General features: G+C 39.4%; 100 protein-coding genes and 1 tRNA gene (2 of these 101 running past the window's edge). 49 read left to right on the forward strand and 52 right to left on the reverse strand.

All coding sequences use genetic code 11. The annotated features are described in order from the left end of the window. The 4 genes from DSM03_RS02100 to DSM03_RS02115 form a co-directional block, all read right to left on the reverse strand. A protein-coding gene (locus tag DSM03_RS02100) for a GNAT family N-acyltransferase (protein WP_128761716.1) crosses the window boundary here: on the reverse strand, nt 1-1298 show its 5' portion. It extends 529 nt beyond the left edge of the window; only the first 1298 of its 1827 coding nucleotides appear in the window; its start codon is at nt 1296-1298; the stop codon falls past the left edge of the window. 132 nt (nt 1299-1430) lie between these two features. Beyond that, complete coding sequence (locus DSM03_RS02105) at nt 1431-2684, reverse strand: aspartate kinase (protein WP_128761717.1); 1254 nt, start codon at nt 2682-2684, stop codon at nt 1431-1433. A 9-nt stretch (nt 2685-2693) separates the two neighbouring features. After that, the gene (locus tag DSM03_RS02110) at nt 2694-3182 is read right to left on the reverse strand and encodes a GNAT family N-acetyltransferase (RefSeq protein ID WP_128761718.1); all 489 of its coding nucleotides are present in this window, start codon (nt 3180-3182) and stop codon (nt 2694-2696) included. A 113-nt stretch (nt 3183-3295) separates the two neighbouring features. Then, entirely contained in the window at nt 3296-3721 is a 426-nt protein-coding gene (locus tag DSM03_RS02115) for a tellurite resistance TerB family protein (RefSeq protein ID WP_128761719.1), read from the reverse strand. Between the two features lie 396 nt (nt 3722-4117). Here DSM03_RS02115 and DSM03_RS02120 point away from each other — a divergent pair, with 396 nt between their 5' ends. The 7 genes from DSM03_RS02120 (at nt 4118) to DSM03_RS02150 (ending at nt 12022) form a co-directional block, all read left to right on the forward strand. After that, nucleotides 4118-5140 (forward strand): ligase-associated DNA damage response exonuclease, encoded by a 1023-nt coding sequence (locus tag DSM03_RS02120; RefSeq protein WP_128761720.1) that lies wholly within the window; start codon nt 4118-4120, stop codon nt 5138-5140. A gap of 55 nt (nt 5141-5195) precedes the next feature. Beyond that, nucleotides 5196-6836: an ATP-dependent DNA ligase gene (locus DSM03_RS02125; protein ID WP_128761721.1), complete on the forward strand. Its 1641-nt coding sequence runs from the start codon at nt 5196-5198 to the stop codon at nt 6834-6836. A gap of 121 nt (nt 6837-6957) precedes the next feature. Then, the gene (locus tag DSM03_RS02130) at nt 6958-7320 is read left to right on the forward strand and encodes an endonuclease domain-containing protein (RefSeq protein WP_128761722.1); all 363 of its coding nucleotides are present in this window, start codon (nt 6958-6960) and stop codon (nt 7318-7320) included. Nucleotides 7321-7444: 124 nt separating this feature from the next. Beyond that, the gene (locus DSM03_RS02135) at nt 7445-9913 is read left to right on the forward strand and encodes a ligase-associated DNA damage response DEXH box helicase (protein WP_128761723.1); all 2469 of its coding nucleotides are present in this window, start codon (nt 7445-7447) and stop codon (nt 9911-9913) included. Between the two features lie 110 nt (nt 9914-10023). Then, nucleotides 10024-10431 (forward strand): VOC family protein, encoded by a 408-nt coding sequence (locus DSM03_RS02140; protein ID WP_128761724.1) that lies wholly within the window; start codon nt 10024-10026, stop codon nt 10429-10431. A gap of 112 nt (nt 10432-10543) precedes the next feature. Then, entirely contained in the window at nt 10544-11179 is a 636-nt protein-coding gene (gene pdeM, locus DSM03_RS02145; protein WP_128761725.1) for a ligase-associated DNA damage response endonuclease PdeM, read from the forward strand. A gap of 45 nt (nt 11180-11224) precedes the next feature. Beyond that, on the forward strand, nt 11225-12022 hold the full coding sequence (locus DSM03_RS02150) for a tryptophan-rich sensory protein (protein ID WP_128761726.1): 798 nt from the start codon (nt 11225-11227) through the stop codon (nt 12020-12022). On the opposite strand, the gene DSM03_RS02155 is transcribed toward DSM03_RS02150, so the two are convergent. The 5 genes from DSM03_RS02155 to DSM03_RS02175 all read right to left on the reverse strand — a co-directional run bounded on the left by DSM03_RS02155 (nt 12012) and on the right by DSM03_RS02175 (nt 15614). Continuing rightward, nucleotides 12012-12470, reverse strand: coding sequence for an RES family NAD+ phosphorylase (locus DSM03_RS02155; protein WP_128761727.1), 459 nt, complete (start codon nt 12468-12470; stop codon nt 12012-12014). The genes DSM03_RS02150 and DSM03_RS02155 overlap by 11 nt on opposite strands. Next, nucleotides 12470-12889 (reverse strand): type II RES/Xre toxin-antitoxin system antitoxin, encoded by a 420-nt coding sequence (gene parS / locus DSM03_RS02160; protein ID WP_161567090.1) that lies wholly within the window; start codon nt 12887-12889, stop codon nt 12470-12472. The genes DSM03_RS02155 and parS overlap by 1 nt, the downstream gene beginning before the upstream one ends. Before the next feature lie 131 nt (nt 12890-13020). After that, nucleotides 13021-14376, reverse strand: coding sequence for a dihydrolipoyl dehydrogenase family protein (locus DSM03_RS02165; protein ID WP_128761729.1), 1356 nt, complete (start codon nt 14374-14376; stop codon nt 13021-13023). A gap of 133 nt (nt 14377-14509) precedes the next feature. Then, entirely contained in the window at nt 14510-15118 is a 609-nt protein-coding gene (locus DSM03_RS02170) for a hypothetical protein (RefSeq protein WP_128761730.1), read from the reverse strand. Between the two features lie 4 nt (nt 15119-15122). Next, a complete protein-coding gene (locus DSM03_RS02175) occupies nt 15123-15614 on the reverse strand; it encodes an RNA polymerase sigma factor (protein ID WP_236638861.1) in 492 nt (163 codons plus the stop codon). 159 nt (nt 15615-15773) lie between these two features. Between DSM03_RS02175 and mfd the strand changes: the two genes are divergently transcribed. The 3 genes from mfd to DSM03_RS02190 all read left to right on the forward strand — a co-directional run bounded on the left by mfd (nt 15774) and on the right by DSM03_RS02190 (nt 20698). After that, nucleotides 15774-19163 carry a transcription-repair coupling factor gene (gene mfd / locus DSM03_RS02180; RefSeq protein ID WP_128761731.1) on the forward strand — a complete coding sequence of 1130 codons (3390 nt, stop codon included), beginning with the start codon at nt 15774-15776 and terminating at the stop codon, nt 19161-19163. 102 nt (nt 19164-19265) lie between these two features. Continuing rightward, complete coding sequence (locus DSM03_RS02185; RefSeq protein ID WP_236638863.1) at nt 19266-20177, forward strand: helix-turn-helix domain-containing protein; 912 nt, start codon at nt 19266-19268, stop codon at nt 20175-20177. Nucleotides 20178-20215: 38 nt separating this feature from the next. Continuing rightward, nucleotides 20216-20698, forward strand: a complete 483-nt coding sequence (locus DSM03_RS02190; protein ID WP_236638864.1) for a nuclear transport factor 2 family protein — start codon at nt 20216-20218, stop codon at nt 20696-20698. A gap of 11 nt (nt 20699-20709) precedes the next feature. Here DSM03_RS02190 and DSM03_RS02195 read toward each other — a convergent pair whose 3' ends face one another. Next, the gene (locus DSM03_RS02195; protein WP_128761732.1) at nt 20710-21066 is read right to left on the reverse strand and encodes a YraN family protein; all 357 of its coding nucleotides are present in this window, start codon (nt 21064-21066) and stop codon (nt 20710-20712) included. 16 nt (nt 21067-21082) lie between these two features. Next, nucleotides 21083-21988, reverse strand: a complete 906-nt coding sequence (locus DSM03_RS02200; RefSeq protein ID WP_128761733.1) for a S66 peptidase family protein — start codon at nt 21986-21988, stop codon at nt 21083-21085. A gap of 320 nt (nt 21989-22308) precedes the next feature. On the opposite strand from DSM03_RS02200, the gene metG reads away from it, so the two are divergent. From metG to acs, 8 genes are all read left to right on the forward strand, one after another. Further along, nucleotides 22309-24390, forward strand: coding sequence for a methionine--tRNA ligase (gene metG, locus DSM03_RS02205; protein ID WP_128761734.1), 2082 nt, complete (start codon nt 22309-22311; stop codon nt 24388-24390). Between the two features lie 133 nt (nt 24391-24523). Then, entirely contained in the window at nt 24524-26659 is a 2136-nt protein-coding gene (locus DSM03_RS02210; RefSeq protein WP_128761735.1) for a Tex family protein, read from the forward strand. Continuing rightward, nucleotides 26652-27554 carry a histone deacetylase family protein gene (locus DSM03_RS02215; protein ID WP_128761736.1) on the forward strand — a complete coding sequence of 301 codons (903 nt, stop codon included), beginning with the start codon at nt 26652-26654 and terminating at the stop codon, nt 27552-27554. The genes DSM03_RS02210 and DSM03_RS02215 overlap by 8 nt, the downstream gene beginning before the upstream one ends. Before the next feature lie 117 nt (nt 27555-27671). After that, the gene (locus DSM03_RS02220; RefSeq protein WP_128761737.1) at nt 27672-28211 is read left to right on the forward strand and encodes a hypothetical protein; all 540 of its coding nucleotides are present in this window, start codon (nt 27672-27674) and stop codon (nt 28209-28211) included. A gap of 136 nt (nt 28212-28347) precedes the next feature. Then, the gene (locus tag DSM03_RS02225; RefSeq protein WP_128761738.1) at nt 28348-28608 is read left to right on the forward strand and encodes a DUF4212 domain-containing protein; all 261 of its coding nucleotides are present in this window, start codon (nt 28348-28350) and stop codon (nt 28606-28608) included. A 20-nt stretch (nt 28609-28628) separates the two neighbouring features. Beyond that, the gene (locus DSM03_RS02230; protein ID WP_128761739.1) at nt 28629-30401 is read left to right on the forward strand and encodes a sodium:solute symporter family protein; all 1773 of its coding nucleotides are present in this window, start codon (nt 28629-28631) and stop codon (nt 30399-30401) included. Between the two features lie 23 nt (nt 30402-30424). Then, nucleotides 30425-30808, forward strand: a complete 384-nt coding sequence (locus DSM03_RS02235) for a VOC family protein (protein ID WP_128761740.1) — start codon at nt 30425-30427, stop codon at nt 30806-30808. A 130-nt stretch (nt 30809-30938) separates the two neighbouring features. Next, nucleotides 30939-32849 carry an acetate--CoA ligase gene (gene acs / locus DSM03_RS02240; protein WP_128761741.1) on the forward strand — a complete coding sequence of 637 codons (1911 nt, stop codon included), beginning with the start codon at nt 30939-30941 and terminating at the stop codon, nt 32847-32849. Nucleotides 32850-33005: 156 nt separating this feature from the next. On the opposite strand, the gene DSM03_RS02245 is transcribed toward acs, so the two are convergent. Then, on the reverse strand, nt 33006-33338 hold the full coding sequence (locus tag DSM03_RS02245) for a single-stranded DNA-binding protein (protein ID WP_128761742.1): 333 nt from the start codon (nt 33336-33338) through the stop codon (nt 33006-33008). A gap of 294 nt (nt 33339-33632) precedes the next feature. Between DSM03_RS02245 and DSM03_RS02250 the strand changes: the two genes are divergently transcribed. From DSM03_RS02250 to DSM03_RS02270, 5 genes are all read left to right on the forward strand, one after another. Next, complete coding sequence (locus tag DSM03_RS02250) at nt 33633-35015, forward strand: aminotransferase class V-fold PLP-dependent enzyme (protein WP_128761743.1); 1383 nt, start codon at nt 33633-33635, stop codon at nt 35013-35015. A gap of 407 nt (nt 35016-35422) precedes the next feature. After that, nucleotides 35423-36697, forward strand: coding sequence for a ribonucleotide-diphosphate reductase subunit beta (locus DSM03_RS02255; RefSeq protein WP_128761744.1), 1275 nt, complete (start codon nt 35423-35425; stop codon nt 36695-36697). A 4-nt stretch (nt 36698-36701) separates the two neighbouring features. Beyond that, nucleotides 36702-38495 carry a ribonucleoside-diphosphate reductase subunit alpha gene (locus DSM03_RS02260; RefSeq protein ID WP_128763019.1) on the forward strand — a complete coding sequence of 598 codons (1794 nt, stop codon included), beginning with the start codon at nt 36702-36704 and terminating at the stop codon, nt 38493-38495. A gap of 127 nt (nt 38496-38622) precedes the next feature. Then, nucleotides 38623-39147 (forward strand): YfiT family bacillithiol transferase, encoded by a 525-nt coding sequence (locus DSM03_RS02265; protein WP_128763020.1) that lies wholly within the window; start codon nt 38623-38625, stop codon nt 39145-39147. A gap of 19 nt (nt 39148-39166) precedes the next feature. Beyond that, complete coding sequence (locus DSM03_RS02270) at nt 39167-39514, forward strand: hypothetical protein (RefSeq protein ID WP_128761747.1); 348 nt, start codon at nt 39167-39169, stop codon at nt 39512-39514. 23 nt (nt 39515-39537) lie between these two features. Here DSM03_RS02270 and DSM03_RS02275 read toward each other — a convergent pair whose 3' ends face one another. After that, the gene (locus tag DSM03_RS02275) at nt 39538-39999 is read right to left on the reverse strand and encodes a CBS domain-containing protein (protein WP_128763021.1); all 462 of its coding nucleotides are present in this window, start codon (nt 39997-39999) and stop codon (nt 39538-39540) included. 140 nt (nt 40000-40139) lie between these two features. Between DSM03_RS02275 and DSM03_RS02280 the strand changes: the two genes are divergently transcribed. Together DSM03_RS02280 and DSM03_RS02285 are read left to right on the forward strand one after the other, a co-directional pair. Beyond that, nucleotides 40140-42446 carry a M20/M25/M40 family metallo-hydrolase gene (locus tag DSM03_RS02280; RefSeq protein ID WP_128763022.1) on the forward strand — a complete coding sequence of 769 codons (2307 nt, stop codon included), beginning with the start codon at nt 40140-40142 and terminating at the stop codon, nt 42444-42446. 25 nt (nt 42447-42471) lie between these two features. After that, nucleotides 42472-43272 carry an NAD(P)H-binding protein gene (locus DSM03_RS02285; protein WP_128763023.1) on the forward strand — a complete coding sequence of 267 codons (801 nt, stop codon included), beginning with the start codon at nt 42472-42474 and terminating at the stop codon, nt 43270-43272. A 117-nt stretch (nt 43273-43389) separates the two neighbouring features. Here the strand turns inward: DSM03_RS02285 and DSM03_RS02290 are convergent, their stop codons facing one another. Further along, entirely contained in the window at nt 43390-44715 is a 1326-nt protein-coding gene (locus DSM03_RS02290; RefSeq protein ID WP_128763024.1) for an aspartate kinase, read from the reverse strand. 100 nt (nt 44716-44815) lie between these two features. Here DSM03_RS02290 and DSM03_RS02295 point away from each other — a divergent pair, with 100 nt between their 5' ends. Further along, nucleotides 44816-45457: a hypothetical protein gene (locus tag DSM03_RS02295; RefSeq protein ID WP_128761752.1), complete on the forward strand. Its 642-nt coding sequence runs from the start codon at nt 44816-44818 to the stop codon at nt 45455-45457. Nucleotides 45458-45510: 53 nt separating this feature from the next. Here DSM03_RS02295 and DSM03_RS02300 read toward each other — a convergent pair whose 3' ends face one another. From DSM03_RS02300 to DSM03_RS02320, 5 genes are all read right to left on the reverse strand, one after another. Continuing rightward, the gene (locus DSM03_RS02300; protein ID WP_128763025.1) at nt 45511-47577 is read right to left on the reverse strand and encodes a M13 family metallopeptidase; all 2067 of its coding nucleotides are present in this window, start codon (nt 47575-47577) and stop codon (nt 45511-45513) included. A gap of 26 nt (nt 47578-47603) precedes the next feature. Continuing rightward, a complete protein-coding gene (locus DSM03_RS02305; protein ID WP_128761754.1) occupies nt 47604-48104 on the reverse strand; it encodes a nuclear transport factor 2 family protein in 501 nt (166 codons plus the stop codon). 5 nt (nt 48105-48109) lie between these two features. Next, nucleotides 48110-48712 carry a hypothetical protein gene (locus DSM03_RS02310; protein WP_128763026.1) on the reverse strand — a complete coding sequence of 201 codons (603 nt, stop codon included), beginning with the start codon at nt 48710-48712 and terminating at the stop codon, nt 48110-48112. Between the two features lie 76 nt (nt 48713-48788). After that, nucleotides 48789-49232 carry a hypothetical protein gene (locus tag DSM03_RS02315; RefSeq protein ID WP_128763027.1) on the reverse strand — a complete coding sequence of 148 codons (444 nt, stop codon included), beginning with the start codon at nt 49230-49232 and terminating at the stop codon, nt 48789-48791. Nucleotides 49233-49414: 182 nt separating this feature from the next. Then, nucleotides 49415-50014, reverse strand: a complete 600-nt coding sequence (locus DSM03_RS02320; RefSeq protein WP_128763028.1) for an LXG domain-containing protein — start codon at nt 50012-50014, stop codon at nt 49415-49417. A gap of 223 nt (nt 50015-50237) precedes the next feature. Between DSM03_RS02320 and DSM03_RS02325 the strand changes: the two genes are divergently transcribed. From DSM03_RS02325 to DSM03_RS02335, 3 genes are all read left to right on the forward strand, one after another. After that, nucleotides 50238-50534 (forward strand): TIGR03643 family protein, encoded by a 297-nt coding sequence (locus tag DSM03_RS02325; RefSeq protein ID WP_128763029.1) that lies wholly within the window; start codon nt 50238-50240, stop codon nt 50532-50534. Nucleotides 50535-50821: 287 nt separating this feature from the next. After that, nucleotides 50822-53944 carry a SusC/RagA family TonB-linked outer membrane protein gene (locus tag DSM03_RS02330; RefSeq protein WP_128763030.1) on the forward strand — a complete coding sequence of 1041 codons (3123 nt, stop codon included), beginning with the start codon at nt 50822-50824 and terminating at the stop codon, nt 53942-53944. A 12-nt stretch (nt 53945-53956) separates the two neighbouring features. Beyond that, entirely contained in the window at nt 53957-55420 is a 1464-nt protein-coding gene (locus DSM03_RS02335) for a SusD/RagB family nutrient-binding outer membrane lipoprotein (protein WP_128763031.1), read from the forward strand. Nucleotides 55421-55597: 177 nt separating this feature from the next. Here DSM03_RS02335 and DSM03_RS02340 read toward each other — a convergent pair whose 3' ends face one another. Then, complete coding sequence (locus DSM03_RS02340; protein ID WP_128761761.1) at nt 55598-55957, reverse strand: toxin-antitoxin system YwqK family antitoxin; 360 nt, start codon at nt 55955-55957, stop codon at nt 55598-55600. Nucleotides 55958-56232: 275 nt separating this feature from the next. On the opposite strand from DSM03_RS02340, the gene DSM03_RS02345 reads away from it, so the two are divergent. Then, nucleotides 56233-58476: an inorganic phosphate transporter gene (locus tag DSM03_RS02345; protein WP_128761762.1), complete on the forward strand. Its 2244-nt coding sequence runs from the start codon at nt 56233-56235 to the stop codon at nt 58474-58476. Nucleotides 58477-58543: 67 nt separating this feature from the next. Here the strand turns inward: DSM03_RS02345 and DSM03_RS02350 are convergent, their stop codons facing one another. The 3 genes from DSM03_RS02350 to DSM03_RS02360 form a co-directional block, all read right to left on the reverse strand. Beyond that, entirely contained in the window at nt 58544-59887 is a 1344-nt protein-coding gene (locus tag DSM03_RS02350; protein WP_128763032.1) for an aryl-sulfate sulfotransferase, read from the reverse strand. A gap of 99 nt (nt 59888-59986) precedes the next feature. Beyond that, nucleotides 59987-60664, reverse strand: a complete 678-nt coding sequence (locus DSM03_RS02355) for an HD domain-containing protein (protein ID WP_128761764.1) — start codon at nt 60662-60664, stop codon at nt 59987-59989. A 2-nt stretch (nt 60665-60666) separates the two neighbouring features. Continuing rightward, nucleotides 60667-61434, reverse strand: coding sequence for a lysophospholipid acyltransferase family protein (locus tag DSM03_RS02360; protein ID WP_128763033.1), 768 nt, complete (start codon nt 61432-61434; stop codon nt 60667-60669). Nucleotides 61435-61585: 151 nt separating this feature from the next. Here DSM03_RS02360 and DSM03_RS02365 point away from each other — a divergent pair, with 151 nt between their 5' ends. Further along, the gene (locus DSM03_RS02365) at nt 61586-61948 is read left to right on the forward strand and encodes a hypothetical protein (RefSeq protein ID WP_128761766.1); all 363 of its coding nucleotides are present in this window, start codon (nt 61586-61588) and stop codon (nt 61946-61948) included. On the opposite strand, the gene DSM03_RS02370 is transcribed toward DSM03_RS02365, so the two are convergent. Genes DSM03_RS02370 through DSM03_RS02380 form a run of 3 tightly spaced genes read right to left on the reverse strand, consistent with a single transcriptional unit; the run spans nt 61949 to nt 63107 of the window. Further along, entirely contained in the window at nt 61949-62641 is a 693-nt protein-coding gene (locus DSM03_RS02370) for a TVP38/TMEM64 family protein (RefSeq protein WP_128763034.1), read from the reverse strand. An 8-nt stretch (nt 62642-62649) separates the two neighbouring features. Continuing rightward, nucleotides 62650-62844 (reverse strand): helix-turn-helix transcriptional regulator, encoded by a 195-nt coding sequence (locus DSM03_RS02375; protein ID WP_128761768.1) that lies wholly within the window; start codon nt 62842-62844, stop codon nt 62650-62652. Then, complete coding sequence (locus tag DSM03_RS02380; RefSeq protein ID WP_236643933.1) at nt 62841-63107, reverse strand: hypothetical protein; 267 nt, start codon at nt 63105-63107, stop codon at nt 62841-62843. Before DSM03_RS02380 ends, DSM03_RS02375 begins: the two co-directional genes overlap by 4 nt. Before the next feature lie 363 nt (nt 63108-63470). Between DSM03_RS02380 and DSM03_RS02385 the strand changes: the two genes are divergently transcribed. Beyond that, nucleotides 63471-64583 (forward strand): glycerate kinase family protein, encoded by a 1113-nt coding sequence (locus DSM03_RS02385; RefSeq protein WP_236643937.1) that lies wholly within the window; start codon nt 63471-63473, stop codon nt 64581-64583. A gap of 3 nt (nt 64584-64586) precedes the next feature. Then, nucleotides 64587-65924: a GntP family permease gene (locus DSM03_RS02390; protein WP_128763036.1), complete on the forward strand. Its 1338-nt coding sequence runs from the start codon at nt 64587-64589 to the stop codon at nt 65922-65924. 2 nt (nt 65925-65926) lie between these two features. Here DSM03_RS02390 and DSM03_RS19265 read toward each other — a convergent pair whose 3' ends face one another. The 8 genes from DSM03_RS19265 to rseP all read right to left on the reverse strand — a co-directional run bounded on the left by DSM03_RS19265 (nt 65927) and on the right by rseP (nt 75179). Beyond that, nucleotides 65927-66160, reverse strand: coding sequence for a cupin domain-containing protein (locus DSM03_RS19265; RefSeq protein ID WP_338068245.1), 234 nt, complete (start codon nt 66158-66160; stop codon nt 65927-65929). 507 nt (nt 66161-66667) lie between these two features. Next, a complete protein-coding gene (locus DSM03_RS02400) occupies nt 66668-67609 on the reverse strand; it encodes a protein NO VEIN domain-containing protein (protein WP_128763037.1) in 942 nt (313 codons plus the stop codon). Further along, entirely contained in the window at nt 67581-69539 is a 1959-nt protein-coding gene (locus DSM03_RS02405) for a DEAD/DEAH box helicase (protein ID WP_201740395.1), read from the reverse strand. Before DSM03_RS02405 ends, DSM03_RS02400 begins: the two co-directional genes overlap by 29 nt. A 5-nt stretch (nt 69540-69544) precedes the next feature. Continuing rightward, complete coding sequence (locus DSM03_RS02410; RefSeq protein WP_128763039.1) at nt 69545-70828, reverse strand: ParB N-terminal domain-containing protein; 1284 nt, start codon at nt 70826-70828, stop codon at nt 69545-69547. A 1-nt stretch (nt 70829) separates the two neighbouring features. Continuing rightward, entirely contained in the window at nt 70830-71729 is a 900-nt protein-coding gene (locus DSM03_RS02415; protein ID WP_128763040.1) for a DpnII family type II restriction endonuclease, read from the reverse strand. A gap of 3 nt (nt 71730-71732) precedes the next feature. Next, entirely contained in the window at nt 71733-73079 is a 1347-nt protein-coding gene (gene dcm, locus DSM03_RS02420) for a DNA (cytosine-5-)-methyltransferase (protein WP_128763041.1), read from the reverse strand. Nucleotides 73080-73592: 513 nt separating this feature from the next. After that, a tRNA-Asn gene (locus DSM03_RS02425) sits at nt 73593-73666 on the reverse strand. A gap of 178 nt (nt 73667-73844) precedes the next feature. Continuing rightward, nucleotides 73845-75179 carry an RIP metalloprotease RseP gene (rseP, locus tag DSM03_RS02430; RefSeq protein ID WP_128763042.1) on the reverse strand — a complete coding sequence of 445 codons (1335 nt, stop codon included), beginning with the start codon at nt 75177-75179 and terminating at the stop codon, nt 73845-73847. Between the two features lie 240 nt (nt 75180-75419). On the opposite strand from rseP, the gene DSM03_RS02435 reads away from it, so the two are divergent. From DSM03_RS02435 to DSM03_RS02450, 4 genes are all read left to right on the forward strand, one after another. Then, nucleotides 75420-76100 carry an SCO family protein gene (locus DSM03_RS02435; RefSeq protein WP_128761777.1) on the forward strand — a complete coding sequence of 227 codons (681 nt, stop codon included), beginning with the start codon at nt 75420-75422 and terminating at the stop codon, nt 76098-76100. Between the two features lie 175 nt (nt 76101-76275). Then, a complete protein-coding gene (locus tag DSM03_RS02440) occupies nt 76276-76512 on the forward strand; it encodes a FeoA family protein (RefSeq protein WP_128761778.1) in 237 nt (78 codons plus the stop codon). Continuing rightward, nucleotides 76505-78607: a ferrous iron transport protein B gene (feoB, locus tag DSM03_RS02445; protein ID WP_128761779.1), complete on the forward strand. Its 2103-nt coding sequence runs from the start codon at nt 76505-76507 to the stop codon at nt 78605-78607. The genes DSM03_RS02440 and feoB overlap by 8 nt, the downstream gene beginning before the upstream one ends. A 51-nt stretch (nt 78608-78658) precedes the next feature. After that, nucleotides 78659-78799 carry a FeoB-associated Cys-rich membrane protein gene (locus DSM03_RS02450; RefSeq protein ID WP_128761780.1) on the forward strand — a complete coding sequence of 47 codons (141 nt, stop codon included), beginning with the start codon at nt 78659-78661 and terminating at the stop codon, nt 78797-78799. A gap of 1 nt (nt 78800) precedes the next feature. Here DSM03_RS02450 and DSM03_RS02455 read toward each other — a convergent pair whose 3' ends face one another. The 4 genes from DSM03_RS02455 to DSM03_RS02470 form a co-directional block, all read right to left on the reverse strand. Then, complete coding sequence (locus tag DSM03_RS02455; protein ID WP_128763043.1) at nt 78801-79229, reverse strand: hypothetical protein; 429 nt, start codon at nt 79227-79229, stop codon at nt 78801-78803. 149 nt (nt 79230-79378) lie between these two features. Continuing rightward, a complete protein-coding gene (locus tag DSM03_RS02460; protein WP_128763044.1) occupies nt 79379-80200 on the reverse strand; it encodes a ZIP family metal transporter in 822 nt (273 codons plus the stop codon). An 11-nt stretch (nt 80201-80211) separates the two neighbouring features. Continuing rightward, entirely contained in the window at nt 80212-82092 is a 1881-nt protein-coding gene (locus DSM03_RS02465) for an Nramp family divalent metal transporter (protein WP_128763045.1), read from the reverse strand. Nucleotides 82093-82110: 18 nt separating this feature from the next. Next, entirely contained in the window at nt 82111-82761 is a 651-nt protein-coding gene (locus DSM03_RS02470; protein ID WP_128763046.1) for a metal-dependent transcriptional regulator, read from the reverse strand. An 89-nt stretch (nt 82762-82850) separates the two neighbouring features. Between DSM03_RS02470 and DSM03_RS02475 the strand changes: the two genes are divergently transcribed. From DSM03_RS02475 to DSM03_RS02495, 5 genes are all read left to right on the forward strand, one after another. Continuing rightward, nucleotides 82851-85304, forward strand: a complete 2454-nt coding sequence (locus tag DSM03_RS02475) for a TonB-dependent receptor (RefSeq protein WP_128763047.1) — start codon at nt 82851-82853, stop codon at nt 85302-85304. Between the two features lie 141 nt (nt 85305-85445). Next, nucleotides 85446-85913, forward strand: coding sequence for a thioredoxin family protein (locus tag DSM03_RS02480; protein WP_128763048.1), 468 nt, complete (start codon nt 85446-85448; stop codon nt 85911-85913). 50 nt (nt 85914-85963) lie between these two features. Continuing rightward, on the forward strand, nt 85964-87112 hold the full coding sequence (locus DSM03_RS02485) for a lycopene cyclase family protein (protein ID WP_128763049.1): 1149 nt from the start codon (nt 85964-85966) through the stop codon (nt 87110-87112). A 46-nt stretch (nt 87113-87158) separates the two neighbouring features. Next, entirely contained in the window at nt 87159-88094 is a 936-nt protein-coding gene (locus DSM03_RS02490) for a helix-turn-helix domain-containing protein (protein WP_201740396.1), read from the forward strand. 102 nt (nt 88095-88196) lie between these two features. Further along, nucleotides 88197-88961: an SDR family NAD(P)-dependent oxidoreductase gene (locus DSM03_RS02495; protein ID WP_128763051.1), complete on the forward strand. Its 765-nt coding sequence runs from the start codon at nt 88197-88199 to the stop codon at nt 88959-88961. Nucleotides 88962-89013: 52 nt separating this feature from the next. Here DSM03_RS02495 and DSM03_RS02500 read toward each other — a convergent pair whose 3' ends face one another. From DSM03_RS02500 to DSM03_RS02555, 12 genes are all read right to left on the reverse strand, one after another. Further along, on the reverse strand, nt 89014-90003 hold the full coding sequence (locus DSM03_RS02500; protein ID WP_128763052.1) for a glycoside hydrolase family 43 protein: 990 nt from the start codon (nt 90001-90003) through the stop codon (nt 89014-89016). A 53-nt stretch (nt 90004-90056) separates the two neighbouring features. Then, entirely contained in the window at nt 90057-91223 is a 1167-nt protein-coding gene (locus DSM03_RS02505) for an efflux RND transporter periplasmic adaptor subunit (protein ID WP_128763053.1), read from the reverse strand. A gap of 10 nt (nt 91224-91233) precedes the next feature. Next, nucleotides 91234-95562: a CusA/CzcA family heavy metal efflux RND transporter gene (locus DSM03_RS02510; RefSeq protein WP_128763054.1), complete on the reverse strand. Its 4329-nt coding sequence runs from the start codon at nt 95560-95562 to the stop codon at nt 91234-91236. An 82-nt stretch (nt 95563-95644) separates the two neighbouring features. Next, nucleotides 95645-96046, reverse strand: coding sequence for a hypothetical protein (locus tag DSM03_RS02515; protein WP_128761793.1), 402 nt, complete (start codon nt 96044-96046; stop codon nt 95645-95647). A gap of 69 nt (nt 96047-96115) precedes the next feature. Next, complete coding sequence (locus DSM03_RS02520; RefSeq protein WP_128761794.1) at nt 96116-96670, reverse strand: hypothetical protein; 555 nt, start codon at nt 96668-96670, stop codon at nt 96116-96118. A 79-nt stretch (nt 96671-96749) separates the two neighbouring features. Further along, nucleotides 96750-100814: a T9SS type B sorting domain-containing protein gene (locus tag DSM03_RS02525; protein ID WP_128763055.1), complete on the reverse strand. Its 4065-nt coding sequence runs from the start codon at nt 100812-100814 to the stop codon at nt 96750-96752. A 333-nt stretch (nt 100815-101147) separates the two neighbouring features. Then, on the reverse strand, nt 101148-102230 hold the full coding sequence (locus DSM03_RS02530) for a DUF4062 domain-containing protein (RefSeq protein WP_128761796.1): 1083 nt from the start codon (nt 102228-102230) through the stop codon (nt 101148-101150). 163 nt (nt 102231-102393) lie between these two features. After that, nucleotides 102394-103218 (reverse strand): hypothetical protein, encoded by an 825-nt coding sequence (locus tag DSM03_RS02535; RefSeq protein WP_128759422.1) that lies wholly within the window; start codon nt 103216-103218, stop codon nt 102394-102396. A 62-nt stretch (nt 103219-103280) separates the two neighbouring features. Further along, the gene (locus DSM03_RS02540) at nt 103281-103532 is read right to left on the reverse strand and encodes a hypothetical protein (RefSeq protein ID WP_128759423.1); all 252 of its coding nucleotides are present in this window, start codon (nt 103530-103532) and stop codon (nt 103281-103283) included. 813 nt (nt 103533-104345) lie between these two features. Beyond that, entirely contained in the window at nt 104346-104774 is a 429-nt protein-coding gene (locus DSM03_RS02545) for a hypothetical protein (RefSeq protein WP_128759424.1), read from the reverse strand. 507 nt (nt 104775-105281) lie between these two features. Beyond that, nucleotides 105282-105860: a hypothetical protein gene (locus tag DSM03_RS02550; RefSeq protein WP_128763056.1), complete on the reverse strand. Its 579-nt coding sequence runs from the start codon at nt 105858-105860 to the stop codon at nt 105282-105284. A gap of 1095 nt (nt 105861-106955) precedes the next feature. Further along, complete coding sequence (locus DSM03_RS02555) at nt 106956-107705, reverse strand: TerB family tellurite resistance protein (RefSeq protein WP_128759426.1); 750 nt, start codon at nt 107703-107705, stop codon at nt 106956-106958. Nucleotides 107706-108128: 423 nt separating this feature from the next. Here DSM03_RS02555 and DSM03_RS02560 point away from each other — a divergent pair, with 423 nt between their 5' ends. The 6 genes from DSM03_RS02560 to DSM03_RS02585 all read left to right on the forward strand — a co-directional run bounded on the left by DSM03_RS02560 (nt 108129) and on the right by DSM03_RS02585 (nt 112824). Then, nucleotides 108129-108539 (forward strand): BrxA/BrxB family bacilliredoxin, encoded by a 411-nt coding sequence (locus tag DSM03_RS02560; protein WP_128759427.1) that lies wholly within the window; start codon nt 108129-108131, stop codon nt 108537-108539. A 188-nt stretch (nt 108540-108727) separates the two neighbouring features. Beyond that, nucleotides 108728-110518, forward strand: coding sequence for a chloride channel protein (locus DSM03_RS02565; protein ID WP_128759428.1), 1791 nt, complete (start codon nt 108728-108730; stop codon nt 110516-110518). Beyond that, entirely contained in the window at nt 110518-111180 is a 663-nt protein-coding gene (locus DSM03_RS02570; RefSeq protein ID WP_128759429.1) for a hypothetical protein, read from the forward strand. Before DSM03_RS02565 ends, DSM03_RS02570 begins: the two co-directional genes overlap by 1 nt. A 35-nt stretch (nt 111181-111215) precedes the next feature. Further along, entirely contained in the window at nt 111216-111488 is a 273-nt protein-coding gene (locus DSM03_RS02575; RefSeq protein ID WP_128759430.1) for a hypothetical protein, read from the forward strand. Nucleotides 111489-111576: 88 nt separating this feature from the next. After that, nucleotides 111577-111768 (forward strand): cold-shock protein, encoded by a 192-nt coding sequence (locus tag DSM03_RS02580; protein WP_009781881.1) that lies wholly within the window; start codon nt 111577-111579, stop codon nt 111766-111768. Nucleotides 111769-112047: 279 nt separating this feature from the next. Continuing rightward, on the forward strand, nt 112048-112824 hold the full coding sequence (locus DSM03_RS02585) for an amidohydrolase (RefSeq protein WP_128759431.1): 777 nt from the start codon (nt 112048-112050) through the stop codon (nt 112822-112824). Here the strand turns inward: DSM03_RS02585 and DSM03_RS02590 are convergent. Both DSM03_RS02590 and DSM03_RS02595 read right to left on the reverse strand, forming a co-directional pair. Then, a complete protein-coding gene (locus DSM03_RS02590) occupies nt 112805-114421 on the reverse strand; it encodes an Ig-like domain-containing domain (RefSeq protein ID WP_128759432.1) in 1617 nt (538 codons plus the stop codon). The two genes, DSM03_RS02585 and DSM03_RS02590, sit on opposite strands and share 20 nt — an antisense overlap. A gap of 89 nt (nt 114422-114510) precedes the next feature. Further along, complete coding sequence (locus DSM03_RS02595) at nt 114511-115188, reverse strand: ComF family protein (RefSeq protein WP_128759433.1); 678 nt, start codon at nt 115186-115188, stop codon at nt 114511-114513. Nucleotides 115189-115241: 53 nt separating this feature from the next. On the opposite strand from DSM03_RS02595, the gene DSM03_RS02600 reads away from it, so the two are divergent. Then, nucleotides 115242-115343: the 5' portion of a GAS domain-containing protein gene (locus DSM03_RS02600; RefSeq protein WP_128759434.1), read on the forward strand. 780 nt of this gene lie beyond the right edge of the window; 102 of the gene's 882 nt are visible here — the first part of the coding sequence; its start codon is at nt 115242-115244; the stop codon falls past the right edge of the window.

The raw sequence follows: 115343 nt of genomic DNA on the forward strand, positions 1-115343 counted from the left end.
TCTTTAATAACAAAGGCACGTCCCATCTCAATACTCTCCCCCATCATTTTGTGCAGTTCGGGCTCAAATCGAAACAAGCTTTGCAGGTAAAAACCATTGATGCCATGCTCAGGCATGATCTGAGAACCCAATCCCATACGGTAAGCTCCGGCAATTTTCTTATTATCCTCATCCCATAGAAACAGATGGTGATAATGATGATCATAAGAATCTAAATCTGTAGGTTCATTGGTACCCTCACCTACTTCTCTAAAGGTGATCTCACGTAGACGTCCTATCTCATTTAGGATATTCGGTATAATTTCGGCAGAGGCTAGAAAGACCTCATAATTTTTGCTTTGCAACAAGCGACGCTCATTGTCCCGCAGATAATCTACTTCTGTTTCTATAAGTTCTGCTTTAACCTCTTTTACGATCTTTTTAGGCTCTTTTGGCACTTTTAACGATTGTGGAATCGTACTGAGAATTGACGATTTTTTCTCAAAAGGCTTAGCCAGCATATACGTCTTACGACGTAAGAAATCTGTAAAATCATTCAGACTTTCATGCTCTTTCTGTGAATTTACACTTATAGGATTTCCTATACGCACATGAATGGTACGTTTTTTCTGAGTGAGTAATTCTGAAGGTAATTTTGCTGTACGAAGTGTATCGCTAATACGTGAAAGCTGGTAAAATAAACGGCTGTTTTTTGCGTGAAAATAAATAGGAACCACAGGTACTTCAGCGCGCTTCACCAATTTCATAGCAGCCTCCTCCCATGGTTTATCAATAATTAATTTATCGTCTTTATAAGTCGAAACTTCACCCGCAGGAAAAATCCCTAAAGGATGACCGTTTCTAATATGTGTTATTGCCTGTTTAAAACCTGCAACGCTAGATTTGGCATCTTTATGTTCTTCAAACGGATTAACCGGCATCACATAGGGCATAAGCGGCTTGATACGATGCAGTAAAAAATTAGCAATTATTTTAAAATCGGGACGCTGCTCAATCATTAATTTAAGGAGCAAAATACCATCTATCCCGCCTAGCGGATGATTGCTTATCGTGATATAACTGCCCTTTTTAGGCAATCGTTTCAGGTCTTCTTCTGGGATGTCAAAATCAATCTCAAATTCAGCTAAAATCGCATTTAAAAACTCCAGATCACTCAGGTGTTTATTGCGATCGTAGATCTCATTAGCTTTTGAGATCTTGAGTACTTTCATAAGGGTCCACCCCATAAAGGTGCCTGCAAAACCAAATTTGTCTACGTTAATTGCTTTTGCAACTTCTTTTGCGGTAACTAATCCCATGAATTATTAGTGTTCAAAATCTTTGTTCAATACAAAGATGATATAATTTTTACGATTAAATTCTGAAGGTGGGTTTATCCTATACCTACCCGATAAGTAGGAGGCAAATATAGAAAAAACACACCAAGCAACTTATAGTGTTACCAGTTGAACGGTATTTTGCATGACTTGCTTTAACAGCACTTCTTTATTTTTTTCAAGTTGAACGAGCGCTTTATCTGTTGCATGCCTTAGTGTATATAAGGAAACATCCTGATGCACGGTTACTTTAAAATCTGCACGCAGCTTAACCACCAACGCCTCAAGATTCTTATATTTATTATCTACACATACCGAAAAACTAATCGCAGAATTCTGAATAAGATCTACTTTCATTTTATACTGACCAAGAAGCTTAAAAATCTCTCCAATGTTTTCTTCTGCCATAAAAGAAAAATCAAGTGAAGATAAAGCTATTAACACCTGATTGGTTTTTCTAATATAACATGGCACGTGTGGCTCTATCAACTGCCCAATACTCACTTGTGTTCCGGAGTTTTCAGGATTTAAAAATGACTTTACAAATAACGGAATCTCCTTGCGCTGTAAGGGTTGTAATGTCTTAGGATGAATAACCGATGCTCCATAAAAAGCCAACTCAATAGCTTCCTGATACGATATAAAATTCAGCAAAACAGCATCTTCAAAATACCGTGGATCTGCACTCAATACTCCCGGAACATCTTTCCAGATTGTTACGCGTTCTGCATTTAAACAATATGCAATAATCGCTGCTGTATAGTCACTGCCTTCTCTACCTAAAGTGGTTGAAAATCCGTTAGCGTCAGAAGCGATAAAACCTTGAGTAAGCTGTATTCCTTTTCGTGGCAATTTCCGACTTAGGTTACGCATCGTCACTTCCCAGTTCACTTTTCCTTCGCGATAACTGGTATCGGTTTTTAAGTATTCGCGTATGTCATGCCACGTACTCCTGTAACCTTCCTGCTCTAAGTAGGCGTTTACAATGGTCGTACTCAACAACTCCCCATAACAAACAACCTGATCATATACAAAATCATAATCTGGAGATTTATTGCGTTGTAAAAACCCTTTGAGTTCATTGAGTAAAGTTTGTATCTCTTTAAATACTGGAGCTGAAGGGTTTTCAAAAAGTTCTAGTGCGATATTGTGGTGAAAAGCTTCAACAAGCTCTAACGTATCAGATTTTAGTGTCGCTTCAAAATAACCAGCGACAACATCCTCTAATGCGTTAGTCATTTTACCCATCGCCGAAATCACAATGACCAGATCCCCAATTTCAGTTTTCCGTAAGACTTCAACAAGATTTTTTACACCTGTTGCGTTTTGCACAGAAGCTCCACCAAATTTATAAACTTCAAAACCCATGAGTTCTTTTTACGCCAGACCTTTTTCAGATAGAAATTGCTTCATCGCTGCTACATCCATTTGCACCGTATCCCATTCTTGCATCACATTGGCACCAGAAGCTTTATAGAAATCAACCGCAGAAGTATTCCAGTCCAATACAACCCATTCTATCCGCTTTAAGCCTAATTCATAGGTGTATTTTATAACTTCTGTGTACAACGCCATCCCTATACCTTTTCCGCGATATTGCTCACGCACAATAAGATCCTCAAGATGTACTGTGCGCCCTTTCCACGTAGAAAACCTATAATAAACCAGTGCAATTCCTAAAATATCACCGTCTTGCTCTGCCACAAAACAGGTGAAATCAGAATTGTTACCCGTGCCGTAAGCTATAAGATCATCTACAGTAACCTCAACAGCATCTGGCTCTTTCTCATAAATAGCCAGTTCTTTAATTAAACGTAAAACCTGAGCCATGTCATTTGCCTCAGCCTTGCGAATTGTTGCATCCATATCAAAAAAATATCTCTGTTAAATATACAGCTTTAAGACTGTAAATATTCATAGTCTAAAACAAAAAGCCCATCACTTAGCAGTGATGGGCTTTTAAAAACAAGTGTCTGTTTTTATTTTTTATCTAAAAGATATAAGTAATCTTCAAAATCTACACCTCCTTGAAAAATATCTATAGAACGCTCTATTAGATGCTTAGCGCGTTCTGCACTAAAACCGAGGCCTATTGCATATTTCTCTATTAAAAAACGCTCATGATCATCTATAGTATGATCTACAAAAATCATTTTAAACAGGTCGTGCAAACGCTCCAGACGTTTTTCTGAAGTGTTAGGCGGATTAATAGGATATTTTTTAGCATTCTCAACGATATCAACATACTCAGACTCGTCAATATCAAGTTTAATTGCAAATCGCTTAAGCAGCTTTGTTTCTTCGGCATTTAATTCTCCGTCTACGGTTGCCATATTAGCAATTGCCGCAAAGTGACCAAGGTTACGTCTGTGCTCGCCGCTATCAAATAAATCTGTAAAAGACATGGTTTAATTTTTAAGTCGTCAAAGATAATTATTATGCTCGCTTTAAAACAAATAAAAGTAATTATTTGGGGGATTGCAATTTCGGCTTAAAAAAGCCTCAATAGCATCGGGCTATCCGCGCTACACGGTAGCTTGCTCCTATCCCTATCCCAGGTTTTCAGCAGGCAGTGGACAGCCTTAAGTCTTCAGTCGCAGTTTGCAGGGGAATCGTGAAATCGTTTTAATATAATTTTTTTACTTTTTACTGCTTACTGAGACTGCCTACTCTCCCATTGTCCTAACGGCATCTGAGTGATTTTTTGACCAAGACAATAAATCGTACCGAAGCTAATGTTTTCTTAATCATTCAACTTCATTCTAGCACCCTTTGTAACTTTAAACAAAAAGGCTATAATCATCGCAGAACCACTCTTACAATTTAACGACAAAGGCATTTATTGTGCTGCCGCAGGCGTTTATCTCGACCCCTGGAAACCGGTGGACAAAGCAATCATTTCACACGGTCACGCAGATCACAGCCGATGGGGACACAAGTCGTATATCACGCATCACACGAATGTTCCTATCATTCAGCACCGTCTGGGCGAAATTAACGTAACGGGTAAAGACTGGGGCGAAACTTTTGTCATCAATAACGTCAAATTCAGTTTGCATCCTGCGGGGCATATTATTGGCAGTTCGCAGATTCGCGCAGAACACAAAGGCGAAGTCTGGGTATTTACCGGAGATTATAAAACCGAAGACGACGGCATCGCGGTCCCTTACGAACCCGTAAAATGCCACACCTTTATCACCGAATGCACTTTTGGTCTTCCGGCATTTACCTGGCGGCCGCAAAGCGAAGTCTTTACAGACATCAACAACTGGTGGGCAGAAAATAAAGCCGAAGGGAAAACCTCGGTTATTTTTGGCTATTCACTAGGTAAAGCCCAGCGCTTGTTGCGCTATCTGGATACTGATATCGGCAAAATTTACACCCACGGCGCCATTGAAAACATGACCGAAGTCATCAGGCCACTTACCGCAATGCCTGAAACAACCCGGGTAACCCGCGAAACCAAAAAAGAAGAACTCAAAGGAAATATTGTAGTCGCCCCACCCAGTGCACACGGCAGCACCTGGATCCGTAAAATGGTTCCATATGTGACTGCTTCAGCCAGCGGATGGATGACCTTTCGTGGAGCACGCCGCAGAAGGGCTATTGATAAAGGATTTGTACTGAGCGATCACTGCGATTGGCAGGGACTTTTAGAAAGCATCAAAGCAACCGGTGCCGAAAAAATCATCAGCACCCACGGCTACACCGATATTTTTACCCGCTTTTTACTCGAGCAGGGTTACGACGCCCGCACCGAGGCTACCCAATACGAAGGAGAACTCGGGGAAGAAAACAAAAAAGACGAAGCAGAAGACAATTAAAAAACACAGGGATTCTCTCCCTCTGGGAGAGAGGTCTGAAGGACAGCGAGGGGACATGAAAGCATTTGCAGAACTAATCCGGAAAATAGACAGCACCAATAAGACCAATGTCAAGGTTGATGCGCTTACGCAGTATTTTCGCGAAGCGCCACCCAAAGACAAGGTCTGGACGATCGCTATTCTCTCGCACCGCCGTCCACCACGACCTGTCAATACCACCTTGCTACGTACATGGGCGACTGAACTCGCTCAGATTCCGTTGTGGTTGTTTGAAGAAAGCTATCATATTGTAGGCGATCTGGCAGAGACGATTGCCCTGATCATTCCGGCTTCCGAAGAATCTTCCGAAAAAAGTCTGACGCAGTTTTTGGAAGAAATTATTGCGCTCAAAAAGAAAACCGATGAGGAAAAACGGGATTATTTACACGAAAACTGGACCGCACTCAATTATTACGAGCGCTTTGTGTTTAGCAAACTCATTACGGGAAGTTTCCGCATTGGCGTGAGTCAGAAACTGATGACCCGGGCCCTGGCCAAAGCAACCGATATTGATATCGATGTGCTGGCCTATAAATTGATGGGAAACTGGGATCCTAAAACCATTACGTTTCAGGAATTAATTTTAGAAGAAAACGCCGCAGACTACCTCAGCAAACCCTATCCGTTTTATCTCGCCTATGCCATTGAAGATACACCTGAAGATCTGGGCGATGTCAACGAATGGTTTGCCGAGCATAAGTGGGATGGCATCCGCTCGCAGGTGATTATTCGCGAAGACGAACTCTTTGTCTGGAGTCGTGGTGAAGAACTGGTAACCGATAAATACCCGGAATTTGAGGCATTCGTAGAAGCCTTGCCTGACGGAACCGTTTTAGACGGGGAAATACTTCCGTTTAAGAATGGAGCCATCGGCACGTTTAATGATTTGCAAACCCGTATTGGCAGAAAAAATATCACCAAAGCCCAACTCAAAAAAACACCCGTAATCCTCAAAGCCTACGACATTTTAGAGTGGGAAGGCAAAGACATTCGCGATTTGGCTTTCGCTGAACGGCGGAAAATTTTAGAAACCCTATATGCTAAAGTTCAATCTGAAGAATTGCCGTTACACCTCTCAGAAACTATTGAATTTTCAAACTGGGAGGAAGCGGCTAAAGAGCGCGAACGCAGCCGCGAAGTCATGTCTGAAGGATTAATGCTCAAACGCAAGGATTCGCCTTATCTCGTAGGTCGAAAAAAAGGCGACTGGTGGAAATGGAAAGTAGATCCGCTCACCATAGACGCCGTACTCACCTATGCGATGCGCGGTCACGGCCGCCGCAGCAATCTGTTTACCGATTATACTTTTGGGCTTTGGGATGAAGAAAAGGAAGAACTCGTCACTTTTGCCAAAGCCTACTCGGGATTGACTGATAAAGAATTTCGCAGCCTGGATGCGTGGATTAAAAAGAACACCCTGGAGCGTTTTGGCCCTGTACGTAGTGTCACTCCGCATCATGTGTTTGAAATTGCTTTTGAAGGCATCGCCCTTTCCAAACGCCACAAAAGCGGTGTTGCAACCCGATTCCCAAGAATGCTACGCTGGCGAAAAGACAAAAAAATTGAGGAGGCAAATACCCTGGAGGATTTGAAGCAATTGATTCCGAGCGCTGCAAAAAGCAGTACGAAGGACTCTCAAGAAAAGAAGGCAAATTAAAATAATAGTACTATTTGTAAATTGAACTGAATTCAAAATACCAGAAGGCTCCCCTCCTTAAAAAAGGAGGGGGAAATTTTAGCTATGCTAAAATCGGGGTGGTTTTAATACGCGAGTGATTATGAAAAAACAAATACACAACATCAAGGCTCTGGAGTCCAGAAGAAAGTATTTGCGATCTCATTTAACCCCGGCAGAAGCTTTTCTTTGGAAACATCTGCAGCGCTCGCAACTGGCTGGTCGGAAATTTAGAAGACAACACAGCATTATGTATTTCATCGTTGACTTCTATTGTCCTCGGGAAAAATTGATTATCGAATTGGATGGTCAATACCACCTGAATCCTGATGTTGCAGAATACGATGCATACAGAACTGAAAAGCTGGAAGAACTCGGGTTTACAGTCATCCGCTTTGAAAATAAGATGGTGTTTGACTTTTTACCAAGTGTATTAAAAGAAATTGAGGATAATTTTAAAAAATAATGAACCACCCCTTCCCGATAAAATCGGGACACCCCTCCTCAACAGGAGGGGAGCTTTGGGCTCCTTCCTTTTTTAAGGGAAGGTGGATTTGCCGCAGGCAAAGACGGAAGGGTTTATCTCGCTTATGACCCAAAAACAACTCCATACCCTCGCCAAATCCTGGTTTAAAGATCAGGGATGGAAACCTTTTGCATTTCAGGAAGAGACCTGGGAGGCATTTTTGGATGGTAAAAACGGCTTACTAAACGCACCTACTGGCAGTGGAAAAACCTATGCCCTTTGGGTGGCATTCGTACTTGATTACATCAAAAATAATCCCGGTTACAAAACCAAACATAAAGCCGGACTCAAAGCAATCTGGATCACACCTTTACGCGCACTTTCGGTGGAAATCGCGCAGGCAGCACAGCGCTTTGCAGATGGTTTGGAAACCCAACTAACGGTTGGCATACGCACAGGAGACACGCCTCAGGCGGAACGCGCTAAGCAAAAACGTAAAATGCCCGATCTGCTCATCACAACGCCCGAAAGTTTACAGTTGCTGTTAACCTCCAAAGGCTATGAGAAGGTTTTTAAAGACTGTACCGCTATTGTCATTGACGAATGGCACGAATTGCTGGGCAGTAAACGAGGTGTGCAAACCGAACTCGGACTTTCAAGGCTTAAAGCCATTGCTCCAAAATTACGCATCTGGGGAATTTCGGCGACTATTGGCAATCTGGATCAGGCGCGGGAGGTGTTATTGGGACCCGATTCTCAAGCTTTTAAAAATTCGATTTTAGTCAAGGCCAATCTGGGAAAAACCTACAAGGTAGAAAGCATTATCCCCGAAACAATGGAAAAATTCCCGTGGCGGGGTCATATGGGCTTGCACTTACTGGAAGAAGTCGTGCCTATCATCAATAACAGCAAAACCACCCTGCTGTTTACCAATACTCGCGCACAGTGCGAACTCTGGTTTCAAAAGATGATGTACAAGCATCCGGAATTCGCCGGAGAGATGGCGATGCACCATGGCAGCATCAACAAAGAAACCCGACTTTGGGTAGAGCAAGCGATCCATAATGAAAGCCTGAAAGCGGTGATTTGCACCTCAAGTCTTGATCTTGGGGTTGATTTTGCTCCGGTGGAAAGCATCATTCAAATTGGTGGCCCCAAAGGTGTTGCCCGCTTTTTACAACGAGCCGGGCGTAGCGGTCACCAGCCCGGTAAAGAAAGTGTCATTTACTTTTTACCCACGCACGCCATCGAACTCATTGAAGCTTCAGCGCTGGGAAAAGCAGCCATTAATCAGGTGGTTGAAGATCGAATTCCCTATTTACTGAGTTTTGATGTGTTGATCCAGTACTTGACAACGCTGGCCGTAGCAGACGGTTTTTATCCGGCTGAAATCTGGAAAGAGGTAAAGCAAACTTTTTGTTTTCAGGCAATGACCGAAGACCAATGGCGGTGGATTCTCAATTTTATAACCAAAGGAAGTCAGTCATTACAAGCCTACGACGAGTATAAAAAAATAGAGATTGAAGAAGACGGGAAGTTTAAGGTTCACAGCAAAGCGGTCGCGATGCGGCATAGGCTTCAGATCGGTACCATTGTTGGCGACGCGGCGCTTCAGGTTAAATATTTAAAAGGTGGCTACATCGGTACGGTTGAAGAATGGTTTATCTCCAAGCTTTCGCCCGGTGATGTGTTTACCTTTGCCGGAAAAAATCTGGAGCTCTACCGCATCAAAGGTATGCAGGTTTTAGTCAAAAAGGCAAAAACCAAAAAGCAGGCCCGCGTTGTGAGTTGGATGGGCGGCAGACTGACGCTTTCGGCACAAATGAGTGAGTTGCTGCGTGAAGAATTGTATTCGGCGAACTTGCCTTTGGATCAACAGACCCGCGAGCTTCAGGCTTTAAAAGATATTTTTGACCGGCAGCGCCTGGAATCTATCGTTCCCAACAACGATCAGTTTTTGATTGAAACCTTTAAAAGCCGGGAAGGTTATCATCATATTTTTTACCCATTTGAAGGACGTTTTGTTCACGAAGCGCTGGGCAGTTTGCTCGCTTATCGCATCAGTTTACTTTCGCCCATAACCTTCAGCATTGCTTTTAACGATTACGGATTCGAAATTCTTTCCGACCAAAAAATTGATATGCAGCAGGTGCTGGATAACGACTTATTCACTTCGGCCTATTTGTTTGAAGACCTGCAACGAAGTCTCAACAGTACTGAAATGGCCCGACGGAAATTCCGGGATATCGCCGTAATCAGTGGTATGGTTTTCACCGGTTTCCCCGGAAAAATCGTCAAAAACAAACACCTGCAAAGCAACTCGCAATTGCTGTTTGAAGTTTTTCGAGATTACGAGCCGGAAAACTTACTTTTTCAACAGGCTTATCGGGAGACTTTTGAACACCAACTCGAAGAAGGTCGTTTGCGCATCGCTCTGGAACGCATCGAAAAACAGGAAATTATCGTCAAAAATTGCGAGAAAGCTACGCCCTTCTCCTTCCCCATCATTACCGATCGACTTCGGGAAAAATTAAGTAGTGAAAAACTGGAAGACCGCATCAAAAATATGCTGCGCTATCTGGATAAGATATAACCCTTCCAATTAACACAATTTAGCCTTTGCTTAAGAACAATATAACAGCCAATAGCCCATAAATAGCGGCTTCAGGTCGTATCTTTAGAATAACTAAAAAATCAAAAGTTATGACAACTGTAAAACCATATTTAACATTTAGAGGAGAATGCCAGGAAGCATTGAATTTTTATCAGGACTGCTTTGGTGGTGATATCATTAATAAAGAAACTTACGAAGGGAAAGAAATTGATATTCCCGGAAGCTATCGCAATAAACTGCAACACGCAGAATTGAAAGGAAAGGGAATTCATTTGATGGCGTATGATGCGTCACCTGACACACCGGTACAACAGGGAAATACCGTGCAATTGGGAGTGGATCTGGATAGTAAAGAAGAAGTTACCGACTTATTTAATAAACTATCTGCCGAAGGCCAAAGTCTGGCAGACCCGCAAGAGACCAGCTGGAATGCATTTTATGCCCGTGTACGCGATAAGTATGGTGTAAACTGGATGCTAAATGCTGACCTGAACTAGCAAACACCCATTGCTATTGAAAAAGAATAAAAAAGTACCGAAGTAAATGCTTCGGTACTTTTTTTGTTGTAGGGTTGACGAACCCGGCGAAATGACTGAAATTTGCAGGGCTATGAATCAGTCGCTCTCTATTTTAGATCAAAATTTTGTCCTATACCCTTCGGGTGGGATTTTTTGGGTCGAAAAATCGACTTTACTTATTGCTGATGTGCATCTGGGGAAGGTTTCACACTTTAGGAAACACGGTAGCGCAGTTCCATTTAAAGCGATCGCTGAAAATTTCAACCAACTTACCCGCATTGCAAATTCTTTTGAAGCAAGCAGCATTTGCTTTTTAGGTGATTTATTCCACAGCAGTCTCAATACCGAATGGAAACTTTTTGAAGATTGGGTCAACTCCCGCACGGAAAAAATCATTTTAGTAGCCGGAAATCACGACATTATCAATCCGTTGAAATATGAGAAGCTGGGCATTGCCATTTATTCAGAAATCATAACTGAAGGATTTTTGCTCACCCACCATCCTGAGGAGCGCGAAGGGGTATTCAACTTTTGCGGGCACATTCATCCCGGAATACGCTTGGGCGGACTGGGGCGTCAGGTATTGAAACTTTCGTGTTTCTTTAAGACTGAAAATCAGTTGATATTACCCGCTTTTGGTACCTTTACGGGAAACTATTATCTGGAACCCAAATCGGGCGATCAGGTTTTTGCCGTGACTAAAAATGAGGTGATACAGGTGTGTTGAGCCCCTTCTGAATCCCCCCAAAGGGAGGACTTTAAAAAACGCATTATGAAAAAGAAACTCGCAGTACTCAATTTGCTTTCTGTTATTCTGGTTTTAGCCGTTAACGGACTTTCACAAGTGCAACGCTGGAATGATACTACAATTGGTGAAATGAGTGCCCGCTACGACAATCTGTTTACACCTGCGGGGTATGCGTTTTCAATTTGGGGACTCATCTTTCTGGGTTTGGTGGGCTACGCGCTTTTCGGCATCAGACGGGCATTTTTCAGTAAAAAAGAGACTCCGCATATCGAGCAAACCGGATATTGGTTTGCTATTGCAAATGTGCTCAATGCTGCCTGGGTTGTCGCATTTACCTACGATTATATTTGGCTTTCGGTCCTGATCATGCTGGGAATACTGGTTTCGCTATTAAAAATTGTCATCAAAACCAATATGGAACGTTGGGATGCGCCCATTGAAATCATCGCTTTTGTCTGGTGGCCTATTTGTTTTTATAGTGGTTGGATCGCTGTGGCGACGATCGCTAATATTTCAGCTTTTTTAGTCAGTGTTGGGGTTGAATTTTCACAGCTTACACAAATCGTGATTACAATGGTGATGATTACAATCGCGGTGTACCTCAACAATCTGATGATCAACCTGCGCAATATGCGCGAATTTGCACTGGTAGGTGCCTGGGCGCTCTTTGCAATTTTTATCAGACACAATGGTGAAATTGCTGCCATTGCTTATTATGCGCTTGCCGGAGCCGTGGTTTTGACCGTCGCTGCAGGTTTACACGGTTATCGCAATCGAGCTACCAATCCTATGGAAAAATTAAAACAGCGTTTTAATAATTGATAGTAAAAGGAATTTCTTCTTCGAAAAGTACTTTGATTCGTTGGATAAAGTCCGTGTGAAATGGGTTGATAAGCACATTATATTCTTGTTCAAAATAATTTAAAGGAATTCGGGCTGAAGGTACTGCAAAAGCTAGAGATTGTTTCTGTAATGCCCACCGGGTTCCCAATTCCTGAGTACTTCCTGGATATGGTCTTCGATCCCAGTCTCTAGGCAGTCTTTTCAAATCTATCTGTTGCGGTTCTGCATCAACTTCCAATACTGCAATTTTCCACTTAAAATCAGAAACCGCGGCCCCACGAATGGAAAGGTGTTCAAGCATAGCCAAGGAAACAGCACTGGCAGCGTAAATCACCGGGGTATAGGCTTTATTCCATCTTGCACCGGCAGGGCCATATCCCAAGGCAGAATAGCCTTCCCGATCTATATAGATTCTATAAACCCGCATTATACAACTGCTCCCCAAGCTAACGCATCAAGCGCCTCATCTACATAATTAAGACCATTAGGATCCTGTATCATTTCTTTAGGAGTAACATTACCTAAAGCGTAGTTAGGAGCTTCTAACCAATTTAAAAAGTTTTGCTCATCCCCAAAAACGGCGATGCCCTTTTTAATGACCTCATTCACATCATACACCATTTTTGAACTCAACTTGCTTAAGGTGCCATTACCCGATTTCCAACGGGAAATTGTAGATGGATTTACGTCTAAAAAATGAGCGCTTTCTTCCTGATTAAACTCTAAAAAATCTAACACTCGTTTGGCTTTTTGATACGGTAAGGTCTCTTGCCGCCAATACGCCACAGCCGCCTCATTTACTGTTGCAGTTTTTAATGATTCTTCAATAGCTTTATAGGACTTCATAACACTAATACTTAATTGCATTTGCAATATAAAAAATATTTAAATACAATTAAGTACAAATGATCAATTCTATTTTATTGAAAATCAAAACTTAAAGGTCCAATACAGTTTCATGTATTAATCAAAAAAATCTAAATCATAGACTTAATGTCACTCGCCCAGCTCGGGTAGGTAAATACAATTCCCTTTAGGGTGTTAACATCAAGCTTACCGCACATCGCCATAACAAACATGTTGATGGTTTCGGCGGCATCCCAGCTAAGGAGGTGTGCGCCTAATACATAACCGGTCTCTTTATCTACAATAGTTTTAAACGCATAGCAGTTTTGGTTCATGCGTTTGGAATTGTACCAGTCGGGTACGTTTTGCTCTTTGACCACAAAATCATAACCGGCATCACGCGCCTGCTTTTCGTTCATCCCGACCATCGCCAACTGCGGTTGAGTAAATACCACCGAAGGCGTAGGCGGTACATCGAGTTTCATATAGTTTTCGCCCTTAATGATATTCTTTGCGGTAATACGCGCTTCCTGATGCGCAACGGGGGTAAGCGGTAATTCTCCACTGGCAGCAACGTCCCCGCAGGCATACACATTTGGGTTTGTCGTACTTTGGGTATATTCATTAATGGTGATTCCGCGGTTTGAGAAAGCGACATTTCCTTTTTCTAAATCCAGATCAGCAATAGCCGGGACCCGACCCGCAGTATTAAAAACCATTTCGGCTTTAATCTCTTTTTCCTCGCCGTCAACATCAAGGGTAACCCGGTAATTCTTGCGTAATTTTTCGACTGCCGTGGCGCGGGCATTAAAAATAAATTTGATCCCCAGTTGTTCTGAATTTTCCTGAAGATAGTGAGCTAAACCTTCGTCAAAATTTGAAAGGATTCGGTCGTTTACATCCACTAGGGTTACGTCTACGCCACATCGGGCTGCGATATGGGCAAACTCCATCCCAATGTAGCCCGAACCTACAAAGATCATACTTTCAGGTAAGGCTTCAAGTTCCAGAAAGTCATCACTAATGAGTACGTGTTCCCGTCCGGGGATTTTCAGCTCTAGTGGAATGTTTCCGGTTGCAATCACAATTTTATCTGCAGTCACCGTCTTTCCTTCTACGGAAAGTGTTTTTTCGTCTAAAAATTTTGGAGATTGATGGTAGAGCTTAATTCCCAGATCTTCCAGTTTTCGCTCTGTGGTAAAAGGAACCGCTTCGGTAAATGTTTTTTTAAATGCCATTAGATCTGACCAGTCTATTCTGGGTAAATCACAAACCCCTTTGCCCTGCATATCAATACTACGCTCTAAAACTTCGGTAATACCTACCAAAACTTTTTTGGGATCACAGCCGCGATTGGCGCAGGTTCCGCCGTATTCTCTATTGTCTGCAATAGCCACAGACATACCTGCATCAACAGCATCGTAAGCCACATGTTTACCCGCATTACCAGTGCCAATGATAAACAGATCATAATGTTCAATTCCCATAAAACTCAATTTTTATAAAGATAGCGGAGTGTCACGCTTCTTTGTGTTAGTGAAATTGTAAAATCCCCTTATTATAAACAAAAAAAGAGCCCAATGATCAATCAGGCTCTTTTGAAAACATATTATTCAATTTTTAGTCGTTCCCGTACGCATTTAACCGCTCCAGGTCATTTTCGTTTTCTTTCAGTTTTTTATCATAATCAGCATAAATATATTTGCTTCCCAAGACAAGTAATAGCAGTAGAACTCCAAATAAAATTCCGTTTTCTAACAATTGGTCGGAATTTTCAAAAACATCCCATCCTTTCTTCCATTTCACAAAACTAAGTCCTGTAAAAACGACCCAGATCGCAACAATACTTATATCATAAATTGCTGTTTTTGCCGTATGGATTCTAAACTTAGAAATTGCCTTTTGCAAGTCTAAAATACTAAGCTTACCATAGTCTATTTTCTTCAACGTACTGTGCTGAAAATATGAAAACACCATTAACGCTGATGCTACAAATAGCAAACCGAGATACAGCGGTGATTCTCTCAAAACGACCATCATTACTACTGAAAGAGCTGCATAAACCAAAGCCATATTTTTCCCGGCAATGGAGATCTTCAAGAATTTATCAAAACTGCTCTGCGCTTTATTAAACTCTACATTCTTCAATTTTTCTTCGTTGATCTGAACACGCTTTTCAAGGCTGTTCATATCATTTTTCCATATATTTTTCAGTTCATCTACATTCATAATCTTATGTATTAAGTTCTTGTTTCCATTTTTGTTTAATGCGACTTATTTTAGTGGACACATTTGTTTTTGTGATACCCAAAATCTGAGCGATCACCTCATAATCTTTGTCCTCGAGATATAAGAACATGAGGGCTCTATCAAATTCATTCAACTCATTAAGCAGTTTTTGTAAAACATCTTGCTCATAGCTTCTTTCGCTAGCCTCAGAAGCCGTTGTATAATCTAGCAGACCTGCGTCCAGACTTACCAGTTTACCTTTGTGTTTAAATGTTTTACGATAGTGAGAAATCGCAACATTCATTGAGATCCGGTACAACCAGGTCGTCATCGCATAGGTATCGTCATACGTATCGAGAGATTTCCAGATTTGTATTAGAATTTCCTGCTCCAGATCTTTTTTATCATCTTCATCCTTACAATACATCGTGATCACTTTATATAAAATGCCCTTGTACTTCTGAATGATGTTAATAAATGTGGTTTGCTTACTCAAACTTTCTAGTTGTGTTGATATACCTTATTATTCGCAGCATTTTTAAATAAATCACAGATTTGAGAATTTTTTTCTGAAAGAAGTAAGATATGTTACTAAAAATACTAAATCTCAAATCCAGTTTTAAAACCAATATTTACGCATTATCTTTGCTCGTCTATGGGTAAAACCACCATCACCAAACCTTTTTTAGAGTCTTTGCAACTGCAGAAACTCGGGGATGCTCTTGCCGCATCTCAAAATAGAATCAAATTAGACGGACTCATAGGGTCTTCAATGTCTATCACTCTGGCTGAAAGTTTTAAAACTGCAGATAAACCTTTTTTACTCATTTTAAATGATAAGGAAGAAGCGGCTTATATTTTAAACGATCTTGAACAGCTGGTCAAAGAAAATGATGTGCTTTTTTATCCCGGTAGTTACCGAAGACCCTACCAGATTGAAGAGACTGATAACGCCAATGTGTTATTGCGTGCCGAAGTTCTTAACCGCATCAACAGCCGTAAAAAACCCGCGCTGGTTGTCACTTACGCCGATGCACTTTTTGAAAAAGTTGTAACCCGAAAAGAGCTCGATAAAAGCACGCTTAAAGTAAAGCTCAATGACAAGATCTCACTCGATTTTGTAAACGAAATGCTTTTTGAATACAAGTTCAAACGGGTGGATTTTGTTACTGAACCCGGTGAATTTTCGGTGCGTGGGGGGATTATCGATGTGTTTTCATTCTCTCACGATCAGCCGTATCGTATAGAATTCTTTGGGGATGAGGTAGACAGCATCCGTACATTTGATGTGGAAACCCAACTTTCTGTTGACAAGATCAGTAAGATCAGTCTCATGCCTAACGTAGAAAATAAGGCACTGCAAGAAACTCGGGAGAGTTTCTTAAAATACATCGCAGAAAACACTGTGATCTTTACACAAGATATTGAGCAGCTTGCGTCACGTATAGATACAAATTTTAGCAAGGCAGAAGAAGCTTTTAATAAGCTAGAGAGTGAGATCAAACGGAATACTCCTGCAGAGTTATTTTGTGACTCTTCCATGATCAAAAGACAGTTGTTAGATTTTACTTTAGTATCTTTTAATGAAGCTATTTCTACTGCAAATTCAAAAAAAACAGATTTACAAATTCAATTTAACCAGCAACCACAGCCCGCGTTTAATAAGCAATTCAATTTATTGATTGAAAATTTAAACGAAAATTATGAGGCTGGTTATACCAATTACATCTGTTGTTCTAGTGAGCAACAGGCAAAGCGTTTTCAGGATATTTTTAACGATGCAGATCTTAACGTTAAGCAATACGAGACAATTATTCTCTCGCTATATCGCGGCTTTATAGATGATGATTTGAAAATGGTTTGTTACACAGATCATCAGATTTTTGAGCGCTATCATAAATTTAAACTGAAAGACGGCTACGCAAAAAAACAGGCCATTACTTTAAAAGAATTGACCAGCCTGCAAGTGGGTGATTACATCACGCATATTGATCACGGGATTGGTAAATTTGGTGGACTTCAAAAAATTGAAGTTGAAGGTAAACGTCAGGAGGCTATTAAGTTGATCTACGGAGAGCGCGATGTACTATACTTGAGTATCCACTCATTACACAAAGTCACTAAGTACAACGGGAAGGACGGCAAACCCCCTCAGATTTATAAACTAGGAAGTGCTGCCTGGAAAAAACTCAAGCAAAAGACAAAAACTAAGGTTAAAGAAATCGCCTTTAACCTCATTAAATTATATGCAAAACGCCGCCTGGAAAAAGGCTTTGCTTTTGGTCCGGATACGTATTTACAAAACGAACTTGAAGCGAGTTTTATCTATGAAGATACACCCGATCAAAGCAGCGCTACCGAGGCGGTAAAAGCAGATATGGAAAGTGCTCGCCCGATGGACCGCCTTGTTTGTGGAGATGTTGGTTTTGGTAAAACCGAAGTCGCCATTCGCGCAGCCTTTAAAGCGGTAGATAACGGGAAGCAGGTTGCGGTTTTAGTACCCACAACAATTTTGGCGTTTCAGCATCATAAGACCTTTAGTGAACGGCTTAAAGATTTACCGGTTACGGTAGATTATCTGAATCGTTTCCGCACTGCGAAAGAAAAAAGAGAAACGTTAGAACGCTTAGAAAATGGACGGGTGGATATCATTATAGGTACGCATCAATTGACCAGTAAGAATGTAAAGTTTAAAGATCTGGGTTTACTCATTGTAGATGAGGAGCAAAAATTTGGTGTTGCGGTTAAAGACAAACTCAAGACTATAAAAGAAAACGTAGACACACTCACACTAACAGCAACGCCTATTCCGCGTACGTTACAGTTTAGTTTGATGGCTGCTCGAGATCTGAGTACGATTACCACAGCCCCACCCAATCGCTATCCTATAGAAACTCATATTGTCAGATTACAGGAAGAAACTATACGCGATGCCGTGTCTTATGAGATACAACGTGGCGGACAAGTTTTCTTTATTCATAATCGTTTACAAAATATCAAGGAAGTAGCCGGAATGATTCAGCGTCTTGTACCAGATGCTAAAATTGCTATTGGTCATGGTCAGATGGACGGTAAGAAACTCGAAGAGTTGATGCTCAAGTTTATGGCGGGTGAGTTTGACGTTTTGGTCTCTACCACGATTGTAGAAAGCGGTCTCGACGTACCCAATGCCAATACGATTTTCATCAATAATGCCAATAATTTCGGGCTTTCAGACCTGCACCAGATGCGCGGTCGTGTGGGCAGAAGCAATAAAAAAGCATTCTGTTATTTTATTACGCCACCACTTTCAGCGATGACCGAAGATGCCCGGAAGCGTATGACTGCACTGGAGCAGTTCTCCAGTTTGGGCAGCGGCTTTAATATCGCAATGAAAGATTTAGAAATTCGTGGTGCCGGTGATTTATTAGGTGGTGAGCAAAGTGGCTTTATCAACGAAATAGGTTTTGATACCTATCAAAAAATCCTGAACGAAGCCATTGAAGAATTGAAAGAGAATGAGTTCGCCGATTTATATGCCGACCAAAACACAGATGATGAAAACAAAGAGTACGTCAAGGATACGGTAATCGATTCTGATTTCTCATTGCTCTTCCCGGATGACTACATCAACAACATCACCGAGCGTTTAAATCTCTATACCGAACTCAACAATCTAAAGACCGAAGAAGAACTCGCAGCTTTTGAAACCCGACTGATTGACCGTTTTGGCGAACTGCCACCACAGGCTGAAGATTTGCTGAATTCGGTAAGAATTAAATGGGTTGCCACACATTACGGACTCGAAAAAGTGGTGATGAAAAACAAAAAGCTCATCGGGTTTTTTATCGCTGACCAGAATTCTAAATTCTACCAAAGCGCGGCCTTCTCCAGAGTCCTTCAGTATGTACAAACCCATTCAAACCGGGTCACGCTTAAAGAAAAGAAAACTTCAAAAGGCCTGCGTTTACTCCTCACCGCTCCGGGAATTTCTTCTGTAAATAAAGCCATCGAATTGCTGAAACCTTTGATGCCTAAGAAAGTTGAGCTGGCTGAAAACGAGTAATAACTCAATTATTCAGATCCTGGTAATCATTCCTTAAACCTTGTTATCACTGTAATGTCAGGTAAATGACGGGTAAGTGCAGGCGCAAAAAATTGGCTGAAAGTGCTTTCTGTTTTTAGTATTGCAGTGTCTAACATTCTTGTATTTTTAGATGCGCATCAACTACAAGAGCAATCTATGTCACTTATGAAACAGCCACAACTTGGGCTTAAAATTTTAGAATTACGCCAACAAAAAGGATTTACTCAGGAAGAACTTGTAGAACAGTGCAATATTTCGGTGCGTACCATTCAACGTATTGAAGCCGGCGAAGTAATGCCACGCGTTTATACTGTAAAAACGATTCTTGCAGCTCTGGATCGCGATTTTGACGACCTACAGGAAACAGCATTTGAGAAAAAAGTCAAAAAAGCATTTCTCTTAGAAATTGATGAAACTAAAAATGTTTCCTTCCTGTTTACACAGCTTAATCTGGGCTGGATTGCCGGGATAATCAGTATGATTCTACTGGTTTTTCAACTCATTGAAGAAACGTCTTATCTATCCACAGACCGGTATTATTTTGGGGAGGTATTTTATGTCGTCATAACAGCCTTGGGTGCACTTGCTTTTGCGCTGCATATGCGGTCTTTCGTACTTATAGGCGGACTGTTTAAAGCGCAGTTTTTAAAGACCAGTGCAATCATTGCTATAGCCATCAATACCCTTATCGCGCTGTATTCTGTGTTTGATCTTCATTCTGAATACATTCCTCTGGAAGCTTTTGCGGTAATTTACAGTGTGCTCTTTGGGGTGCTGTTTATCTGTATGGGCATCGGACTTTTAAAAACCAATAATTTGGGTCAATTGCCTAAAGCAACGGGAATTATCAATTTGGTTTTGGGGGCTATGTTTTTGACGGTGATTATGTCCGTCGTTGCAGGTCCGGCAAGTATTCTAGCTCAGGGGCTTTATGTTGCGATTATTTTGAGGGCAATTCAAGTACTTAAAGCAGAAATACCCAATAATACCTAATTTAGATATTTCAATTATTCACTATTAGATTTTAAGATATGCGAAGTGCGTTAGTAGGAAGTGTTTTGTTTTTGCTTTTCATTAGCTGCCAGAGTAAAGAAACAAATCAAACATATGCCACAAGCAGTCAAGTTGATTTTAAACAGGTTGAAAACCTTGTGCAGCAGGTTTTCGATAGTATTTGGTCTGCAAAAAAAGCTACTGCGATTTCAAAATATCAAACAGAAGATTTCTTGCTTCTAGAACACGGAGCCGTCTGGACTAATGACAGCATAAATGACTGGTGCAAACGGGCGGCTATTCGTGATCAGGGTATTAAACGCGTAAATACGTTTGACTTCTTTGAACAGAAAAAAGAAGGAGCTCGCGTTTGGATGGCCTATCACAATTATGCCACCTTCACTAAAGATGATCAAGTTTTAGGCAAAGGTCAGTGGCTTGAAAGTATCGTCGCAGTTAAAAAAGATAGTGTTTGGCAGCTGGAGCTGATGCATTCTACACGAGTACCAACGACAGAATAAGACCTGAAAACTTAGAAGTGATAAAACGCATCCTTAAAATGCTCTAGCTTTTCCTGAGTTTTATTTTTTAAAACAGCAATCACATCAAAACGGGTTTCAATATCCAAATCGTTTGAGATGATGTATTCATTTGCTGCTTTAACAAGCAATTTTATTTTGGATGGTTTTATAAATTCCTGAGGATCGCCAAAAAAATCAGAATTTCGGGTTTTGACCTCTACGATGACGAGTTGGTTATCTTTTTGAGCGATAATGTCTATTTCGGCTTTATTGAAAAACCAGTTGCGTTCCAGTATCTCGTACCCCTCACGCTCCAGATAATCGGCTGCATACTGTTCGCCCCATTTCCCCAGTTCGTTATGGTTCATCTCTCAAAAACATTAATTATTCAATCTGATCAAAATAAATTTTTGCGCCGCGTTCATTAACTTCCAGCGAAGTGCTTCGCCCCATAATAAGTGCTCGGTTATCTTTTAAATGTCCTGCCGGAAAGTCAAAGCAAACAGGATAATCGTATTCACTTACAGCATCTAAAACAATCTCCTGAGCCGTTTTTCCAAAAGCAACTGAATTGTCATGCATGCTGGTCAAACCACCCACTACAAGGCCGCGAAGATTGCGTAACATTCCATTACGTTTGAGGTTGACCATCATACGATCTACGTGGTATAAATACTCATCAAGATCTTCTATAAACAGAATCGTATTATCTGTATTTATAGCAGAATGGCTTCCGCATAAAGAATATAAAATAGAAATATTACCACCTACCAGTTCGCCTTTTCCAGTACCTTGACGATTGAGTGGATGACTCTCTATGTGATAGTGTAAAGGTTTACCCGACCAAGCGTTTTCTAATGTTTGTTTTGCAACGGCAGTATTTCGAGAAATCCCAACCGGCATAACAGCGTGAATGGTCTCAAAACCCAGTTTATGAATTTGTGAATGCAACACCGTTACATCGCTATATCCTACAACCCACTTAGGATATTTTACAAATTTGTAAAAATTGATCTCGTCTATAATCCGCACCGTACCGTAACCACCTTTCGCACACCAAACTGCTTTGATTTCGTCATCATCTAACATCTCTTGCAAATCTGCAACACGCAATTTATCTGTACCACCATATTGATTATCTGCTGCTCCAATAGTTTTACCTAAGACCGGCACTAATCCACAAGATTTTAAAAGAGCTATCCCGTCATCGAGATCAGTTTTATCAACCTTACGTGCAGTACACACAATTCCTACTTTATCTCCTTCAACTAAATAAGGTGGGGTTACCATATTGTATCTATTATGGGCGGTACAAAAGCCCGATTACTTTAAAATTTATTCGTGGTGCTTCAGCTTCTTTATTTCTCAGAAATTATACCAAGCTGTGCAAAAGTAAACACATCTTTCATTATAAACAGCACATCAAACTTAGCGCTGTTTTGAATATGTTAGGCTAAATACAGAAGGCATGTTAAAAGAAAACTACAAATAAATTATGCAATATTATAAACTATTTAAAACACTAATATACGACTTATTAAATGTAGTGTATCTCTGGTTTTGTTTAAGGTCATAAATGGTATCTTTGCCGCTGAAATTTTAATCCTGATATGAGTCCAAAAAGATATACAATTACCGCTGCACTACCCTATACTAACGGTCCTATTCACATAGGTCACCTGGCAGGAGTATATGTACCTGCTGACATTTATGCCCGTTATTTAAGAGGAATGGGCAAGGATGTTGCTTACATCTGCGGTAGCGATGAGCATGGTGTTGCTATTAGCATAAAGGCTAAAAAAGAAGGTATTACTCCACAAGAAGTAGTAGATAAATACCATAAAATCATTAAAGATTCTTTTCAGGAATTTGGGATTTCTTTTGACAATTATTCACGTACTTCTGAACCGGTGCATCACGATACCGCTTCAGAATTCTTTAAAAATCTTTATGAAAAAGGAGATTTTATCGAAGAAGTAACCGAGCAATTGTATGACCCGGAAGCCAACCAATATCTGGCAGATCGTTTTGTTATAGGAACCTGCCCCAAATGTGGTCATGAGGAAGCTTACGGAGATCAGTGTGAAAATTGCGGATCGTCGCTAAATGCGACCGATTTGATCAATCCAAAATCTACGATATCAGGTGCAAAACCCATCCTGAAAGAAACCAAACACTGGTTTTTACCTCTTGAACGTTACGAGGACTTCCTAAAGCAATGGATTCTGGAGGATCATAAGAAGGATTGGAAATCTAATGTTTACGGTCAGTGCAAATCATGGATTGACGACGGCTTGCGACCCCGTGCGGTAACCCGCGATCTCGACTGGGGAATTCCCGTACCGGTTGAAGGAGCCGAAGGTAAAGTACTATACGTATGGTTTGATGCGCCTATCGGCTATATTTCGTCTACTAAAGAATGGGCAGCACGCGAGGGCAAAAACTGGGAAGACTACTGGAAACAAGACGACACCAAATTGGTGCACTTTATTGGGAAAGACAATATTGTTTTTCACTGCATCATTTTCCCAAGTATGCTTAAGGCGGAAGGCAGCTATATTTTACCCGATAATGTTCCTGCAAATGAGTTTTTAAACCTCGAAGGCAATAAGCTTTCGACCTCCAAAAACTGGGCGGTGTGGTTACACGAATACCTTCAGGATTTTCCCGGTCAACAGGACGTGTTGCGTTACACCCTAACCGCAAACGCTCCCGAAACTAAAGACAACGACTTTACCTGGAATGATTTTCAGGCGCGTAACAATAACGAGCTGGTTGCAATCTTTGGAAATTTCATCAACCGCGTGGTCGTCCTGACCAATAAATATTACGAAGGTGCAATTCCGCAGGCTTATGACTTTAATGAAGAAGACGAGCGTGTGCTTGCCGAAATGAAAGCCTACCCGGCAGTTATTGCAAGTTCTATTGAACGCTATCGTTTCCGCGAAGCGCAAAATGAATTGATGAATGTAGCCCGACTCGGAAACAAATACCTGGCCGATGCAGAGCCCTGGAAAACTGTAAAAACTGATACGGAACGCACCCAAACCGTGATGTATGTGGCCTTACAAATCGCAGGAACACTTGCTGTTTTGAGTGAACCTTTTTTACCCCATACCGCAAATACGCTCAAACAGATGCTTAATATTGAGAGTGAAGATCCGTTAATGCGTTTACCAGAACCCTTGAGCTGGGAAATGCTGGGAGCGAAAATAGATTTACTTCCCGTAGGACACGTGATCAATCAGGCTGCGCTGTTATTCAGTAAGATTGAAGACGAACAAATACAAAAACAACTCGATAAACTTGAAGCGACTAAAATGAGTAATCAAGTCGAAAATACCACAGTAACCCCACAAAAAGAGACCATTCAGTTTGATGATTTCACCAAACTTGACATGCGCGTTGGAACCATTATTGAAGCTGAAAAAATGCCGAAAACCAAAAAGCTTTTAGTTTTAAAAGTAGATACCGGTATTGACGTACGCACCATCGTTTCAGGCATAGCCGAAAGTTTTAAGCCCGAAGATATTATAGGTAAACAGGTGACCGTTTTGGTAAATCTTGCCCCTCGTGCACTACGCGGCGTAGAAAGCGAAGGCATGATTTTAATGACCGAAGATACACAAGGCAAACTCGTGTTTATGAATCCCGATACCGCTGGCGTTAAAAATGGTGGGGTGATTAGTTAGTCTAAAAGCTTCCCTCCTTAATGAGGAGGGAAAATTTCAGCTTTGCTGAAACAAGGGTGGTTCTACAGGCCGCACCGAGCGCTCCCGAAAGTAATCGGGACGAGATGCCACTCATTAAATAATATTAAACAGCATGTCCACCATCCTCTCCTTCGTAAAATCGCAAACCAACCTCCCGGAAAGCAGCATTAAAAACACGCTGCAACTGCTGGAAGAAGATGCGACGATTCCCTTTATTGCGCGCTATCGTAAAGAACGCACCGGTAATCTGGACGAAGTGCAAATCGGGGATATTGTAAAATTTAAAGAGCAGTTTGAAACCTTAGAAAAACGCAAAGCCACCATTCTAAAAGCGTTAGAAGAACAGGAAGTATTAACACCGGAACTTCAGAAAGAGATTGAAAATACAAGCGATACGACGGCTTTAGAAGACTTGTACCTTCCTTATAAAAAAACGCGAAAAACCAAAGCCGATACGGCTCGTGAAAACGGACTCGAACCCCTGGCCAAAATCATTATGGCTCAAAATACCCGGGATTTAGAACACGCAGCCGGAAGGTTCACAAACAAGGATGTCACTTCAACGGAAGAAGCCCTGGAGGGCGCTCGCCACATCATTGCAGAATGGATCAACGAGCGTACAGACCTGCGCAATTACCTCAGAAATCAGCTGGAGCGTCACGCCCAGATCACGACCAAAGTGGTTAAATCAAAAAAAGACGACGAGAAAGCCCTGAAATACAAAGATTATTTTGAATGGGAAGAATCGCTTTCGCGCATTCCCTCGCATCGTTTTCTTGCGCTTTCCCGTGCTGCAGAAGAAGGATTTATTCGACTTAAAGTAGCTATTGATAACGATCGCGCTTTGGAGCACATGGAAAACCGACTCCTTAAATCTCAGGGCGATTGCGCAGATCAAATCAAAACTGCCGCCGCAGATGCGTATAAGCGGTTGCTGTTCCCGGCTTTGAGTAACGAAGCGCTAAGTGCTGCAAAAGAAAATGCAGATGCCGAAGCGATTTCGGTTTTTGCTAAAAATTTACGCCAGCTTCTGTTAGGTTCTCCGCTGGGTGAGAAACGCATACTGGCGATTGATCCCGGCTTTAGAACCGGTTGTAAAGTGGTTTGCCTGGATGAAAATGGCGGACTTCAACATAACGAAACTATCTATCCGCATCCACCAAAAAACGATACCAAAGGCGCGATGCGGAAAATCAGCTTTCTGGTTGACGCACACAAGATCGAAGCTATTGCTATTGGTAACGGAACCGCTAGTCGGGAAACCGAACAGTTTATAAAACGCATGCAATTCAATAGAAATCTGGAAGTTTTTGTGGTGAGCGAAGCCGGCGCGAGTATTTATTCGGCTTCAAAAATCGCACGGGACGAATTTCCCAATTATGACGTGACCGTTCGTGGTGCGGTTTCCATTGGGCGCCGACTTGCAGATCCGCTAGCCGAACTCGTAAAGATTGATGCAAAATCCATTGGTGTAGGCCAATACCAGCACGATGTAGATCAAACCAAATTGAAAAATGAACTCGACCGCGTGGTTGAAAGTTGTGTGAATACGGTTGGGGTAAACATCAACACCGCCAGTGTACCGCTGTTGAGCTATGTTTCCGGAATTGGGCCTAAACTGGCAGAAAATATTGTTGCCTATCGCGACGAAAACGGTGCTTTCGCTTCGCGGAAAGAAATACTGAATGTTCCCCGTTTGGGTGCCAAAGCCTACGAACAGGCGGCCGGTTTCCTGCGCGTTAAAAATGCCGAAAATCCGCTGGACGATTCTGCGGTGCATCCCGAACGCTACGATTTGGTTGAAAAAATGGCCAAAAGCCTAAAGGTTTCCGTGGAAGAATTGGTGGGCAACAAAACCGTTTTGAAAGAATTGAGTCTTGAAGATTATGTGACGGATGAAGTGGGCGAACTCACGCTGAAAGATATCGTTGACGAACTCGAAAAACCCGGACTGGATCCACGTGAGCCGGCAAAAGCGTTTACCTTCAATCAAAACATTCGCAAAATAGAGGATCTCGAAGTTGGTCAACTGCTTCCGGGGATTGTAAATAACATTACCAACTTTGGCGCTTTCGTAGATATCGGGATAAAAGAAAGTGGCTTGATTCACATCTCCAACCTGGCCGACGGCTTTGTAAGTGATGTTAATGCACACGTGAGTTTGCAGGAACACGTAGTCGTTAAAGTGCTGGAAGTAGATATCAAGCGCAAGCGTATTCAGCTCAAATTGCATAAACTGAATGCTTAGAATCGCATACCATCCCATCTATAAGCATCCACTTCCTGAAGGACACCGTTTCCCGATGGAAAAATACGAGCTGCTCCCCAAGCAGCTGCTTCACGAGGGTACCTGTACCGAAGCGAATTTCTACGAACCCGGTTTTCCTGATGAGAAATACATCACGGCTGTTCATACACCCGAATACGTCACCAACCTTAAGACCCTTAATAGTGAGCGCAGAGCGGCACGCAAAATTGGCTTTCCGCTTTCGCAAGAATTGGTTGATCGCGAACAAATTATTGCGCAGGGCACTATTTTGGGTTGTCATTACGCCTTAGAGAACGGCATCAGTTTTAATATCGCCGGTGGTACACATCACGCGTATTCTGATCACGGTGAAGCTTTTTGCCTGTTTAACGACCAGGCGATTGGCGCACGCTACCTTCAATCAAAGGGATTAGCGCAACAAGTTCTCATTGTAGATCTTGATGTACATCAGGGTAACGGTACGGCTGAAATTTTTCAGGGAGATGATTCGGTGTTTACCTTTAGTATCCACGGGGCAGGTAATTATCCGTTTAAGAAGGAAGTTTCCGATCTCGATATAGCAATTCCTGACAACAGTGGCGATGCTTATTATTTAGGAAAGTTGAAAGAAACCCTGCCTCGTTTGATTGATCAGGTAAAACCCAACTTCATTTTTTACCTTAGCGGCGTTGATATTCTAGAAACCGATAAACTTGGAAGGTTATCGTGCAGCGTTGGAGGCTGTAAAGAACGGGATCGTTTTGCCCTGAGTTGTTTTCGCGAAAGCAAAATCCCCGTTCAGGTTAGTATGGGCGGTGGGTATTCTCCTGATATTAAAATAATTATTGAAGCACACGCCAATACATACAGATTAGCTCAGGAAATTTATTTTTAAAATTTGAATTTCAACACTTTAAAGTTGTATCGGGTGATTTTCACCCTTTTTTAATATAAAAAATTGGTTTATAACCTTTTATACCTATTTTTGTTAAAACTTTTAACAATTTTGAAAATGAAGAAATTTACTACCTTTTTTGCCCTTACCATTTTTGCTTTCGCATTCAATTCTTGTGATGCAGTTGATGAATTGACTGAAATTGATGTTGATACCACTATCACAAAGGATTTAGTGATTAGCGTTGCCGAAGGAGAAACCACTTTTTCAGAAAGTGCTTCTATCAGTATTGATGATGAGCAAGTACAAGACAATCTTGATAAAATAGAAGATTTACAAATCACAAAACTTACCTACCAAATTCTTAGTGTAAGCGGTACTGAAGATGTTATCGCATCGGGTAGTTTCACTGCTGCGAGCAGTACGTATCCTTGGTTTTCTGCCGGGGATAGTGCTTCTGTTAATTTAACGACTGCCGCTGCTGATGGAACTGTCTACGAAATTGAAGTAAACCAGACTTTAGTAGATGCGTTTGAAGCAGACTTGAGAAGTGGTGCCACAGCAACATTATCAGCTTCAGGAACTGTATCTGATGCTCCTGTAAGCTTTACTGTACGTATTACCGCTGACGTTAAAGTAACTGTTGATGCGATCTAATAGATACTCAATTTATAAAAAACCCGATGCCATCGCATTGGGTTTTTTTATGCCCTGTTTTTCCTGAAAACCAGTAAGTGCAGGTAGCACACTTGTTAATAATGAGTTATATTCGTAAAAAATTAACAATTATTTTATGCCTATACCTGAAAATGCCCGGAAATACTGGCGCGAAAACATCAAATATCTCACCGTCTTATTGATCATTTGGTTCGCTGTTTCCTTTGGTTGCGGCATACTTTTTAAAGACTTCCTCAATCGATATAGTTTGGGCGGTTTTAAATTGGGCTTTTGGTTTGCCCAGCAGGGCAGTATCTATGTGTTTGTGATTCTCATTTTTGTCTACATCCGGCTCATGAACAAACTGGATAAGAAATACGGCTACAACGAAAAATAACCCACACCAATCAACTTATTATGGATGTTCAAATCTGGACCTGGCTATTAGTAGGCGTATCATTTGCGCTTTATTTTGGAATTGCAATCTGGGCCCGTGCGGGTTCTACTAAAGAATTTTATGTTGCCGGCGGCGGCGTCTCCCCTTTAGCCAATGGGATGGCAACCGCGGCAGACTGGATGAGTGCGGCTTCGTTTATCTCGATGGCCGGTATTATTTCCTTTGCAGGTTATGATGGTTCGGTATATTTAATGGGTTGGACCGGCGGTTATGTGCTTCTTGCGCTTTTGTTGGCGCCTTATCTGCGTAAGTTTGGCAAGTTTACCGTACCCGATTTTATCGGCGATCGTTATTACTCCAACACCGCCCGTACCGTTGCCGTGATCTGCGCCCTTATCGTATCGTTTACCTACGTGGCCGGACAAATGCGTGGTGTAGGTATCGTTTTTTCACAGTTTCTTCAGGTTGAGATTACCACCGGGGTGGTCATTGGGATGGCTGTGGTTCTGGTATTCGCTTTTTTAGGCGGAATGAAAGGCATCACCTATACTCAGGTTGCGCAATACTGCGTGCTCATTTTTGCCTTTATGGTACCCGCGATTTTTATTTCGATACAAATGACGGGTAATATTATTCCGCAGATTGGGATGGGCGGTCGTGTAGAAGATGGCACCTACCTTCTTCAGAAACTGGACAACCTGCATACGCAGCTGGGCTTTAAAGAATATACCGAAGGCACCAAATCTACCTGGGATGTTTTTGCAATTACCCTGGCCCTTATGGCAGGTACTGCCGGACTGCCTCATGTAATCGTGCGCTTTTTTACGGTCCCCAATGTAAAAGATGCCCGTAAATCAGCCGGGTGGGCATTACTGCTTATTGCTATTCTGTATACCACGGCACCGGCAGTTTCAGTTTTTGCGCGTACCAACTTAATTGAAACCGTAAGCAATCAGGAGTATTCTTCGTTGCCGGAATGGTTTAAAAACTGGGAAAATATGGGGCTTATTGCCTGGTCTGATAAAAATGAAGATGGAAAAATTCAATATGTAAATGGAGAAGCCACCACTGGAAAACCGGAGTTTACCGATGCTCGTGGCGCCAACGGAGAACGCATCATTTCCAATGCTTCTTCGGAAACTAACGAACTCTATGTAGATCGGGATATTATGGTACTGGCAAATCCTGAAATTGCTCAACTACCCGCATGGGTGATTGCCCTAGTTGCCGCCGGTGGACTCGCCGCAGCGCTGTCTACGGCTGCCGGTTTGTTACTGGTCATTTCAACTTCGGTATCTCACGACCTGATTAAAAAACAATTAAAACCTGATATTTCAGACAAAGGCGAATTGCTGGCGGCACGTATTAGTATTTTTGTTGCTGTGGTTGTAGCAGGTATTTTTGGCATTTATCCGCCGGGATTTGTAGCCGCCGTCGTTGCACTGGCTTTCGGGCTTGCGGCTGCTTCGTTCTTTCCGGCAATTGTTCTAGGGATTTTTGACAAACGCATGAACCGGCAGGGCGCCATTAGCGGAATGATCGTAGGGATCATCCTGATGCTGTTTTATATGATACGGTTTAAGACCGGCCTCATTGGTGTTCTAGATCCGCTACCGCCATCCGAATGGTGGTTTGGCACCTCACCTGAAGGTTTTGGAACCGTAGCGATGACGGTAAATGTGGTTATTTCGGTAATCGTTTCCAGACTTACACCTGCACCACCTGAAGATGTACAGGATATTGTAGAAAACATTCGTATTCCCAGCGGTGCAGGAGAAGCTCATGATCATTAATTTTTGAAAAATAGATTTTAATAATGCCGTCTTTCAAATTCAATCACATTGCACTTTCGGTAAAAGATGTGAATGCCTCGGTTGATTTTTATCAAAACGTATTTCAGTTTGAAGAACTGGAAAATACCGCTTCCAACTCAAAGACGCGTTGGTTATCGCTGGGTGAAGGCAGAGAATTGCACCTGATTCCCAGGCCTGATGCGGTGATTAAAACCAACAAAGCCGTTCATTTTGCTATGGCTACTTCAGATCTAACTGCATTTATCACCCATATAGAAACTCTTGGTATTGCGTATTCAGATTGGAAAGACACACCTTTAAAAAACTACGTCAGGGATGATGGAATTAGGCAGGTTTATTTTCAGGATCCCGATGCCTACTGGATTGAAGTCAATGAAGCATTCTGATTGGATTGTATTCCATTTTCATTTTTTAGCAAAAATTTAATGAAATCGATACATTCCCGATAGAAAAGTTCAGACAGAATCGATATCGTTTTAGTAATTTTAAGCGTCATAACTACAAGTATTAAATCGCATGAGTAATTATCATATCAAACATTTAGAAGAATATTTTCAAGTCTATCGCAAATCGGTACGCAATCCTGAAAGTTATTGGGAAGAAATTGCCGAAGAACACTTTATGTGGCACAAACGCTGGGATAATGTATTAAGCTATGACTTTGAGAAGCCGGAATTTAAATGGTTTGAAGGAGCAAAACTCAACATTACCGAAAATTGCATCGACCGCCATCTGCGTACACGAGGTGATAAGACAGCCATTCTTTTTGAGCCCAACAATCCGGATGAGGAAGCACAGCACATCAGCTATAACGAGTTGCACGAACGTGTCGCTAAAATGGCCAATGTGTTCAAATCACAAGGAGTCAAAAAAGGAGATCGTGTCTGTATCTACTTACCTATGATTCCCGAACTGGCTGTTTCAGTCCTTGCATGTGCCCGAATAGGCGCGATCCATTCCGTTGTATTTGCCGGGTTTTCGTCCAGTGCGCTTGCAACCCGTATTAATGACTCTGACTGTAAACTGGTTATCACCAGCGACGGATCTTTTCGCGGTAGCAAAACCATCGATTTAAAAGGAATTGTTGATGAGGGATTGAAAAAATGCGACAGCGTCGAAACCGTTTTGGTTGTAAATCGCATCAATGCAGAAATTGAAATGAAAGAAGGCCGTGACCAATGGTTACAGCCACTTCTGGAAAAAGCTGAAACTACCTGTGCTCCCGAAATTATGGATGCTGAAGATCCGCTGTTTATTTTATACACGTCGGGATCAACCGGAACGCCCAAAGGAATGGTACATACCACCGCCGGGTATATGGTCTATTCTGCGTTTACCTTTAAAAATGTATTTCAATACCGGGAAGATGATGTGTACTGGTGTACGGCAGACATCGGCTGGATCACCGGTCACAGTTATATTGTTTACGGTCCGCTGGCCAATGGCGCCACAACAGTTATGTTTGAAGGCGTGCCCAGCTATCCCGATTATGGCCGCTTCTGGGAGATTGTAGAAAAACATAAAGTCACCCAGTTTTATACCGCGCCAACAGCAATTAGAGCTTTAGCCAAAGAAAATCTGGAACACGTAGAAAAATACGACCTGACTTCCTTAAAAGTACTGGGTACCGTAGGCGAACCCATCAATGAAGAAGCATGGCACTGGTATGACGAAAATATCGGAAAGAAAAAATGCCCTATTGTAGATACCTGGTGGCAAACCGAAACCGGGGGAATTATGATCTCGCCTATTCCCTACTCCACCCCCGCGATTCCAACTTTTGCCACTTTGCCGCTACCTGGTATTCAGCCAGCGCTTATGGATGAAGAAGGAAACGAAATCAAAGGCAATCAGGTTGATGGCAGGTTGTGTATCAAATTTCCCTGGCCATCGATGGCCCGTACCATTTGGGGCAATCATCAACGCTATAAAGACACTTATTTCTCAGCCTTTAAAAACATGTATTTTACGGGAGATGGGGCTTTACGCGATAGCGTAGGCTATTACCGTATTACCGGTCGGGTAGACGACGTAGTGATCGTTAGCGGTCACAATCTGGGCACAGCACCTATAGAAGATGCGATTAACGAGCACCCGGCAGTGGCCGAAAGTGCCATTGTGGGTTATCCACACGAAGTGAAAGGTAATGCGCTTTATGGCTATGTGATCCTTAAAGAAACCGGGGAAAGTCGTAATCAGGACAACCTGCGTAAAGAGATCAATCAATTGATTTCAGATCGAATTGGGCCTATCGCCAAGTTGGATAAAATTCAGTTTACAAATGGACTTCCAAAAACCCGTAGTGGTAAAATCATGCGTCGTATTCTGCGTAAAATAGCTTCTAATGACACCTCAAATCTGGGAGACACCAGTACATTACTAAATCCTGAAATTGTACAAGAGGTGATGGATAATGTGATTAAATAAGTATTGCTCTTGCTTCGGTACAATTGCTCCTGCGGGCAATCACTCAGCAACCGCAATGAACACATACATTTAGTTTAAAATAAAAATCACTCAACTACCACAATCGGTAGCTGAGTGATTTTTTGAGTTTGAAAAACTCTAAAAATTGTACCGAAGCTACTTACTCAGCATCAACAGCTCGTCGCAGACAATCTCAGTAAGATAGCGTTTCTCACCTTGTTTGGTTTCATATGAACGAGAGGTTAATTTCCCTTCAATAGCAATTTCTTTGCCTTTTGAAAGATAGTTTTCAATTATTTCCGCCGTTTTACCCCAGGCCACTACATTGTGCCATTGTGTATCTGTGACGCGTTCGCCTTTATTGTTTTTGTAAGTTTCATTAGTCGCGATACTGAATTTTGCCAGCTTCTTACCCGATTCCAGATTTACGATTTCAGGATCATTACCTAAGTTTCCGATCAACTGTACTTTGTTTCTTAATGTGCTCATGATTTTTGTTTTTACGTTAAACAGTTAATATTTATTTCCACGAAGGTGGAAATCTCATTTGCCCTCATTACAGATCTTTTACTGTAACTCATTGACAGGGCAAAGATTAGAAAGGCCTCAAAAAACAGTCGGTTGGTAAGTAGTTACTTTCGCTTATAATCGTTTGTAAACGTTTGTACTACGGATAATTACCATTACTAATCAAAAAGTCCCTGTGTTAAAAGGGAAAATAACCTATTGACTTTCAGCATAATTATAAACAATTTGCCAGTGAACTAACAAAAGCCCAACTTTATGCTCAACACATTCTTAAGCTGCAGATCTAAAAAAAATGAAAAAAACCTACTTCACGATGATCTCTATTTCAATAATTTAAGAAAAACCGAATACGGCAGACTCGATACACAAAATCATATCTATCTGGATTACACAGGTGGAGGTTTGTACAGCTTATCCCAATTGGAGAAGCATCATAAAATTTTAAAAGACCATACGTTTGGGAATCCACATTCTACTAATCCCACCTCTTTACACGCCACAAAACTTGTTGAAGATGCACGAGCGGCTGTTTTGGATTTTTTTAAAGCAGAAAACTACTACTGCATTTTTACACAAAATGCTTCAGGCGCTTTAAAGATCGTAGGAGAATGCTACCCATTTACAACAGGCAGTGAATATCTTTTACTTTCTGACAATCACAACTCCGTAAATGGAATTCGCGAATATTGTGTTGCGAAAGGCGGATGCTATAATTATGTTCCTGTTCAAGTTGAAGATCTCAGAATTAACGAAGAAGAATTACATATTGCACTAAACCAAGAAAAACATGCTAAAAGACTTTTTGCTTATCCGGCACAATCTAATGTTTCAGGAGTACGACATGATCTCAATTGGATAAAAAAAGCTAAAGATCTTGGTTGGGATGTTTTATTGGATGCTGCGGCCTTTGCCCCCACATCAGAATTGAATTTATCTAGGATAGAACCTGACTTTATCTCCCTATCATTCTATAAGATCTTTGGTTACCCCACAGGCTTGGGTGCTCTGCTGGTTCACAAATCAAAATTCAATGAATTATGCAAACCTTGGTTTGCAGGGGGTACAGTAACCTTAGCAAGTGTAAAATCTCCACACCATTATTTAGCCAAAAACCATGAGCGTTTTGAAAACGGAACCTTAAATTATCTAAACATTCCTGCTCTAAAAATCGGTTTAGAGCATATAAAAGCTATTGGCATGCAACGCATAAACAAACGGATAAATTCACTTTCTAAATATCTTTTTAATAAACTCAATGACCTCAATCATCATAATAAAACGAAAAAAGTTAGAATCTTTGGCCCACAAGATCGTATTCAAACCGGAGGAACTTTGATTATGTGTTTTTATGATTCTGAGGGGAAACAAATTCCATTTGAAGAGATAGAGCGCAGAGCTAATGCTCATAACATTTCATTACGCACCGGCTGTTTTTGTAATCCTGGTATTGATGAGATCAACAATGATCTTAATTCTGACGAATTACACGATTTTTTTACCAGTAACCATCAAGGTGGATATCGAGAAATTATTAATGCCTTGCAAAAAATGCGAGGCGCAACACGTATCTCTGTAGGTCTGGCAACAACAAAATCTGATTTGGATCAATTTTTAAATTTCGTAGATAGCTTAAACTAACAGACTTATATTTTCCCAAATTTTTAATGATATTTTACGAATAAATAACAATTAGAAACAGCCTAAGATCTTCACCTATTTTATCCACAATTTTATAAGTTATGAACGTTGATAACATAAAACTTTCCATTTAGGTTAAATGCTTCTCTACTAGCATTTGCAAGCTTTTCCTTTAAAACACAATTATTAATTTAAAATTAATTTTCTGTAAACTTTTTAGATTTTATAAAAACATTAATTACTGAAAATCAATGTATTAACCTTATTTTTTTGACAACTTTTAGCATGTATTAAAATACAATGTTGATAACAATGTTGAAAAAGTTAGTAGTACTACTCACAATGCAAGGCATTAAAATTTCAACTTTATACTTCTCAAAAGCTATCATTTTTTAACGTCTACTTGTATGGAAATTACCGAGGTAATAAAAAGGGATTTTACGACCAAAACCTTTCATTTACACAAAATCACAAATGCTATTTTAAAAGCCATGACCGCGGTTGAACACGGTGGTCCTAACGATGCAGAAGAAATCTCTCAAAATGTTTATGCTGCGCTTCTGGAGCGTAAAAATGCAGATGCTGCTTACAAGCCCACTGTAGAAGAGGTTCAGGATTTTGTGGAGAACAAACTGATGGAAGGTGGTTTTTTTGATGTTGCAAAAGCCTATATCCTTTACAGAAACGAGCAGGCTCAAAAAAGAAGGTCTAATATTTTTGAAAAACGCATCAACTTAAAACCATACGAGTATCCTGCACTTTATGAATACGTGCCCGCAATTAGACACTCGTATTGGATTCATACAGAATTCAACTTTACCAGTGATATACAAGATTTTAAAACCCGCCTTTCTGATACTGAGCGTAGCGCTATAAAAAATACGATGCTAGCCATCTCTCAGATAGAAGTGGCTGTAAAAAGCTTCTGGGGTGATATTTATCACAAAATGCCTAAGCCAGAAATTGGTTCTGTTGGCGCAACCTTTGCCGAAAGTGAAGTAAGGCACCACGATGCCTACTCACACCTCCTTGAAATTTTAGGTCTTAATCAGGAATTTAAAAACCTGAAGAAAAAGCCGGTGATCATGAAGCGTGTTCATTATCTGGAAACCGCTTTAAAAAACGCGAAAAGTGATGATAATAAAGAATATGCCGAGTCTGTTTTATTGTTCTCTTTATTTATAGAGCACGTATCCCTGTTCTCGCAGTTCTTGATCATTATGGCCTTCAACAAGCACAGAAATGTCTTAAAAGGTATCTCTAACGTGGTAGAAGCGACTTCTAAAGAAGAGCAAATACACGGAGACTTTGGCATAGACATCATCAATATCATTAAAGACGAAAATCCGGAGTGGTTTGATGCAGAATACCATAGTATGATTCAAAATATGTGTAAAGATGCATTTGTAGCAGAGAGCGACATCATAGACTGGATTTTTGAAGCAGGCGAAATAGAATTTTTACCAAAAGTTTTGGTTAAAGAATTCATCAAAAAGAGATTTAATGATTCCCTTGAAAGCATAGGAATCGAAAAGATATTTGAGGTAGATGAAACCCTTCTCGCAGAAACCGAATGGTTTGACGATGAGATCATAGGTACCAAACACGGAGACTTTTTTGTAAAACGCTCCATCAACTATAGTAAAAGAACACAAAGTATAACCAGCGACGACTTATTTTAAAACAATGAACGAATCAAAATTACACCCAGGAGAAGAGTTACAACAAAAAACTACAAGCGCAACTGATACCCTTGCACAAGCAAGAAAAGAAGCGCTTAAAAATTCATCAGAAAAGCAAGAACATAAGTTTGAATGGTTAAATGATTTCAGTAGAAACTTTTTAGCATCAGGGTACCTGACTAAGGGTGTTACTCCAGAAGGGCGTATCCGTGAAATTGCAGATCGTGCCGAAACTATCCTGGGTATAGCTGGTTTTTCAGATAAGTTCTACGGGTATATGAGCGAAGGTTTTTACTCACTGGCTTCTCCGGTTTGGTCAAACTTTGGTAAAGAGCGTGGTCTGCCTATCAGCTGCTTCGGTTCTCATATAGACGATGATATGGGTAACATTTTATACACCCAGTCTGAAGTAGGTATGATGTCTAAACTAGGTGGTGGTACTTCTGGATATTTCGGTAAAATTAGACATCGCGGTGCTGATGTGAAAAATAACGGTCAGGCTTCTGGAGCTGTACACATTATGCAGCTTTTTGAATCTATGGTTGATGTTGTAAGTCAAGGCTCTGTACGTCGTGGTCGCTTTTCTCCCTACTTACCGGTTGAACATCCGGATATTGAAGAGTTCTTAGAAATTGGTACCGAAGGTAACCCAATTCAAGAATTAACACACGGCGTATCGGTGACCAACCAATGGATGGAAGATATGGTAGCCGGTGACGAGAAAAAACGTGCTATATGGGCTAAAGTATTGCAACGTCGCGGGGAAATGGGATATCCTTATATTTTCTTTAAAGACAATGCAAACAACGGTGCTGCAGATGTGTTTAGAGATAACAATCACACGATCTACGCTAGTAACTTGTGTACAGAGATCATGTTACCCTCTAATGAGAATTGGTCATTTGTTTGTGTACTATCTTCAGTTAATGTTCTACACTATGATAAATGGAAAAATACTGATGCTGTAGAAACTATGGTTCATTTCTTAGATGCTGTGATTACAGAATTCTGCGAAAAACTAGAGGTTTATCGTGATTCTGAAAGCCGTGAAGATCGCCAGACCTTCTTGTTTATGGAAAGAGCCTATAATTTTGCTAAAGAAAACCGTGCATTAGGATTAGGTGTTTTAGGATGGCACTCATTATTACAATCTAAAATGTTGCCGTTCAACAGTCAGGAGGCTTATGATCTAAACAGTGAGATCTTTAGAACTATCAAAGAAAAATCCTACCAGGCGTCAGCAGATTTAGCAGATCGTTTTGGTGAACCTGAAGCTTTAAAAGGCTACGGAAGGCGCAATGCAACTTTAAATGCAATTGCTCCTACAACCTCATCTGCGTTTATATTAGGTCAGGTTTCACAGGGTATAGAGCCTATCTGGTCTAACACCTATGTAAAAGATATCGCTAAAGTAAAAACCACAATTAGAAATCCGTTTTTAGTTGATTTACTAGAAGAAAAAGGCAAAAATACTACTGAAGTTTGGAGAAGCATCAGAGACTTTGATGGCTCTGTTCAACATCTAGATTTCTTATCAGACTTAGAAAAAGATGTATTTAAAACCTATTCTGAAATCGATCAGTTAGACATCGTTTATCAAGCTGCTAACAGACAAAACCATATTGACCAAGGTCAATCTGTGAACATCATTGTTCACCCGGATATGCCCGTTAAGGACATCAATAAAATTCATATTACTGCCTGGAAACTAGGATTAAAATCTTTGTATTACCAGCACAGTATGAATGCTGCTCAAAAATTCAAGCAGAAAAAAGCCTGCGTAAGTTGTGAGGCTTAATCAATAGAATTTTTTATTTAAGTAAGTGTTGCAAGAGCCGGTAGAAATACCGGCTCTTTCTTTTATCAAGAACTTATTTTCAATTTAAATTATCCAGTAACTTTAGCTCACTAAACAAATTATTACTATGGATCTTCAAGATTTAAAATATCCCATAGGGACTTTTGAAAAACCCGAAACTCTCACAGCTTCTCAAATCGAAAAATGGATACACACTATTCAAGATTTTCCGAGCTCAATTACCCAATTAACCGAAAATCTTTCCGAAGATAGCTTAGCAAAAACCTACCGCCTCGATGGCTGGAATATTAAGCAGCTTGTACATCATTGCGCAGATAGTCATATGAATGCATTTATACGGTTTAAACTCACATTAACTGAAAACACTCCTCAAATCAAACCCTATTTTGAACACAAGTGGGCTGAACTGCCTGATACTGTATCAACACCTATAGAAGCTTCACTTAAACTTATTGAAGGCTTACACTTGCGCTGGGCGATTCTACTAAAAGCATTAGAACCTGAAGATCTGGAACGAACTTACATTCACCCGGAACACGGCAAGCAGTTTACCTTAGCAGAAACCATCGGGATGTATGACTGGCACTGCAGGCATCATTTAGCACATATTAAAAGTGCGCTCAACTCCTAGAAAATCATTATTTTAGATTATGCAAAAGACTTGCCCGGAGTGTGGAGATAAAATTATAGGTCGCGCAGATAAAAAATACTGCAGCGACTCGTGCAGAAATGCTGCAAACAATAAACTCAACAGCGACCGAAAGAACCTGATACGAAATACCAATAACAAACTGCGTAAAAATTACCGCATCCTCGAGTCTTTAAATCCTGACGACAAGACCAAGACTACAAAGAGTAAATTAGTTTTAGCAGGTTTTGATTTTAATTTGTTTACCAGCATTTATACCACAAAGGCCGGCACCGTTTATTACTTTGTTTATGATCAGGGGTATCTTCCGCTAGACAATGACTTTTATGCTCTGGTAAGACGCAAGTAGTATTTACAGCACTCCATAAAAACCTATTTCCAAGTTGCTCCTTTTAGCTTTAGAGCAGCTTTAATCACATCCATCTGACTGATTTGCCCTACTAGTTTTCCGTCTTCAACAATAGGAAAACGGCGGTGTTTACGCTCGATAAAAAAGCGAGCTGCATCGAGCACATTCATATTTCCGTCTATCGTTTCCACATCAATTGCCATATTTTGCCCCACTGTTGCATTGAGCATTGGTAAATTATGATATCGACTATCTGATATATGCTTGATACAATCCCCTTCAGAAATAACACCTAACAACTCATTGTTTTCATTCACAACCGGCGCTCCTGAAATACGGTACTTGATCAGTTTTTGCATGACATCCATAATCGACTCATCTGTGGTAAATGTAATGAGCTTAGTTGTCATATAATCTGAAACTTTAATATTTACTTCTTCGGCAACAACTTTAGATCGTTTACCCATAAAACTCTTGATTCCCATACGCTTATATTTTTAGACTCTTTAAATTAGACAAAATATCCGAGATATCGAAAACGATTTCTTTATCAAATTTTCAAATTACTTCAAGCCTTGTACATACCAGCCTTTCCTACTACCTTTAACCGAATATTCGTCTACCTATGAAAACGCATTACGCTGCCGTACTTTCTTTTTTGCTCATTCTGGGGCTTATTTATTTTAGTTTTTACACACATAAACCGCAAAGTATATCTGACGCAAACACTCCGCTAACAGCATTTTCTACTGCGCGTGCACAGGCTTTTATAGATTCTATAGCTCATGAAGCACACGGAGTGGGTATGCCGGCACATCAAACCACGCAAAACTACATTGTAAAAACGCTGGAGGGTTTGGGTCTCGAGACACAAATACAAACAGATTTTGCATATAAACCGGGCTGGGGTGCTTTAAGCAGAGCTGAAAATATAATCACACGCATTCCCGGTACAGGTTCTGGTCAAACGCTTTTGCTGATGTCGCATTACGACAGTGCGCCACATACAGCTTCGCACGGAGCAAGTGACGCCGGAAGCGGAGTTGCTGCGATTTTAGAGACCATAAGAGCTTATTTAGCCCAAGGCGAAAAAGCCAAAAATGATATAATTATTTTGTTTACAGATGCTGAAGAATTAGGTCTTAATGGTGCTTCGGTATTTGTGAACAAGCATCCATGGGCAAAAGATGTAGACCTGGCTTTAAACTTTGAAGCCCGCGGAAGCGGCGGCCCTTCTAATATGATCGTAGAGACCAACGGCGGCAACGGCAAATTAATCAAGGCTTTTGCTAAAGCCAACCCTTCACATCCTTATGCAAATTCGCTGATGTATAGCGTTTATAAATTATTGCCTAATGATACAGACTCTACTGTTTTGCGTGAAGATGGCGATATTGATGGGTTTTTCTTTGCGTTTATTGGCGATCACTTTGATTACCACACAGCAAATGATATCCCCAGTCGTTTAGACCCCGAGTCTTTAGAACATCAAGGCAGATATCTATCGGCTCTTTTAGACTATTTTAAAGATGCAAACCTTAACTTAAAAGCAGACGAAGACTATGTCTATTTTAATCTTCCTATACTTAAAATGGCTTATTATCCATTCAGTTGGATTTTACCGATGCTAATAGGTGCATGGATCTTATTTTTTATGGTACTCCTATATGGAATGCGCAAAAAACAACTCACCATTTTAGGAGTTTTACGCGGGTTTCTTCCGTTGCTCATTTCGCTTGTTTTAGCCTATTTAGTTAGCCTGGGCTGGAAGGTAATTTTAGCGCTAGACCCTGCACAAGCTGATATTTTACAAGGATTTCCTTATAATGGTTATGAACTTTTAGCCGGTTTTGTCGCGCTTATTTTAGCACTTACCTTTTTCATTTATAAACTATTCTACAAACCCAATACAACAGCTTCACTCAGTTTGGCACCGTTATTCTTTTGGCTACTCATTGCAACCGGAGTTGGCCTGTATTTAGAAGGTGCTTCCTTTTTTGTAATCCCTATTTATTTTGGGTTACTCAGTGTCTTTATAATTTTAAGAAACACTAAACCTAATTTGTTTCTACTCACCCTTCTTTCTGCTCCGGCCCTTTTTATCATAACCCATTACATCAAAGAATTTCCTGTGGGGCTGGGTCTCAAAATGCTGGTAGCAGCAACTGCGCTTACCGTATTACTTTTTGGCTTGTTGCTTCCGGTAATGGGCTATTATAAGATGAAAGGCAAGCTGGCAATCTTATTTCTACTCGTGAGTGTTGGTGCTTTTATTTCAGCGTATGCTAAATCTGACTTCACCGAAGAAAGACGTTTTCCTACCAGTTTAAACTATGTTTATGATGCAAATACCGAAGAAGCATTTTTTGCTACTTACAACAACCAGCTAGACAATTGGCTGAAAAATATTCTCGGGGAACATATACAAACCGCAGAAGAAGCCGGTAAAAACCCAGAGTCTGGTAAATACGGGAGCCGGTATTCTTACATTTCAAAAGCACCAGTAACTTTTGTTGCACCTTCGCAAATTTACACTTCTAAGGATACTATAATTGATGGTGAGCGCAGGCTTGATTTCACTGTATTTCCACAACGCAATGTGGGAGATATGATTTTATTGTGTCCAAAAGACACTCCTTTTAACCGGTTAAGCTTTAATGGTCAGGAGGTTTTACCCCGAGAAGGCGAAGCATTTCCGTTAGCAAATCGCTCTACAGACTATTTATTAAGCTACAGGCTTGTTGATAGAGAGCCGCTTGAAGTGCATCTAACAATACAAGAAGGTGCGCCCTTACAATTTACACTTTTTGATTATAGCTATGATCTTTTAGAAAACACCAGCTTTGACCTACCTTCGCGCCCTTTAAATGCTATGCCAATGCCTTTTGTAAATACCGATGCACTGATCACCAAACAACACATCGAATTTTAAGAGCATTGCTTAAAATTGAATTATTATGAGCAGGATTGCTATTGCAGGATTAGGATGGCTGGGACTACCACTGGCCGCGCAATTACAAGAATTGGGACATACCGTAAAAGGTTCGGTTACTTCTAAGACCAAACAAGCAGAATTGAAAACCTACGGCGTTGATGTCTATCAGGTTGAAATTGCAGAAGACGAAATTCGCGGGGAGATCAATTCGTTTTTAGCAGATTCTGAAATTCTGATCATTCTAATTCCGCCCGGCTTACGCCGAAATACGGGCCACAACCACGCTTTGCGGATGGCCCAATTGCTGGATGCTGTTGAAAAATCTTCTATACCAAAAGTGATTTTAATAAGCAGCACAGGCGTTTATGACGATTCTCAAGGAAAAGTTACCGAAGCTGATGTACCCAAACCTCAGGACAGCAAAGGCAAACAATTAGTAGAAGTTGAACAGATTTTCTTTAAATCTACTGCGGTTAAAACTACCGTTATACGTTTTGGAGGTCTGTTTGGCGGCAGTCGAAATCCGGTAAAATACCTTGCCGGCCGTACGGGTTTAAGCAATGGTAACGCGCCAGTGAATCTTATACACCGTGAAGATTGTATGGGTGTTATTTTGGGCGTGATCTATAAAAATGCTTTTGGTCATATCCTAAATGCAGTACACCCTGATCATCCTGCAAAAGCGGTTTATTATAAAAAACAAGCAGAAGCTTTAGGTCTGGAACCTCCTCTTTATGAATCTGATAGAGATCAGACTTTTAAACAGGTAGACTCCGTTAATTTAAAACCTTTATTAGGTTATACTTTTCAAAAGAGCTTATAAACTAAAAATTATTTCTCTTAAAAAAAGACATAAAAAAAACCCGGCAAGCACATACCGGGTTTCTCATGTTAATCTTCTGGTTGGTCAGAAGAAAGGCTAACACTAACTAACAAAAGTCTAAGCTATTGCTCCTTCTAGTTGGAACAATTGCGCGTTTAAGTATTGTAAAGCACTTATCTTTTCTCGCGTTGGAACCAAAAGAGAAATGTTGTTATTACTACCCCCATATGCAATCATACGCACCGGGATAGAATTGAGAATACCAAATGCTTTATACGACTCGTGGTCTGCAATAAGGTTCTCTCCTACAATACAAATAATACTGTGATCTTCTTCGACAGTAACTTCAGCAATTACTGAAAGTTCGGTCATTATAGCTTTCAAGTGAGCGGTGTCATCAATGGTTAATGAGATAGCAACCTCAGAAGTAGTAATCATATCAATTGAGGTCTCGTGACGGTCAAACACTTCAAAAATCGTTCTTAGGAAACCGTGAGCACCTAGCATACGATTCGATTTAATTTTTATAGCGGTAATACCATCTTTTGCAGAAATCGCTTTTAAACCCCGGTTATGGTACTCATTAGAAATTTTAGTTCCCGGAGCAGAAGGCTCAAACGTATTTTTTAACCAAACCGGAATATCACGATCTATTACCGGAGCCACCGTTTGCGGATGTAATATTTTTGCTCCAAAATAAGCAAGCTCTGCTGCTTCGTTATAGGTCAAATGTTCAATAGGGTTTGTACCTTCTACATAACGAGGATCGTTGTTGTGCAACCCGTCAATATCTGTCCAGATCTGAACACCCGCAGCAGACACCGCTGCTGCGATAATTGTTGCGCTAAAGTCGCTTCCGCCACGCTTAAGTGTTGCTAAAGAACCTCGCTCATCACGACACACAAAACCTTGTGTAATGTATAATTGAGAAGGATTTTGCTCCAATTGTGGTAATAAAGATTCAGAAACTGAATCTATATTTGGGTTTTCAACAGTGCCTACATTCATAAATGTACTTGCGTTTAAAAGTACATTTGCTACCTGCTCCTGATCTAAGAATTTTGAGAACATCCAGGTAAGCATGGTTTCACCATAAGTCACCAACTCAGCATACGTGGTCAGTGTACGTCCACCAGTTGCAATGTCTTTTAAAGCAGCTACAAACGTCTCAATTTGAGCTTTTGTTTCTGGTTGATTTTCTGCGGTGAACAGATCCTCTATTGCTTCAAAATGTTTAGCCTGAAGCTGCTCCAGCACATTGGTGATTTGTGCAGAATCTTTATCAATACTTGCCTGATTAAGGCTTACTAGTAAGTTTGTAACACCAGACATTGCAGACAGTACCACAATCTTTGGCTTTTCGGTAACAGAAAGAATTTCTACTACTTTTCTGATATTTTGAGCACTTCCTACTGAAGTTCCTCCAAATTTTAAAACATTCATCTTCATCAAATTAATGCTGCATAGTTAAGCTGAAAAAAAGAAGCAAGAAAAAAATTCAACATTTTTATATAAATTTGTACAAATTGTTAATTATATAACATTGAAAACTATTACATCTGTTGTCGAACAACTTATTAAACACCAGCCGTATACCGAAGATGCGCTGATGCGTAAGATCATTAATTACAGTGCACTAGCCGAAGATTTTAAACCCAGAATTGAAAAAGAATTAGGCAAGCCGGTCAATGTGGGCTCTATTGTAATGGCATTGCGACGCTATTATCCACAGAAACGTGTTGATGAAAAGATGATGCGTGATTTAGGAGACATTGTAGTACGCAGCGGTATTACAGATTTTACCTTTCTCAATTCAAACACCATTTTAGAAAGTCAGTCACAATTGCTTGAACAGACTAAAAGTATTCCCAAAGCTTATTTAACCTATTCGAGTACCTTTCACGAAAGCAATATTCTGGTTTCAAACGATCTGACCGAACTTGTAGAACGTTGTTTTGAGAAAGAAACTTGCGTTATGGTGAAGCACGATTTATCATCTTTATCTATTGCACTTCCGGTAAATAACTCAAAAACAGTGGGGCTTTACTTTTACATCTTTAAACTGCTTGCTTACGAAGGTATACCCATCTTTGAAGCGATTTCCACTTCAAATTATTTTACTCTTTTTCTCGAAAAAGAATATGTGAATCAAGCTTTTGCTTTGGTAAACGAAATTAAAAACTAAAAAAGCCCGAAAGCAATTTGCTTTCGGGCTTTTGATTTTTATTTAAAATCTTCTTACCAGATGCGCACGCGCTTTTCAGCAGGTACAAACATAGGGTCGCCTTCTTTGATATCAAATGCCTCATAAAAAGCATCTATATTTTGAAGCGGTACATACGCTCGGTACATTCCCGGAGAATGCGGGTCTGTTTTAATACGAGTACGCAACGCATCGTCACGCATTTTTGTACGCCAGATCGTCGCCCAGCTGATGAAGAAACGTTGCTCTGGTGTGTAACCATCTATTTCTTCCGGTCTTCCGTTTTTCTCATAGAATTTTTGCAATCCTGTGTAAGCAGCCAGAAGACCGCCTAAATCACCTATGTTTTCACCTAAAGTAAATTTACCATTGATGTATAAACTGTCTGCAACTTCAATATTGCTATATTGTTCAGCAAGAGCACCACTGCGCTCTGTAAATGCTTCTAGATCTGCATCACTCCACCAATTTTTTAAGTTACCGTCACCGTCATAACGCGCACCGCTATCATCAAATGCATGTGAAATTTCGTGGCCAATCACCGCTCCTATTCCTCCATAATTTACAGCTTCATCAGCTTGATAGTTATAAAACGGAGGTTGTAAAATAGCCGCAGGGAATACAATCTCATTGAAAGAAGGATTGAAATATGCATTCACCGTTTGTGGAGACATTCCCCACTTCGTTTTATCAACCGGTTCTTTATATTCTGCATTATTCTCGTCAATAGACCAAGCTCCTGCCGCTAATAGATTCTCAAAATAACCTTTATCAGCACTGATTTCTAACTTAGAATAATCTTCCCATTTGTCAGGATAACCAATTTTTACCGTGAATTTATTCAGTTTATCAATAGCTTGCATTTTAGTAGAATCGGTCATCCACTCCAGATTGTTGATGCGGTCTCTAAAAGCTTCTTTGATATTTGCGATCATGGTTTCGGCTTTAGCTTTCGCCTCTGGCGGAAATACTTTATCAACATACAATTTACCTAAAGCTTCCCCTAAAGTGTTATCTACAGTTGCAAGAGCGCGCTCGTCAGCTGGTTTTTGTTTTGGTGTACCGTTTAACGTTTTGCTGTAAAACTCCCAGTTTGCATATTCTAAGTCTGTAGTAAGTGCATCTGACCACGAGTTGAGTGTTGCCCACCTCATCAATAGTTTTAAATCTTCAACTGGAGTTGTAGTCAATACATTCTGCAAGGCTTTCATGTATTTAGGCTGAAGTACGATAACGGTATCAACCTCTTTTTTTAAACCCTGATTCTCAAAATAAGCGGTCCAGTCAATCGCCGGAGTCAACTTTTGCAGTTGTGCTACACTCATTGGGTTATTTAGGTTACGGGCATCGCGCTGCTCTACTTTGTCAAGCTTTGGCTCTGCTAGTTTAGTTTCTATAGCAAGAATACGTGCCGCTTCATCATCAGCATTAGCTTTCTCATCACCTGCGTACTCAAGAACCCAACTGATATAGGCTTTATATTGCTCCCGAATTTCTTTTGATTTTGCATCTTGCTCTATGTAATAATCACGATCTGGCAACCCCAATCTTCCCGGAGTAATATAACCAGCATTCATCTTACTGTCTGAGAAATCTGAAAATACTCTGAAGTTAAAAAACGGGGTTCCTGTTCCGTTACGCATTTGTCCCACCCGTGCAATATCACTTGCTGAGGCGATTGCCGCAATACTATCTAAAGCGGGATTAAGCGGAGTCAGACCAGCTTCATTACGCGCAACTGTGTCCAGTTCGCTTTCAAAGAGTGCTAATGCTTTAGCCTGATCAGAACCTGCAGCGTAGGTGTTTTCTTTACGCGCATCTTCAATAATGGTTAAAACATCTTCACGCGTTTTTTTACGCAAAACACTAAAACCTCCCCAAACTGATTCTTCTTCAGGGATCTCTGTATTTTGCATCCAATTTCCATTTACAAATTTGTAAAAGTCATCTTGTGGCTTAACCAGCGTATCCATATTAGTTAGGTCTAACGCCGGAATTTTAACCGTTGCAACAGCATCATCTTTTTTTGCCTCTTCTTTGCAAGCGGTTAAACTTAAAATCCCGATAGAAACCGGAATTATCATTTTAAACATTGAATTCATAAACTATAATAAGGGATTATTTTAAATTAATTGTCACGCATTTTTGCCATTAGCAAACTATCGTGTTCTTTTTTGATCTGGGTTAATTCTGAAACATTTTCATTAGGAACAGCAATAGATAACACATAGTGTTGCACCTTCCAATCCTTACCATCCAGGCGCATCACACCAGACCCACGACAAATACCCATCTGTGTATCTAGCAACTCATCAAACCAGGCTATTTTAGACTTTTTAGGATGGTAGATAGTTCGTTCAAGTGTTGTAAAACTCCAAGCTTTACCCTTATCAAAATAAGGCTTTGCATACGCTTTAAACTGGTCTAGTTGCCAGTTTTCATCAGCATCTGTACCTATAAAGACAGCATCTTCAGTCATCAGATCATAATAAGCATCAAAATCTGCATCTGCTGCAGCTTTGTGCCACTTTTCGAGTTGGCTGTTTATTGCCATTTCTGTTTTATCACGCTGCTGTGCCAATAAGGATACACTAGCCATGGTAATTAAAAAAACGAGTAATTTTTTCATTGTTTTTAGTTTTGAACAGGGACGTGATTGGCTCTTAGCAAGCTGTCACGACGTGTCTCTGATGAATCTTTAACTGCGGAAAGCGAATCTGCTTCCACCTCGTATTGCTCTAGTAATTCTTCTATAGATTTCTGGTGCTTTAGATTTATCTGAAGCTTTAAGTTCTGAAATGTGTTGTATAATTCTGTGGCTTCTTTGTTAACTGCCGCAGTATCTACTTCGAGTTTTGAAGCTTCCTGAATAAGTGTATTGGTCTTGGTAAATAAGACCGTCAATCTAGCTTCTATAGCCGTGTTTGCAAAACTGTCTTTTACTTTAGTTTGTGCCAGAGAAGCATTGCTAATCCACTCTTTACCATTTACTCTCAAATACCCCACGCGCACCGTGTCTAAAGCATCTATCTGAGCTGCAAGTTCCCGATAATTCTCCCAACTTTCTGTAGCATTTTTTGCCGAAGGCGTTAATATAATCTCTTGCTTCTTATTTGGCTGATAGGCGATCTGCAATGTATCTGTCACCTCTCTGGGGTCTGCAACAACATCTTGTTTTTCTTTACAAGAACTCAGACTTAAAAGAAGTATGAGTAAAAGGTAAAAGGTAATTTTCATAAGATCAAATGTACACAAAGCTACGCATAAAAAAAGCCTCTATATTAAGAGGCTTCAACTAAATATTTTACTTCTTTTATAAAACTCGATTGAGTTTTTTATTGAGTGTGTCAAAAGCATTGATTATGGTTTCTATATGATTCTCTACCACACGTTCTCTAATTTCACTCCGATTTACTTCGCTGTAAAATTCATTAATTCTTGTATCTACCCGTTTAATTTGCTCTTTGATTTCCGGTCTTTTTAATTCCTGAGGCATTTGCATAATCATCGCATTACAATTGTTTGCTAACTTATCCATAAACTCTATAGCGTTTAAAGGATTTGTATTTTCAATCATTGCGATATTTCGCTCTAAAGCCCAGTAACCATCCCAATTTTTAACGAGCGCTTCTACATCAGGCTTTAATTGCTCTACGTGAGCCTGCAGAGCCATTTTAGAAGAAGGCGTGTCTAACTTGTTTTTACAACTTAGCAACAAGAATGTTAATATAAATATTTGAAGCAGGTGCCATTTCATTTTACTGGGGTTTTAACTTTACAAAGTTATGAGATTCAGGAAGCTCTTAACCCATTAGGGTTTATAAAGTATTGCTAAAACTTTTTGGGAACTTGCTTAAACGTTAGGCATTCTTTAACTTAAACCATAAAAAAAGGCTCTCTATATGAGAGCCTTATACTTTTAAATTAAAATATATCTAATTACTGATTATCGTCAAGAAGACTCTTTTCTGAATTAGATACTGTTTCTTTAATCTCTTCATTAAGATCATCATAAGCTTCTTTTAATTCTTCTACCTGGCTTGCGATTTTAGATTCATTAACACCAGCTTGAGCTGTAATAGCTTTTAGATCTGCAATTTCTTCTTTAATATCTTTAATGTCTTCCTGAATTTCTTCAGTCATTATAGATTGTGGAATTGTATTTTCAAGATTCATTGCCTCTTGTTCTAGTCGTGAGATATAATCTGTGATCTCAGCTTCGGGCACTTTTTTCAATTCTAAATCACTTAAAGACCCTGAGAAGGTACGGTAGTCATCCCAAGCCTCAAAATCTGTTTTCATTGTAGGGTCTGCATCAACATCATCCCAATTGATCTCATAATTTTCTGGCATAATTGGTCTTTCCGTTTCAAGCTTCGCTTCAGCGTAACGCGCTTTTTCTGCCGCGGTGCTATCTTTTACGGTTTGCACCTCTTTAGTATCTTCTTCTACCTGAGCTTCTTTTTCACCAGCATTTTTACACGAAGTAAATGAAGTTGCCAGTAAAAGACCGGCTGCTGCAATTTGAATATATTTCATAATATCTGATTTAATAGTTAAAGTGTAAATGTAGTAGACAGAAGAATTGCTTTTTAAATACGCTCGCTAAAAAATACTTAAACTTTTTACTGAGAATTAACGAATATTCTCAATGGTGTTAAGCTATTTCTGAAAAATGTTAATTATCTCTAAAAAACTGAAATTCAACACACAATAGCTTTCAAATTTTGATATGTGAAGGTATCTTTCACAAAAACTGTTTATGGAAACCTCTAACACTAATTCAGCATTTACTGAGCGCGAGATCGATCGTATTATTGAAATGGCCTGGGAAGACCGCACTACCTTTGACGCTATACACTTTCAATTTGACCTTAAAGAGCAAGAAGTTATAGCGCTTATGCGCAGAGAACTGAAACCTTCTAGCTTTAGAATGTGGCGTGCTCGTGTACAGGGTAGAGCCACCAAACACGCTGCTAAGAGAACCTTTGAAAAAGGCACATTTAAGAGCTCAAGGCAAAAGCAAATAACACATAATAAAATAAGTAAGCGTTACTAATTATCTTACCAGTATTAAAAATTGAAAAATCCATCAATAATTGATGGATTTTTCAATTTTTAATACTGTATTCCCATATAATTGAACATAATGATAACGATATCGTACCAAAATATGTTAAAAATAACACAACAACAGGCAAGGATAATATAACAAAAGGATAATATTTACATAATGGAGGTGATTTACTAAGGGTACTTTCGAAAAACGTTAACACCAGGCTCGTTAACGTAGAAAAATGATAAATCGTTTTTCTATCGAATATTCACATTAACTAAATCACTAACATGAAAATCAAAACAAAAGGATTTCTAATGCTGTTCTTTGCATTAGTTGTACAGTTAGCCCTTGCTCAAACGCAAACACTTACCGGTACAGTTGTAGACGACACTGGCCTACCATTACCAGGAGCTTCTGTTATAATTAAAGGAACCAGCACAGGTACCTCAACAGACTTTGACGGAAACTTTAGCATTGATGCTGCTACCGGAGACATTCTGGTTGTAAGCTTTATGGGTTTTGTAGATCAGGAAGTAGCTGTAACTCAAGAAACCAGTTATAACATAAGCTTAAAATCTGGCGAAAGTCTAGACGAGGTTGTCGTTACTGCGCTGGGTATTAAGCGGGAAAAGAAAAGTCTTGGTTTTGCTCAACAATCTGTTAAAGGTGAATCTGTTGTACAAGCAAAAGACACAGACATCAACAGTGCATTAGCGGGTAAAATAGCTGGTGTACAACTCATAGGATCTCCCAGTTCTAGTTTTGACAATGCATTAATACGCTTAAGAGGTGAAACCGGGGTTCTATATGTGGTAGATGGTGTTAAAATCTACTCTTCTTCAGATATAAATATGGAAGACGTAGCAGATATTTCTGTATTAAAAGGTGTTGCAGGTACTGCATTATATGGTACAGAAGCACGAAATGGCGCAGTAATCATTACCACTAAAACAGCTAAAAATGGTGAAGCGCGTATAACGATTGACGAAGCTCTCTCTATGTCTACTTTATATTTGCTTCCGGAATATCAAAACGAATATGGAGGTGGATATGATCAAAACTTTCTAACCTACGAAGGTCAGCTGCACCCTAATTTTTCTGCAGATGAATCCTGGGGGCCCCGATTAGACGGAACACTGGTAAGACATTGGGATAGCTTTATTCCCAATTCAGATACTTTTGGAGAATTAAGACCATGGTCTGCTAACCCAGATAACATTAGAGACTTTTACGAAACTGCAACAACAAACAACTTAACGTTTTCTTTATTAAAAGGTGGAGACGATTATAATATCAAAACGACCATCAATAATATCAAGACATCCCTTATTGTTCCTAATACTAACAGAGAGCAAACTACTGTCTCTTTTAAAGGTTCTTATAATGTTTCTGAAAAATTGAAGTTCAACGGTAATTTCAACTATCAGTATCGATTGACTGAAAATTTCCCAGGTCAAGGTTACGGCGGCTTAGGTTCTAACTTCAACCAGTGGTGGCAGCGTCAACTAGACATGAATCGTTTAAAAAATTACAGACAAAATGGTCAGATCTATTCCTGGAATATGAAATCTGCATCAGACCCCTCCCCACTTTACTGGAATTCTCCTTACTTTGAAGCCACTGAAAACACTAATGAACAACTTAAAAATGCTGTTTATGGAAGTATTGGATTAGAGTATGAATATAATGATCATTTAAGCGGGTTAGTAGATATCAGACGTACCTTCAATAGCTTTGAGTATAGTAGCAAAACAGCTTGGTATGGTCTTACTCAACCAGGTTATTCTGAACAAACTATCACTAACGAATTTAATGAGCTATATACTCAATTAAATTACGATAATAAATTTGGAGCATTTGATGTAGTTGCTAATGTTGGAGCGCAATGGAATCAAAGAAATTATTCATACATAAATGCTGCTACAACAGGAGGTCTTCAAATACCTGACTATTACAGCATCAGAACTTCAGTAGGTAACATCAACTACGACAGAGATCATGTACGTTTTAAGAACTACTCTATGTTTGCAACAGCATCTGTAGGTTATGACAATTTCATCTATTTAGATGGGTCATACAGAAAAGAGTGGAGCTCTACAGCTGATTTAGATGACAACAGCGTAGATGTTTATGGACTTTCTGCAAGTTTGATTTTCTCAAAATTCATTGAAAATAATGACATCTTAAGCTTTGGTAAACTACGAGCCGGTATCGCTCAAGCACCTTCATTTCCTGACAACTATACCTTGAACAATACCTATTCAATTCAAAACTCTTATCAAGATAAGTTGAGTATCTCTACTCCAAATACACTTGCTAACCTTCAGCTAAAAGGAGGAATTAGAGAGGAAAAAGAATTGGGTACAGAGCTTAAGTTTTTCGGGAATAAACTTGGCTTAGACTTCACATATTTCAACAGAACAGATAGTGAACTTCCATCTTCATTAACTATTAACGGAGCTACAGGATACACTGCAACTACCGGGAATGAGTCTATTAATGAAACAAACGGTTGGGAACTAGGTCTCGCTGCGACACCATTTTCTAATGATGATTTTAGATGGGATGTAACTTTTAACATTGCCAGATACCGCAAAAAAGTTATCAAAATAAATGACCTGACCGATCAAACTACACTTGCAGGTGTATGGAATGCATCTTTACGCGCTGATGAAGGAGATGATTGGGGAAATATTTACGGTACAAAATGGCAAAGAGATGCTAATGGCACTATTCTTCTTGATGAATCTGGTACACCACAATACACCAATACCATAGAGAAAGTTGCCAACATCCAGCCCGACTTTACAGGCGGACTTAACAATATGCTTACTTATAAAAACTTCAATTTAAACTTCTCAATGGACTTTCAAAAGGGAGGTAATTTTTATTCTGTAACCAAAATGTTTAACGCGAGTTCTGGTAACGGTGCTCAAACCGTAGGAACCAATGATCTAGGCAACCCCATACGAGATTTAGTAATTGATAATGCAGGAAACGAAGTTACTTCTGCTAATGTAAACAATGTACAACCTTCTTCTGGTGGTATTCGCGTAGATGGTGCTGACATGACCACAGGTCAAGAAGTTTCTTATTATGTAAAACCCCGTACGTACTTTAACAATCTTTATGGGGTTGCTGAAGAATGGGTTTACGATGCTTCTTATATCAAGTTGAGACAAGTCTCTTTAGGTTACTCATTTCCTAAACCCTTAATGGAGAAACTTCCATTTGATAGTATGAAATTAAGTGTTTATGCTAATAACCTATGGTTAATCTACTCTAAGGTAAATGGCATCGATCCTTCTGAAATTGAAGACTACTATTCAAGTGGAAACGCAAGATGGGTAGAGGCCGGCCAAAGTCCTAGTCAACGAACTCTAGGTGTAGATCTTAAATTAAGCTTCTAAAAAATTAGAATTATGAAAAATAACATACTCAAAATAACATTTTTAGCACTAATATTGCTCGAAATCACTTCTTGTGAAACGGTTGATTTTGGAGACACGAATGTTGATCCTGATGCAACAACTCAAGTAATTAGCAGCGGACTTCTAACCTACGCAGAATCTCAAATGGGAAATGCAGTTACTTCAGACATAGGAAATTTTTATGTACAATATGTTTCTGCAATTACCTACACAGAAGCTTCTAGATATGGTACGCGAAACTTTGACATAGATTATCTATATTATAATCCCTTGATTAATCTTGAAAAGATCATTGAAGTAAATTCTAGTGAAGAAACAGCTTTAAGTCAATCTGCCTATGGTTTTAATGACAATCAAATTGCAGTTGCAAAACTATTAAAAGCATACTTTTTTCAGTTTGCCACAGACAGATGGGGAATGCTACCGTATTCTGAAGCTTTACAAGGTTTAGAAAATACAACCCCTGTTTTTGATTCTCAAGAGGAAATCTATTTATCTCTTTTTGATGAGATTGATGATGCTTTGGCTTTAATTAATGAGAGCGAAGCAGGTCCTACAGGGGATCTGATTTTTGATGGAGATATGGCTCGTTGGAGACAATTTGCTAACACCTTAAAGCTTACAATGGCTCTGCGATTATCTAATGTTTATCCAGAAGCAAACGGTGTTGCTGCTACTCAATTTAAAGAAGCGATGAGTGGCTCGATCACTTCTGTCGAAGAAAATCTTCTCTATCCATTTATTGCTGATCAATCGTATGACAACCCTTGGGAAGACCGTTTTGAAACCCGTGAAGATTATGCTGTTAGCAAGCCATTGGTAGATCGCTTACTTGCAGATAATGATAATCGTATTGAAGCTTATGCAGCATACAGCAGATCTTCGGTAACTGCGGGAAATCCTCAATATATAGGCATGCCATATGGTTTAACGACTTCTAGTTATGCTGCAAGTGATGTTTCGTTTATAACAAGTGATATTATCTACAATCAGAGTGCACCAGGTGTAATCTATAATTATGCTCAGGTTTTATTTTCTTATGCAGAAGCCGTTCAGTTAGGCTGGATTAGTGGGAGTGCAAGTGATTATTATGAGCAAGCAATTATTGCTTCTTTCGATCAATGGGGAGCAACAGGTGGTGCCGAATATGCCACAACAGTTGCATTAAGCACTAATCCTACAACAGCAATGCAACAAATCGCTGAAGAAAAATGGAAAGCGCTATTCTTACAAGGCTATGAAGCCTGGGCAGAATACAGAAGATTAGGATACCCAGAACTTACCCCTCCTGCAGAACCTCTTAATGGTGATGATGTCCCTGTGCGTCAAGGATACGATCTTGACTGGTCTCAGTCTAATACAGCTAATTACGAAGCAGCTGTTAGTGCTCAAGGCGCTGACAACCTTAACACCAAGTTATGGTGGGATGCTCCGCACCCGATAACTAATAAATAGTCAAAAAGTAGTTTTGTTTTGGTCAAGGGAATGTTCTTTAAAAGGCATTCCCTTTCTTTTTGCACATGATTTAGAGCTCAGAAATTTTAAGACGTTCGGGTTACCTACCACAAAAAAACCCGCTGATTGCTCAGCGGGTTTTATAATTTTTAAATTCTTTGTTCCTTAAAGGGACGTTTACTCATTGCTCACCACACGCTCACCCTCAATTTTCCAAGTATTTACGCTTGTGATTTGAGAATTATTGTAATCTACTTCTCTTAAAGTGTCATCATTCCAGAAAAACCATTTACCGGTCTTTTCTCCATTTTCATAATTAGCAGCTGCAGTTTTCACTCCATCTTTATCATAACTAATCCACTCACCCTGAAGTTTTCCATCTTCTGTGTAGTAACCCTTTTGACTAATTTGCCCATTATCGTGAAACAAAGTTGCTTTAATAAGATTGCCCTCTTTAACATAAATGTTCTTTTTTTCCTGAGCTGTAGCAAAGCTAACAACTCCTATCAGGGCTGCGGCAACTAGTAACTTTTTCATAATAATAGTATTTGGGTTAAACTTAACTTTACAAATATATAAAAACCTTAATCATAATGTTACATTTTGGTAACATTAAATTTACATTAAATATATAAACGCCTGTTATTGAGATTTTTAAAATATTATTAGACATTGATTTCACTTAACAAATGAAGAGATAAACAGCACCATGAGGCCTTTATATGAAGATTTTAGGCACACTTATAACCTTCGCATAACATTCAGCATTAAAATAAATATCAAATTTGCAGCTTTAAAAGACATATCTTTTTATGGATAATATATACCTGATTATGCTTATCGCTCTGGCTATTTTAGCCATAGCAGATTTAGTTGTTGGAGTAAGTAACGATGCCGTAAACTTTTTAAACTCTGCTATAGGTTCTAAAGCTGTGAGTTTTAAAACCATTATGATTGTTGCCAGTGTAGGGATTGCTTTTGGAGCATTATCCTCTAGCGGAATGATGGAGGTCGCCCGTAAAGGTATATTTGTACCTGAAAAGTTTTATTTTGACGAGATCATGATCATTTTCATGGCCGTTATGCTTACCGATATTTTGCTCCTTGATTTTTTCAATACACTAGGATTGCCCACCTCAACTACGGTTTCAATCGTATTTGAGCTTCTGGGCGCAGCCTTTTGTATGACTTTCATAAAATTATCTGGTAATTCTGACACGTTACTTCATTTAGGAGAATACATCAATTCAGATAAGGCTATTGAAATTATTACCGGAATTCTCCTCTCGGTCGTCATCGCGTTTACAGTTGGGGCACTCGTTCAATTTTTTACCAGACTATTACTGACGTTCAATTTCGCCAAACGTCCTACCTGGAATTCTGCCGTTTTTAGTGGTATTTCTACCGCTGCAATCACTTATTTTATAATCATTAAAGGATTGAAAAGCGCGGATTTTGTTCAAGGTGCATTTTTAGATTGGGCTAATGCAAACGTATTGGCTTTTATAGCCATCAGCTTTGTAATTTGGTTCATTATCTCTTATATATTGATCAAAGCGTTTAAATTGAATGTTTATGTGATGATCATTGTGCTCGGAACCTTTGCACTTGCAATGGCCTTTGCAGGGAATGATCTGGTAAACTTCATCGGTGTACCTATGGCCGCTTACAACTCGTATGAGATTTGGCAAGCCAGTGGTGAAGCAGCAAGCAGTTTTACCATGGAATCCCTTGCAGAAAAAGTCCCCACACAACCGCTATTATTACTATCTGCCGGAATTGTAATGATATTAACCTTATTCTTCTCAAAAAAAGCGCGTCGTGTTGTCAAGACTTCTGTAGACCTTTCTCGTCAAGATGAAGGGCAAGAGCGTTTTAAAGCCAATGCTTTGTCAAGAGCTTTAGTAAGAGGTGCTATGAACCTAAATAAAGGGTTTACTGCAATACTACCCCAGGGAGCCAAAAATTATATTGAACATAAATTTACTAAACCAAAAATTACAACTCGTGTTGCCGCTATAGATATGCCGGCGTTTGATCTTGTTCGTGCCGCAGTAAATCTTATGATTGCGAGTGTACTTATATCAGCTGCAACCTCCTTAAAACTACCCTTGTCTACCACCTATGTCACCTTTATGGTAGCGATGGGTACATCACTTGCAGATAGAGCTTGGGGTAGCGAAAGTGCGGTTTACAGGGTTGCTGGGGTTCTTAATGTAATAGGCGGCTGGTTTATGACTGCAATTAGTGCATTTACAGCTGCTGCAGTTATGGCCTTTATACTTTATAAAGGTGGAAGCATTGCACTCTTTTTATTATTTGCTGCTGCAATTGCCATTTTAGTACGCAATTATATGAACCACAAAAAACGTTCTGAAGCCGAAGCCGAAGAAGGTCGTTTAATGCGCGCAGTAAGCAATTCTATACAAGGAATTATTAATGAGAGTACAACCAATATCGCTTCTGCTTTTAAACGCGGTAGTAAAGTTTATGTAGGTACTATAGAAGGCCTGGCTAAAGTGGATCTAGGTAAGCTGAAGAAAAGTAAAAAAGGGATTGCAAAACTTAATGCCGAAGTCGAAGAACTGCGTAACAGTTTATATTACTTCATAAAAAATCTAGATGAGACGCACGTACAAGCGAGTCGTTTTTACATTGACGTACTCGGCTATTTACAAGATGTGACACAGTCTATAGATTTTGTAACCACATCGAGCTACAACCACCTCAACAATAATCACAAGGGTTTAAAGTTTACGCAACTTAAAGATCTTAAAGAGATTGAAGAAAAATTAGACAAGCTTTTCTCTAAAATTGAAGATACGTTTAAGGCTAAGAATTTTGACGATTTGTTATCTATTCTAGAAGAAAAGCAAAATCTGCTTGACAGTGTATCTCAGAAAATAGAAAAACAAGTCGAGCGTACGCGCACTGCAGACTCTAGTCCTAAAAATACGATGCTTTACTTTAGCATTCTTCAAGAAACTGAAGACCTTATAAAAGCAACGATGAATCTTTTAGAACATTATTATATAGAGCACAAAAAGCATATGTAATTTCAAAAACCAAAGGGCTGAATATTCAATTCAGCCCTTTGGTTTTTATACTTCCCTGAAGGTTTATTTAAAGTTCAAAATTGGTTAAAATAGCACTATCTTTCTGATACGGGTAAGCCCTCCAGAAAAACCCTTCTCCTTTAAACTTCCAGGCGACTTGTTTGTCATTTGTTACTTCCCAACAACCGTAATCACCTTCTGTGATTAATGTATTTCCATTAGGCAACCTAAAAGCTCCTGATACTTTTGGTGCAAACAAATTGATATCGGTAAAGCTCCATAACTGCTCCAGTTCGTTATCGGTTTCCGCTAATAAATTATAGTTTTCCGGTAACTGCAGTTCATATACTACTGATTGATCATTATTGTTACTCAAACCACCATTTACATAGATTAACGCGCTGTTTGTATCTGGAATAATATTTATCCCGTGGTTGTGGTAAAAACTACGCGTACCCTGAGTATTCCCATAAGCTTCAGGGTTGCCAAATCTATAAATCAAATCCCCTCCCAAACCATGAGAACCGCCTTCACTGGTTGTTGCTTCTTCTGTGGTAGTACTGTGATCTAAAACCCAAACTTCACTATAAAAATTTACGCTCATCAAAATAAGATCATTTTCAGCATCATATTCTAATCCATTAGCGTGCATAATATCGCCGTTATGAGCTTCCTGTAGGGCATCGCGGTAATTGAGATTGATTCGGTTAGGATTTTCAGAAACAAGTCCATAGTTAGGTAATGAATCATCATTATCCTGCACGAGGTGATCCCAGGCACTCCATTGCCAGACGATCTCATTGGTCTCTGGATTGATCTCTACTAATTTTTCAGCAAAAATACGTTCATCCAAATCGTAAGCATAGCCATAGTTCTGAGCTGCATCTTCTATAGTTTTACCTTCCCAAACCAAAACCAGTATATTTCCGTTAGGTAATAACTCCACATCATGGTGCGAAATTTCAGTATCTGAAGAGATAGTATAATCCCATGAGATAGCATTATCGGGATTTATCAATTGTATTTTTCCGGCATATCCACCAAAGCCTATCTGCTTGTTTTCATCAATGAGACTTACCAGCAACTGCCCATTAGCCAGGAGTTCTGCATCGTTACCTATACCGCTCTCAAGCTCCCATTCGTGAAGTATTTCAGCATTATTCTTATTCATTAAATAGACCCGGTTAAAACCCGCATCATTCACTAAAACGTAGCTGTCTTCAATAAGTTCTTGATTATAAAGTTCGATTTCACCTGCAAGTTCGTAGGTTTCTTCAGACGTCGCGGGGTTTTCTTCTTCAACATCGGGATTCTCTTCCTGCTCACTTTCTTCGATACCCGTTAGGGTTTCGTCAGAACAACTTATCAGTACTGAAAAGAAGAGAAGAATACATAATAGATTTAATTTCATGGCGCTTGTTTAATACCTTGATGAATATAGTAAATAACTTTTTTTCAGGAGGTAAAACTCAAGCTAATCAGCATATTAAAAAATTAAGGCCTGGCAACCTTACCGGCTACCTTCCCATTCTGCATAAAACTGATCTAAAAATTCTTGCATAAAAAGATGCCGCTTCTCAGCTATCTCTAGTGCAGTTTTAGTGTGCATTTTATCCTTTAGCAACAGTAATTTCTCGTAGAAGTGGTTGATGGTTGGCGCATCAGATTTTTTATATTCTTCTGCAGTCATATCCAGTTTTGGCTCAATACTGGGGTCGTAAAGTTTACGGTTCTTAAAGCCTCCGTAATTGAAAGTACGAGCAATACCTATTGCACCAATCGCATCAAGACGATCAGCATCCTGTACAATTTGTAATTCAATTGAATTATAGTCAGACTTTTTATTCCCACCCCGATATGAAACATTTTCAATAATCTTAACCACAGCCTCTATTCGAGCAAAAGATACATTCTGCTCTTTTAAAAACTCGCGAGCCATTTTGGGTCCTACGGTCTCATCACCCTCATGAAATTTAGAATCTGCTATATCGTGCAAAAGCGCTCCCAGAGCGACACTAACTACATCTGCATCTTCACCTTTAGCAATATGGAGTGCATTTTTGTAAACTCTAAGCGTATGAAACCAGTCGTGACCACCTTCTGCATCAGATAAGGTATTTTTTACAAAATCACTCGTTTTCTCTATAATCCTAATATCTTCTGAATGAAGTTTTAAAGATGCTGTCATACTTACAAAGAATTAGATCTTGATTTATGTGTGCGCACCTCCGGAAAATCTGCAAGTACACTATCCTGAACCTGCTTAACCAATTCCTCAGGGTTTTTACCCGCAACTTTAATAGGCTCGTGAACCGTGTGACTTACATGCACACCTATATCCTGCGGAAAACCACCCCAACGCATTAATTTCCAGGAATTATGTATAGTCACAGGGACGACAATTGCATCTGGCATAAACTTAAACAATGTGATCAATCCTCCCGTTGCAAAATCTTTAGGAACTCCGTCTTTACTCCGTGTTCCTTCCGGAAAAATCACTACCGATCGATTTGTTTTATTTAAGGATTTAGTCAAATCCCGAATCGCCATTATAGACTGCCTTTTGTCTTTTCGGTCTATTAAAGCAGCACCGCCTTTTCTCAGGTTATAAGAGATGCTGGGAATACCTTTTCCTAATTCGATTTTACTAATAAATTTAGGGTGCAACCTGCGCATATGCCAGATTATAGAAGGGATATCCCACTGCCCCTGGTGGTTTGCCACAATAATAATAGGCTGATCCCTCGCTATCTTGTAGGGGTTATTAAATGTAAAGCGTGTGCCTAAAAGATTTAGACACCGCATAATGGTAAAATTTAAATAATCTACACTTTTCTTATGTGCCTGATAACCAAACCAATTGTAACATACCCATTGTACCGGATGAAATATAACAATGGTTAGACCAAAAGCCAGATAAAAAATAACACTTAGCGGATAAGCAAAAAACTTTCTCATTAGTATAAAACTTACTCAGCAAAGAAAAGACAATGCCATGAGCTTGCAAATTTAATTTATCTGATGATTTATGGCACTATCAATGATTTTGGGGGAAAACCCCCTTATTCAGTAGTGTTTACCCAGCTACATTTGTGCTGAATGAGAAATAATGAGAAAATCACTTAAAATCAGGCTATCTATATTGCTGCTGGGTTTAAATATCCTGGCATTTAGCGTGAATTATTATGGTTTTGCTCCAAAAATACAAGCGATAGCAGAAAACGAGTCTTTTGAAATATATTTATTTACAGATTTAGAAACAGGTTTAAATCCCTCGTTGCAACAAGTTGGGGAATTCGTGCAAAATCCAGATGGTTTCTGGCCTTTTGAAGCATTTTATATCAATACTTCTACAGGTACAGATGAATATACCGGAAGATTTAGAGGGTTTTTTACCGGTTTTGAACGTCCAGAATTTATATTTTACAACCTTTTGATACTGGCGCTTATCCTTTTCTTTAAATTCTGGTAATCAAGATTTTTTCTTTTTACGTTTTTTATTCCAGTATACGTAGAGGCAAAATATAACCAGACTTATCACAGAACCCCATAACAAACCGCTTTTCATTCCTGAAGTACTTTGACCCATAATAGCTATAAAGAGCGTCAGTGGCGTAATACCCGCCAAGGTTGCCGCGAGAAATTTAAAATAATTCATTTTTAAAATTCCACCTACAAAACTGATAGCATCATTAGATAAAAATGGATTGAGCCTCGTGATGGCAATAGCCCAAAACCCGTAATCCTCTATAAAATCTTCCAGTTTCGTTTCGGTACTAGAGCCTATAAGATTATTTATTAAGCCAGAACCCAGTTTTTTCCCTAGAATATAACCAACGCTTGATGCGCTGCTTACGGCAACCAGTACTAATAAACTGCCCCAAACAGGACCATAAGCCAAAATACAAACCACCATAAGTGCTACCGAAGGAATCACAATCAGAAACATCTGAGCGATCATTGCCAAGATCAAAACCACCGGACCAGCCCAACCAAATGAAGAAACCCAATTCTCAATCTTTTGCTCATCACCACTACTGAGAACAGACCAGGCCTCGTTCATAAAGTCTTTCATCTCAGGAATTAAGAAATAACCCAGTACAACACCTACCAGAATTACTATTGAAACTATTTTAGGAAGATGTTTTATCAGGATTTTTTGCATAAAAAGTATTAAGATTCGTAAATAAAAAGTTCTTCAATTGTACAGTTAAAAACAGCTGCTAACCTAAATGCGGTAGGCAAACTGGGATCAAATTTACCTTTTTCAATCGCATTTATTGTTTGCCTGGAGACTTCTATACGTTCCGCCAGATCTCCCTGCGTTAATTTAATTGCATTGCGCAACTCTTTGATGTTATTTTTCATGAGTACTTACGCGCATTAAAAAAGACACACAAAATATAGGTGAGTCCCATAAATAAGACCAGAAAACTAATTTCTGCATCCTGAGCGATTAGATCTGTGGTGTCTAATTGAGCGTATGCGATACCCACAACGACACTAAGCCCTAAAGTCAACCCCATAGACTCTAATTGTATTTTGCGTTGCAGCTCATCTCCCTCGTTCACAAAATTTCGGTTTGCCATCACCATCCCTACTCCAACTGCAAGGCTCAAGATAATAGTCAAAACTGTAATGATTTGGGATTCCCATAAAAACTAAGAACCAAACGTCACCAAAGCTGTAGTTAACACCCAAGCGACAGACCATTTTGCCAAACGATTTCTAGATTCAATTAATTTTGATTTCATACTATTTGAATTTTGATTAATGTAAAGTTCACTTGACAAATATATGACTATTTCTAAATGTAAAGCAAACTTTACAAAATAATTTTTTCAATACTAAGATTCAACATACAATTACCCGAAAAAGAGTAAATTACCTTTGAATAACTTCCTGTAAACTGAAAATCAACTCGTGTCAGGCATCAGAACCTGAATGCTTGCCACTTGAATTAACCACCAAAATCAAGTATTCTGAAAATTCTAATTGCACCAGATTCATTTAAAGAAAGCCTTACAGCAACACAAGTTTGTGAAGCCATTGCTGAAGGAATAAAGTCAGTAAACCCGTATTCAGCTATTGATCTTCTTCCGTTTTCTGATGGTGGCGAAGGTGCTTTTGAGTTGTTTGATGCTCTAAAATTAGGAGCGAAAATCGAATGTGATACGTTTGATCCCTTACGGCGATCTTTAAAAGCTTCTTATTACGGATTTAAAGATGGTAAAACCGCATGGATCGAACTTTCACAGGCCTCAGGACTTGCTTTGCTTAACGATTCTGAAAAAAATCCGTTGCTTACTTCCACTTACGGCACCGGTTTACAAATCAATCATGCGCTTGAAAATGGTTTTACAACTATCATCTTAGGCATTGGTGGCAGTGCAACCCATGATCTGGGTACTGGTATTTTTGAAGCTTTAGGCGGAAAATTATTAGATCACACTAAAAACAGCTTACATGCTAAAGGTGAGCATCTCGCACGGTGTACTGAACTCGATTTTAAAAATTTAAACACCAAACTCCTAAACACAACTACTATCGTTGCGTGTGATGTTACCAATACGCTATTGGGTAAAACAGGAGCAGCTTACACCTATGCCCCGCAAAAAGGTGCATCCCCAGCAGTTGTAGCGCAACTTGAAGAAGGCGCAACACACTTTGCAAAATTGGTTCAGCAGAAAAGAAATAAAGACCTAACACAAATTAAAGGCGGTGGCGCTGCAGGAGGCACTGCAGCAGGAATGTTTGGATTATTTGATAGTGCTCTCAAACCAGGCTTTGATCTGTTAAGCGACCTGACTGCTCTTGAAGAAAGGGTTAGAGAAGCAGACCTTTTGATCACAGGAGAAGGCAAAACAGATAACCAAAGTCAGTATGGGAAAGTGCCTTTCAAATTAGCCGAACTGGCTAAAAAATATCATAAACCGTTACTGCTTTTTGCCGGGAGTGTTTCGGCTACGCCTGAAATTTTAACGCGTGCCGGAATCACTGCTGCATACGCTATTAAAACCGAAACGATGACACTAGACTATGCAAAAAACCACGCCTATTCATTGCTGAAAGATGCTGTACTAAAAAATCTCAAAAACCACATTTAACCTATGGGTATTGATTTACTTTTTATTGCAGTCGTAGTTATCTGGATAATTGTTGGCACGAGTTACCTGCGCTGGCATCCTTTTTTTGTATTGCTTATAGGTGCCCTGGGGCTCGCCTTTTTATTGCAAATACCCATTGCACAAATCCCTGAGACCCTCAGTACAGGCTTTGGGAATATGTTTAAAAACATAGGTCTTTTGATTCTTTTTGGCGCTTGGATAGGTGTTGCTCTTGAAGCAACAAATGCGACAACCGCGATCGCAAAAGGAATTATCAAGAAGTTAACCCTGCTCCCGCTTCCGTTTGTCATCAGTGCTTTGGGCTATCTGGTTTCTATTCCGGTTTTTTGTGATGCTGCTTTTGTTATTTTGGCTCCGCTAACAAAAAAACTTTCAGCAAACAATACCGCCAGGCGTAATGCGCTCACGGTAGCACTTTCTACCGGCTTGTTTTCTGCTCATGTTTTGGTGCCGCCAACTCCGGGTCCGCTGGCTGCTGCCGGAAATCTTCAGTTAGCGAACTTATCCCTGCTCTTACTTGCAGGTGGAATTTTTGGTATTGTACTTATGCTCATCGGCGCATTTTATGCCTATTATTTTTTCAGAAAGAGCAATCTGAACGACAGCTTTGACAGCGATAATTTGATTGAACACTTTAATCAGGAAAAAAACCTGCCTTCTTTTTCAGAAGCTATCTGGCCTTTGACCTTACCCATTCTACTGATGGCAACCGCTTCTATAATCCCCTTATTTCTAACTGAATATCAATTTTTCACAGACCTTATTTTATTTGTGGGAGATCCTGTTATTGCCCTATTATTAGGAATGCTCGCAGCATTTTACAGTTGCAAAAAGCGTAAAAAAGATATGAGCACAATTCTTAAAAAAGGAATTCAGCAGGCGGCACCCATTCTTTTAATAACTGCAATGGGCGGTGCTCTGGGCGCTGTAATTCAGTCTGCAAATCTCACTGAAGGATTGCGTCTGGATTCTTTTACTAACAGCCTGGGACTTACCATTCCATTTTTACTCGCTGCTTTGCTAAAATCAGCTCAGGGTTCTTCTACCGTAGCTATCATTACTATTAGTTCTATTATGCTTCCCTTGTTGCCTGCTCTTGGACTAAATACTGAAATGGGAAAAGTATGGGTAATTCTTGCCATTGGTGCCGGCTCCTTAACGGTGTCCCACGCTAATGACTCCTATTTCTGGATTGTAAGTCAAATGGGAGAAATGAGCGTAAAAGAGGCTTATAGAAAACACACTGCAGGAACTTTATTGCAAGGCGTAATTGGCATTTGTTTGCTGCTTGCTGCCTATAGTGTATATCATGCGCTGTAGGGTTAATCCCTTAGTTTTTCAGCTATACTGTCGTAGTATTCCCTAGTCAGAACTTCAGTCCAGGTTGTAGGTTCCTTTCCCCCATAGATTGCGAGATAGGTAACATCGTGTTCTTTTGAGGAAGCATGCCAATGCTCAACATTTGGTTCACAGCGTAAGACATCAACTTCTTTGATACGTACCGGATCTTTACCCCGCTCCTGATAATAGCCCTCGCCATCCACTACAATAAGCACCTGTGGCGTAGCGGCTTGTGCCAGTCAAGTGTAGCATTGGCCTTAAAAGTGGCTTTAGTAATGTTATAATCCAGCGTGTCGTCGGCTTCCAGTACGTGACTCAGCCAAGGCTTCTCCCAGATAATGCGTGTTGGGCGCTAACCCCTTCTTCATTGTAGGATTTGATGGTATAGGTGGTTTCCTGGGCAAATACACCTGCGGAAATTACCGCGCAAACAAGTAAAAGAAAATTTATCATAGGGATTGTTTTAGGGGTAGAAATTAGGGTTTAAAAACCGTTTTGGAGTAACTCAATAACCTATTTATAATTTTAAAACCTCCAAAAAACAAAAAAGCCTTAACTACAGATAGTTAAGGCTTAATTTTCTAATAGGTACTTTCGTTAAATAATAGCAATTCCTTGATTTAACCAATGGATGCTGGCATTTTTACAATGTTTTATGAGAGTCATTCTCCTTGACAAAGATAAGTCAATACGAATGCATGATAAGAGTTAACATATTTAAATTAAATTATTTTTTCAAATAAGTATGACTGTGGTTTAGAAAACCATTCTTGATTATTAGCAAAGTATGAGACAGGATCACATATTATTATAGGATTATAATTAGAATCAGAAACTTTGAATACATCTACTAAATAAAGAAAATAATTTTCAGATTTAATTTTAGCAGTCTGGATTTCATTAGCTGACCAATAAAAATGAGGTTTCCCTTTATATGCTTTCACTTCAATAAAACGATCTAATGTAATTGATGCCATATCATTAAATGATACAATATCATAACCTGCTGTTACATCTAAAATTGAAATCCGTTTTATTTCCGATGTATCCTGCCTCGTTTTTAGCCTTATTTTTTCATAATTGACAACAAACAATTCACCTTTTTCACCTTGTAATCTCTGTAGTTCAAGCTTTTTTAACAGTGCCTCTTCTGTAAGTTTAAGTTTACGTGAATTTACCTTTTCTAATAAATCAGATAGCAATTCGTTAATGTAATAGTTACCTGCTTCACACTTTTCTAATATCCGAAGTGTTATCAATAGATTCCTATAGCAGGCATACTTATATTTTATATTATGCCTAGGAAGAACATATTTACCATTTTGATCATCGTATTTAATGTCATCTAATAAAATTATATCCTGTTTAATTAAAAAGTTCAGTAATATTTTTGAAAACCAATCTTGATAATTATAAATGTCTATAAAAGTATTTTCCCTATTAATAGATATTGAAATCTCATTGCCATCAAATTTCACTAATTCTAATTGTTCAAATAGTAAAATTGTATAGTCAATATTTAAGTTTAATTTTCCTTTGTAATGAAGTCTTAAGTCGGTTAAAGATTGAATAGAAACAACACCCTGTAATAAAGTAGTCCAAACAAAATAAAGTCCTTCCAAATCGGCTATTTCACTACAAGATTCTATTCTTTCGTTTAACATAATCTAGTATTATAGCTTTAATATCTTCATTACCTTCATCACCTATATTATCAAACAAGGGAATTGGTGATGATTCAATAAGCGCTAGCATTCTTTCCTCCTTTATTTTTAAACGATTATCAATCACCTCATCAACTGTGTTTCTAGAAAGTAGATAATAATAGTTTGTAATGGTATCTTCAGGTAAACCATACCTGTGAATTCTATCTTTTGATTGAATAAAATGAGCACAATTAAAAGAGCGCTCAATGTAAATAGCATTATGACATACCTTATGAAGAGATATTGATTCAGCTACCGCAAAAGGATTTGCAATTATGACATTATAACTACAATCTGCATTATGAAATTCACTTATGATTGCTTCACGAGTTAATTCGTAATTTATATCTTCTGGAGTCATTCCATCTGTAGCAACTGGGGTTGCGCCATATAAAGTGCGGCTTTCAACACCAACTGAACTAAGGTAATTTTGTAGTGATTCAATTGTTTTTATAAATATTGCCCAAATAACCACCTTACCGTTTTCTTCAATTATTTGATTAACTAATTCAGCACATTTAATGAATTTGGCAGGAATTTCATCGGAATAGTACCTCATAACATCCTGCATTATCAATGAATCTTCTTTTTCGATAGTGTTAAAGTTGTCGTAATTTTCTTCAGCAAACCTATTCAAGGACTCCTTAAGTAAAGCAGGGTTTGATGCTACTTGTTGTAACCTAATGAGTTTTGCTTTTACTAAGGAGGAGTGCAAGCTCGTGTTGGAGTTATTTATCTCATCTACAAAGCGTTTTTCAATAAAGTCATACACTCTTTGCTGAGATTCACCCATTTGCACTAATATCGGTGCATTTTCTACAGGTTTTGGGATGTTTAAGTCTCCTTTTTTAATTCTAATATAATAAGGATCTATATTACTCATCAAAGGGTTGACTCGATCATCATTTATTGAAGTACTCATATCACGAAGTTGCCCTACATTGTATTCGGTTACATTTCTTTTAGGCCAAATAAAATTAAAGAGGTTATATAAATCTTCATATCCATTAGGAACTGGAGTTCCGGTAAGGACAACTCTAGACGTACACAGATTAGCAAGCTCCAAAATCGATGAGGAAATAATACCACCACTTGTATTCTTGATTTTATGAGCTTCATCAAGCACAACCATTACTTTATGGTTTGATAAGAAATATTGAATCGACTCTTTTATTGATACTACAGAGGCATAACTAATCAATATAAGTTCAGCGGTTTGCCCATAGAAATATTGTTTTTTATTTTCAGCTGAAATAGATCCGTTTATACGTTTACAATTTACCTTTCTACCAAAACATTCTTCAAACTCGAGCTCCCAAGGACCAAAAGAGCTTAAAGGTCCTATAATAATAATTTTATCAATTTTTTTTGGATTGTCTGTAGGCAGGTTTTTTAAATAAGTATAGGCCCCATACACAATACTCGTTTTTCCTGCTCCTGGCACAGAAAAATTACATCCACTTTGAGAAAAAGCTAAATGATATGCTGACAATAATTGAAGTGGGTATAACCTCCGTTCAGTCATGTTTTGAATCAAGACATTTGTAAAGTTATCAAAATCCTCTGTGATGCAATTGTTTGCTTTTATATCTTTCGCTTTGCTGGTAAACTCCTCAAATTGCAGTTCTTTTTCTCGAAAGAGTTTAATGTCAGAGTTAATTTGAGTATCATAATTTACTTCTGCATTTATATATTTTGCTGCAAGACTTAATAACTCTGCAACCCGTTCTATTGGGTCATCAGAATTTATAATTAACGTTTTATCTTCAATCTCGTAAGAAAGTTTCGTGCGCAAAAGCATTTTTGAACGTCTATTATTAAGGAGCTCCTTAATAGCTCCTGTTACGGAATATTTAGATTCATTATTTATAGATATATTTAGTTGCATGATAACTAGTTTAACACTTCAGTTATATTTTCAGTAAGCTTCTTCAACAAATTCGCCTGTTCTACTAATGCTAATTTATTAGGTGTTTTTCGCAGAGTATCTAAATCTATTTCAGTGAGAGCATTTAAAGCCTTCTTAAGTAGGGCTTCGGGTTTATCTTTGGCTTTTTTGTTATCTATAGTGTTTTTGCTGTCGTTAAAAGTTTCCATTAAACCTTCACGCATTTCTTCTTTCCATTTATTATCGCGCTGATTAAGTAATCTGGTAATGTCATCTTCATTGCCGGCTTTTTTAATTACACTGTCAATATCCTCTTCTTCGTAGTCCTTAATCAATTCATTGTAACTATTTGAAAAATTTGTCCACGTTTTTTCATCATTTAGAAAGTTATTATTTGCAGTTGATGAAATTGCCCTAAAGTCAAAATCGCCCTTTTCCTCTAGGCGTATAAAATCAAAACTGATGTTCCTTAAATCAACTTCCACTTCATCGAGTTTATTTTCAGGAAGCCATTTTATTCTACCACTCTGCACTTTTTTAATTGCTGAATTAAGTTTTAACAAATCATCTTCACAACCTCTAGGTAAGCGTGTATATAAACCTGTATATCCATATGTTTCTAAGTATTGGTCTATCAACTCCATAACCTCTAAATTCAGACTCACATCTTTAACGGAGTCGAACCCCATATATTCAGCAATTTGCTTTAAAGTGAACCTCTTCTCTTTCATATCACGAGCATGCAAATATTTTTCGATCGGATTATAGTCGACTTTGCTATCAGCTCCCATTTGAAAGGAAGTTTCTAATCTTAAAATTTCTCTCTCATCTGCATCTTCAGGAAGAATTCTAGCTGTAAAATAAGAGCATTTATCTTTAGTGTTTTGATCATAGTTATTATCATTAGAAATTTTCCTAAGTAAAGAAGCTCTTCGGTTGCCATCAACAATAACACCATCCATCGTAATGATTCCAGGTTCTAATTGACCATTTTTCGCTAAATTTTCGATCGTCTTTTTATTCCTCTTTTCATTTGAGTAATACAAAAATTGAGCAATCTTGTTGGAATCGTTTTCATCATCAACATCTAACGTCCCATATTCTCTTTTATAAGATTTAACCAAGCTGCTAATGCGACCATTTTCAACATTATAAGCAAGAAAATCAATTGGAATTTTATAAACATCAAATTCTCGAATCTCACCTTGGTATAAAAGTTTTGTTCCAGTAGCTACCGGTTTACCTTTAATTATTTCTCGTATTTTAATTTTTCTTGCACTGGAGTTCATGTTAGTCAATTTTAAAAAATTCTTTTATTATAATATTTAGGTTATCGATTGTTTTTAAGTTTAGATAATAATCACAATCTCTAAAAACTTTTTTAAAATCAGAGTTGCGTGCAATCCATCCTGCCCCATCAAGAATATTTATTACTAGAGTATTTGAGTCCGCCTGGGAATCTTGAACTATGGGTTGTATTGTAACTTTGTAATATGTTGTTTGTTTAGAACTTGTTGTAAGGTAAAAGCTTGAATTTATTATTATATGTTTGTCACCTAATGAAATTGTAGTCAATTGTTTATTGGAAAAATGAGGTAAGTCTTTCTTGCCAAATTCAAGGCCGTATAAGTCTACAATTTGTCTGATTTTATTGTCAAGTTTGCTCAAGTATAAATCACGGTATTTGATGTTATAACTTGTTGTTATTTTATCTTTAATTAAGTTTCGGATATAGTCATCATTTTTTAATCGTTCTATTGTGTTATTATCAATTCGGAAATCGTGTAGAATAAATTTTGGGACTATGGCAGAAAACTTCGAGCTAACATATCCTGATGCAAAAAGCTCGCAATACTCTTCCATCAAACTCGGGTTGGATATCAGTTCGGAACGGAGTTTCTTAGTCGACCATTCTGATTCAAAAGTATAGCCCTTATTTAGTCTTATCCAGGAAACAACTCTTTTAAACTTCTCTCCACTTATACCTAGTAGTGTTATAATTTTCTCAATAGAATCGCGGTCCTTGTGAATAAAAGATTTGAGGCCATTTGAGGTCTCTATACCTGATAATTTTTCTTTTAATTGTTTAACTTCTGAGTTAAGATAATTTTCATAATAAGCTTCTATCTTGCTATCACATAAAAACATTGTCGTTGTTTTTAGGGCCTCCTTATAAACTATCTTACTCATATATTATTTAAAAATATTTGTTAGTAATCTTTTTGCTACATCCCTTACAACAGGAACACATACTGAATTGCCTAATAAATCATATCCCAATTTAATAGATTGCTCATTTTTCTCAAATTCGTCAAGACTATAAGATTCAGGATACCCAAATAATCGTAAACCTTCTTTAAGGGAGAGACGCCTAATTCCATCTCCATCCACTACTCCACAAGCATTCATATCCATTGCGACCATTGTTGGAGCTAGGTTTTGGCTATCTAATATGTGACTAATTGGAAAAGATAATTTCCCAGTAACAATGTTGTACCCTTTAGGTAGTGTTTCGTCCGGTATTCTTTCCGTATATGATCTTCCGCTTATCATATTAACCACTTTCTTTTTTGGATGTTCTAACACTAAATATTTTTTTTCAACAAGGTCATCTAGAATATTCTGCAGGTTTTTATTTGGATAAAACGTTTGGATTTGTTTGTATGTGAGTGGCATTCCGTCCATCCAATCAATTCCGATTTCCAACGCCCAAGACCTACGCCTTCGTTGTTTGAATAGTAAATTTAACAGTACCTTTTGTTGTGAGGATACTGATCCCTTATATTCAAAATCCCAACTATGAATATTTCGCTTTCCTCCTCTTTTATCTTTTAGGAATTTACCATCTAATTCTTCAGGTTTATAATGGCGCAAAAGCTTTTTAGTAAACTCATTGTTGAGGCAAGGTTGATTATAAAGTAAAGAGTCTTTTATAATTGATTTTGGTTTGGGGTCAAATTTCAAATCAACTTTACCATATTTTTTTTTACACCCGACTATGAATACCCGTTTACGAACTTGAGCAACACCAAAATTCGATGCATCTAACATTTCATATTCAACATTAAAACCTAGCTTATTCCTAAGTATATTAAGAATAACTGCTAAGGTTCTACCAATTTCATCAGAAGGTTTCTTCTTATCGTGACCAATTAAACCTTCAACATTTTCAAGGATAAAACCATCAATATTCTTAAGGTGAAACTCTAATATTCGTTCAATTTCAAAAAATAGAGTTCCTCTCGTTTCTGAAAAACCTCTTTGTTTGCCTGCGGCACTAAAAGCTTGGCATGGAAATCCCCCAAGTAGTATGTTAAACGGTTCTATTTCTTTTGCCTCTATTTTCGTTATATCCGTAGGCTCTATTTGCTCGTTAGGGAAGTTTAAGTTCAACGCCTTAATTGCACTCTTTTTTACTTCTGATGTAAACATACATTTCGTTGTAAGACCTAAATCATAAGCAGCCTGCTCCAATCCAAGCCTAATACCTCCTAACCCTGCAAATAGATCAATAAATTTTATATCTATGTTATTTTTCATTATTACCTTTTTATTGAGACACTTAAGTCTTTAACACCCAAATTCAAAACCTATACAGTTTTGGTAAAAACTTCTGACGGAAATTACTGTCGGTTTTGCAGATAAGCACTGAACATCTAGTGACTTTCTCCTGATTTATTAGCCAACCAAATTTGCTTTAAAGCTTTTTGTTCCATTACTTCATTAATCCGGTTCATTTCAGACGTTGTTTATTGAGTCCCAAAATAATCAGTTTATTTAAATATCTCTAAAAACTGTGTATAAAATGTAAATATTCTGTTTAGGTACGGTCGAAAAGGGCAAGCTCTTTCGGTTTGACAAGCTAGGCTTTTTACATTGGCAAAAACAGTACGTGATCAACTACAATATTACTTTTTCTTTAGCTAGCAAGTGAACTGGTCTTAAAAGAACAATATTTTCTTATGTTATTTTATCTCTTGATAAACGGTTGGATAAACCAAAACGCCTAAAAACAAAAAAGCCTCAACTATAGATAGTTAAGGCTTAATTTTGCTCCCCCTCTTGGGCTCGAACCAAGGACCCTTTGATTAACAGTCAAATGCTCTAACCAACTGAGCTAAGGAGGAATTTAATCTTAAAATTTTTAAAGCCACTTTGGCGTATCGCAATACTACCGGTTGTTGTGCTTTAAAGAACGTTTCGCTTATTTGCTGAAAGCGGATGCAAATATACACAACTATTTAAACCCACAAAATAAATTTCAAAAAAATATTTAGCGCTTTTTAGCTGTTTTATTTTTTGCCCTTAGCCACCGGTAATCCAGCGGTAAATATCATTTCCGTTAGCATATAACACTAAGGCAATTAGCAAGAAGAAGCCTATCATCTGAGCATATTCTAAAAACTTATCGCTCGGTTTTCTTCCGGTAACCATCTCGTATAGTAAGAACATAACGTGACCTCCGTCTAATGCCGGGATCGGCAGAATGTTCATAAACGCTAAAATAATAGAGATAAAGGCCGTGGTTTCCCAGAATGATAACCAGTTCCACGTATCCGGAAACAAGCCGGCAATAGCTCCAAAACCTCCAACCTGAGAGGCTCCTTTTTTTGTAAAGACGTATTTAAATTGTGTTGCATAATCGTGCAGCACCCAATATCCATAACTAATCCCTTCGGTTATGCTTTCGCCAAAACCATATTCTCGCTTGTGACGCTCAGGCATTATATAATCTTCATCTAAAAATTTAAACCCTACTCCCACCATTTCTGCACCGCCAAGATCAACATCAAACTTACGTTCTACACCGTCACGAAGCACCGTAATTGTCGCAACCGTATCTTTCTCTTTTTGCAGTGCATAGGTAGCATCGCTTTTGTATTTAATGGGATAACCGTTGATACTCAACAGCTTATCTGTACCTAAAACTCCTGCTTTTTTGGCTCCGCCGAAAACAGAATCAAGTTTGACCGGTGTACGGGGTACATTCACGCCAAACATCTCACCAGATTTAAACAACTCCATCCCGATGTCGTCAGGAAGGGTTAATTCTTCTTCACCACCATTCTCATGCACTACAGTCACCTTAGCGACATCGCGCATCATCAACATCTGCGGGAAATCCATTTGATCTTCTAAAGGGACCCCATTTACAGAACGAATTTTATCCCCCTGTTCAAAACCATATTGCTCCATAGTAGGCGCAAAACCAAAACCGTATTTGAGATCATCTGCAGTAGAATACTCTTCTCCATAACTAGCAATGATCATAATGTAGATAAAAAAGCCCAGTACAATATTGACCGTCACCCCACCTATCATTACAATAAGTCGCTGCCAGGCTGGTTTAGAACGAAACTCCCACTCTTTAGGTTCCTGAGCCATCGCTTCTTTATCCATACTCTCATCGATCATCCCGGCGATCTTTACATAGCCCCCCAAAGGCAACCAACCGATACCGTACACGGTCTCGCCTATCTTCTTCTTAAAGAGCGAAAACTTGACATCAAAGAATAAAAAGAATTTTTCTACCCGTATTTTAAAAAGTCTGGCTGGTATAAAATGCCCAAACTCGTGAAGTACTATCAATATTGAAAGGCTCAAAAATAACTGAGCTCCTTTTACAAAAAATGGATCCATAAATTTTACTAACTAGTGGCCAATGCCATCACTTGTTATAAAGGTTAACCCCCTTATAAAAACAGAAATTAAGAAAATAATTAAAAGGCATTATGCCTTAAAAAGTGCACAAAAGTAACCTTTTACATTCGCATACAAAAGTATTTGCATCAAGCTGCTATAGGCTTTTAAAAACTTAGTGCCCTAATACTTTTTAAAAGCGCTTGCTGCATCGTAATTTTGTAGCCTAAAACGCAGATTATGCTTCAGTTTTTTGCTCGATACAAAAAGTTTGCCATTGTAATGGCTGTTCTTTCCGCAGTCATTCTTTATACCTTTTACTCGTTGATGAAGCCTGCACCCAGTTTGCCTATCTACCAACCTGATATGGTTGACCGATCACTAGTAGACAGTACGGTTCAGTTTGTAAAGAAATACCATAAGATAGCCGACTTTAAACTGGTGAATCAAAATGGCGATACGATTACTCAGGACGACTATCCCGGCATTTATGTAGCTGATTTCTTTTTTACCACCTGTCAGACGATTTGCCCTATTATGACCGATCATATGCTACACATTCAGGAACAGCTTAAAGACGATGCTTCGGTTAAATTGTTATCGCATACCGTGATCCCGGCGACTGATACGGTTGCGCAACTCAAACGCTATGCGTTAGCAAAAGGAGTTGACGATTCTAAATGGAATTTAGTCACCGGCCCTAAAAAAGAGATTTATGAGCTGGCGCGAAAAAGCTACCTCGCAGTCAAAACTCAAGGGAACGGCGATAAATATGATATGATTCATACCGAAAACTTTATGCTCATCGATTCTAAGAAACGCATCAGAGGTTTTTATGACGGTACAGACCCTGAAGCTATCGAGCAACTCCTAGAAGATATCGCGATCTTAAAAAGGATTGAAAAGCGTTCTGATACTTAAGTCTGCATTAAACATACTTTTAATAAACGGATACGCCCACAATACCTTAAGAATTGAACAGCTTTTAACTTCGAGACCGGCCTTAGCGCATTTAAATATCGATTATCGAGTAAAATCTTTTTACATCTGTTGCATTTCCATTACTTTTGCCTTGTTTAAATTCAATCTAAATAAATTGACTACTTCATTAGATCTTTTAAAGCGTGGCGAAAAAGCCATAATCGTAGAGTTTACCTTAGACATGGTTCCTCTTAAGCTTTTAGAAATGGGCTGTTTGCCCGGAAACGAAGTAGAACTGGTACAGATCGCACCTTTTAAAGACCCCATGTACCTCAATATAAATGGCAGTCACCTTGCTATACGCAAAGAGACCGCCAGTCACATCACTGTAGAAAAGCTGTCCCATGAGTAAACAGCTCAATGTCGCCCTTATAGGAAATCCCAACACTGGTAAAACCTCGGTTTTCAATCAGTTGACCGGTTTGAAACAACAGGTAGGTAATTACCCGGGAATCACTGTTGAGAAAAAAGAAGGTATCTGTAAATTACCCAGAGGTGTTAAAGCGCACATTCTGGATCTTCCGGGAACCTATAGCCTTAATGCGAGTTCATTAGATGAGAATGTGGTTATAGAACTGCTTCTCAATAAAAATGATAAAGATTATCCTGATGTTGCCGTCGTGGTTTCTGATGTGGAGAACTTAAAGCGAAACCTGCTCCTTTTTACGCAAATCAAAGATTTACACATTCCCACGATTCTGGTAATCAATATGGCAGACCGGATGGAGCGCAAAGCCATCAGTCTTGATATCGCAAAACTTGAAGAACGTCTGGAGACCAAAATCGCTCTGGTAAGTTCGCGTAAGAACACCGGTTTTGATACGTTAAAAGAACTTATAAGCAATTATAAAACGCTTTCTGTTGAACCTTGTGTAAATGCTTCTGTAATTGCTCCGGAATATTTTGACAGACTGCGAAAAGCTTTTCCGAAGCAGGATTTATACAAACTCTGGTTAGTGATCACTCAGGATGTAAATTTTGGTAAATTAGACCGAAACGAGATGCAGAGCATCACTAGTTTTCAAACCGAGAGCAAGTCTAATCTGAAGCGCTTACAGCAAAAAGAAACCATTGTCAGGTATCAGTTCATAAATGGGATTTTAAAAGAAACCTTACGTATAGATCATCTCGCAGCTAAAGATTTACGCAGTCGTTTAGACCGCGTACTCACACATAAAGTCTGGGGTTATCTTATTTTCTTTGCCATTTTATTGCTCATATTTCAAGCGATCTACGACTGGTCTTCTTACCCTATGGACCTTATTGACGAAGCATTTGCCGCAATAGGAGAATGGGTGCGAACGACCATGCCACCGGGAGCTCTAACAAACCTTATTGCTGAAGGAATTATTCCCGGTCTGGGCGGGATTGTGATTTTTATTCCGCAAATCGCCTTTTTATTTTTATTTATATCGCTGCTTGAAGAAAGCGGCTATATGAGTCGTGTGGTCTTTTTGATGGATCGTATTATGCGTCGTTTTGGGCTGAGTGGTAAAAGTGTAGTTCCGCTCGTTTCGGGTACTGCGTGTGCCATTCCTGCAATTATGGCTACTAGAAATATTGAAAACTGGAAAGAACGCCTCATCACTATCCTAGTAACACCCTTTACAACCTGTAGCGCACGCTTACCGGTTTACCTTATTATCATTTCTCTGGTTATTCCTGATGAACGTGTATTGTACATTTTCAACCTGCAGAGTCTGGTATTGATGCTGTTATACCTTATAGGATTTGGTACAGCGATCTTATCTGCCTGGCTATTAGACAAAATATTGAAAATAAAAAGCCGTACCTTTTTTGTAATTGAGATGCCCAATTATAAGCTTCCGTTATTTAAAAATGTGGCTTATAACGTGATCGAAAAAACAAAATCTTTTGTTTTAGGAGCTGGTAAAATCATCCTTGCAATTTCTATCGTGCTTTGGGTTTTAGCTTCAAATGGACCGGGAGATCAATTTAGAAATGCCGAAGAAAACGCAATTGCCCGTATGGAAGCCGGCGCGTTTCCACAGCAAGAATTAGATAAACACATCGCATCAGAAAAGTTAGAATACAGCTACATTGGCTATATGGGGAAAGCGATAGAACCGGTTGTGAGACCCCTAGGCTACGACTGGAAAATAGGTATCGCTATTGTGAGTTCATTTGCGGCTCGCGAGGTATTTGTGGGTACGCTCGCAACAATTTATAGTGTAGGTAGTGACGAAGAAGAAACCATAAAAAACAGAATGGCCGGTGAGATCAATCCTATTTTAGGAGGGCCGCTTTTTAACCTGGCAAGTGGTATTTCACTTTTGCTGTTTTATGCCTTTGCGATGCAGTGTATGAGTACGCTAGCCATTGTAAAACGAGAAACCAACACCTGGAAATGGCCGGTATTGCAACTTGTAATTATGAGTGGTTTTGCCTATGTTGTTGCTTTGGTAGCCTATCAATTGCTCATTTAAAAGGCTGTTTGTCTCGCTTCCGCGGAAGCAAAACTTTAAAAGAATACGATTATGATACAGAATATACTAGTACTGCTTATTTTTTTAATCGCTGTAGGATATTTGGTAACCAAATACATTTGGAAACCAGCTTTTTTAACCGGAAAGTCTAACGATAAATCCTGCGGAAGCGATAATTGTGGATGTCATTAATTTAAAGCTGATTCCAAACCACATTCAACACATAATCTTCCTGCTTGATTTTACCTTTTGATATATCTGGGTAGGGCAAAACCGAATATTCAAACATTTCTTTTTTTTCAGAACTTAAAAAAGCGCTGTTGTTCGCATCCATATTAAGTGTGCGCTCTTCAATAAATTTTCCGTCTCTATAAATGGAAGCTTTAACGATAACTTCACCTGCCCAAACACAAGTCACATTTTTAGGGCAGCGAGAATCAATGATTTCATTTATTTCAAGTTCAACGTCACCAAAAGCAACGCGCTTTCCAAAAGGTACTTTAATAAGTATTTGAGGTAGATGTACCGGCTGATCGACCTGCAAGGTATCTTTAACTGATTCTTCCTGAGCAAAACCAGGCATCAAAACCAATAATCCCAAAACAAAAAGTAGCTTTTTCATACTATTATTTTTTTTGAACGCCCTATTGCCTCCTCGAGCGCAGTCGAGAGGCCAATGAATCTTTTACTTTAAAACGGGTCTCAACTGCGCTCGACCTGACATTCCAGCTAGTTTCTCTAAAGACGCCTTAGAAGCAACATTGTTGCAGGCTAACCCAATCCCACATCAAGCGTCATCATTAAGATAAAACCTCCTATAAAACCCAGTGTGGCGATATCTGTGTTTTTACCTTGTTGCGATTCGGGCACTACTTCTTCTACCACCACAAAGATCATCGCACCGGCAGCAAACGCCAAAGCATAGGGTAAAATGGGTTTAAAAGTCATGACAGCATATGCTCCTACTACAGCAGCCACAGGCTCAACAATGGCAGAAAGCTGCCCGTAGTTGAAACTTTTCCAACGGCTAAAGCCTTGTCTGCGCAACGGCATGGCTACCGCAAAACCCTCAGGAAAATTTTGTAAACCAATACCTATCGCCAGTGCCACGGCACCTCCTATAGTCGCACCATCAAAACCGGCGGCAACCCCACCAAATAAAACACCTACCGCTAAGCCTTCAGGGATGTTATGTAACGTGATTGCTAAGGTCAACAATACCGATTTATGCCAGGGACTGCGCATTCCTTCTTTATCCTCTTCTTTAAAATTGACATGTAAATGGGGAAGGATCTTATCTAAACCAAATAAAAATGCGGCTCCTAAACCAAAACCTATCGCCGCGGGGATCACCTTTATAAAACCTTCTCCCGGGCTCATTTCAATACCCGGAGCCAGTAAACTCCAAAAACTTGCAGCTACCATAACACCCCCGGCAAAACCCAGCATGGCATCAAAAACTTTACGGTTCATTCCTTTAAAAAAGAATACCAGAGCAGCTCCTAAAGCGGTTACTCCCCAAGTGAATAATGTTGCCAGAAATGCTCCCATCACTGGGTCTAACGTTTCAAAATAGTCAATAATATCATTCATAAATTAGTTGTTTAAGCTATAAATACAGGTATGTTTACTTTATGTCGAACACTGTCTACCGTAGTTCCAAAAATTAGATCTTTAAAAAATGTATGTCCATGAGCTCCTAATATTAGCAGGTCATAGTCCCCTTTACTTATTATTTTAGGAAGGCTTTTCTTGGGCGAGCCATAACCCAATTGGGTCGTTACTTTATATCCTTGTTTACGCATTTGAGCTGCATAAACTTCAAGGAGTGCCTGATCGCTTTCAGTCTCAAGATCGTTTATAGCATTCCCATAAACAAGTGCTCCCGGAGATTCTACACTATGAATGAGTGTATACTGCGCTTCGGTTTTACCCAATTGCACGGCAGAAGCCATACTCTTTCGGTCTGCAGAAGAAAAATCCAGAGCAACTGCAATATTCCTATATACTTTTAGGGTGGCTAGTTCAGATAAATCAGTCTGAATGTGAGGTGTATGCGATTTATTGAATTCTTTGCGCTTCAGCAGAATAGGGTGAACCGAAATATAAATCAATAAAATACCCGCACCTACAATCAAGGGCACCACGCTGATCCAGATATAAAGCGGATTTGAAACTTCAGCCATAAATTTTAAAACTTCATCAATTACCAGTTTTGCGTTGAGACTTACAATCACAATCGTTATCAACCATGACGCGATACGCATAGGCCATTTTATGGCGTATCCTTTCATCTTCTTCTTATCGCTCACAAAATGAATAAGCGGAATCATCGCAAAACCCAACTGTAAACTGAGCACCACCTGACTCAATACCAGCAATTCCCCCAGGCCGCGTTCGCCATAATATGAGACGGTAATTAATGCCGGCACAATTGCTATAAGGCGGGTAGCAAGGCGTCTTACCCACGGCTGTATGCGTAGATTGAGATACCCTTCCATCACAATTTGCCCCGCAAGCGTTCCGGTTAAGGTGCTGCTTTGACCGGCCGCTATAAGTGCCACAGCAAATAAAATAGGTGCCCACTGTGTTCCTAAAAGTCCGTGGAGTAATTCATGTGCGTCATTGATGTCTGCAACCTCATATAAACCGTTTTTAAAAAAGACCGAAGCCGCCAGAATCAAAATCGCCGCATTCACAAAAAAGGCAAGATTGAGCGCTATGGCAGAATCTATGAAGTTGAATTTTAAAGCCCGCCGTATTCCCTTTTTAGTATGGGTGATCTTTCGGGTTTGTACTAATGAAGAATGTAAATATAAATTATGGGGCATCACCGTCGCCCCGATAATCCCTATCGCGATATACAACGCAGCATTATTAGGCATACTGGGCACCAGACCTGCTGCAACTTCAGCCAGATCAGGTTTAGCAAAAAACATCTCTAGAAAAAATGATAAGCCAATGATGAATATCAACGAAACAATAAAGGCTTCCATCTTTCTAATTCCCTTATTGATGAGAAAAAGCAAGATAAAACTGTCTAAAACCGTGATGCATACGCCCCAAAAAATAGGCAAACCAAAAAGCAAATTGAGTCCTATGGCCATCCCAATTACTTCGGCGAGATCGCAAGCAGCGATAGCTATTTCGGCCAAAAGCCAAAGCACAAAATTTACAAATTGCGGATAGTTTTCCCGCGAGGCCTGAGCCAGATCTACACCGCGTACAATACCTAATCTGGAGCACAAACTCTGAAGCAACAATGCCATAAGATTGGACATCAATAAAACCCAAAGTAACGAGTACCCAAATTGGCTACCGCCGGCAATATCTGTCGCCCAGTTACCGGGATCCATATACCCCACACTCACCAGATATGCGGGTCCCAAAAAAGCCAGGATACGCTTCCAACCCTTTTTACCGGTTGTCGTAGCAACAGATCCGTGAACTTCCTCGAGTGATTTATTTACAGCATCGTTTTTCATCAGGCTATACCGTTAGTACTAGATACGCACATAAATATTCTCTGTAGCAATCTGGGATAATATCAACTCCCGGTCTTCAATACGCACGGTCATACTTTTATCAAAATCCTGAAAGTTCACAATTTGAATCACGCTACCCAATCTGATGTTTTGCTGATCTAAAAACTGAAGAAACGAAGACGAGGTATCATTCACCCCAATGCAGGATCCCGTATCACCGGGTTGCAATTGAGAAACCCGTTTTTTCTCCATTTTAATGACGTGACCATTTTCATCAGGAATAGGGTCACCGTGTGGATCATACTTGGGGTAGCCTAAAAATTTATCCAACTGCTGTATTAATTTATCAGACTTTATATGTTCTAGTTGCTCAGCCACATCGTGGATCTCATCCCAGCTAAAATCTAGTTTTTGAGCCAAAAATGTTTCCCACAAGCGGTGTTTCCTAACAATTTTTAATGCTGAAATCTCGCCAGATTCGTTTAACAAAACTCCTTGATAGGGTTGATAACGCACTAAACCCTTCTCGTCCAACTTTTTTATCATTTCTGTTGCCGAAGCTGGCTTGGCATCTAAATATTTAGATAACACGTTAGTACTTACCCCCTTTCGGTGCTCTCGCTGTAGCGAATAAATAGATTTTAGGTAGTTCTCTTCAGATAACGTCATGCTATTATTTAATTATTCCACAATAATACACCAAATATATCAAATATATTTTTTAGGTTTGCCTAAACTTTATTTTTGAAAATCCACAAATGCTTATTAAACCTACCTTTATACTTCTTTCTTTTGGATTATTTACCAGCATATTCGCTCAGGAAAAGATCATAATTAATCACCCTGAGGCAAATCAACATGTCAACAGCAAGGAGCAACCTTTGGCATCAGGTCAAGCTTCAGCATCTATAAATAATACTTATCGCGTAAAGGGTCAGGTTTCTGATGGAGCCAATCCCATACCCTTTGCAAACATTCTCATCAGCAACACAAGCATGGGATTTTCAGCAGATGGAGATGGAAACTTTGAATTGGAATTGCCTGATGAATCTGTAACGTTGATCGTTCAGGCAATAGGATTTAAAACACTTCGGGAAACACTAATTCCTTCTGAATACCAGAATACTCCTTTAAATTTCACACTAAAACCTGATCTTCTGGGTCTTGAAGAAGTGGTAGTAAGCGCCACCCGAAATCGGCTTAGCAAAAAGAAAGCTCCGGTAATCGTCAATGTGTTGAGTCCGAAACTGTTTAAAGCAACGCAATCCATCTCGCTTGCAGACGGACTCAACTACCAGCCCGGAGTTCGGGTAGAAACCAATTGTCAAAACTGCGGTTTTACACAAGTTCGCCTTAATGGGTTGGGCGGTCAATACACTCAGGTCTTACTCAATAGTCGCCCGGTTTTTAGTGCCTTAAATGGCGTTTATGGGTTGGAACAAATACCGGTAAGCATCATAGACCGTGTTGAAGTGGTGCGCAGTGGGGGCTCGGCGCTTTTTGGCTCCAGCGCCATTGCAGGAACCATCAACATCATCACCAAAGAACCGGTTAATAACAGCTGGGAAGTAAACAGCAATCTGGGACTTATTGACGGGACAACCCCCGACCGAAGCCTTAATCTCAACGCGTCTATTGTGAGTGAAGACCTCAGCACAGGTGTAACGCTTTACGGCATGTACCGCAACCGCGATGCTTATGATGCTAATGATGATGGTTTTAGTGAGATCACAAAACTGACTAACAATTCACTAGGTGCTAAAGCATTTTATCGTCCTAACGACAACAGTAAGTTAGGCTTTGACTTTACTGCGATTAAAGAATACCGTCGCGGCGGGGATCGCATTGAACTCGCCCCCCAGTTTACAGACATCACTGAAGAACTGGATCACAACACCCTGTTTACGGGTGTGGATTATGAGTTATTTACTGACGACCGTACCACTCATTTGACGGCGTATGCTTCGGTGCAGCATACCGATCGCGATAGTTATTATGGAGGTTTAGGCGGTGGCCGCACCCGTGCCGACTCAACTGCAGCCAATAATGCCTTTGGAAAAACAACAGATCTGGCTTTTGTTTCCGGAGTGAAATTCACACGGAATTTCAAGAATAACGATGTGCTTACTTCGGGTTTTGAATACCAACTCAACGATACCGAAGATGCCATACCCGGTTACAACCGCATCGTAGATCAAAACGTGAATAGCTTTGGGCTATATAGCCAATACGAGTGGAAACCTTTAGAACGTTTTACAGCACTGATAGGAGCTCGTCTTGATCACATCGACGTAGATGGCTTTTACCAGATACAAGATATCAACAGAACTTCAGACGTAACACAAACAGTTTTGAGTCCGCGGTTAACGGTATTGTATAATTTCACAGAAGACTTGCAGTTCCGGGGTGGTTACGCTCGCGGATTTAGAGCGCCGCAGGCTTTTAATGAAGATTTGCACATCAGTTCTGTGGGCGGCGAACAACGCTTTGTGATTCTCTCTGATGCGTTAGAAAGCGAGTTTTCTAACGCCTATACCGCCTCCCTAAATTACAGCAAGGAGTTTAAGAAAGTTCAAACGAGTTTGCTTGTAGAAGGTTTTTATACCACCTTAGAAAATCCGTTTATGCTGGTAAGCACGGGCACTTCTTTACCTAATGGTTCTATCTTAGAAGAATCCCGAAACGGCAGCGGCGCTTACGTTGCCGGGACCACTATCGAGTTTAACCTGTCGCCCAGTAAAGCATTGTTATTTCAGGCTGGAATTACCTGGCAACGCTCCATTTACGATGAAGATCAGGTTCTTTTTGAAGCTGACGGAACCAGTCCTACGGAAACCGATGTGGTAACCGACCAGTTTGTACGGTCTCCGAATGTCTACGGCTTTTTCAATACCAACTGGACCGTAAGCGAGTCTTTTAATGTTGACCTTACCGGAAGCTATACAGGGACGATGCTGGCCCCACACGTAATTAGCGATACGGGGTTTATTAAACTTGAAGAAACTCCTGATTTTATGGATGTGGCCGCAAAACTTACCTATCATATGGATCTTGATGAACACCTACACGTGGAGTTTAGCGGTGGGGTTCAGAATATTTTTGACAGTTATCAGCAAGATTTTGATCTGGGGGCTTTACGGGATTCTGACTATATCTACGGACCCAACCGACCGCGTTCTGTTTTCTTTGGAATTCGCTTCGGCGACTTCTAAGTGCGGGCCGCACGGGCAAAAAGTGCGAGCCACACGGGCAAAAAGTGCGAGCCGCACGGGCAAAAAGTGCGAGCCACACCGGCTAAAAGTGCGAGCTGCACCGGCTAAAAGTGCGGGCCGCACGAGCTAAACTGGATTACTATGAAAAAAATACTCCTATTTCTCTTTCTTACCTGCGGAAACCTTGCAGCTCAGGACCGGGAGCAAATCAACTGGCTGAGCTGGGAGCAACTGGAAGACGCTTTAAATGAAGAACCGAAAAAGACCTTTGTCTTTTTTCACGCAGACTGGTGTGCTTACTGTAAAAAAATAGACCGCGTCGTGTTTACAAAACCCGAGGTGATCAAAAAAATTAATGCCGAATATTACACCGTTCGTATGGACGCCGAAACGACAGATACCATTCGGTTTGACGGGCAAACCTTTACAAACCGGCAGGCATTGACCAAACGCAACGGCGTGCACGACCTGGCTTTGCTTTTGGGCTCCCGTCCTGAGAAATCCTTTTCCTTACCGGTAACCTTATTTTTTGATGAGCAATTTGCACTAAAACAGCGCGTTTTTGAGTACTATACTTCTTCGGAGCTCTTAAAAATTTTGGAACAATAAACACCTTTGATTTTGCGGTATTGTTGAATAAGTTCTAGCTTTAAACCGCTATGCAAAACACGTCTTTAGACTACGATTACATTATTTTGGGCGCCGGCCTCTCCGGATTGATGCTGGCCAAAGCAGTAGTTAGTGATCTATACTTTAAGGATAAGTCTATTTTAATTCTCGATAAAAGCGACAAAAACACCAACGACCGCACCTGGTGCTTTTGGAGCGAAAACACGCAGGATTGGGATGCGATTATTTCTAAAAAATGGGAATCGATTTTGTTTAAAGGCGAAATTTTTAAGGCTGAAATTCCGCTTAAAAATTACAGCTATAACAAAATAGAGGGAATCGATTTTTACGAGTCCGTTTTTAAAACACTTTCGGCTTCTAAGCAAGTTACCTTTAAAACGGAAGCATTCCAGAACCTGACGGAAACAGAGAACGGAGTTGAAGTCACTACCTCACAAAGTACCTATAAAGCGACCAAGGTTTTTAGCAGTATCCTTCCACCGGAACGGCTAAAAAATCAAACGCAATTCCCGGTTTTACAGCAGCATTTTATCGGTTGGGAAGTGCGCACGCAAGAGCACGTATTTGAACCGGAAGTCGCGACTTTTATGGATTTTAGCATTGCGCAACGCGGAAATACCCGTTTTATGTATGTGTTGCCCACCGCTTCTAATAAAGCGCTGGTAGAATACACGTTGTTCTCAGAACACCTCTTGCCCGATGCGGAATATGAAGCCGCTATTGAAGATTATATGGAAGCTTTGGGCGCATCTGAATATGAAATCACGGCCACCGAGAACGGCTGCATCCCGATGACCGCCTACCCCTTTGAGCAGCACAACACCAAAAACCTGATGCATATAGGCACGGCAGGGGGCTGGACGCGGGGCAGTACCGGATTTACTTTTAGCTATACCCTGAAGCGTACCGCCGAACTTGTAGCCTTTCTGAAACAGGAAACCAATCTTAGTAAATTCAACATCAACGACCGCTACCGCTGGTACGACAAACTTTTTCTGGACGTCCTGTACCGCAAAAATGAGCAGGGTGCTGCCTTATTTACGCAGATGTTCAAAAAAAATGATATTGCTAAAATCTTTCGATTTCTGGACGGCACGAGTAGTTTAAAAGAAGATCTGGAAATCATCTGGAGTCTGCCGAAGCAAGAATTCATCAAGTCTTTTTTTCACCTCAAATAAGCATTACGCATTTGTTTATCTTTGATTTTTACAACTAATCGAAGTGATGGATATTAAGAATACCAGTCTTGAGGATTTCTACAAAGAAGCCGCAGCCTTTACCGGTAAAGATCTCAATAGCATTTTGCCGCCTGAGATTCATAAAGAAATAGGACACTTCAACATTTTTGATATCGCAGAAACCATCAGCGAAGTCAAGAAGAACAATCAGATGCCTTACAACCGGCGTGCGTATTACAAAATAAGTCTTATTCGTGGGAAAAACAGGGCCGAATATGCAGATAAGGTCATCGAGATCAATGCTAACGCGTTGCTTTTTGCCACTCCAAAAGTACCCTATCACTGGGTACCGCTTGATGAAAATCAGCAAGGCAACTTTTGTGTCTTTACCGATGCTTTTTTGATGCAAAGTAAAAGCGGTATCAAGCTGGATCAACTGCCTATCTTTAAGCCTGGAAGTCTTCCGGTATTTGAAATTACTGATGAACAGGCCCAAGAAATCGCAGGGATCTTTGATAAAATGACAGCAGAAATAAACTCAGATTACGAGTTTAAATACGATTTGCTACGCACTTATTTGATTGAACTCATTCACTACGGTCAAAAACTTAAACCTGGGCATCAAATCCAGGAAGGGCAACATGCTGCTAAACGCATTGTTTCTCTATTTATAGAGTTATTAGAACGTCAATTTCCGATAGAATCACCCAACCAAAGACTTAGCTTACGCTCTGCAAAACAATATGCCGAACGCCTTGCTATTCACGTAAATCACCTCAACAAAGTTTTAAAAGAAAACCTGGGAAACACGACCACAGAGATCATTACCAAGCGTATGCTTCAGGAAGCAAAAATCCTGCTTAAACAAACCGACTGGACCGTTTCGGAAATTGCTTTTAGTTTAGGTTTTGAAGAAGTGGCGCATTTCTCCAACTTCTTTAAAAAACAAACCAATCTTTCTCCGCTCCATTTCAGAAATTGAAGGCTTATGATTTGAATTTTGCAAACAACCCTTTGATGTTTGCAACTAAAGCAACTGCATTTCTAAGACCTTTGTACTGTCTTTTAATCTAAAAAAATACAGATGGAAACTAGAAACAAAATAGCACTAATAACCGGTGCAAGTCGCGGTTTGGGAAGAAATATGGCCTTAAGCCTTGCCAAAAAAGGAACCGATATTCTATTTACGTACCACAGCAACAAAGCAGCTGCAGATGGAGTGATAAAAGAGATCAATACTCTAGGTCAAAAAGCATTAGCGCTACAGTTAGACACCGCTAAAGTAGCAAGCTTTGCTAATTTTATTGCTGAGGCTACAACGCACTTAAAAGAAGAAACAGGCAACTCAAATTTTGATTTTTTAATAAATAATGCAGGGACTGCTTTATATGCCCCTTTTATGCAAACGACAGAAGAGCAGTATGACGAGATGGTAAACATTCATCACAAAGGCGTATTTTTTCTGACTCAAAAAGCGCTTCCATTTATGAATGATGGTGGTAGCATTATCAATATATCTTCTGGTTTAGCGCGTTTTAGCCTACCGGGATCTTCAACTTATGCCTCTATGAAAGGTGCTGTGGAAGTCCTTACACGTTATCTGGCAAAAGAGTTGGGAGATCGTAAAATCACAGCAAATGTGGTCGCACCGGGAGCAATAGAAACCGATTTTGGTAATGGTCACGTGCGCGATGATGCAAAGACTAACGAAATGGTTGCAAGTATGACCGCTTTAGGGCGTGCCGGTTTACCGGAAGACATAGGAGGTGTCGTTGCCTTTTTATGTTCACCGGAAGCCCGCTGGATTAACGGTCAGCGTATTGAAGTTTCAGGAGGAATGATGCTTTAAACCATTTAAAAATAAAAAAGGAGGTGTTGATCAAATCAACACCTCCTTTTTATTAAGGCTTGTAGGGCCCCACAACCTCTAAGGTATCACCAGACAGGTCTACTTCAAACAAATGCGGAACCCTATGATAATTTCCATTTACCACTTCGTGACTGTGAACCGCCATCAAATCCTTGCCATCAAAAGAGGTAAATAACATCCCGTGGCCAAAATTACGCGGTGTAATGGGTTCTTCTTCCTGAATCCACGGGCCATCTAACGTACCGCTTTTTGAATAGGCGACCCCCTGAACGTATTCATCATAAATCCAGCTGGTCCAGATCATCCCCAGTTTTCCGGTTTCCGTATTGAATACAAAAGGACCGTCTGTTACTTTACTTTTCTTATCCTTTCCATTCTGGTCTTTTTCGCGGCTCCATGGTGAATCACTGGCTTTAAAAAGCAAGACTCCTGCTCCCACCGAACCGCTTAAGTCGGGTTTCAGTTCTATTTTTTCCATCGTACCGTTGCCGTTCTGCAACCATTCCCAACAATAGATCATATAGGGTTTTCCGTCTGTGTCAACCCAAAATGTCCCATCAAGTGTTGGTTTGTGTGCCGGCAAATAACTCTCATCTTCCATGGGTTTGTAGGGACCGTCTGGAGTATCGCTTACTAAAATATGACTGGCGCGACGTTCTATTGGGTTTCCATCTACGGTATCAATCATTAATTCCCGATTCGTAAACGTCGCAAAGTCATAATATTTCCCCTTGTATTGATGCAGTTCTGCTGCCCAGATCATCGGGTTGGGTCCCATCCACGAATCAGGGTCTGTATCTGTTATTTTAAAAGGTCCTTCCCAATACTTAAGGTCTTTACTCTTCCAGAGCTTTCCTCCTGTACCGGTCATATAGTAGGTTTGTGAAGCTTCATCCGCTAAAATATAAGGGTCGCTCAACCGAATAGCATCTAAGGGAATATTCTTTTTTGCTTTAAATCGCTGCCCAAAAACTGTTGCAATCATAAAAAGCGCTAAAACCAATACTAAACTTTTTTTCATATCAAAAACGGTATCAAAATACCCTGAAACTTACTGATTTTAATTTAGATCCATCAATGTGAGTGTCCCTCAGAACCCTCTTTAATGAGTTCAAAAGCACCATTAACTAAGAATTGAGCCCCCTTAGGAAAATCGGCTGCATTTTTAATTTCAACAAAGCCCTTGCGTGTTTTACCTGTTTCAACCGCAACTCTATTAAAAAAATAAGCTCCCTGCTCGTGCTCTTGCAATTGTAAAGTATAATAGGCATCCCCCAGATTCGCAACAGCTTCTTCCGGAAGTGCCATCGCAGTACTTTCTCCGGTTTCGATTTGTGCCTCAATAAACATGCCTACTGCAAAATTAGGTGTAGTTGACTCGTTTTCTAAATGCCCATGAACGGTAACCGTTCGACCTTCCTGATTCAACGAATTCCCGATTAAATGCACTTCGCCTTCGTAAAAAGTATTGGAAGATTCAGGGATTTTAAATTTAATTTTTTGTCCTTTTTTTACTTTAAGCATATCGCTCTCAAACACTTTAAGCTCCAGGTGAATATGATCTATATCTACGATTTCCATAATAGGATCTGCAGCCGAAACATAGCTTCCCTTACTCACAAAAGTCTCTGCGATGGTACCCGTAATCGGTGCATAGATACGGGCCTGAGATGTGTAATCACCTTGTAATACACGTTCCGGACTTATGTGTAGCATTTGTAACTTTTTACGTAAGCCGGTATAGGTAGCTACGCTGCGTTTATAGTCGCTTTCTGCCTTTAAAAAACTCTTTTGAGAAGTGATGTTCTCTTCAACTAAAGCTTGTTGACGCTCATATTCAGATCTCAGGTAATTAAGCTGCTCTGCTAATTCCTGAAACTGCTGCTGAATGGCTACAAACTCAGGATTCTCAAGCGTTATCAAAACCTGTCCTTTTTTGACCGCATCACCTATCAACAGCGGGTTATCTTTAATATAACCGCCCATAAATGCAGTTATTACCGCCCTGTTTTCTGGCGGAACATCGATCATTCCACTGGCCTCAACCCAGTCTGGAAATGTAGTTTCTTCAATAGTGCTAAGGGTCATCCCTGCATTTTTAAATTGTGCCTGAGTTACCGTAACATCTGCCTGATTCTCAAGAGATGCTTCAGTAGTATCCCCTTGTTTTTCTTTAGTTCCGCAACTTATCATCAAAATCATCAGACTAATTTGCGCGAGTATTTGTATTGAATTTTTCATCATTATGTCTTTAAAGTAGCATATAGTTGAGTTGAATAACGGTCTGGTTATACTGATGCAGACTCTCCAGGTAAGCGAGTTTGATATTATACGCCTGCTGCAAAATCTGGATGTATTCAAAGAAATTCACCTCCCCGTTTTTATAACTTGAAACCGCTGTTTTCTCGAGTTCGTCGGCCAGCGCTTTACCTTCAGTATCATAATACCTAAGGCTTTCGGCATATTTATTAAGATCGCTTTGAAGACCTGTAATTCGAGCCTGAAGCTGAATTTTATAATTTGCTGCCTCCTGACTTACCGCCCGGGCTTCTATTTTTGCCGTTTTTATACGGCTGGAAGCACCAGAAAAGAATAAAGGAATCTTCACTCCAAACTGATACCCAATCAGGTTTTTATCTAATCCGTCATTAGATCCCTGAAAATAATTCACGGTCAGATCTGGCAAGAGTTGTTGGCTACTGAGCTTTTGCTGTGCTTCGGCCAGATCTATTTTAGAATCGTAAAACGCCTTAGCTACTGCACTGTTTTCTTGCGTGCTAGTGGGTAAAAGGCGTTGAATAGGCCCGGGTCTGACCCAAAGCGTATCTACCTGTACCAACTGCTTCAAATGTATTTGAGCAGCCTGAAACTCTTCGCCAATTTGTTTACGTTGCGTTTCTATTTCTTTTTGTTTGGCTTGCGCCGAAATTTTCTCCAGATAATTGCTTTCGCCCAGCTCAAACCGGCGCTTTGCCGCATAGGCAAAATTTTGATAAATACTGTCTAATCCATCATACAGCTGAAGCTTTTCGTTTACATATTGCAAGGTGTAATACGCATTAGCCAAACTACGCTCCAGTTCTAATTTTACGAGTTCTGCACGGGTTGCAGCAACGGTATAACTGGCCTTATTTGCTTTTGCCTGTGCAAAATAAACTGTAGGAAACGCAAACGACTGACTAACCCCAAAAACATCAATAGGTCTGTTGTTTGTAGCCAGATTGTTTTCGTCATAATGATAATAGATTTCGGTTTTATCAAAAGAGAACGCACTGCCAATCGCTGCGCTTGCTGCGTCCGTTCGCAACCCGGCAGCTTTGATACCGGCATTATTTTTATAAGCCAACTCTTTGACTTGCTCAAAACCACTTACCTCCTGAGCTTGTGCAAAACCACCCATTAAAATAAGAATAAGTAAGCTTGACGTTGTTTTATTTTTTAAACGCATACTGCCTTCATTTTTCAATTCTTTATCAAACCAAGACACCAGAACCGGCAAGACTACCAGCGTAAGCAACGTTGCCGAGATCAGTCCACCTATTACCACTGTAGCCAACGGACGTTGCACTTCGGCACCCGCATTTGTAGAAACTGCCATTGGTAAAAAGCCTAATGCTGCTGCAGTAGCTGTTAATAGTACTGCTCTTAGGCGATCTGTTGCACCGCGTGTTATGAGTTCGTGCATATCGGTTATCCCTTGTTTTTTCAATTCTTTAAAATGCTCGAGCATTACAATACCGTTGAGCACCGCAATACCAAAAAGGGCAATAAAACCAACTCCTGCAGAGATACTAAAAGGCATATCGCGCAACCACAATAAAAATATTCCGCCTACAGCAGCAAGTGGGATCGCCGTAAAAATCAACAACGCTTCTTTAACCGAATTGAATGCGAAATACAGCATGATAAAAATGAGTAAGAGTGCCACGGGCACTGCAATTTGAAGCCTGGAAGTTGCACTCTGCAAATTCTCAAACTGTCCGCCATAGTCAATCGTATAACCGGCAGGTAACTTAATATTGGCTTTTACGCGTTTCTGAATTTCATCTACTACAGACTGTAAATCTCGGTTACGCACATTGACACCGACTACAATACGCCGCCGCGTATCATCTCTTGATATTTTTGCTGCGCCTTTAGTATACCTGATCTCAGCGAGTTCGCTCAAGCGCACTTTACCAGCCATTGGGGTATCTACATACAGGTTTTGCAGATTATCTATGTCCTTTCGTTGTGATTCTTCAAGACGCACCACCAGATCAAAACGCTTCTCCCCTTCAAAAATATTCCCAACCGTTTCCCCGGAAAAACCCATCTTAATAAGATCATTGATATCCGAAATATTCAATCCGTAGCGGGCGATTTTAGCGCGGTTGTAGTTGACACTCATCTGCGGCAGGCCGGTAACTTTTTCTACCGAAATGTCTGCCGCTCCCTCAACATCAGCGATGAGATCCCGTATTTGATTTGCTTTTTGATTGAGCACCTCCAGGTCTTCACCAAAAATCTTAATCGCGATATCTGCCCGCACGCCGGTGATGAGTTCGTTAAAACGCATTTCGATCGGCTGAGTAAACTCAATTTCCATTCCGGGAATTATACTCAAGGCTTCTTTAAAACGCGCTGCAAGTTCGTCTTTAGAATCCGCAGACACCCATTCGCTTTTATCTTTAAGCGTGATGATCACGTCACTGTCTTCCATAGACATCGGGTCTGTAGGGACCTCTGCCGCACCAATACGACTAACCACTTGCTTAACTTCGGGAAAACTATCGAGCAGTATTTTTTCAATTTGGGTAGTGCGTTCAATAGTTCCGCTAAGGGAAGTGCCGGTTTTTAATATAGGCTGTATCACAAAATCCCCTTCATCCAGTTGCGGTACAAACTCGCCTCCCATAGTCGTAAAAATATAGGCCGCAATCACCATAAGCCCTACGGAAAGACCTATAACTAATTTTCTGGAGTCTAAAGCCCAGTGAATAACGCGCTCATAGTGACGCTTTAAGTAATTCACCAGGCGTACAGAAGTGTTTCGATCTGAAGGCGTTTCGGCTTTTAAAAACAGGGATGCTGCTACCGGAACATAGGTAAAACACAACAACATCGCGCCCATTACAGCAAAGCTGAACACCAATGCCATCGGTATAAACATTTTACCTTCTACCCCACTTAAAGAAAGAATAGGGATGAACACGATAAGAATGATCAATTGCCCAAAAACCGCTGAATTCATCATCGTAGAAGCAGCCTCGCGCGTGATTTCATTCTTGATATCCTGTTTTTCTTTTGAAGACCGTTTTTGAAGCGTTTGTTGGCTTTGTGCCATTTTATAAGCCACATATTCTACAATGATCACGGCACCGTCTATGATGATCCCAAAGTCAATAGCACCCAGACTGAGCAGGTTGGCGTCTACCTCAAAAATATGCATCATTCCCAGTGCAAAAAGCAAACATAAGGGAATGACCGAAGCCACTACGAGTCCGCTGCGCCAGTTTCCAAGAAGCAAAATCACAACAAAAATCACAATGAGAAACCCTAAAATTAAGTTCTCGCCAATGGTAAATGTAGTTTTAGCGATGAGTTCACTTCGATCTAAAAAAGCATTGATGTAAACACCCTCGGGGAGGGAAGATTCTATCTCACTAACCCGTTGTTTTACCGCTTTAATAACTTCGTTAGAACTAGCGTCTTTAAGCATCATTATTTGCCCCAAAACCTTCTCCCCTTCACCGTTACCGGTAATTGCGCCAAACCGTGTCGCGTGACCAAACCCTACAGTCGCAACGTCTTTGACATACACGGGTATGCCCTCGTGATTAGTCACCACAATATCTTCTATATCTTCTAGCGAGCCAGCAAGGCCTTCACCGCGTATAAAATAGGATTGATTGGCTTTCTCAATATAACCGCCACCGGCAATACTGTTGTTTTTCTCTAATGCAGCAAAAACCTCAGCTGCCAGAATACCCATCGCATTGAGTTTTTGGGTATTGATGGCTACCTCATATTGCTTCAAATAACCTCCCCAGGAATTGATCTCTACCACTCCGGGAATACCCGAAAGCTGGCGTTTAACCACCCAGTCTTGTATCGTACGCAAATCTGTTGCCGAGTATTTATCCTTATAACCCGGTTTTACGTCAAGGACGTATTGATAAATTTCACCAAGACCGGTTGTGATAGGACCCATTTGCGGGGTTCCAAAACTGGAAGGGATTTTTTCTGAAGCAGACTTGATTTTTTCGGCTAAAAGTTGGCGCGGTAAGTAGGTCCCCATATCGTCTTCAAAAACGACAGTGACTACTGAAAGACCAAACTTAGATACCGAACGAATTTCTTTCACCCCTGGTAAATTGGCCATTTCCAATTCAACCGGATAGGTGATGAATTGCTCCATATCTACCGTAGAGAGATTGTCTGAAGTGGTAATAACCTGCACCTGATTGTTAGTAACATCAGGAACAGCACCCAAAGAAATTTGAGAAAGTGAGTATAGCCCAAAGGCAATGATCGCAGCAGTCAGCAACAGGATAATTAACTTATTCCTGATGCTAAAATTTATAATAGCATTAAGCATGATAATAATATAAAAACGTGAATTAGAGCGGTGGCGTTTACAACACGCAAATGCACTCTAAGAATTAAATCTGGTAAGAGATCTATACGTTTTTAGGAGGCTGAAAAATGCTGTTTACTAACGAAAAAGAATAGGAATCCCGGTAAGCAAAATTAGAAGTTGTCTGGTCTAAAGGAATCGTTTTGGGCTCTGGTAACAATTCAAAATCAGTTAAAAAAGCAACAACGCTATGAATACAGCAATGCTGATGCTCAAACGGAAGTTTCTCGTGATCTTCCCGTTCTTCCTGATGTTCTAAATTATGGGCTGCTTTGAGCTCGCCATAATGCTTATTTAAAAATGAAAAAACATCATCCCCAAACGTCTCTTGATGGTACTCATAATGATTTACCAAATCTTCTAAATGCAAAAAATCACCAAAGCTCAAATTGAAGCTCTGGGTCAATAGCATTATCGACAATATTGAGGTAACTAATTTTGACATCGTCGCAAAGTTACTTAAGAATTGAAAACAATTTACTTGGCCATTGGTATTTATAATTAATATAAGTAGTTAGTGCCCGGTCAGCAATAAGCTTTCATAATTAGCGGTATTGAGGTATTCTTTTTTAAGGTCACTCAGGTATTGCTTTGCCAATTTATAGTGCTCGTGTTCAGGATTCAACATATCCTTTACCGCTTCATCTCTCAAGATCATCACAATATACCAGTGACCGGTTCTACTCGCATAGGTGTCTTCTAAAAGAGCATCATAATCGTTTACCTCGAGCGCAGCGTCGATTACTAACGGAATTAAATTGAGTGTGTTTGAGGAGCGCTCTACTTCATAAAAGGTGAGATAGCCTTTTATCCCATGAATATCAGCAGGTAAATTATAGGCGAAATCATCCGGATGCAAATCGGGATCCGGTCTTAATTTATAAAACAGATAATCGTAAAACTCCCCGGCTTTTTTAGTATCCTCAAAAATAAATGCGTGCTGTCTGGGTAATTTTCTATGGAACTTCTTTGCAAGCTGAACGTGGTCTCCTTTTATTTTAGGAGCGAATTTATAGGGAATACAACTGGTCAAAAGCAAGAAGACAAGAACGGAATACAGGTGTTTCATAAATTGAATTTAGAAATACCACCTCAATAAATGTTCCGTTTACTAAAAATATAAATTAAAGCTTTACTCAATCCATACATTATCGCTTCAATGTAAAATGCGCTTTAAATTCTGCCGGTTCGTCTTCAAAAGTATATGCTACTCTAAACCAGTAATCATCAGAAGGCATATTTCTGCCGCGATAAGTCCCATCCCATCCGGGTCCTGTGGGTGCGATATTTTTTATCAACTTGCCAAAGCGATCAAATATGAAGATCTGTGCTTCGGGGTGATCCTCTAATGAAGTTATATTCCACGTGTCATGATACCCGTCGTTGTTGGGGGTAAAATACTTCGGGTAATTAATCACCTGAACTTCTAACACAGCTTCTCCACACGTACCCTTCACCCCTCTAACCGTAACGGTATGAACTCCGGGAGCAACATTTATAAATTCCGGGGTGTTTTGAAAAGACTGATCGTCTAAACGGTACTCATATTCTCCAAAACCAGAAACAACAGTAATCTCAATAGCTGACACTTCTGCAAAGGGCTGTGTGACTTCTGCTTCAAAAATAGGCTCTGCAGACTCAAACACTTCTACTGTTGTGGGGTTGTAGTTACAGGCAGCTCCCACCTCAGGAATTATTTTTTCGGTTGAAACGGTATAAATACCTGCTTCTTCAGCAGTGAAGGTTTGCCCCTGACCAACCAACTGTTCGTTTAAAAACCAGCTCACTAAAAATTCTGACGGATTTAAACCAGAATCTAATACCACCGGACTTTCAACCGCTCCGGTCTCTGCATTTCGGCAGACGGTTCCACCTTCAACTGTAAAATCTAACAGGGGATAAACGATCACCTCAAAGACATCTTCAGCAAAACAATCCGGATTATCAGCAGCCTCGGCATATTTGTAAATGGTATACGTACCCGGTACCAATTCGTATTCAGCAGGATCAATGGGCGCCTGTTTATCAGGACCCAAATAATATCCCTGAGTAAATACATCCTGAGGCAATGTTGGTAAGGTATACCTTCCACATTGCTCCACATCAGGTTCAGGAACCAGGACTGGTGTTTCTGAAATAGTAACCGTAAAGCTGCTTTCAGCTTCACAGAAAAAACGCGTTCCATTTCTGGCATAAATAAATACTTCTTGTGTACTGGTAAGAACATCTCCCGGAGCGAGCCTAGTTCCCTGACCTCCAGATTCCGTAAAATAATCACCTTCAATTAAAGCAGGCAACGTATAGGAATCACAACTCGCCACATCTTCAAACTCTTCAACTTCTACTCCTAAGATATTTATGGTAAAGGTATTCTCACTATAACACGAAGGAAAGTCCTCGTACGCGTTATAAACGTAGATCGTTTGGGTTTGGGTAATTTCGGTTCCTGAAGCAAGTTCCATTCCCTGCCCCTGAGGTTCTGTAAAATACCTGCCGTCATTTAATTCCGGTAAAACATACGCCTCACACGAATACACAAAGGTTAAATTATCAACGGGTAATAAGGGGCGTATTTCAACCGTAAATTGAGTTTCACTTTGACAAATACTTACTTCATTATTGATGTATATTGTTTGCGTTGCGTCAATAACATCGCCCGGAACGTACTGTGTTCCTCCCCTTGCAGATTCTTCAAAATACTCTCCATCGGTTAATGCAGGAAGTGTGTAAGTCTCTCCCTCACACAATAATTGATCTGATAAGGTATCAACCTCGGGGATGGCGATAACATCCAGCTCAAAAAATGAATTATCAGTACAATTAGAACCTGCCGTGGTATTCACATAGTAATAGATGCGCTGTGAACTTGTAATTTGAGTACCCTCTGGTATTGAAGAGCCTCCTCCCATTGCCGCAGTGTAAAAAGCACCTTCTTCTACAGCAGGGATCGTATAAGAACCGCATACTTGCAGATCGCTAAACTCCGGAACTATAAAAATACGCCACTCATAGGTATTGCTACATTGAGTTGTACTATCATAGTTATAAATATATACTGATTGGGTCGTGGTTATCTCGTCACCTTCATTTAAAGATAGCCCTCCACCATCAGGCTCTGTAAAGTAAGCTCCTTCAGTTAATGCCGGAAGCATAAAACTGTTACAAGCCACTACATCTGAAGGCATATCAACAGGTGGAAGCGGATACACAATGATGTTAAATGCTTCATCTCTACACACAGACCCGTTTTCTCTAAAATAAAAATAAATTGTCTGACTGCTAGTGAGTTCGTCACCTGTGTTCAAACGCACACCTGTTCCATCAGGACCTCCTGATTCGGTATAAAAAGCACCAGCAGGAGTAGGTGGAATTACAAATGCGCCACAAGCCTCTACTTCACCCAAGTCATATTCTGAAACAAATGTGATACTAAACGAAGACTGACTGCTACAGCCATTGGCATCGGGGCCGTTGTAAATAAACAGAACCGTATCTTCAGTAATGATATCACCGGCATTGTATTGAATACCTGAACCGTTAGATCCTGAATAATAGTCTCCATTTGTGAGTGCTTCTAACTCATAGGCGTTACAGGTTATCACATTTCCTAATTGATCTACTGGCGGCAAATCATTGATCATGATATCAAAGGCTACTGCCTCATAACAGGTATCCTGATCAACATAAGAAACACGTGCCCAGAGTGTCGTTGTGGCGGTTCCTCCAGAAACTAAATAGGGTGATTCTACAGGGTCAGTCTCGCTATTCGCATCTGCCTCAGATGCATAATAGGTTATTTGAAAAAGAGCCGGATTCTGACTGCCTAGAATACGATTATTAATCGGTGTTAAATCTACAGAAACATCATTTCCTTCAGGAGTGCACACGCGTAAAGGATTCGGTTCTGAAACCGCTATTTCGGGTAATACATCCAGTTCAAAATCATAAGTAGCATCACAAAAACTACCGGTATTGGTATTGCGCAATCTTAAATAAATAGTCTGGCTTCCTGTGCTTGGGTATGCAGTTGTCTCATTTTCTGCTATAGGTTGATCTGCATTTAAATCGGCAAGTGACGCATAATACACAACATCAAATTGATCAGCGTTCAATCCCAGTGCTTCTGTATCATTTACACGGAGATCAAATGCCGAAGGCTGACCGCCATTTGCGCATGCTTCTATATCTGAAGGTTCGGTTACCGAAAGTTCACTAACAATCACTTCGTCTGTAATGACACAACCCTTATTTGTTACCCGTACCGTATATGTTCCGCTTTGGTTTACGGTAATACTATTTCCCGTTTGCCCTGGAATAATCGTACCATTACGTAGCCACCTGTGTGCATAAATTGAAGCGTCAAGACCCGTGTCTAAAACAGCCACATCACCACTACATAAGGTGAGGTCTGGTCCAAGATCTACACGCGTATTAAAACTTCCACCGGCAAGAAAAATCGCTGAATCAAAATTGGTATCGTTAGAATCCCCGATAACGATCCGTATCGTGTACGAGGTTCCCGGAGTAAGGGTTGAAGAAGCATTAAGAACCTCACTGTACCCCCGCATATTAATAGCCGATTGGGCATTAGAGACTTCATACGAGTCAAAAAGCTCCGGATTTACCGAACTGCAAGCCGGATTGTTCTGGTTATCTCTAATATTACGGACCGAAATGGATTCACCAGAAGGAGTAACAGCAAGGTTTTGAGACTGACCGGTGCTCAAATCTGTTAATACAAAAGCTACAATATCTTGTGAAGCACATTGCCATTCGCCATACTCATTAGATGCGAAAATAAAATCGAAACTAAAATTACTGGAAAGCGGTATAAAGTCAAATTCAAGAAATGTAGTTTCTTCAATTTGAGCCCCGTTTCCGGTAGCCTCATTCAAGCTTTGGAGGTATGCATCATTATTGGTGTTGAGTTGGGTACTCAAATTAGTGTCTGTGTAGGGGCCCGCCGTAAATTGTGCATTACCGGTGCGTAAGACAACACCATTTGCTAATGGAAAAGCACCACCGTTATTGTTGAAAATTCCACCGGCTTGTGTAGCAGAAATGGAGATATTAGAAACCTCAGCACAGGCATCGTTAAAGAGTTGATTAACCAGGTTATCAGCAGGTTGAGGACTGCTAACACTAACCTGTTGCGCGAACGTATGTGCTGTAAAACATACCCATACAACAAGAAGAAGGAGACGTTTGCTCATAATGATACGGGGCTAATTCATTTAATTGCAAAGAGATAACGCTTTTATAGTGGATAAATTATTTCTATACCTAATACCTAAATTTAAACAAAAACCGAGACTTATTTTTTATTTTTTTGAAAATCAAACCCTTAGTATAAGAACAATGGTTTACTTGGGCTTAGAATCAACGGGAAGCGGGAAGGTCTTATTTAACAAATCTGGTTTGTTGATTTACAATCTGTCTACAACTAAAAAAACCGCTCATCCCGATAGCTACCTTAGGTTTAAATGAATACGTTTTTTTAGAATTATGGGGTTGTGCAACGGCTACCGGTGTTGGCTGTAGTTATTTTAGAAGGGAAGACCTGTAATTTCAAGACTCAAATCTCTAGATAGTTTTTCCCTAAGTAATTTTTCTAATCTTTTATCCTCTTTAATTATCATAGCTATCTTTTTATAGTTTGAATAGGTTTTATAATAATTGAAGTTTTCAATCTGTAAAGCTTTGTTTATTTCTAAAATTTGATTTTTGAATTCTAATTCTTTATCGTCGACTTTTGGCCAGATAAAGTCAAAATCTTTATTCTCCAATGATAAAACGAAATCTGGATTTAGAATTGTATTCATACAAAGCTGAATCACTTTTTTTAATTCAGGTTCCGTAATATCATAATCATTTTTAAACCTAATGTTGTCTATAAATTGGTCAACAAAAAATTCAACCAATATTTCATTTTGTTTAAATAATACATCGTCAAAGCCGTTATCTTGTATCACATTTTTACCAACCGCTACAAGCATTTCATTCATTCTTTTTGATATACTTTTTAATTCAGAAACTGAATCTAAAATCTTTTCATCTTCTTTATTATCCTGAAGTTGTTGTAAGTACAAGTAAAGCATACCAGCAATTTGATTACCTAAATATCCTTCAATATCTTCTACTTTTTCAAATGTCTTTATTGCTATTCCTTTAATTAAATTAATAAACTTAAAAACATTAACATCATCTACGTGAGCGAATTTGAAATTGTTTTCTTTGTCAAAAAAGCCTTTATTTTTATTGTAGGTATGGAATTCAGCATAGACATTTTTCTCAACAAATATGAATATCGGAATATTAAGTTTTTGAGCAGTTTCAAATTCTTTTCTTGTTATTGAGATGTATTCACTATTGTAAGATTGTTTTTTCTCTTCAATGTTTTCTCCTGATATTATAGAACCATATCTTCCTCCAATTATTAATACCATCATATGGCATAATTTAACTTCGTTATAACAAGAGATATCAAGGGGTTTATTGTGTTCAAAAACAACATTGTCGCTTTCAAACAAGACTGGTTCGAAATAGTAATTTTCAATAAACCTTTCAAGTCTTTCCCTTACGTGCTTTAAATCAAAATATGTTGAGCTTAAAAATATTCTTGGTTTCATTATATTGTGTTGTTTTTAATTACAGCCAACTTGTTTGTATATGAGCTGTGGCGTGTCTCGGCACAGACCTTTCCTGATAAAAACTGGCTTGGGAAAATCTGCAGGATTTTCCAAGTGAGGACTTAACAAGCCATAGCTTATATACTGTGTTGGCAACAGTATTTTACTTATGGTGATATTCAATTTCACTTGGTGTCAGTTCGGAACGTCCTTTTATTTTAAAATGTGTTTTCCATACTTTTAATTCCTCAATTGGTTGTGATGTTTCTGCTACAAAAGGTGCGAAATAAAATGGTTCGTTAGATTTTTGTTGATTCCTAAATTTGTGAAAGAACATTCCTTCTTTCATTTTTAAGTTTTTCCAAAATACCATTTGAAGAATTAATTCTTGTTGTTGCTTACCATACTTTTCTAATTTCATTGACTCTTTATAATTCGCAAACATAGGGTCGAGCCATTTCCTTTCGGTATTTGCATATAAATAAGTTGAATAACTAACGTCACTTTCTATTATAAAAGAAATGCAAATGTTATTTTCTTCGTCAACATCTTTATTTTGATTCCAAGAACGGATATAATTAAAAAACTTTATTGCGTATCCTTTGTCAGCGTATGCTGGTCCAAAATAATTTAGATAGCCTTCGTGGTCATCAATTTCTGGATTGAGTAGAAAGTATCCGTTAGTCAACCATTGGTCGTATTCAATGTCAAAATCAGGAAATGGTTGTAATGCCATTATAGAATACTCGAAAATTGTATGTTCAAAAAGTTGTTCAATTCCAAAAAGCAACAGTGTTATTACAATTCCCGCCCAATAAGGAAGTATAAGAAAACTTGTTATAATTCCTATTGCGGTTAAAATCCGCATTATCCATTTGACGTGCTTTTCAAATTTTTCGTGGACGACAAGTTTTGGATAGTATTTTTTCCAATGAATTCTAACAAGACTTTTAGAATCTATTCTCCAATTTCCAAATCTAAATTTCATTGGTTAATTTTTTTTCATATTGTTGCCAACGTCAGTCTGTCTCAAAACCACCTGTTTATTGCTTAAAAGGAGTTGAAGTGGCTGCGATATCCAACAAAATTGCATATGAGTTGTTTTGAATTTTCACGTGGTATAATTGGCCCATAAGCCTTTTCAAGCCCTCTAATAGCTTTAAAATGCGCAAGAAGCTGTGTTTTATAGCTGTCTTGAGGGATATTTAAAGCATGAACAACCTTTTCAGGTTGTAAGCCATCAGCATCAGTCCTAAGTCTGCCGATGTTGCCTGCATAACTCTGTTGGCTTATAGCGTGCAAACAGACAGAGAACCGGTTCAGTCAACACGGTTCATGCTGGGTTCCCGTTCTGCAACGGGACAGGCTGTACCGGCTGCACGAATGCTTAGTTATTATACAACGTACTTTATTTTCGCGGTTCCCAATGAATATTATTTTGTCCTACTATAATACTCAGAGAGAACAACAAGTTGCGTTTTTTATTAAAATAAAATTTGCCTTAATGTTCCGAATTTACTTTTCTTTCTTTAATTATTTGGGCATACAATCCAGCTATTATAATTACAGCAGTAAGGACCATAGTGGCTCTACCATTTTTTTCATTGAATAAGATAATACTCCCAATTATCCATAAACAGATAGAAATTAATCCCGTGATTTTTACAGTATTAGATAACTTTATCATTATTTAAGTTTTACTTATTTTTCAGATTCGTGAATATTGGTGCTAACGGCAGTTTGTCTCAAAACCACCTGTTTATAAAAGTAGTTGAAGTGACTGCGATATCCAAAACAAAAAGCGAATATTGGAATGTCTTTATTTTAAGACTGTAGTTTACCTCATACGTTTTCTAAAGGCCTTAATGAGCATTAAAACGTACGCTATAACGCAATCAAGAGCATTGAATACCCCAAACATTAAACAGCCTTTTCAGGTTGTAAGCCAAAAGCATCAGTCCTAAGTGTGCTGATGCTACCTGGATGCCTCTGTTGGCTTATAGCGGACAAACAGACAACCAACCGGTTCAGTCAACACGGCGTTCATGCAAGGCTCCCGTTCTGCAACGGGACAGGCTGTACGGGCCTCACGAAGGCAAGCTATTTAGTGCAGTTTTATTCAATTCTTACAAATTCACTTCCAATTCCATCAGCATTGTTGTCAGAAATGTTGAGTTTTTCGTTTTTGTAACTATTTATTATTCCAGTTTTCACAAACCCTAAATATTGTTCGTTTTCAGGAAATTGAATAAGTCTTTCCATTTTTCCAGAGTAAATAGACTCTTTCATAATTAACTCATAAGTTCCATTTGATATTTCAGTTCCATTTTCGGTTACTGAAAATTCATAGTTACCTTTTAAATTCAGGTGGATTATTTTTCCTGTTGTTTCTGGAGTTTCGTGGATATGAAATCCAATTCCTCCATCAGTATTTGTCCAATTCCAATCTCCAATTAAATCTGAGTTATCAATTCTTGTTTGGTCATCTGAACTGCAAGAAATCATTCCTAAAGCCAAAATGAATACGTAAATCAAATTTTTCATAATTTTATTTTTCTAATAGATGTTCAAATTTCGATGTGGTTGCGTCAAATTACACACAATGGAAATCTGTCTCAAAATCAACTATTTATTCTTTAAAAGTAGCTGAAGCGTGTTCGATAGCCAATAAAAAGCGAGTATTGGATATCAATTAGCTTTCCATACCGCATACGCAAATGGTTTTATAAAGCTTTAGAAGGTAAATAGCCTGAGATTAAAACAGGCTAACAAATGTAGCGCTCCGCCATTGCTTATAACCTCAAAAAGTACCTCAAGTTCACACCAAAACGGGTAAAAAGCGGAGCGGGAATGCTCGGTTTATATTTAAAGATTACAAAGACCTTAAATCAGGAATGTAAGTCCATTTTAAAGGGACTTTATCTAGCTAATTAAGAATGTACAAAACAAGAAAACCGCTTAATCCTTAGGCGTCGGGAGCTTTAAATGAATACGTTTTTTAACTAGTTAAGGGGTTTTTCAACTACTACCGGTATTGGCAAATCGTTATTTTTAATCCCAATATTTTTCTATTAAATGATATATAATTCCTTTGTCAATATCAAGAGCGAGATAATTTGCATTTGGATATTTATTGCAACGATAGAATTCAATATTCTCTATATTTTTAATTTCGTAAAAAAATAAAATTTCTTTTTTAAATTCAGGCATTTCACGCTCAATAAATTCCAAATTCTTTTTCATTTCACTTCCGTCAGTCTTTTCGGTTTCTGCGTCAGATATATCAGAATGTTTAGTTTTTAAATTCGATAGAAACTCTAAAATTTCTGTTTTGTCCGATTTGTATTTAAAATAACAGGAATAGAAATTAGGTGGAAAATTTATTTGAACACTTTTAATTTCGTCCGTTTCTGGAATATTATCGTCAGAATATATATCGCTTAAATTTACTCTTTCAGTCGATGAAAATGAGTTGAAGGCAAAATTCACTGATTTTTTCCAAGCTCTTTTTGAAACATCAGCAATTTCGGTTTTTGATTTTTCAATCAATTCCTTTCCTTTTTTTTTCGCTCTTTGACAAGAACAAAAAACAATTAAAATCGTAAATATTATTTTTACGCACGTTTTCATCTAATGCTTGCCAACTTTGTTATATTCACACAAATATAGTTGATTATCAAAGTTTTCGTCGGGACATCAACACTTTAAAGTTGCATTTATAAAAATAGACCTTTGTCTTAGAAGTTATTTACAGAATCCTTTAATCTCCTGATTTAAAATAAAAAAGGTGATAAATCCCCGTAAAGTACCTTTTGGTTCGACTGTATTTCCAGTTTTCTTCGGGTGTTGTTCGGGTGTTGTCTGGGTCTTGTTCGAGAAACACCCCCTTTTTCCGAAGCTCTCTCGAAGGATACCCGAACGAGACTCGAAGCAAACCCCTCTAAAAATCGAATTGCTATGCGGGAGTAGGCTATAGTATGTAAAAGGATGCTGCAGTATGCGAGACCGTGCAATTGCCTGCAAGTACATGCCATTTAAAACAGCTTATCGTATTGGGACTTTTAGGGATTGCGTTTCTTGAAAAGGTAGCCTTGCATCCGTGGCTATTAGAATAGGACCTCAGCCTTATACTTCCCATAGCGTTAGCATACCGTTACCCTGCCTTTGCTATGCGCTATCCCCGGGTGAAACGCGGGTGAACCTCGGGTGAACTACGGGTGAACCTTGGGTGAATGGAGTTTTGGAAATGTTTAAAATGGTATAATGGCAGCACGGAGTACTCGATGCAGGTCGTATAGCAAGCTGCTCTTTAGAGAGCTAACTTATAAAAAAAGAGCCTTCCCCTATCCTGGGCTGTGCGGTTAAGATAAATGCCTTGGCTTAACTCTGCTAATATAAGGCATTTGTAAGGCCTTGTCAAGAGGTATGGCGTATAGTTGTCGTTCGCAGCGCAACCCCAAACATGCTTGTTTAAAAAACTTTAGTTGGCTTTCCACATACCTTTAATTTGAGGGGGAACCGATGCTTACACTGAAAAATAAATCCTAAGAGGTTAGAAGATTCTGTAGATGCATCTATCGGGGCATAGCTCCAAACGAAAGAAATGCTCGTTGAGTCCAAAAAAGCAAATAGGGTAAGACCTGAGCCGTTTTATTACTTTAAATACCTAAAAACCCTCAAGTTTGACTTGAGATTGAGATCAGCCTGACTATTGAAGTAGTAGCGTTAAATACCCCGTTCTTTCTGAATCGTCTCATATGCGTCCTGCACATTTCTAAACTTTTCTTCTGCACCGGCACGATAGGCTTCATCCATATGTTGTAGTTTATCAGGGTGGTATTTTTTTGCCATCGCTCTATACGCTTTCTTAACCTCAGCATCGGTTGCGGTTTTTTCAACTTCCAGGATTTTATAGGCGCTGTCTGCATTTTTAAAGAACATCGCTTTAAGGCTTTCAAACTCCCCTCTGCTCAATCCCAGATATCCGGCAATTTGAGAGATTTGATTAACCTCTGATGTAGAAACCGTACCATCTGCCTGAGCAATCCCAAACAAGAAATGCACAATTTGTAAACGTACTTCTCTGCGTGTACGCTGGGTTAAATAAGAACAAATACGCTGGGCATTAATTTCGCGCTTTTTGACCACCTCGTTAAATGTTCTAAACGTTGCATTAGCCCGTTCTTTACCATAAGCCTGCACAAAATATTGACGCACATAGTCCATTTCACGCTGACTTACCTGTCCATCTGCTTTTATAACAATAGAGCACAGCGAAAGCAAATTGAGTTCAAAATCCCCGGGAGTTACGGTTTGTTCCTGGCTACCAAAAGGAGCGCTGCTTCTGCCTGAAGTTGTGCCGGTATTCTTATTGAAAAATAAATTATCTATGAGCATCCCAATTACATAACCTGCAATTCCGCCCATCCAGCCGCGAAAAACCAGGCCAATAATGGCTCCTATCCATCTTACCATTTAATCTTTTTTATCGTGTTTTCGGTCAAAACCGTTATACATGCTTTTAATTGCGCAGCAAAAATAAAGCCTTTACAAGATGTGAGTCTGTAAATCTGACAAAATGTTACTGTTTTGCGTATACGCAAAGGATTTAAGCCTTGTGCGTCAGTTTACTTCTGTTTTCTGAATAATTTACCCTTTTAGCAAATTGCATAAAGGTAAAAAGCCTTAGCTGAAAGCCTGACTCATTGGGATGCGCTTTAAACCTATACTTTTTTAGCGAGAGACTGTAGGGTTTATAAAAAGTACCCGACTATTATTTTGTAAGTTTGTAAACCAAAGCCTTACGAACTTAACAGAAGGCTTGATTGAACTTAAATTTTAGTTTCAGAGCCAATCTCGAATTGTTAAACGCCATAAAATGGCTAAAAAAGAAAACTTATGTATCCAGCAGAATTAGTAAAACCTATGCGTGAAGACCTTACTTCTGTAGGTTTCACAGAATTACATACTACAGATGATGTGCAGGCAGCTATGAAAAAAGAAGGAACAACCCTTGTTGTTGTAAATTCTGTTTGTGGTTGTGCAGCTGCAAATGCCAGACCGGGAGCGCGTATGGCTTTACAAAATGCAAAAACTCCAGATAATTTATTTACCGTATTTGCAGGAGTAGACCGTGAGGCTACAGATCTTGCTCGTAATTTTATGGTACCGTTTCCTCCCTCTTCGCCTTCTATGGCTTTATTTAAAGATGGGGAACTCGTACATATGTTAGAACGCCATCATATTGAAGGACGTCCTGCAGAGCTTATCTCAGACAATCTTATTGATGCTTTTAACGAGTATTGCTAATCATTAAATGATTTATGGCGAGTCTACAAGACTCCGCTTTAAATCTGATATTATTTTAGACTCTATACTTGAGTAAACGATTATATCCCTGCCTTTTACGCAGGGATTTTTTTGTTTTCATAAATACTGCTAATTATATGATATTTTGATTTATACCTCTTACTTTTGCGCCTCAAAACACGATTAAAATGCCTGGTAAAAAACCCCTTTTACATCGCTTTCACGCCTGGCGCTATAAGCATATCTCAAAGACCACCTTTGTTTATTTTTTAAGTGTGATCACAGGTCTCCTTGCGGGGTTAGGAGCTGTATTGATCAAAAACATCACCCACATCATTCAGAATTTGTTAGAGGGGAAACTCGTTGAGAATTACCGGTATGGTTTTTACTTTTTGTTTCCCATTGTAGGTCTGGCATTAACAGTTCTTATCGTAAAGTTTATCATTCGTAATCCGCTGAGTCACGGGGTTCCTATGACCTTACGTGCCATTGCAAAACGCAAAGGTATTTTACGCAACTATCAGGTCTATGCCTCACTCATCACGGCACCCTTAACAGTAGGTTTTGGAGGTTCGGTGGGATTGGAGAGTCCTACAGTGGTTACCGGAGCCGGTATTAGTTCTTATCTGTCCCGCATCTTTCATATGGATCAGGCACACCGTACCTTACTGCTAGGTTGTGCTGCTGCAGGTGCAATGTCTTGTATTTTTAAGGCTCCCATCGCTGCCATTATTTTTGCAGTTGAGGTGTTTAGCCTTGATCTTACCTTGCTTTCTTTAATGCCCCTACTCTTGGCATCACTTTCTGCGATCCTTACGTCTTACTTTTTCTTTGGTTCAGACACTATTTTACCTTTTGAGCTCAAAGATGCCTTTACGATTGCAGACTTCCCTTACTACATGATCCTGGGACTGGTTGCTGGTTTCACTTCGGTTTATTTCAGTAAAGCCTATTTTGCTACTCAAAAAATTTATACCCGTTGGGATTCTGCCACTATCCGTTTGCTAGTTGCCGGTGGCTCTTTAGGATTACTCTTATTTTTAATACCGCCGCTGTATGGTGAAGGTTTTGATACGATTAACAAACTTTTAGACGGGCATGCTGTAAATGCATTAGGCGCTACTTTTTTCAGTGAATATTTAGACAATATCTGGGTTGTAATCGCCTTATTGGCCGGTCTCGTTTTGTTTAAAGTCATTGCTTCAGCGATCACTTTTGCGGGTGGTGGTATCGGAGGTATTTTTGCACCGGTATTGTTTATGGGTAGCGTGATGGGTAACTGTATTGCTAAAGTCATCAACAACCTGGGTATAAACGGGGTTCATATTTCTGAAACCAATTTTACACTGGTAGGTATGACCGGTTTACTTGCCGGGGTTTTACATGCTCCGCTTACTGCGATATTTCTTATTGCGGAAATTACAGGTGGGTACGGATTGTTTATTCCGTTGATGATTACAGCTGCAATTGCTTATGGTATTAATAAATATTTTCTACCGCATTCTGTATACGGGATGGAGCTTGCTGTTAAGGGCGAACTCATCACCCATGATAAAGATCAAGCGGTACTTACGCTGCTGAATGTAAATCACATCATAGAATCTAACTTCATCAGAGTGAGACCTGATATGACTTTAGGCGAAATGGTTCAGAAAGCTGTGGCAAAGTCTACCCGAAACCTTTTCCCCGTAGTCAATAAAGAAGATGAACTCGTAGGGGTCATCACGCTAGATGACATCAGAGAAATTATGTTTGACTCTTCACTTTACGATACGATTACTGTAGACAGTTTAATGCATGCGGCTCCTGAGTATATTTATCTGGAGTCAGACCCTGCCAAAGTAGTCATGCGTAAATTTCAGGAAAGTGGCGCGTGGAATCTTCCCGTTATTAAAGACGGAAAATACCACGGCTTTATTTCAAAATCTAAATTACTTACCGCTTACAGACGTATGTTGGTTAGTTTTTCCAGGAAATAATGAAAAAACTATCTCTTTTACTCATTTTTCTATTCTCAGGTATTTATGGTTTTGGTCAAAAGCTTGAACCTGCAGTCTATGGCAAAGTAAACGGCTTTAGGCATACTGGTTTTGAAGATAATGGCTTTGCAGATTTTGGTTTAGGCTTTAGTTTGCTTTCTAACTACTGGATTTCTCCAAAGATCGGGTTTAAATTTGCTACCGGTAGCCCCAGCGACAATGTCAGCTTTTTAGAAAATGATGGGCAAGAACTTGTACGCACTAACTACAACGGCAACTTTTTGACTTTAGGCGCAAAAATACGCCTCACCAAACCAGAAGAAGTTTGGTTGTTTATTTGGCCGGAATACAGTCTGGGGAATGTAACTTTTAAAAGTTCGTATTTTAAAACCGAAAACAACCCTGCAGCGTTGCAGTTACAAGAACGTACATCTCTTAGTGAATTTTATTCTTATTTAGATCTGGCTGCAGGAATTGAACTTTATATGGACAGCAACCAGCGCTTTCTCGCTTCGGTATATCTTGTTTACACTTTGATGGACATCAAGTCTGGTTTTGATCAGTTATCATTTGAAAACACCAGTGTGCGCAGTCCTTCAGAAATGAACAGCACCATTGGCTTAGGACTTAGCATTGAATATTGTTTCTGTAAAAAACCTTAATTTTAATAATAAATTTTCAATCTAGAATCTCATCTATGCGTAACGCGATACTCATACTCTTTTGCATACTTTGCCTTACACTGGGCTACGGCTTTTATTTACGCTATTTTACTGAAGATACACTCACCGGAGATCGTTTTTTAGGACTCACTATTCTTGCGGTTGCGTTCATCCTTATGCCTATGTTTTTATACCACCGCTGGAAGGACCGAAAAGTAAAAGATTACATGCTTGACGAGGATAACATCAGGAAAATGAGAGCGTTCAACAACAGTAAAGAATCCCGTAAAAATTCTGAAAATCAATAACTTTTATAAAATTATTTACGTTAAGGTAACCTTCATGTTGTTTAAACACGTAGTTTTGTATCAATATTAATTTTTTTACAATTTTATAATGAAAGGTACAGTTAAATTTTTCAATGAATCAAAAGGTTACGGATTCATTACTAACGATGACACAGGAAAGGACATCTTCGTTCACGCAACCGGTCTTAACGGTGAAGTATTAGAAGAAGGTGACCAAGTAGAGTACATCGAAGAAGAAGGAAGAAAAGGTATGGTAGCTGCGCAGGTACGCGTACTATAACCCTAAGATATATATAAGTATATTTAAGATTCCAACCCTGTTTAACGAGTTAAGCAGGGTTTTTTGTGTCCTGATTTTAAATATCAGGGCATTATCCCTGCACGTTGACACGGCTATGCAGGGCTTTCCGTTACAATATCTCATACGATTTATTATACCGTTCAGAGTTTTCACTATATGCAATTTCTAACGCAATGATACAGCTGCAATTCTATTTTGTAATTTTACGCGATAACTGAGTGTAAATATCATTTAAACTTGCTCTAAGATCGTATTGATATGTCACAAACATTAGAAATAGCCGCTATACAAGCCAATTTATTCTGGGAAGATCCGGCTGCCAATCGGGCTTACTTTGATGAAAAGCTAGCAGCAATCAAAAAAGAAGTTGAGCTTATCATACTTCCTGAGATGTTTGCGACCGGGTTCAGTATGAACCCAGACGGTATAGCAGACGCAGGCGAAACGCTTAATTGGATGAGAACCAAAGCCGCTGAGCTCAAGAGCGCTATTGCAGGGAGCTTAATGGTCAAAGAAAATGATTTACACTACAACCGCTTTTATTTTGTCACTCCTGAGGGTTCTGTAACCGCTTATGACAAACGACATACGTTTACCCTTGCAGGAGAAAACAAAATCTATAAGAATGGTACTCAGCAAGTATTTGCAAACTACAAAGGTTGGAAAATCTTATTACAAGTCTGCTACGATCTACGATTTCCAGTTTTTGCGCGCAACACAAACGACTATGATGCGGTAATTTATGTGGCAAACTGGCCTAAAAAGCGTGTTTTTGCCTGGGATACACTGCTAAAAGCCCGTGCTATTGAAAATATGTGCTACTGCATCGGTGTCAACCGAATGGGATTAGATGGCAACAACTATGAATATAATGGTTATAGCGGCATCTACGATAGCTTAGGCGCTACTTTAGCTTTCGCAAAAGAAAAAGAAACCACGATCTACGCTACTTTAGACAAAGCACATTTAGATGAAACGCGCAACCAACTTAACTTTCTGGCAGATCGGGATGATTTTACTCTTGATTTAGAATAAAGGTGTTTTTAGGGTACCAACCCGATCTTAAGTCTAGCAAATCAGGATAATACAGGACTTCCTCAGGTTGTATTTGTTTTAAAAAGTTACCGCTGTCGTATTTACCATTTTGGTTAAGATCTACAATTACACGTGCATAATATTTACCCGGCTCAATTCGGTTAAACTGAAAAAATGTTACACCAGGCTCACCAATAAGTTCTCGCTTTACATCTCCTTTTTCAGTAACTAATTGTACGATGTGTTGCACATCTGCAGCACCTTGTAAGGTGAGGTCATATTCCCCATAATCTCCATATGCTTTTGTAGAAGCTGTAACGTTTATCGTATCGTTTTTAGTCCCGTAAAAATCAGTTAAAGCTTCCGGGAGCATTTGTATTTTGTAGGACTCATTCTCTGCCGTTTCAAAACGCAAATCAAGCTGAAGTCTTTTGGGGTATAGATTAACCTTAAAATCTTCCACTAAAGTTGAATCTTTTCTACTGATCATAATTTTTGAAGTGTCAACAGCCATAATCGGAATCGTAGTATTGAGTACAAAAGGCTCTTCTAAAATCAATGCACTAGAAACCGGCTGTATTTGCAAAGAATCTGCTTTTAGCTTTCGTTTACGCACAAAAGCTGTATCGATCGTTTGATTGGCTACCGTTCTAAAAACAAGGGAGTCTGTTTCAGTTTGGGGTTTGTACCAATATTGCAAAGAATCCTGACCCATTTTACGCGTAATCAATTTTTCAAAGCCCTCGGGTTTTGCGCTTATCAATTCAACAGCAATACTATCTGGGTTTCCTACATAAGGAATAGCGATTCGTTGAGCAGCACCTTGTTTGGGCCTGCCGGGTTTAGGTGCTAACTCTTCATTAAAAAGACGCAACACATACACAGAATCTGTGGGCACATCAATAAAGGTGTCGTAAAAAGCGATTTTATCTTTATCGGGTTGAAAGGTGTAGTTACTCGCATCATCTTTCATCGCCACCAGCTTATACCGACCTGCTTTTACATTAGTGAGTTCAAAAACCACAGAACTGTCTAAGGTATTGGTCACATAACGGGGCACCTCTTTATAAACTACAGAATCGCGATAGGTAGAATCTGCTTCATACAGCATTACCGTTACATAATTATCAGGTTCTCTCAGAATTGCATCTCTAATCACACCGGTCACCGTCAACGAATCTATATAATCACCTGTAGAAAACACATATTTAAAAAAAGAAAACGGATTGCCCTCGTTGTTATCGGTAACGCTTTCACCAAAATTAAAAACATAGGTCGTATTAGGCTCTAGTGTATCTGTGATCTGAATATCTATATACCGTGAGGCACCACCCTGAGGTGAGATCTGCGCTTTAGGATCCATAGGTGGAGAAATGATCAAATTCTTACTAAGGTCTTTGAGTTTGATGTATTCATCAAAATAAATACGAATCTCCTTACCGTTAAAGTTGGTTGTATTATTAGGTGGATCTGCACGTACCAAAACCGGAGCCGTCTCATCTTTAGGTCCGCCCGTAGGTGTACCTCTTTTAGCACATTGTACCACAAAGAGCAGTAAAACTGCCACCAAAACTAGTTGTAATTCCTTTTTTAGCATAACAGCGCAAAGTAACAATTATTTTTAAAGATTAGCTGCAGATACTAGTTTCTAAGAAGCGAGAAAGCTGCGGTTTTTAAACGTTACAATCAATCTGCTATTGCCATAACAGCAACACTTAGTTTGATTCCCGGTATTTTTTGAAGTGCAATGGCACAGCCTTCAACAGTTCCGCCGGTTGTTATCAGATCATCAACAAGCAAAATGTGTTTTCCTGCCAGACTTTCTGTTTCAAGTACATCAAACGAGTCGATAACTTCAGTAGAACGTAGACCTCTATTGAGAAAAACCTGAGTACGTGTTGCTTTTTTTCGGTATAAAACGGTGTCACAATATGGCTTTTCTAATGCCTTTGCGATCGCTTTCCCAAAACCTGCAACTTGATTATACCCGCGTTCTTTCAATCTTCTGTTATGTAACGGCACAGGCACTATGCAATCTATGTGTTGGTAAGCTTCTATTTCTATTAACTCTGTACCCAGCCAGTTTCCAAAAAAAGCACTCAAGCGTTCCTGACCGCGGTATTTTAAATTATGTATAAGTTGTTGCACGCGTGTTTTCTTGTCAAAATAAAAGAGTGCTGTCGCTAATTCTAAAGTAGTACGCCCTCTCAATAATTTTTTGATAGGGTTGTACGTTGTAGTATTCAAATGAGTAACTGGTAGTGCGTGTCTACACGAGGTGCAAATGAGGTTTTCACCCAAACTTAAAAGCTGAGAACAGGCGCTACATTGATCAGGATAGAAGAGTTTAAGTAAAGACTTCACCTCAATTTGATTAAAAATTATAACTTTCGCACTAAGATATCAAAATAGGCTGCATGAGCGCAACTCGCAATAACAATGCTTTAAAGATTCTTATCGGTATATTATTTCTACTACTGCTCGGTCTGGGTGGCTACACCTATAAATTTTATCATGAA

The organism is Leeuwenhoekiella aestuarii, assembly GCF_004104055.1.
Taxonomy (GTDB): Bacteria; Bacteroidota; Bacteroidia; order Flavobacteriales; family Flavobacteriaceae; genus Leeuwenhoekiella; species Leeuwenhoekiella aestuarii.

Excerpts from the sequence above, each read along its gene's own strand:
- DSM03_RS02105 (WP_128761717.1), bottom strand. The coding sequence starts at position 2,684 with ATGGGTTTTGAAGTTTATAAATTTGGTGGAGCTTCTGTGCAAAACGCA.
- DSM03_RS02110 (WP_128761718.1), bottom strand. The coding sequence starts at position 3,182 with ATGGATGCAACAATTCGCAAGGCTGAGGCAAATGACATGGCTCAGGTT.
- DSM03_RS02115 (WP_128761719.1), bottom strand. The coding sequence starts at position 3,721 with ATGTCTTTTACAGATTTATTTGATAGCGGCGAGCACAGACGTAACCTT.
- DSM03_RS02125 (WP_128761721.1), top strand. The coding sequence starts at position 5,196 with ATGAAAGCATTTGCAGAACTAATCCGGAAAATAGACAGCACCAATAAG.
- DSM03_RS02130 (WP_128761722.1), top strand. The coding sequence starts at position 6,958 with ATGAAAAAACAAATACACAACATCAAGGCTCTGGAGTCCAGAAGAAAG.
- DSM03_RS02135 (WP_128761723.1), top strand. The coding sequence starts at position 7,445 with ATGACCCAAAAACAACTCCATACCCTCGCCAAATCCTGGTTTAAAGAT.
- DSM03_RS02140 (WP_128761724.1), top strand. The coding sequence starts at position 10,024 with ATGACAACTGTAAAACCATATTTAACATTTAGAGGAGAATGCCAGGAA.
- pdeM (WP_128761725.1), top strand. The coding sequence starts at position 10,544 with ATGAATCAGTCGCTCTCTATTTTAGATCAAAATTTTGTCCTATACCCT.
- DSM03_RS02150 (WP_128761726.1), top strand. The coding sequence starts at position 11,225 with ATGAAAAAGAAACTCGCAGTACTCAATTTGCTTTCTGTTATTCTGGTT.
- DSM03_RS02155 (WP_128761727.1), bottom strand. The coding sequence starts at position 12,470 with ATGCGGGTTTATAGAATCTATATAGATCGGGAAGGCTATTCTGCCTTG.
- parS (WP_161567090.1), bottom strand. The coding sequence starts at position 12,889 with ATGAAGTCCTATAAAGCTATTGAAGAATCATTAAAAACTGCAACAGTA.
- DSM03_RS02165 (WP_128761729.1), bottom strand. The coding sequence starts at position 14,376 with ATGGGAATTGAACATTATGATCTGTTTATCATTGGCACTGGTAATGCG.
- DSM03_RS02170 (WP_128761730.1), bottom strand. The coding sequence starts at position 15,118 with ATGAATGTAGATGAACTGAAAAATATATGGAAAAATGATATGAACAGC.
- mfd (WP_128761731.1), top strand. The coding sequence starts at position 15,774 with ATGGGTAAAACCACCATCACCAAACCTTTTTTAGAGTCTTTGCAACTG.
- DSM03_RS02190 (WP_236638864.1), top strand. The coding sequence starts at position 20,216 with ATGCGAAGTGCGTTAGTAGGAAGTGTTTTGTTTTTGCTTTTCATTAGC.
- DSM03_RS02195 (WP_128761732.1), bottom strand. The coding sequence starts at position 21,066 with ATGAACCATAACGAACTGGGGAAATGGGGCGAACAGTATGCAGCCGAT.
- DSM03_RS02200 (WP_128761733.1), bottom strand. The coding sequence starts at position 21,988 with ATGGTAACCCCACCTTATTTAGTTGAAGGAGATAAAGTAGGAATTGTG.
- metG (WP_128761734.1), top strand. The coding sequence starts at position 22,309 with ATGAGTCCAAAAAGATATACAATTACCGCTGCACTACCCTATACTAAC.
- DSM03_RS02210 (WP_128761735.1), top strand. The coding sequence starts at position 24,524 with ATGTCCACCATCCTCTCCTTCGTAAAATCGCAAACCAACCTCCCGGAA.
- DSM03_RS02215 (WP_128761736.1), top strand. The coding sequence starts at position 26,652 with ATGCTTAGAATCGCATACCATCCCATCTATAAGCATCCACTTCCTGAA.
- DSM03_RS02220 (WP_128761737.1), top strand. The coding sequence starts at position 27,672 with ATGAAGAAATTTACTACCTTTTTTGCCCTTACCATTTTTGCTTTCGCA.
- DSM03_RS02225 (WP_128761738.1), top strand. The coding sequence starts at position 28,348 with ATGCCTATACCTGAAAATGCCCGGAAATACTGGCGCGAAAACATCAAA.
- DSM03_RS02230 (WP_128761739.1), top strand. The coding sequence starts at position 28,629 with ATGGATGTTCAAATCTGGACCTGGCTATTAGTAGGCGTATCATTTGCG.
- DSM03_RS02235 (WP_128761740.1), top strand. The coding sequence starts at position 30,425 with ATGCCGTCTTTCAAATTCAATCACATTGCACTTTCGGTAAAAGATGTG.
- acs (WP_128761741.1), top strand. The coding sequence starts at position 30,939 with ATGAGTAATTATCATATCAAACATTTAGAAGAATATTTTCAAGTCTAT.
- DSM03_RS02245 (WP_128761742.1), bottom strand. The coding sequence starts at position 33,338 with ATGAGCACATTAAGAAACAAAGTACAGTTGATCGGAAACTTAGGTAAT.
- DSM03_RS02250 (WP_128761743.1), top strand. The coding sequence starts at position 33,633 with ATGCTCAACACATTCTTAAGCTGCAGATCTAAAAAAAATGAAAAAAAC.
- DSM03_RS02255 (WP_128761744.1), top strand. The coding sequence starts at position 35,423 with ATGGAAATTACCGAGGTAATAAAAAGGGATTTTACGACCAAAACCTTT.
- DSM03_RS02260 (WP_128763019.1), top strand. The coding sequence starts at position 36,702 with ATGAACGAATCAAAATTACACCCAGGAGAAGAGTTACAACAAAAAACT.
- DSM03_RS02265 (WP_128763020.1), top strand. The coding sequence starts at position 38,623 with ATGGATCTTCAAGATTTAAAATATCCCATAGGGACTTTTGAAAAACCC.
- DSM03_RS02270 (WP_128761747.1), top strand. The coding sequence starts at position 39,167 with ATGCAAAAGACTTGCCCGGAGTGTGGAGATAAAATTATAGGTCGCGCA.
- DSM03_RS02275 (WP_128763021.1), bottom strand. The coding sequence starts at position 39,999 with ATGGGAATCAAGAGTTTTATGGGTAAACGATCTAAAGTTGTTGCCGAA.
- DSM03_RS02280 (WP_128763022.1), top strand. The coding sequence starts at position 40,140 with ATGAAAACGCATTACGCTGCCGTACTTTCTTTTTTGCTCATTCTGGGG.
- DSM03_RS02285 (WP_128763023.1), top strand. The coding sequence starts at position 42,472 with ATGAGCAGGATTGCTATTGCAGGATTAGGATGGCTGGGACTACCACTG.
- DSM03_RS02290 (WP_128763024.1), bottom strand. The coding sequence starts at position 44,715 with ATGAATGTTTTAAAATTTGGAGGAACTTCAGTAGGAAGTGCTCAAAAT.
- DSM03_RS02300 (WP_128763025.1), bottom strand. The coding sequence starts at position 47,577 with ATGAATTCAATGTTTAAAATGATAATTCCGGTTTCTATCGGGATTTTA.
- DSM03_RS02305 (WP_128761754.1), bottom strand. The coding sequence starts at position 48,104 with ATGAAAAAATTACTCGTTTTTTTAATTACCATGGCTAGTGTATCCTTA.
- DSM03_RS02310 (WP_128763026.1), bottom strand. The coding sequence starts at position 48,712 with ATGAAAATTACCTTTTACCTTTTACTCATACTTCTTTTAAGTCTGAGT.
- DSM03_RS02315 (WP_128763027.1), bottom strand. The coding sequence starts at position 49,232 with ATGAAATGGCACCTGCTTCAAATATTTATATTAACATTCTTGTTGCTA.
- DSM03_RS02320 (WP_128763028.1), bottom strand. The coding sequence starts at position 50,014 with ATGAAATATATTCAAATTGCAGCAGCCGGTCTTTTACTGGCAACTTCA.
- DSM03_RS02325 (WP_128763029.1), top strand. The coding sequence starts at position 50,238 with ATGGAAACCTCTAACACTAATTCAGCATTTACTGAGCGCGAGATCGAT.
- DSM03_RS02330 (WP_128763030.1), top strand. The coding sequence starts at position 50,822 with ATGAAAATCAAAACAAAAGGATTTCTAATGCTGTTCTTTGCATTAGTT.
- DSM03_RS02335 (WP_128763031.1), top strand. The coding sequence starts at position 53,957 with ATGAAAAATAACATACTCAAAATAACATTTTTAGCACTAATATTGCTC.
- DSM03_RS02340 (WP_128761761.1), bottom strand. The coding sequence starts at position 55,957 with ATGAAAAAGTTACTAGTTGCCGCAGCCCTGATAGGAGTTGTTAGCTTT.
- DSM03_RS02345 (WP_128761762.1), top strand. The coding sequence starts at position 56,233 with ATGGATAATATATACCTGATTATGCTTATCGCTCTGGCTATTTTAGCC.
- DSM03_RS02350 (WP_128763032.1), bottom strand. The coding sequence starts at position 59,887 with ATGAAATTAAATCTATTATGTATTCTTCTCTTCTTTTCAGTACTGATA.
- DSM03_RS02355 (WP_128761764.1), bottom strand. The coding sequence starts at position 60,664 with ATGACAGCATCTTTAAAACTTCATTCAGAAGATATTAGGATTATAGAG.
- DSM03_RS02360 (WP_128763033.1), bottom strand. The coding sequence starts at position 61,434 with ATGAGAAAGTTTTTTGCTTATCCGCTAAGTGTTATTTTTTATCTGGCT.
- DSM03_RS02365 (WP_128761766.1), top strand. The coding sequence starts at position 61,586 with ATGAGAAAATCACTTAAAATCAGGCTATCTATATTGCTGCTGGGTTTA.
- DSM03_RS02370 (WP_128763034.1), bottom strand. The coding sequence starts at position 62,641 with ATGCAAAAAATCCTGATAAAACATCTTCCTAAAATAGTTTCAATAGTA.
- DSM03_RS02375 (WP_128761768.1), bottom strand. The coding sequence starts at position 62,844 with ATGAAAAATAACATCAAAGAGTTGCGCAATGCAATTAAATTAACGCAG.
- DSM03_RS02390 (WP_128763036.1), top strand. The coding sequence starts at position 64,587 with ATGGGTATTGATTTACTTTTTATTGCAGTCGTAGTTATCTGGATAATT.
- DSM03_RS02400 (WP_128763037.1), bottom strand. The coding sequence starts at position 67,609 with ATGTTAAACGAAAGAATAGAATCTTGTAGTGAAATAGCCGATTTGGAA.
- DSM03_RS02405 (WP_201740395.1), bottom strand. The coding sequence starts at position 69,539 with ATGCAACTAAATATATCTATAAATAATGAATCTAAATATTCCGTAACA.
- DSM03_RS02410 (WP_128763039.1), bottom strand. The coding sequence starts at position 70,828 with ATGAACTCCAGTGCAAGAAAAATTAAAATACGAGAAATAATTAAAGGT.
- DSM03_RS02415 (WP_128763040.1), bottom strand. The coding sequence starts at position 71,729 with ATGAGTAAGATAGTTTATAAGGAGGCCCTAAAAACAACGACAATGTTT.
- dcm (WP_128763041.1), bottom strand. The coding sequence starts at position 73,079 with ATGAAAAATAACATAGATATAAAATTTATTGATCTATTTGCAGGGTTA.
- rseP (WP_128763042.1), bottom strand. The coding sequence starts at position 75,179 with ATGGATCCATTTTTTGTAAAAGGAGCTCAGTTATTTTTGAGCCTTTCA.
- DSM03_RS02435 (WP_128761777.1), top strand. The coding sequence starts at position 75,420 with ATGCTTCAGTTTTTTGCTCGATACAAAAAGTTTGCCATTGTAATGGCT.
- feoB (WP_128761779.1), top strand. The coding sequence starts at position 76,505 with ATGAGTAAACAGCTCAATGTCGCCCTTATAGGAAATCCCAACACTGGT.
- DSM03_RS02450 (WP_128761780.1), top strand. The coding sequence starts at position 78,659 with ATGATACAGAATATACTAGTACTGCTTATTTTTTTAATCGCTGTAGGA.
- DSM03_RS02455 (WP_128763043.1), bottom strand. The coding sequence starts at position 79,229 with ATGAAAAAGCTACTTTTTGTTTTGGGATTATTGGTTTTGATGCCTGGT.
- DSM03_RS02460 (WP_128763044.1), bottom strand. The coding sequence starts at position 80,200 with ATGAATGATATTATTGACTATTTTGAAACGTTAGACCCAGTGATGGGA.
- DSM03_RS02465 (WP_128763045.1), bottom strand. The coding sequence starts at position 82,092 with ATGAAAAACGATGCTGTAAATAAATCACTCGAGGAAGTTCACGGATCT.
- DSM03_RS02470 (WP_128763046.1), bottom strand. The coding sequence starts at position 82,761 with ATGACGTTATCTGAAGAGAACTACCTAAAATCTATTTATTCGCTACAG.
- DSM03_RS02475 (WP_128763047.1), top strand. The coding sequence starts at position 82,851 with ATGCTTATTAAACCTACCTTTATACTTCTTTCTTTTGGATTATTTACC.
- DSM03_RS02480 (WP_128763048.1), top strand. The coding sequence starts at position 85,446 with ATGAAAAAAATACTCCTATTTCTCTTTCTTACCTGCGGAAACCTTGCA.
- DSM03_RS02485 (WP_128763049.1), top strand. The coding sequence starts at position 85,964 with ATGCAAAACACGTCTTTAGACTACGATTACATTATTTTGGGCGCCGGC.
- DSM03_RS02490 (WP_201740396.1), top strand. The coding sequence starts at position 87,159 with ATGGATATTAAGAATACCAGTCTTGAGGATTTCTACAAAGAAGCCGCA.
- DSM03_RS02495 (WP_128763051.1), top strand. The coding sequence starts at position 88,197 with ATGGAAACTAGAAACAAAATAGCACTAATAACCGGTGCAAGTCGCGGT.
- DSM03_RS02500 (WP_128763052.1), bottom strand. The coding sequence starts at position 90,003 with ATGAAAAAAAGTTTAGTATTGGTTTTAGCGCTTTTTATGATTGCAACA.
- DSM03_RS02505 (WP_128763053.1), bottom strand. The coding sequence starts at position 91,223 with ATGAAAAATTCAATACAAATACTCGCGCAAATTAGTCTGATGATTTTG.
- DSM03_RS02510 (WP_128763054.1), bottom strand. The coding sequence starts at position 95,562 with ATGCTTAATGCTATTATAAATTTTAGCATCAGGAATAAGTTAATTATC.
- DSM03_RS02515 (WP_128761793.1), bottom strand. The coding sequence starts at position 96,046 with ATGTCAAAATTAGTTACCTCAATATTGTCGATAATGCTATTGACCCAG.
- DSM03_RS02520 (WP_128761794.1), bottom strand. The coding sequence starts at position 96,670 with ATGAAACACCTGTATTCCGTTCTTGTCTTCTTGCTTTTGACCAGTTGT.
- DSM03_RS02525 (WP_128763055.1), bottom strand. The coding sequence starts at position 100,814 with ATGAGCAAACGTCTCCTTCTTCTTGTTGTATGGGTATGTTTTACAGCA.
- DSM03_RS02530 (WP_128761796.1), bottom strand. The coding sequence starts at position 102,230 with ATGAAACCAAGAATATTTTTAAGCTCAACATATTTTGATTTAAAGCAC.
- DSM03_RS02535 (WP_128759422.1), bottom strand. The coding sequence starts at position 103,218 with ATGAAATTTAGATTTGGAAATTGGAGAATAGATTCTAAAAGTCTTGTT.
- DSM03_RS02545 (WP_128759424.1), bottom strand. The coding sequence starts at position 104,774 with ATGAAAAATTTGATTTACGTATTCATTTTGGCTTTAGGAATGATTTCT.
- DSM03_RS02550 (WP_128763056.1), bottom strand. The coding sequence starts at position 105,860 with ATGAAAACGTGCGTAAAAATAATATTTACGATTTTAATTGTTTTTTGT.
- DSM03_RS02555 (WP_128759426.1), bottom strand. The coding sequence starts at position 107,705 with ATGGTAAGATGGATAGGAGCCATTATTGGCCTGGTTTTTCGCGGCTGG.
- DSM03_RS02560 (WP_128759427.1), top strand. The coding sequence starts at position 108,129 with ATGTATCCAGCAGAATTAGTAAAACCTATGCGTGAAGACCTTACTTCT.
- DSM03_RS02565 (WP_128759428.1), top strand. The coding sequence starts at position 108,728 with ATGCCTGGTAAAAAACCCCTTTTACATCGCTTTCACGCCTGGCGCTAT.
- DSM03_RS02570 (WP_128759429.1), top strand. The coding sequence starts at position 110,518 with ATGAAAAAACTATCTCTTTTACTCATTTTTCTATTCTCAGGTATTTAT.
- DSM03_RS02575 (WP_128759430.1), top strand. The coding sequence starts at position 111,216 with ATGCGTAACGCGATACTCATACTCTTTTGCATACTTTGCCTTACACTG.
- DSM03_RS02580 (WP_009781881.1), top strand. The coding sequence starts at position 111,577 with ATGAAAGGTACAGTTAAATTTTTCAATGAATCAAAAGGTTACGGATTC.
- DSM03_RS02585 (WP_128759431.1), top strand. The coding sequence starts at position 112,048 with ATGTCACAAACATTAGAAATAGCCGCTATACAAGCCAATTTATTCTGG.
- DSM03_RS02590 (WP_128759432.1), bottom strand. The coding sequence starts at position 114,421 with ATGCTAAAAAAGGAATTACAACTAGTTTTGGTGGCAGTTTTACTGCTC.